Raw genomic sequence first — 111298 nt, 5'->3', positions numbered from 1 at the left:
AGAGCTGTGGCGCGGAGGTGTAGAAGTCGACCACCTTCTCGAAGAAGGCCTTGATCGACGGCCGTCCCGCTCTGCCGCCGCGCGGGGCGTCCTGTTGGGACCAGACGGTCATCCGGGTGTTGCGCAGTTCGCGCAGTACCGCCGCCTTGGAGTCGAAGTGGAGATAGAACGTCGCCCGCCCTATCCCGGCCCGGCGCACGATGTCGTCGATGGTCACCGCGACGTAGCCGCGTTCGGCGAACGCCTCCAGCGCGGCGGCCATGATGTGATCGCGGGTCATGGCGCGGTGCCGGTCGCGCATCGTGAGTCGCGGGGCGGTGGAGGTCATTTCAGGATCACCCCCTCCAACCGACCGGTGGAGCGCCACGCGCTGAGCATCTCGAAGAAATCGACCGGCTTGCCCCCGAAATTGGTCGACAGCATGCCGTGCGGATTCTCCCGATCGCCCTCGGAACTCAGGTAACTCGGCGTGCACTCGGCGTAGAAGGCCTTGGGTTTCTCCGACGCTTCGTCCATCGCGGCCAGCCACTGGTCCTCGGCGGCCTTGGTGGCCTCGATGGTGTCCGCGCCCCGCTGCGCGAACGTGCCGACCAGGTAGGCGAAATGGCGGGCCCGCTCCTCGGCGGTGTGGGTGTAGTTGGGGGAGACCCCGGATTGGGTGTAGCCCAGGAAGAAGCAGTTGGGGAAGCCGTGGGTCTGCAGGCCATGCAGCGTCCGCATTCCTTTGGCCCACTTGTCGCTCAGGCGCACCTCGTCGCGGCCGACGATCTCGAAGCCGAGCCGACGGGTGAATTCGGTGCCCACCTCGAAACCGGTCGCGAAGACCAGCGCATCGAGGTCGTACTCGACCCCGTCGACCACGACGGCGGTCTCGGTGAACCGATCCACGCCGCGCCCGTCGGTGTCGACCAACTCGACGTTGTCCCGGTTGAACGTATCGAGGTACTGGTCGTGGTAGCCGGGGCGCTTGCAGTTCAACCGATACCACGGCTTGAGCGATTCGGCGGTCTTGCGGTCGCGCACGGTGTCATCGATCCGGGCGCGCAACCGTTGCATCGCCACATAGTCGGCGTGGAACAGGAAGTCGGCGATCTCCTCGGGCGTCATCTGGCGACCGAGGCGTTGAGTCTCGCGCAGCACTGCGGGTTCGCTCAGTTCCAGGGCCTTCTGCGTCCAGCCGTCATTGGTGAGGTCGAGGTCCATCTCCACCCCGCAGGTGACTCGGGTGAAGTTCTCCATGCGTTCGCGTTGCCAACCCGGCTGCAGGCTGGCCGCCCACGCTGGGTCGGTGGGCCGGTTGCCTCGCACCGCGACGGTGCTCGGGGTTCGTTGGAAGACGTAGAGCTGCTGTGCCCATTCGCCGAGGTGCGGGATGCACTGCAGCCCCGTCGAACCGGTGCCGATGACGCCGACACGCTTGTCGGACAACTTGGTCAGCCCGCCGGATTCGTCGCCGCCGGTGTAGCCGAAGTCCCAGCGGCTGGTGTGAAAGGTGTGCCCGCGGAATTCGTTGATGCCGGCGATACCCGGCAATTTCGGTCGGGTGAGCGATCCGGGGGAGACGGCGACCAGCGTGGCGGTGAATGCGTCGCCGCGATCGGTGGCGATGTGCCACCGATTGGCCACGTCGTCCCAGCGCAGGCCGGTGACCGTGGTGCCCAACAAGGCGTTGTCGTACAGACGGTAGTGCTTGGCGATGTTCTGCAGGTGCTCGCGGATCTCCGGGCCGTGTGCGTAGCGCTCGGTGGGCACGTAGTTCAGCTCTTCGAGCAGCGGCAGATAGATGTAGGACTCGACGTCACACTGCACCCCGGGGTAGCGGTTCCAGTACCAGGTGCCGCCGAAGTCGCCGGCGGTGTCGATCATCCGGATGTCGCCGATCTCGGCTTCCTGCAGCCGCGCGGCGGCGACCAGGCTGCCCAGACCCGCGCCGATGATCGCCACCTGGACGTGGTCGTGCACCGGAAGGCGATCGACGCGCTGCGTCCACGGATCGTCGGCGTAGTGCGAGAAATCGGCGGTGACCTCGATGAACTGGCCCACGGCGTCGGGGCGCATCCGTTTGTCGCGTTCCAGCGCGTACTTCGCACGCACCCACGCGGGGTCGTACTTCGCCGGCTGCGGTCCCAGGGAGCTGGCCGTGGGTGGCATCGCCTCGTGCTCCTTGCGTCATCAATCTCACTGGACATAGTGTCCAGTGAACAGACTAGGCGATAGCTGGCCAGACGCAACGTATATTGTCTCGACCCAGTTCGACCGGCCTCAGCGCGGAGCCACGGGCGCGGTGCGGAGGGCGGCGGCGATGTCGTCGAGCGCCCGGGCGGCGTCGTCGAACGGCCAGCGGATGAACTCGTGGATCATGCCGGCATAGCGATTGACGGTGGTCAGAACGCCCGCTTGCTGGAGTCGAGCGCCGTAATGTTCGCCCTCGTCGCGCAGGGCGTCGTATTCAGCGGTGACGATGAACGCCGGTGGAAGCTGTTCAAGTCCGGGGGCCAAAAGCGGTGAGACGTGAGCATCGAGTTTCTCGTGGTCGCCGTTGAGATAGTGGTTCATGAACCACTGCTGGGTCGCCCGGCTGATGTTCCCGTACTTTCCCGCGAACTCTTGGATGGACACGTTCGATCGCCGAAAGTCCAAGTCCGGGTAGATCAATACCTGGTGCGTGATGGCCGGGCCGCCGGCGTCGCGTGCCATCAGCGTGACCACCGCGGCGAGGTTGCCGCCGGCGCTGTCACCGGCGACGGCAATGTTTGTGCCGTCGCCTCCGAATTCGCCGGCATTGATAGCGACCCACTGCGCCGCGGCGAAGCCGGCGTTGATCGCTGCCGGGTATTTGTGCTCGGGGGCCAGGGGATAGTCGACCGAGACGACGACACGACCGGAGCGATTGGCCAGCGCCCGGGCCAATCCGTCGTGGGTGTCCAGATCGCCGAGCACGAAGCCACCGCCATGGAAGAAGACGATCACTGGGCGCGGTTCGTCCGGCTGTGGGTGGTAGATCCGAACCGGTAGCTCGCCGGCCGGCGTGGAGATGATTCGGTCGCGAACGCTTGCGACGGCTTCGCCGCTGCCGGCGGCTTGGGTCATCAGTCGCATGGCCTGGCGGACCTGCTCGGGGGTGAAGGTGTGCAGGTCGGCAAAGTTGCTGCCGGCCAGGCGTTCCAGATGGGCTTGGACCTGCGGATGTAGTGGCATGGCACTCGGTGTCCTTTCCTCGGGGGCGGTTCGTCGCTAGTCTCTGACTTGAACCACGCTTCAAGTCAAGGGGATGGCGATGCTGGACATTGCGGAGGTGGCGAGTCGATCGGGCCTGGCGTCATCGGCGCTGCGGTTCTACGAGCGGCGCGGGCTGATCAGTTCGGGTGCACGCAACGGCCTTCGCCGCACCTACGAACCGGCCGTGCTCGACCGGCTCGCCCTCATCGGCTGTGCCAAAGCGGCCGGATTCACGCTGGCTCAGATCGAGCGGTTCCTGCGGGCCACGCCCAGCGACACCGAGTTACGTGCGCGAATGGCCGAGAAAGCCCGCCAAGTCGATGAGGAGATCGCCCGCCTCACCCGGATGCGGGACAGCCTCACACACGCCGTGACCTGCACCCATACGCCGTTGGTCGAGTGCCCGGAGTTCAAGGCGCGCATCAGCGATACCTAGCAACTCGTCGGCTTCGCGGGGTGCCTCCCGCCGGTGCGCACTAGAGTCGGCTCCGTCGACAGGGGAGGCCACATGCCGTTCGAAGCGCATCCGGACCGACGCAAGATCGCCTCGCTGCTCGCCATCGCAGGGGCGTTCGTCCTGAGCGGGGTGTGGCTGGCCGGGGGATTCGGGCCGGTCGAGTCGATCCGCGGCTGGTCACCGCAGGCCCTGCACGTCTTCGGCTGGATCGCGATCGTGTTCTTCGGGTTCGGCGTGGCGGTGCTCGTGCAGCGGTTGTTCTCCTCGGGTGTCGAGGTCCGCGTCGACGCCGAAGGGGTCTACGGGCGGCGCAGCGGCAACCGGGTGATTCCGTGGAGCGCCATCGAGCGCATCACCACCGTGGACGGCGGCCGGGTGCAGCTGGCGTACCTGTTCCTCAACGACGCGTCCGAGTTCGCCGGCCGCAAGAGATTGGGGGCCAAATCCTTTGGCCACGTCGCGCTGTCGTTGCAGGGCACCGACGGCAAACTCAGCGACATGCGTGCCGCGTTCGACTACTTCGCGCCGGGCAGGCGGGACGATTCCGGGAGCTAGTTGCGCATCCGCAGCACGACCGCGCCGGCCGTATGTGCTACTACTGCCTAGCATCCTGGATGAAAGGTTCCGTCATGGCCGGTCTGTACCACGCCGCTATCGTCTTCCTGATCGTCCTGACGATCGTCACCTTCGCCAGCAGCTTTTGGTTCACCAACCCCTACGGCCGCTTCGCCAGTCCGGATGACCGCTTCACGCTGCCAGGAAAGATCAGCTGGCTGATGTTCGAATGCCCGCAGTGGTGGGCCTTTACCGTGACGTTCTGGCTGGTTGCGCACTCGCATGGGGCACCGGCGATCGTGTTGTATGCACTGTGGCAGTGCCACTATCTCTACCGCGGGTTGATCTATCCGCTGAGCCGCAAGGGCGATGACAAACGGTTCCCGATCTCAGGTATCGCATTCGGCTTCATCTTCAACGCCGTCAACGGTTTTGCCAACGGTTATGCCGTGGCGCTGGCCCCGCACTTGCAACAGGAGCATTGGTTTGTCGACCCACGCTTCATCCTGGGGCTCGCCGTGGCCGTGATCGGCTGGGGGATCAATTTCCAGGCCGACCACATCCTGATCGGCCTGCGTGCCGATGGCAGCAGCGGATACAGCATCCCCTACGGCGGGGTGTATCGCTGGGTGTCTTCGGGCAACTATTTCGGTGAGCTCATCTTGTGGACGGGCTGGGCGATCATGGCCTGGACGCTTCCTGGCCTGATCTTCGTGTTCTTCTCCATCGCCAACTTGGGGCCCAGGGCGATGGCCACCCACAAGTGGTATCAGCAGAAGTTCCCCGACTACCCGCCCAATCGCAAGGCGATCATTCCCGGCGTGCTGTAGCTGTCCGCCTCAGATATAGAGGCGGACAGCGGAAATCGCGCCCCGGTCCGCGCCCTCTTTGGCGAATTCGAACAACCCCACCCCGCGTCGGCCGTCCAGGTGCACGGTCGCCGTGACGGTATGCCCGGCGGCCAGGAGCTTTTCGGCCCTTAGTTGCTGTGCTGCTGAGATGAACTCGGCAACCGAGGTCTCCGAAACACCGTCCAGGCTCAAGGTGGGATTCGGAGTCAGAAGCGCCGAAACCGCGGCGGCATCACCCTGCTCCAGCGCCGCGACGAGGTTCTCGACCCGACGCTTTCCGCGCTTTCGTACCCCGGAAAGGCCGCGCAAGAAGCCGGCGCAGCCAGAAAGCCCTTGGTGACGAAGCAGCTGGGGGCCCAGGATCACCGAGGCCAGCAGACCGCGGCCTCCCGAGGTCAGCAGCTGCCCGACCATCTTCTGCAGCTCCCAGTGCGCGAACAACCTCTGGATTTTCAGCGAGCCGTCCGGCCCCTGCGCGACCAGGTCATAGCGCAGGTGCATCGGGATATGCATGGTGACACCGGTCGACATCGTGGTGTGCACCGTGAGGTCTCGTAGTACCGACATGCCGGCGACCACATCGTTCTGCACATCAAAGGCGATGGTGTTCGGGGCAATGAAGGTGTCGAAGAAGCGCCCGATGGCGGCCGTGCCGACATGGGGGGTCGAACCGACCGGGTCGTTCACCTGGCCGTCGGCGGCGAAGATTCCGACCCATGCCGACTTATCGTGTACTGCCACAGCTTTCGGCGACTGCTCGACGGCGTCGAGCAGTGCACTGGCGCTGTGCGAAGAACGCTGGTCCGGCATCGGGATTCCTCTCGTTTCGAAAATCTCGGTACTGGTCTGGCGACTCGTGAACGGTCACCACAACATGGGAACACCGGCAAGGCCGACGAATGCGGCATCACCGGTGATGAGGGTCATCGACTCGATGATGGCCTGGGCCGCCAGCATGCGATCGAACGGGTCCCGGTGATCCCAGTCAAGCCGTCCGGCCAGTAGCGCGTGTTCCTCGGTGATCGGCAATCTGCTGGCGCCCAAGCGATCGAGATGCCTGGAATAGGCGCCAAGGATCGCGTCTGCTTGGGGGAGCTTGCCCAATCGCTGCTTGGTGGACAGTTCCCAGGCTGACACCGCCGACACGACGATCGCGACGGATCGATCGGTGAGGACTTCACGGGCGTTGCGTCCCAGGCGAGCCGGGGCCGTGAGTGCCCACAGCACAGCATGAGTGTCCAGCAGGTACGTCACTGCCATGCGGTGAGTTCTTCTTCGGGCAGTGGGTCGAAGAATTCATCAGGAACCGCGTAGGTGAGGAAGCCGAGTTCGCGATCACCTTGGTTGGCGAGCGGGACCAGGCGGGCGGCCGGACGGTCGCCGCGGGCAATGACAAACTCTTCGCCGTCCTCGACGGCGGAGATCAGCGCGGACAGGTGTGTCTTCGCGTACTGGACCTTGACCTGCTTCATGACACCCATGCTAAGTAGTTGACCAGGGTTGGTCAATGTGGTTGGTCAACCATGTGGTCAGATTGCGGTTAGGCGGTTCGTGCTCGGTATTCGTCGAACTTCCGTTCAATGACGGTTCCAGCCGGGTACGTGGACGCGATAGCCAGATTGTCATCGATGACGGCTGCGGCCCACTCGGCTGGCCATCCGCCATCGACGAGGCTCATATGCATCGCAGTGATGAGCTCGTCGCGCGTCAGCGTCAGATCCGCCACCCGTGCAGTGGTGGTTGCCCGGTGGGACGCTGCGCCGGCGAAACCGCGACTGCATCCGCAACCGCCGTTGGGATCTCGTCGGTCTCGGTCGCAGGGTTCTTGGATCCATACTGGTTCGCCTTCGACGCAGAAGCAGTAGTCGCCGCTGCGGCGGCCCTGGGTGAGCGCTGTCGCTACAAGGACTTTCATTGGGCACCTCCTGGAGACGGTGCCGAGGCTACGACTGGCCACCGACAGTCGCTCCGGAGCAGCGCCGAAGGTATCCGCGGACGGCGCAGCGGCAAGGGGGGTTCGGCTCGCTGCCCGGGCTGCCTAGTCGCGCATCCGCAGCACGACCTTGCCCGCCGCGGTGCGATTCTCCAGTGCTGCCAGCGCATCTGCGGCCCGGTCGAGGCCAAAAACATCCGGCTGCGGCGCGGCCACTACTCCGGAGGCCAGCAGCGGCTCCAACACCTCCCATTGGTGCTCCAGCTCGCCGGGATGCGACATCACCCACGCACCCCAACCGACGCCCACCACGTCGATGTTGTTGAGCAGCAGCCGGTTCACCTTCACCGTCGGAATGTCGCCGCCGGTGAAGCCCACCACCAACAGCTTCCCGCCGGGAGCCAGCGAGCGCAGCGAGTCGGTGAACCGGTCACCGCCCACCGGGTCGAGGACCAGGTCCACGCCGCGTCCACCGGTCAGCTCGGCAACCGCCTCGCGGAATCCGTCGGCGAGCACCGTGTCGGTGGCGCCGGCGGCTCGAGCCGTCTCGGCCTTGGCCTCGGTGGAGACCACCGCGATCACCCGAGATGCCCCCAGTGGCCCGGCCAGTCGGAGCGTGGAGGTGCCGATCCCGCCGGCGGCGCCGTGCACCAGCACCGTGGCGCCTTCGGTCAGCTGGCCGCGCGTGGTCAGCGCGAACAGCACCGTCAGGTCGTTGAACAGCAGACCGGCACCGGCCTCGAACGACACCGTGTCCGGCAGTTTGAACACCTGGGCGGCGGGCACCGCGATCACCTGCGCCATTCCGCCGTTGAGCATGGTCAGTACCGCCACACGGTCACCGGGGCGTACGTGCGCGCCGGCCGGGGCGCTGCGCACCACACCGGCCGCCTCGCCGCCCGGCACGAACGGCAGCTCCGGCTTGTGTTGATAGAGCCCGCGAGACTGCAGCACATCGGGAAACGCCACTCCGGCGGCGTGGATGTCGATGACCACCAGGCCCTCACCGACCGGCTCATCGAGGTCGACTACCTGGGCAGCCGCCGGTCCGTCGAGTTGTGAAATCTGTACCGCGCGCATGGGCGAACCCTTCGTCAGTAGTCCTTTCGGTGAAAACCTAGTCCACGCAGGCGTATGCTCGCGATGCGGCAGCGTTGCCGCATTTCCGATGAGGTGGCGATGAGTGCTCAACGGTCCAGTCGGCGGCGAAGTGTCGGCATATTCCCGGCAGAGCTGCCGCCGGCCCGCACCATGGCGGTCCGGGCGGCTGACGGAACAAAGCTGCACACTCAGGTCTTCGGGCCGGCCGACGGTTACCCGATCGTGCTGGCGCACGGAATCACCTGCGCCATCGGTGTGTGGGGACATCAGATTGCCGACCTGAGCGCCGATCACCGGGTGATCGCCTACGACCACCGCGGCCACGGACGCAGCGGGGTGCCCAAGCGCGGCGGATACAGCCTGACGCACCTGGCATCCGATCTGGACGCGGTTCTGGAGGCCACCCTGGCGCCGGGAGAACGGGCCGTCATCGCCGGACATTCGATGGGTGGCATGGCGATCAGTGCGTGGTCGGATCGCTACCGGCACCGCGTGCATGAACGTGCCGATGCGGTAGCGCTGATCAACACCACCATCGGCAACCTGCTGGCCGAGGTCGAACTGTTCCAGGTGCCACCGCCCCTACAGCGAGCCCGGGTGGAGGCTGCTCGTCGCGGGTTGCTGGCGTTCGGCAGCGTGCCGATCGTCGGCCCGGCGAACCTGGCGGTTCGGCGATTCGTGCACATGCTTGCGGTGGGCGATGAGGCCGATCCCTGGGTCACCTCGTTGATCTGCGACCTGTTCGCCAAGACACCGGCCGCCAGCCGCGGCCACTGGGTGCGGGCGCTCATCGACGCGCTCGGTCCGGCGTCCTTCATCAACCTCGACGGCCTGACCGTGCCCACCCTGGTCATCGGCAGCACCCGGGACCGGCTGTTGCCGCTGGCGGCCTCACAGCGAATCGCCGACGCCGCACCCAATCTCGTCCGGTTCGTCGAGGTCAGCGGGGGACACTGTTCGATCCTGGAACACCCCGCTGCGGTGAACCGGGAGCTTCGCGACCTGGTGGATCTGGCCACTGGTTCCGCAGGCGGCTTGGCGGTCGGGTCCGAGATCAGTTCATAAGGGCCTGGCGAATCGCGTTGAAAGTTCTCACTGCCCTCAGCGGGCTGACCGGTGTGGTCGATCAGGCCCGTGAGCTGCGTGACGCAGGCGTCAGCGGGGTCTTCACCTTCGAAGGCCCGCACGACGTGTTCGCGCCGCTGACCCTGGCCGCCGGTGTGGGTGGCCTGGACCTGATGACCAATGTTGCGATTGCGTTCCCACGCAACCCGATCCATTTGGCGCACCAGGCCAATGATCACCAGCTGCTCAGTGGCGGGCGATTCGTCCTGGGGCTGGGCACGCAGGTGCGTGCGCAGATCGAGAAGCGTTTCGGCGCCGCCTTCGACCGGCCGGTGGACCGCATGGTCGAACTCGTTGCGGCGCTGCGGGCGATCTTCGATTCCTGGAACACCGGCTCCCGCTTGGATTTTCGCGGCGACTACTACCGGCACACGCTGATGACGCCGACGTTCAGCCCCGGGCCGAACGCGTACGGGCCACCACCGATCTATGTCGGCGCGCTGGGGCCGCGGCTGACTCGTGCTGCTGCCGCGCACGCCGATGGACTGCTGGTGATGCCGTTCTCCACCAAGCGATTCCTGCATGAGAGCACCATGTCCGAGGTGCGCGCGGGGCTTACCCAAGCGGGAAGGCGTGCCGAGGATTTCGCGGTGGTGCCCGAAGTCATCGTGGCCACCGGCGCCACCGATGCCGAGCGGGAGGCGGCCGAAGCCGCCACCCGGATGTTGCTCGGCTTCTACGCGTCGACTCCGGCGTACGTCCCGGTGCTGGCCGCACACGGCTGGCAGGATTTGCAGCCCGAACTCAACGCACTGTCCAAGCAGGGGCAATGGGCGCAGATGGGTGCACGGATCACCGACGAGATCCTGCACACCATCGCCGCGTGCGGTACGCCGGAGCAGGTGGCCGCGCACATCCGTGACAGGGTCGACGGAGTCGCCGACACCGTCTGCGTCTACCAGGCGGCTCCGATCGCCCCGGCGGTTGTCGGGGCGATCGTCAGCGAATTGTCTTAGGGGCTAGGCGCTAGGGAGCCATGGTGACCCAGTCGGGGAACCCCGTCGGGTCATGCCGGCCCAGCACACCGTGCTCGTAGAGTCCCCAACCCTCGACCGGGGCGGCGTCGCCCTCGCGGCACACCGCGCGCCCCACGTGGTCGATCATCCCGAAGCTGGTGCGCCCGAGGATGCCCGGATCGGTCATGTCATAGGTCAGGCGCTCGGTGAACTTCTCGCCCTTCCACTCGCCGTGCAGCCAGTCGATGTCGCCGCCGTAGCCGCCGCCGACGTGAATGGGCACCGGAAGTTTGGATTCCACCTCGAACACGACCGGAGTGCCGTCCGGGCGCGTGGCCTCGATGGTGGCTCCGGTGGCGATGCGGGTGCCGGCACGGTAGCGAGTGGAGATCCGCGGCCAACCCAGTTGTTCGACGCGCCCGTCGCGCCAGACTCGGCTGCAGTCGTTGAGCGAGCGGAAGCCGTTCGGCTCCTCCTGGATGATCATCACCACCGCGAAGTCCTCGAACGCCATCGGCAGATACAGCCACCACATGCCGTCGAACGGCGGATCGGCGGGGCGGCCGGCCGGTTCGCGTTCACCGACCGGGCGGATGCCCCAGGAGCGGTCGCGTGAGCCGATCCAGACCGCCGGATCGACGGCGATCTCCTCGCCATCGACCACGATCTGTCCACTCCACGAGCCCAATTGAGCGAAGCGCTGCGCGTCCAGGGTCACCCTGTTGCCGGTCCGCAGGATGTGCCGCTGCTCCTGCACCGGGTCGAACAGACCCTCCCAGCGCAGATCGAGTGCGATGCCCTCGGTCTCGTCCATGACCACCCGCAGGGAGCGCAGTGGATCGGTGACCTCGATGCGGTAGGCGCCGATGCGCTGGTTGAGCCGGTCTTGGTCGATGGCGTCGGACAGGTGCACTGCGGTCTGGGTGTCGCCGCGGCGGACCAGCACGTAGGCGTCTTTGACGCCGAGGTTCGGGTAGTAGCCGCACCCGGTGATCAAGAAGATGTCCCCGGTGCGGTCGTGGGCATTGAGATAGCACCGGTCGTAAAAATTGCGATCCGAGGAGCCCGGCCAGGCGATCGGTTGCGGCAGTTGGTGAACCGGGAATTCGTCGAGTGGCCCCAACATCAGCTCTGTTCTCCGATCAACTTCTTGAGCAATCCGGCGTGATAGAACAACGATTCGGGGTCTTCCGGCTTCTCCATCTCCCCGAAATGCACCCGACGGGCCCCGGTGCGCATGAACACGATCGCCCACATCACGCCGGCGTAGACGTAGAACCAGTGCAGGTCACCGAGCTCGACGCCGGTGAGCTTCTGGTAGGTGGCCCGCACGTCGTCCTCGCGCAGCACCTGCGGAAGCCCAGGGAGTCCGGCGAGCCCAGCGAGTTCCTCGAACACCAAGTGCGCGAAGATGACCCACGACACGTCCAGCTCGCGCGGCCCCAGTGCCACCATCTCCCAGTCCAGCACGGCGACCGGACGGAAGTCGCGGTAGAGCACGTTGCCGACCCGTGAGTCGCCCCAGCACAACACCGTCTCGCCGGCGGCCACATCATCCGGCCAGTTTTCCTCCAGCCAGGCGAAGGCGCGGTCCAACAGCGGCGAGCGCCCCATGTCGGGCACCGCGAACTCGTACCACTGCCGCACCCCCTCGAAGTGGCGGCGCAGCGCGGTGGCCCCGAGCGCCCCCTCGTCAAGGAAGGCGAAAGTCTGCTCCGCATCACCGATGGCGTGCAGCTTGGCGAGCACCTCGACGGTGGAGTCCTGCAGGGTCCGCTGCTGCTCGGCTGACGCGTCGGCGAACCAGTTGCCGCCGAAGGTGTAGGGCATGACGTCGGGTGGCACCTCGCCGTCGATGCGGTCCATCAGGAAGAACGGCCGGTCCAGCACGTCGCCGGTCGGTTCGATCCAACGGACTTTCGGCACCGGGACGTTGGTGAGCTCACCCACCAGCCGCATCACCTCGAACTGGTGGTCAAGCCGGTAGTGCGGGAACACCGGCACGTCTTCCGCGGCGGGCGCCACCCGCATCACCCAACGCTGTTCGACCGGGGCGCCGTCGGCCGTCCAACGTCCGGTGAGCATGATCGTTTCCGACGACATGCCGTTGGTGTCGACACCGCTTTCCACGGTGATATCCGGCGCGGCCGCTCCGGGCAACTGGGTGGCAAGCCAGCCAGACATTACCGTGGGCAGTGTGGTGACATCGCGGCTAGAACGTTGGATCCGGCCGACGTCTTTTTCCACAGTCGGTTGCTCGACCACGGTTGTATCCTCCGTTAAGGTAATTACGATACGACAGGTAGCGTTATGAAAGCAGAACCATCAGCCGTTGACAAGGGGTCCGGCGCCGGACGGCCCCGTGATACCCGCATTGACGGTGCCATATTGCGGGCCGCCGCGGAACTGGTTGTCGAAGTCGGATATTCGAATCTGAGCCTGGCGGCCGTCGCCGAGCGCGCTGGCACGACCAAGACCGCGTTGTACCGCCGGTGGCCCAGCAAGGCCGAACTGGTGCACGAGGCCGCCTTCTCAGTGCCACCGAGCGCCGTGACGGCGCCCCCGGGCGACGTGTCCGGCGACCTGACGGCAATGATGGCCGGCGCGCGCGATGCCTTCACCAGCCCGGTAGTGCGGGCCGCCCTGCCCGGCCTGATCGCCGACATGGCCCGCAACGCCGAGCTGACCGAGCGCATCCTGGAACGTTTCCAGGGCCTATTCGAGGTGATGCGCCACTGGGTGGCCGATTCGGTGAGCCGCGGCGATGCGCGCACCGACGTGGACCCCGACCGGCTCGTCGAAATTATCGGCGGCGCAACCTTGCTGGCAATGATGTTGCGCCCCGACGACGATCTCGACGATGACTGGGTGCGACGGATCGCCGACATCATCGCCCACGGTGTGATGGCATAGACCCATGGCTCAAACTGTGGGGTCCACCGAGCCGCAGCCCTTTCCGCAAGACTGGGCCTCGTTGCTGGTGTTGGTGCCGCACCCGGACGATCCCGAATACGGCGTCGCCGCCGCGGTGGCGAAGTGGACCGCCGCGGGCAAGACCGTCCGCTACGCCCTGGCCAGCAGTGGGGAAGCGGGCATCGCCGGCATGGAGCCGGGGCAGGCCGGACCGCTGCGCGAGGATGAGCAACGGCGGGCGGCGGCCATCGTCGGGGTTTCTCATGTTGACTTCTGGGGCTTCCCGGACAGCGACATCCACAACTCGCCGGAGTTGCGCGCCAAGATCGCAGCGGTGATCGGCGAGTTCCGACCCGACGTGGTGGTGGCGATCTACGGCGGCGCGGAGTTCGGGCCGGGCATGCCCAACCAGCGCGACCACATCGAATTCGCCGCCGCCGTCACCGATGCCTGGGACACGTGCGAGGACAAGCCGCGCTGGCTGTTCCAAGGCGGACCGGGGCCCACCCATGTCGAGGATGTGGAGGCCTACCTCGATGTCGCGACGGAGTCCTTGGCCGCCCACGACGTGTACCTGTCGGTGCTCGACCCGGACACACCGGTGCGCGAGCAGGCGCGTCGGGTGGTCGACATGACGACCTCGGCCCAACCCGGTCGCCGGGTGGCCGGGTTCCGCCTGCATCGCAGCACCGTCTCATGACCGACACCACGACGGCGCTGCGGATCGGCGTGCTCGGGGCGGCGCGGATCACCCCGGATGCACTGCTCAAACCTGCCGCCGCCAACCCTGAAGTCGTGGTGAGCGCAGTGGCTGCGCGCGACATCGGCCGCGCCCGTTCCTTCGCCGCCAAACACGGCATCGGCCGGGTGCACGACAGCTACAACGCACTGATCGCCGACCCCGAGGTCGATGCCATCTACAACCCGCTGCCGAACCACCTGCACGGCAGATGGACCCGCGCCGCACTGGACGCCGGCAAGCACGTGCTGTGCGAGAAGCCGTTCACCGCCAACGCCGAGGAAGCCCGCGAGATCGCCGCGGTGGCCGCGGGCTCCGACCGGGTGGCGATGGAGGCATTCCACTACCGATACCACCCGATGACCGAGCGCATCGAAGAGATCATCGCCTCGGGCGAACTGGGGGAGCTGCGCCAGGTCCACACCGCACTGAGCTTTCCGCTGCCGCGCTTCTCCGATATCCGCTATCACTATGCGCTGGCCGGCGGGGCATTGATGGACGCCGGCTGCTATGCCGTGCATATGGCCCGTACCTTCGGCGGAGCTACCCCGGAAGTTGTTTCCGCGCAGGCGAAGCTGCGTGACCCACTCGTGGACCGGGCCATGACGGCGCAGCTTCGGTTTCCCGCCGGGCACACCGGGAGCATCCGCTGCTCGCTGTGGTCATCGAACCTGTTGCAGATCAGCGCCCGGGTGATCGGCGAACACGGTGAGCTGCGGGCGCTCAACCCGCTGATGCCGCAGTACTTCCACCGGTTGCGGGTCAGCTCGCCCAAGGGCAAGCGCGTCGAGCGTTTCACCCATCGGGCGTCCTACGCCTACCAACTCGATGCGTTCGCCGACGCCGTGCTGCGTGGCGTGCCGGTGCGCACCACCCCCGACGACGCGATCGAGAACATGACCGTCATTGACGCGATCTACACCGCCGCCGGTCTACCCCTGCGCGAGCCGGGCTGATCTGCTGGGCCGTCTCGGTCACGCCCTGTGGCCCGGTTCGAGATCGTCGATGTCGGAAAGCAACAGCAGGTCCTGGTCGCCTTGGGCGGCATATCCGGCCACGGGTTCCAACAGGTAGCCCATGTGGTCGCCGAGGTCGATCCGACGCAGCGTCTTGCCGACGAACCATGCCGGCGCATCGTCGAGGATCGGCATTCCCGCCGGACCGCTGTGCCAGGAGCAGCGCGCGAACTTGTCGATCTCGTCGCCGGTCTGACCGCCGAACAGCCGGGCCAGCTCGATATCGCGGCGCACCAGGACGTGAACGGCCAGGTGTTCGGCCTCGGCTGCCACCTCGAAGGTGTGGTTGCGCTTGGACATTCCCACCAGAAACCTCGGCGGCTCGATGCTGGTCTGGGTGGCGAACCCGACCAGACAGCCCGACGCGCGCTCATCGGTCGCCGTGGTCACCACGAACATGGTGTAGTCCAGCATGGTGACCAGCTGCTGAATCGGGTCGTCGTGCATCTGTCCATGATGTACCCGCCGCGCGACGGGCGGGCTGGATTACTGCGCGAATTGCGTTGCAGCGTCCACCAGGTCGAGCAGTGGCTGCGGCAGTACCCCCAACAGCACCGTGATCGCGGCGCACAGCGCGATTGCCGCCTTGCTCCATACGCTGGGCAGCACCAGGTGCGGTGGGTCGGCGGGGGAGTCGGTGAAGAACATCAACACGATGACCCGGACGTAGAAGTAGGCGGCGACGCCGCTGGCGATCACGCCGACCACCACCAGTGGTGCCGCGCCACCCTCGGCGGCAGCCTTGAACACCGCGAACTTGCTGATGAACCCACTGGTCAGCGGGATGCCTGCGAACGCCAGCAGGAACATCGAAAACAGCAGGCCCACAACGGGGTAACGCCGTCCCAACCCGGCCCACCGAGACATGTCGAGTTCCTCTTCGCCGCTGGCGCTGCGGATCAGGTTCACCACCGCGAAGGCACCCACCGTGGAGAAGCTGTAGGCGACCAGATAGAACAGCGTCGCGGAGATACCTGCCGGGATCGCGGACAGCACACCGGTCAGCACAAAGCCCGCGTGGGCTATCGAGGAGTAGGCCAGCATCCGCTTGATCTCGGTCTGGGTGATCGCGGCGATGGTGGCGACCACCATGGTCAGTACCGCGATCAGCCACAGCAGCGGCCGCCAGTGGTCATGCAGCGCGGGCAGCGCAACGTAGAGGATCCGCAGCATCGCCCCGAACGCGGCGACTTTGGTGGCCGCCGCCATGAAGCCGGTGATCGGCGTCGGCGCACCGACGTAGACGTCGGGAACCCACGAATGGAACGGCACCGCGCCGACTTTGAAGAACAAGCCCACCAGGATCAGTCCAGCGCCGATCAGCGCCAGCGGGTCGTTGCTGTGGGCGAACAACTGCTCGCCGATATCCGTCAGCGTCAGCGTCCCGGTGGCGCCGTAGAGCAGTGCAGCGCCGAACAGGAACAGCGCCGAGGAGAATGCGCCCAGCAGAAAGTATTTCAGCGCCGCTTCCTGCGAGAGCAGACGGCGGTAGCGGGCCAGCCCGCACAGCAGATACAGCGGCAGGGAGAGTACCTCCAGCGCCACGAACATGGTGACCAGGTCATTGGCGGCGGGGAACACCATCATGCCGCCGATCGCCAGCACGGTCAGCGGGAACACCTCGGTCTGGGTCACCCCGGCGCGCGCCGCGTCGAGTTCGGCGACGCTGTCCGGGACCGCCGACGCCTGCGGAGTGAACGCGTCTAGACCTGGGTGTACGGGGCTTGCGGGCGCCGTCGCCGCGCCCGGACCTTCGGGAACGCCTGCGCCGATGTTGCGCTCGGAGATGAACAGCACGGCCATGATCCCGACCAGCACGATGGTGCCCTGTAGTACCAGTGCCGGCCCGTCGACGGCCACCGCGCCCAGCACCGCGACGCGACCGCCGGTCGGCAGGTCGCGGCCCACCTCGACAATGGCGGCGAACGCGGCGGCCAGGCCGCCGACCGCGAGCAGGACCTGCATCACGTAGCGCGCCCGGCGCGGGATGAACGCCTCGAAGAGCACGCCGGTCACCGCGGTGCCGAAAACGATCAGCAGCGGCAGCAGAAGGCTGTATTCGACGGATGGAACTGGCATGCCCGCCATGGTCAGTGCGCCCCCTCAGCGGTCAGCGGTGCCGGATCGGTCTGACCGATCGTGGTCAGGGTGTGCTCGACGCCCGGATTGATGATGTCCAGCGCGGGTTTGGGGTAGAAGCCGAGGAACAGCAGCAGCGCGATCAACGGTGTGACGACCAGCAATTCTCGTGGCACCAGGTCGCGGATGCGTTCGTTGCCTGGCGTGACTGGGCCGGTCATCACTCGCTGATACAGCCAGAGCATGTAGATCGACGACAACACCAGCGCCGTGGAGCCGACCGCCGCCGCCACCCAATACCGGTTGAACGTGCCGATCAAGACCAGGAACTCACTGATGAACGGAGCCAGTCCGGGCAGCGACAGGGTGGCCATGGCGGCGACCATGAAGGTGCCGGCCATCACCGGTGCCACCTTCTGCACGCCGCCGTAATCCGAGATCGCCCGGGCGCCGTCGCGCCGGGCGACCAGGAATCCGGCGATCAGGAACAGCGCCGCCGTCGACAACCCGTGGTTGAGCATGTACAGCGTCGAGCCGCTCTGCCCCTGGCTGGTCATCACGAAGATGCCCAGAATGATGAATCCGAAGTGCGAGATCGAGGTGTAGGCGATCAACCGCATCATGTCGCGCTGGCCGATCGCCACCATTGCGCCGTAGACCACCCCGATGACCGCCAGCACGATGATGGCCGGGCGGAAATACGTTGAGGCGTCGGGGAACAGCTGCAGGCAGTACCGCAGCATCCCGAAGGTCCCCACCTTGTCCATCACCGCCATCATCAGCACCGCGGTCGCCGGGGTGGATTCCACCGCCGCGTCGGGCAGCCACCGGTGCAGCGGCCACAGCGGGGCCTTGACCGCGAAGGCGAACATGAAGCCGGCGAACAGCAGCTTGAGGACGCCCGGATCCACGGTGGTCGTGGCCGGGGAGAACATCGAGACCAGTTCGCGGAAGTCGAAGGTGCCGCCGGAGGCGCCGTCGCCGGAGCTCACCACGTACACCCCGATGACCGCGGCCAGCATGATCAGGCCACCGAACAGGTTGTACAGCAGGAACTTCAGGGCCGCTTGAGAGCGCTTCGCGCCGTTCCCGAAACCGCCGATCATGAAGTACATCGGGATCAGCATCGCCTCGAAGAACACGTAGAACAGCAGCACGTCCAGCGAGACCAGTGAGATCAGCACCATCGCCTCGACGGTCAGTGTCAGCGCCGCGAACGCGTGCGGGCCGCGGCCTGACGATCGCCAGCGCGGCGGAGCCGGGCGCAGCGGGTCGTCAGCATCGGCACTGCGCTCGGCTCTCTCACCGTCGTTCCAGCCGGCCAGCATCAGCAGCGGCACCAGCCCGGCGGTCAACAACGCCAGGATCACCGCGATGCCGTCCACCCCGAGCGTGTAGCTCGCGCCGAATGCCGGTATCCAGGCGTGGGATTCGACGAACTGGTAGGGCGCGGCAACCGGAGTCGTGTCGAACCCGACGGTGACCACGATCGCCACCGCCAGCGTGGCAAGGCTCACCACCAGGCCGGTCCACTTCGCCAGCCCAGCTAGGCGGGCCGGCAACACGATGACCAATCCGGCGCCGACCAGCGGTACCAGCCACAGCAGGCTCAGCCAGGGCACGCTGGTGTTCGCGTTCACAGCTGCACCGCCATCACGAGTGCGATGACCAGGACCGTGCCGGCCAGCATTGTCAGCGCGTAGGAGCGCACGAACCCGGTCTGCAGACGCCGCACCAGATATGAGGCGATCGCCACCAGTCCCGCCGTCATGTTGACCGAGCCGTCCACCACCCGGTCGTCGACGCCGACCAGGCCTTGTGCCAGTCGGTTACCCGGACGCATGAGCACCTCCTCGTTGAAGGCATCGCCGTAGAGATACTTGCGGGCCGCCACCGTCAGTGCCGACACGTCGGTGGGCGCGGTGATCGGTATCGGCTTGCGGCCGTACATGTTGAAGGCCACCGCGACACCGAGCAGGACGATTCCCAGGGTGATCGCGCCGGTGAGCCAGGCCGGGATGACATGCGCCGCTTCGTGGTCGGCAACCGCAGCCACCGAGCTGACCACCGGCTCCAGCCAGTGCTCCAGGCGTCCGCCGATGGCCAGTGCGGCGCCGGCGAACACGGCGCCCAGAGCCAGCACGATCATCGGCCAGGTCATCACCCGCGGGGACTCGTGCGGGTGCTGCAGCGCGCGCTCGGCGCTCACCTCGGAATCGTCGGCGGCCCAGCGGCGCTCGCCACCGAACGTCATCAGCATCACCCTGGTCATGTAGAAGGCGGTGATGCCGGCGCCCAGGATCGTGACGGCCCCCAGCACCCAGCCGCGCGTGCCGCCGGAGGCCAGCGCGGCCTCGATGATGGCGTCCTTGGACCAGTAGCCGGCGAACGGCGGCACCCCGATGATCGCCAGGTAACACAGCCCGAACGTCGCGAACGTCACCGGCATGAAGCTGCGTAGGGCGCCGTAGCGGCGCATGTCCTGTTCGTCGTTCATCCCGTGCATCACCGAACCCGAGCCCAGGAAGAGGCCGGCCTTGAAGAAGCCGTGGGTGAGCAGGTGCATGATCGCCACCGCGTAGCCGGCCGGACCCAGGCCCGCGGCCAGCACCATGTAGCCGATCTGGCTCACCGTGGAGGCGGCCAGGGCGCGCTTGATGTCGTCGTTGGCGCAGCCGATGATCGCACCGAACAGCAGCGTGACCGCACCGACCACGACCACCGCCAACCGGGCGTCTGGGGACAGGTCGAACACCGGTCCGGAGCGCACGATCAGATACACCCCGGCGGTCACCATGGTGGCGGCGTGGATCAGCGCCGAAACCGGGGTGGGGCCCTCCATCGCGTCGAACAACCAGGCCTGCAACGGAACCTGCGCGGACTTGGCGCAGGCACCCACCAGCAGCAGCAGACCGATGGCGGTGGTCAGCCCGCTGGGGCCGGCATCGCCGACCGCGCCGAACAGTCCGTCGTAGGACAGCGTGCCGAATCCCGCGAACATCACGAACATGGCCAGCGACAGCCCGATGTCACCGACTCGATTGGACACGAAAGCCTTCTTGCCGGCCGCTGCCGCCACCGGCTTGGCGTACCAGAAGCCGATCAGCAGGTAGGACGCCAGACCGACACCTTCCCAGCCCACGTAGAGGCCCAGGTAGTTGTCGGCGACCACCAGCAGCAGCATCGCCGCGACGAACAGGTTCAGGTAGGCGAAAAAGCGTCGGCGGTCGGGGTCGTGCTTCATGTAGCCGGTCGAATAGATGTGGATCAACGCGCCGACACCACTGATCAACAACACGAAGCAGATCGACAGCTGATCGATCAGCACCCCAAAATCGACGTGCAGGGCACCGACCGGCACCCAGCTGAACAGGTGTGTGTGAATCGCCCGGTCGTCGCCGTCGCGGCTGAGCATGTCGGCCAGCAGTACCAGCCCGATCCCGAACGAGCCGAGCACGGTGGCGCACGCCAGCAGATGTCCCCACCGGTCGGTTCGGCGCCCGCCGAGCAACAGGATCAGCGCGCCGGCCGTCGGCAGGGCCACCAGCAGCCAGCTCAGCTGACTCAGATTCGTCATAGAGCTCCCCAACTCCTAGCCGCGCAGTAGGTTCGCGTCGTCGACCGAGGCGGATCGCCGGGCCCGGAAGATCGTCATGATGATGGCCAGGCCGATCACCACCTCACAGGCGGCGACGACCATGGTGAAGAACGCGACCATCTGGCCGTCGAGCTGGGAGTGCAGGCGCGAGAAGGTGACGAACGCCAGGTTGGCGGCGTTGAGCATCAGCTCGACACACATGAACATCACCAGCGCGTTGCGCCGCAACAGCACTCCGGTGGCGCCGATGGTGAACAACATCGCCGACAGGTACAGGTAGTTCTCCGGATTCACTGGTCCGACTCCTCGGTGTTCGCGTGCGCAGCGTTGCCGGTGGCGCCGACCCAGCGGTGCGTCAAGGTGTCCGACACCGACAGCTCGGAGTAGGTCCCGTCGGGCAGGCGCGCGGCGATGTCGACGGCGTTGTGCCGGGCGTAGACGCCCGGGGTGGGCAGCGGCGTCGCCCGCCGGCCGGATTGGAAGCGCTGGATGGACAGCTCCCGCTGGGTCATTCGCGGCCGCAGCCGCTCGCGGTGCGTCAGCACCATCGCGGCGAGCACCGCGGTGATCAGCAACGCACTGGTGAGCTCGAACGCCCACAGGTAGCGGGTGAAGATCAGTGCCGCCAGTCCCTCGACGTTGTGCTGGCTCAGGTCTGCCGAGCCGGTACCGGCCGCCGTCGGCGTGCCGATGCTGCTCAGGTGCATTGTCGCGCTGCCGATCCCGGCGATCAGCAGCATCCCGAAGCCGATCCCGGCGAGCGTGGCGGCGACCCGCTGGCCGCGCAAGGTCTCCACCAGGGACTCGGCGGAGTCGACGCCGATGAGCATCATCACGAACAGGAACAGCATCATTACCGCGCCGGTGTAGACGACGATCTGCACCACGCCGAGGAACATCGCGTCCTGGACGAAGTAGAACACCGCCAGGATCAGCATCGTCATCGCCAGAAACAGTGCCGAATACACCGCCTTCGCGGCGCTGACGACGCCGATGGCACCGACGACGGCGATGGCGCCCAGAATCCAGAACGCCACCGCCTCCCCGGTGGAGGTGGCCACGACGATGTCGGTGGCGAGCAGGGTGGTGCCCATCAGGCTTTGCCCTGCTTCACCCGGTCGAGCATCACGAACAGGTCCGGGTCCGCATCGAGCCCGGCCGGGCTGACTCTGCCCAAGTAGTAGTCCTTTTCGGTGGCACCGGGCGGCATCGCGTGCGGCGGGGCGATCATGTCGGGTTCCAGCGGCGCCAGCAACTGGTCACGCTCCAAGATCAGCTCGGCACGGTTGTCGGCGGCCATTTCGTACTGGTTGGTCATGGTCAGTGCGCGGGTGGGGCAGGCCTCGATGCACAGGCCGCAGCCGATGCAGCGCAGGTAGTTGATCTGGTAGACGCGGCCGTAGCGCTCACCGGGGGAGAAGCGCTCCTCGTCGGTGTTGTCCGCGGCCTCAACATAGATGGCGTCGGCCGGGCAGGCCCACGCGCACAACTCGCAGCCGATGCACTTCTCCAGCCCATCCGGATGCCGGTTGAGTTGGTGGCGGCCGTGGTAGCGCGGCGCCGTCGGTTTCTTGTGTTCGGGGTAGCCGTCGTTGATCGGCCGTTTGAACATCGTCTTCCAGGTGACCCCGAACCCGGCCAGGGCGTCTCGCAGACTAGCCATTGACGTCCTCCTTGACCCGCGATGAACTGCGTTGTGGCAGCGGTGGTGTCGGGAATGAGCCTTCGGATGCGACGGCCGGAGCCGGCGGCGCTGGTTCGTCGAGGCGACTGTTCAGCGCACTGAACTTGCGATGCAGTGCCAGTAGCAGCACCACCGTGGTCAGCGTGCTCATCGCGGCCAGTGCCAGCTGCCAGTGTTCGTAGCCGTCGTTGCGCAGGCTGCGCATCACTGCCGCGAGCAGCACCCAGGCCAGCGCCACCGGGATCAGGATCTTCCAGCCCAGCGCCATGAACTGGTCGTAACGCAGCCGGGGCAGGGTGCCCCGCAGCCAGATGTAGACAAAGATAAAGCCCCACAGTTTGACGGTGAACCACAGCAGCGGCCACCAGCCGGTGTTTGCGGCCGGCCACATGTTGAACGGGAACGGAGCGTGCCAGCCACCGAGGAACAACGTGACGGCGACGGCCGAAACCGTGGTCATGTTGATGTATTCGGCGAGGAAGAACAGCGCGAACTTCAGCGACGAATATTCGGTGTGGAAGCCACCGACCAGCTCGCCTTCGGCCTCGGGCAGATCGAACGGTGCCCGGTTGGTCTCACCCACCATCGCGGTCAGATACACCATGAACGACGGCATCAACAGGAACGCGAACCACACCCGATCCTGGGCCGCCACGATGCCCGAGGTTGCCATCGTCCCGGCGTAGAGGAACACGGACGCGAACGCCAGACCCATCGCGACCTCGTAGGAGATCACCTGGGCGGTGGAGCGTATTCCGCCGATCAGTGGATATGCGGATCCGGACGACCAGCCGGCCAGGACGATCCCGTAGACCCCGATCGAGGACATCGCCAGGACGAACAACACCGCGATCGGCAGGTCCGCCAGCTGTAAGGCGGTGCGGTGACCGAAAATGCTGACCTCCGGCCCGAGCGGGATCACTGCGAATGCGGTGATCGCCGGCACCGTCGAGATGATCGGCGCCAACGTATAAATCGCCCGGTCGACGTTGAAGGGGGTGATGTCCTCCTTGAGCGCCAGCTTGATCGCATCGGCCAGGCTCTGCAGCCAACCTTTGGGTCCGACCCGGTTGGGGCCGGGGCGCATCTGCATGCGGCCCACGACTTTTCGTTCGATGACGATCGCCAGGACCACCGTCAGAATCAGAAACACGAAGACGCCCAGCGCCTTGGCCAGCATCAGCCACCACGGATCGGTCATGATCTGCGTCCAATCTGTACCGTCGCGCCGGGGGTGACCCCCAGATCCCGGTGCACTGCCGAGTCACGCGAATTCATCGGCAGCCACACCACGTTGTCCGGCATCTCGGTGGTGGCCAGCGGCAGGGTGATACTGCCGTGCTTGGTGCTGACGGTGACCGGCTCGCCTTCGGCCACACCGATGTCGGCAGCCGTGGCCGCCGACGTGCGCGCCACCGGAGTGCGTGCGGTGCCGGCCAGGTTCGGCTCACCGTCCTGCATCCGCCCCTCGTCCAGCAGCATTCGCCAGCCGGCCAGCACGGCTTGGCCGGCGCCGGGCTGCGGCGGTGAGCCCGCGGCGACGTCGGGTCCGGCGACTCGCTCGCCGGACCAGGCGCCCAGCCCCGCCAGCTCGTCGCGCGCCGCTTCCAGCGTGGACAACCCCAACGCGACGCCCATCTCCTCGGCGATCACGTCGAGTATCCGCCGGTCGGGCAGGGCGCCGGTGTCACCCAGTGCGACACCGAACCGCCGGTGGCGGCCCTCCCAGTTGACGTACGTGCCGGACTTCTCGGCCGCGGCAGCGACCGGGAGCACCACATCGGCGCGCTCGGTGACATCGCTGTGCCGCAACTCGAGGCTGACCAGGAACTCGACCTCGTCCAGGGCCGCCAACGCCGCCGCCGGGTCGGCCAGATCGGTCGGCTCCACCCCGCCGACCACCAGTGCCCCCAGCTTCCCGTCGGCCGCGGCGACCAGGATGGCGTCGGTGTCGCGGCCGGTCTGCGACGGCAGGTCGTCGGGGCCGCCGAGACCCCAGCTTTGCGCGACCTCGGCCCGCGCCGCCGGGTCACCCAGCGGACGTCCACCGGGGAGCAGGCCGGCCAGCGCACCGGCATCCAGTGCGCCGCGTTCCCCGGCTCGGCGGGGCACCCAGGCCAGCTTCGCGCCGGTGGCATCGGCCAGCCGAATCGCCGCCGACAGTGCTCCCGGTGAGGCGGCCAGCCGTTCGCCGACCAGCACCACTGCCCCGGGTTGGCGAAGCGCCTGTCCGATATCACCGGTGTGCAGGCCGTCCAGCGCGGCGGCCTCGCCAGCGGGAACGACTGCCAGCAGGGTCCCGAACATCTTGGTCAACCCGCGATCGGCGAACGGCGCCAGGCTGAACACCTTGGTGGCGTTCTTTCGGGCCGCCTTGCGCAGCCGCAGGAAGACCATCGGTGCCTCTTCTTCGGGCTCCAGACCGGCCAGCAACACCACCGGCGCGGCCTGCAGATCGGCGTAGCTGACCTCGATCCCGCGGCCCGCCACCCGGGCCGCCAGGAACGCGGCTTCCTCGGCGGACTGCGCGCGAGCCCGGAAGTCGATGTCATCGCTGTGCAGCGCCACCCGGGCGAACTTGGCGTAGCCGTAGGCGTCCTCGGCCGACACCCGCCCGCCGACCAGCACGCCGGTGCGTCCACGTGCCGCGGCCAGGCCGCGCGCCGCCACCGCCGCCGCGTGCGGCCAGGAGGTCGGGACCAGGTTCCCGCTGTCGTCGCGGACCATCGGTGTGGTGATCCGGTCGCTCTGGGTGGCGTAGGTGAAGGCCCAGCGGCCCTTGTCGCAGTTCCACTCCTCGTTGACGTCCGGGTCTTCGCCGGCCATCCGCCGCATCACCTTGCCGCGACGGTGGTCGGTGCGTTCGGCGCAGCCGCCGGCGCAGTGCTCGCAGACGGTCGGTGTGGAGACCAGGTCGAACGGGCGGGCCCGGAACCGGTAGGAGGCGCCGGTAAGAGCGCCCACCGGGCAGATCTGCACCGTGTTACCCGAGAAGTAGGAGTCGAACGGCGTGTCGGTGTAGATACCGACCTGCTGCAGGGCGCCGCGATCCATCATCTCGATGAATTTGTCCCCGGCGATCTCGTTGGCGAACCGCGTGCAGCGGGCGCACAAGATGCAGCGGTCTCGGTCCAGCAGCACCTGCGAGGAGATGTTGATCGGCTTGGGGTAGTGGCGCTTGGTCTCTTCGAAACGAGTCTCGGTGCGGCCGTGCGACATCGCCTGGTTCTGCAGCGGGCATTCACCGCCCTTGTCGCAGGTCGGGCAGTCCAGCGGGTGGTTGATCAGCAGCAGTTCCATCACCAGGTGCTGGGCCCGATCGGCCTCGGCGGAGGTGTGCTGGGTGCGCACCACCATGCCGTCGGTGGCGGCCACCGCGCATGACGGCTGCGGCTTGCGTTGGCCCTCCACCTCGACCATGCACTGCCGGCACCAGGCCACCGGGTCCAGCAGCGGGTGGTCGCAGAATCGCGGGACCTCGATGCCCAACTGTTCCGCGGCCCGGATGATCAAGGTGCCCTTGGGAACCGTGATCTGTTGGTCGTCGATGGTGAGGGTCACCGACTCCTGACCGTCCGGTTGAGAAGTTTGAGTCACGCCACACCGCCTGCTGCTCCACCTGGCACGAACATGCTCGCTTTCGGGTCGAACGGGCAGCCGCCCTCGAGGTGGGCGATGTATTCGTCACGGAAGTACTGGATCGACGACTTCACCGGCATCGCCGCGCCATCACCCAAGGCGCAGAAGGATTTTCCGAACAGTACGTCGGCGATGTCGAGCAGGGTGTCGAGGTCTTCCGGTGTTCCACGGCCGGCTTCCAGTCGTTCGTAGATCGGCACCAGCCAGTAGGTGCCCTCACGACACGGCGTGCACTTGCCGCAGGACTCGTGTTTGTAGAACTCCGACCAGCGCCCCGCCGCGCGCACCACGCAGGTGGTCTCGTCGAAGATCTGTAATGCCTTGGTGCCCAGCATCGACCCCACCGACGCCATGCCCTCGTAGTCCAGCGGGATGTCGAGGTGTTCCTCGGTCAGGATTGGTGTCGACGAGCCGCCCGGCGTCCAGAACTTCAGCCGATGCCCGTCGCGTATCCCGCCGGCATAGCCGAGCAGTTCGCGCAGCGTGATACCCAGCGGCGCCTCGTACTGCCCGGGCCGGTTGACGTGCCCGGACAGCGAATACAGGGTGAATCCACGGGATTTCTCGGTGCCCATCGACCGGAACCACTCCGGCCCGTTGCGCAGGATGGACGGCACACTGGCGATCGATTCGACGTTGTTGACCACCGTCGGCGAGGCATACAGCCCGGCCACCGCGGGGAACGGTGGGCGCAGCCGGGGCTGGCCCCGATAGCCCTCCAACGATTCGATCAGCGCGGTCTCCTCACCGCAGATGTAGGCGCCCGCCCCGGCGTGCACGGTGATATCCAGGTCGAAGCCGCTGCCACCGATGTCGTTGCCCAGCAGCCCCGCCGCATACGCCTCGGCGACCGCCGCCTGCAACCGGCGCACCACCGGCAGCACCTCGCCGCGGATGTAGATGAACGCGTGACGGGCACGGATCGCGTAACAGCACACGATCATGCCCTCGATGAGCACATGCGGTGTCGCCATCAGCAGCGGCATGTCCTTGCAGGTGCCGGGCTCGGACTCGTCGGCATTGACCAGCAGGTAGTGCGGCTTTGCCGCTGCCCCCTCGTCGCCTTGGGGGACAAAGGACCACTTGGTTCCGGTGGAGAACCCGGCGCCGCCTCGGCCACGCAACCCGGAGTCCTTGACCAGTTCGATGACCTCGTCGGGCGTCATCGCCAGCGCACGCTTCATCCCTGCGTAGCCGTCGTGGCGGCGGTAGGTCTCCAGCGTCCAGGACTCGGGTTCGTCCCAGTAGCTGCTCAGCACCGGCGTCAGCGGTGTGCCCTCGGGCAGTGTTCCTTTGGTAAGGGTCATTTCGCACCCCTATCGGCGTTGCGGCCGGGCTCCGGTGCCGTCATCTTGTGCTCGCGCGCCACCTGCAGGCCGGCCAGCGTCGCCGCGCCGGCACCGCCTTGGCCGTCGTCGGCGCGTTCGTCGGGGAAGCCGGCGAGAATCCGCTCGGTGGCGGCGAAACTGCACAGCGGCATCCCGCGGGTGGGTCGCACCTCGGCGTCGTCGCGCAATTTGTCGACGAGCTCGCGTGCCGATTCCGGTGTCTGGTTGTCGAAGAATTCCCAGTTGACCATCACCACCGGCGCGTAGTCGCAGGCGGCGTTGCACTCGATGTGCTGCAGGGTGACCGATCCGTCGGCGGTGGTCTGATCGTTGCCGACGCCCAAGTGCTCTTTGAGGCCGTCGTAGATGGCGTCGCCGCCCATCACCGCGCACAGCGTGTTGGTGCAGACTCCGACCAGGTACTTGCCGGTGGGGTCACGCCGGTACATCGAATAGAACGATGCGACCCCGGCGACGTCGGCGCTGGTCAGCCCGAGCAGCTCCGCGACGAACGACAGCCCTGCCGGCGTGACGTAGGTGTCCTGTGCCTGTACCAGATGCAGCAGCGGCAGGATCGCTGAGCGCGGCTGTGGGTAGCGGCCGATGATCTCTTTGGCGTCGGCTTCCAGCTGGGCTCGCACGTCGGGGGAGTAGCTGGTCGGAGCGCCGGGATGGTTGAACTGATTGGGTTCTTCTGGCTGCCGGCCCAACTGCAGGAAGACCCGCTTGCCGTCGGTCCCGGCGGTCGGCGGCATCAACCGGCCGCGCCCGGTCTTGTTGACGCCGGCCTGGTCGATCTCGCCGCCCGACGCGCTCACCGGTCTACCCCGCCCATGACCGGGTCGATGCTGGCGACGGCGGCGATCACGTCGGCGATCAGCCCGCCCTCGCTCATGGCGGCCACCGCCTGCAGGTTGGTGAACGACGGATCCCGGTAGTGCACCCGGTAGGGGCGGGTACCGCCGTCGCTGACCATGTGTACCCCCAGTTCGCCGCGGGGCGACTCGACCGAGACGAACACCTGCCCCGGCGGCACCCACAGATCCTCGGTGACTCGCTTGAAGTGGTGGATCAGCCCTTCCATCGAGTGGCCCATGATCCAGCCGATGTGCTCACGGGAGTTGCCCTGCCCGTCCGGGCCGATGGTCAGGTCGCCCGGCCAGGCGATCTTGCGGTCGGAGACCATCACCGGCCCGGGGCGCAGCTTGTCCAGACACTGTTCGACGATTTTCAGGGACTCCTTGATCTCTGCGATGCGGATCAGGTAGCGGCCGTAGGCATCACAGCCGTCATCGGTGATCACCTCGAACTCGTAGTCCTGGTAGCCGCAGTAGGGTTCCGCACGTCGCACGTCATAGGGCAGGCCCGTCGAGCGCAGCACCGGGCCGGTGATGCCCAGCGCCATGCAGCCGGTCAGGTCCAGGTAGCCCACGCCCTTGGTACGGGCCTTCCAGATGTAGTTTTCGGTCAGCAGGTCCTCGATGTCCTTGAGTCGCTTCGGCATCAGCTTGAGGAAGTCGCGGATCTGCGGGACTGCGTCATCGGGCAGATCCACCGACACGCCGCCGGGGCGGACGTACTGGTGGTTCATCCGCAGCCCGGTGATCGCCTCGAAGATGTCGAGCACCAGCTCACGTTCGCGGAAGCCGAACAGCATCACGGTGAGCGCGCCGAGCTCCATTCCGCCGGTGGCAAGCGCGACCAGGTGCGAGGACATCCGATTGAGTTCCATCATCAAAACCCGGATGACACTGGCACGTTCGGGGATGTCGTCGGTGATACCGAGCAGTTTCTCCACGCCGAGGCAGTAAGCGGCCTCGTTGAAGAACGGCGACAGATAGTCCATTCGGGTCACGAACGTGACGCCCTGGGTCCAGTAGCGGCTTTCCAGATTCTTCTCGATACCGGTGTGCAGATAGCCGATGCCGCACCGGGCTTCGGTCACGGTCTCGCCTTCGAGTTCCAGAATCAGCCGCAACACGCCGTGCGTCGACGGGTGCTGGGGTCCCATGTTGACGACGATGCGCTCTCCGGGATCGGCGGCCTTGGCTGCCTCCACCACCTGATCCCATTCTTGCCCACCGACGTTCAGGACGGTGTGCGGTGTGTCGGTGCTCATTACTTGTAAGCCCTCCGCTGGTCCGGCGGCGGTATCTGCGCGCCCTTGTATTCGACCGGGATGCCGCCCAACGGATAGTCCTTGCGCTGCGGGTGGCCGTGCCAGTCGTCGGGCATCTCGATCCGGGTCAGCGAGGGGTGGCCGTCGAAGATGATCCCGAAGAAGTCATAGGTCTCGCGTTCATGCCAGTCGGTGGTGGGGTAGATCGCGAACAGCGATGGAATATGCGGATCTGCATCGGGGGCAGCGACTTCCAGACGGACGCGGCGGTTGTGGGTGATGGACCGCAGCGGGTAGACCGCATGCAACTCGCGGTCGGCGTCACCGGGGTAGTGCACACCGGAGACCCCGAGGCTCAGTTCGAAGCGCAGGTCCGGCTCGTCGCGCAGCAGCTGGGCCACCGCCGGCAGCTGCGCGCGAGGGACATACAGCGTCAGCTCGTCGCGGTACACCACCACCTTCTCGACAGCGTCGGCGAACTCGATTCCGTTGCGCTGCAGGGCCGCGGTGAGGGTGTCGACGAGCTCGTCGAAGTAACCGCCGTAGGGCCGAGGGGTCTCGCCGGGGAGTGCTGCCTCGGTCACCAGGCGTCCGTATCCGGACGTGTCGCCGGTGCCCGTCGCGCCGAACAGGCCGTGACGGACCTTGATCACGTCTTCGGGGCCGGTTTGGCCCTCTCCGCTCGCCTCGCTCACCGCAGCAACCCCCTCATCTGCCAGGTAGACGGGGCCGACAGGGCCGCCTCCTCCGTAGCGGTGATCACCTGTTCCCGGTTGGCACCCAAGGGCATCGAGCGAATCTTCTCGTGCAGCTTTAGGATTGCGTACATCAGCATCTCCGGCCGGGGCGGACAACCGGGCAGGTAGATGTCGACCGGGACGACATGGTCCACACCTTGAACGATCGCGTAGTTGTTGAACATTCCGCCCGACGACGCGCATACGCCCATCGACAGCACCCACTTGGGCTCCACCATCTGGTCGTAGATCTGGCGAAGCACCGGTGCCATTTTCTGGCTGACCCGGCCTGCGACGATCATCAGATCGGCTTGGCGCGGTGAGGCCCGGAAAACCTCCATCCCGAACCGGGACAGGTCGTAGTCGGGCGCCATCGTCGACATCATCTCGATCGCGCAACAGGCCAGGCCGAAGGTCGCCGGCCAGAGTGACCCGGTGCGGAAGTACCCGGCCAGGTCTTCCACGGTGGACAGCAGGAGTCCGCTCGGCAGCTGCTCTTCTAATCCCATGTCTAGGCCCGCCTACTCCCACTCAATCCCAATTCAGGCCGCCGCGCCGCCAGACGTAGGCGTAGGCGACGAACACGATGACGGCGAACAGCACCATTTCGATGAGGGCGAATACTCCGAGCCCGTCGAAGGCAACTGCCCAGGGGTAGAGAAATACGATCTCGATGTCGAAGACGATGAACAGCATCGCGGTCAGGTAGTACTTCACCGGGAATCGCTGTCCGGGCGGGGCGTGCGGCCCGCTGACCGGCTGGTCTGTGGGTTCGATGCCGCACTCGTAGGCTTCTAGTTTCGACCGGTTGTAGCGGGAGGGGCCGACCAGTGCGGTGGCGACCACGGAAAACACGGCGAAACCGGCGGCTAGCGCGGCGAGTACCAGGATCGGCAGGTAGAGGTTCATGCTCAGTGACGTAGTTCCCTTCCGGGCGCCGATGTGACTTCAGGCACAGCCTAGTCCGCCGTCACGGGGCGGTTGGGAAGAATCCGAAATTGCCGACAACTGTGACGGGCATCACCTGTAGCGGTAACGGCGACAGGGGAATTCGTCTCTGAGGCTGCCCTAACCTCGGCGGTTCAGCGAGGCTCGACGGAGGAGAGGCGAAGCTGGGAGCGCCGCATGAACTGAGCGGTTCAGCGAGGCTCGACGGAGGAGAGGCGAAGCTGGGAGCGCCGCATGAACTGAGCGGTTCAGCGAGGCTCGACGGAGGAGAGGCGAAGCTGGGAGCGCCGCATGAACTGAGCGGTTCAGCGAGGCTCGACGGAGGAGAGGCGAAGCTGGGACCGGCGCGTTGACTAAGGCGTTGGCGTGCGCAGCAGACCCAGCACCGCACGGCTCAATTCCATCGGGTCCAGCGGGTGGGCCACCGCGGCGTCGGCGTGCGACCACTTCGCCAGCCAGACGTCGTCGGCGCGGCCGGTCAGCACCACGATCGGCGGGCACGGGGTGATCTCGTCTTTGAGCTGTTTGCAGATACCCATTCCGCCGGCCGGGGCGGCCTCCCCGTCCAGGATGGCCAGGTCGATTCCACCGGCATCCATCTGCCGGATCACTACCGGCTCGGTTGCGACCTCGACATAACTCAGCTCCGGTAGGTCCGGGTGTAGCTGCTTGCCCAACGCGGTCGTAACCCGTGCACGGGTCGCGGCGTCGTCACTGTAGACAAGGATTCGCAGCGCGGCATTGGAGTCGGACACGGACCAGATGCTACTGCGCGGGTCCTGCCGATACATCGGGTTTGGGGCAGCACCGTCGAAGTGATTGTCGCGCAGGAAATCTAGCGGCTACTGGGTGTATCCGGGATGGTCGATCGCCAACCGATGCTCCACCAGGGTGTACAGGCAGGCGGTGAGCGCCTCGGGCCGGTCGTCGAGGTCACCGGCCCGGATGGCGGCGGCCAGCTCTGCCTCGTCGGCGAAACCCAGCCCGGCCAAGGCCTCGGTGACGACGCCCCCGGCGGTGTCGCGCAACTCCCGTTCGACGATACGCAGTGCGTTGGCCGCCACCCGGGCGTGGAACCTGACCTGGCCGTCGGTGGCGGCCTGTCCGTCGCGATGCACCAGCGCGGTGTCCAGGAACTCGGTGACCGCGGCGACGAGTTCGGCCGCGGTGGGGCGGCGGCCCGCGGCGCTCACGGCCGGACTCCATCGAGCAGGCGCAGGACGTCCCATTCGGATTCGGAGACCCGTCGGCCAATGGTCGCCAGTTCCACCGAACGGGTTTGGCCGCTCAGGTGACGTTGCGCCTGGTAGCGGCAGATGATGCCCCATCGCAGCGTGCCCAGCAGCAGCCACCAGTCGAACCGATCCGGATCGACGGCGCGGTCGCCGCTGGCCTGCTCATAGGCGGCCAGAAAGGCATCGATACCGCCGAGTCCACCGGCGGCGCGCTCCAGCGGCGCACCGAACCGCCAGGCGCGCAGGCAGAACCAGGCCAGGTCCTCGAGGCCGTCGCCGAGGTGCACCAGCTCCCAGTCCAGCACGGCGGCCAGGTCACCCTCAGCGGAGACCATCAGGTTGCCCATCCGGAAATCACCGTGGACCAGCTGGTCCGGTACCGGCGTTGGACGATCGGCGGCCAGCCGCCGCAATGCCCATTCGAAGGCAGCGGTGGTATCGGGCAAGGCATCGAGCTGCGCGCGGCACGCGGAGAGCTGGTCTTCGGCGCTCAGCGCGACGCCACCCGGGTCGGCCCGATGGATGGCGCCCAGCGCCTGCGCGCACTGACCCAGCAGCTGTTCGCGTCCGGCCGCATCCAGCTGGCGCTCGATGCGGCGAACCACCGTTTCGCCCTCGATCAGATCGCAGATCAGGTAGGGATTCCCCAGTGCCGCAGGGGAATTATCGGCGATCAGCACGTTCGGTACCGGCGCGCCGGCCCGGCCCGCGGCGCGCTGCGCCTGCGCTTCGAGCTCCATGCTGGCGTAGAGCTCCTCGAGTGGCCCGGTGCGCAGAATCAACGGCCGGTGCTGATGCGGGCCCGTCACGGCATCGAAAGCCCAGGTGATCCGGCTGGCGCCACCGGTCAGGGCGCGTAAGTCCTCGATGGCGACGGGGCCCAATACCGGCGCCAGCACATCGGCCAGCCGGTCGGCGAGCTGATCGGCGCGCCCCCCCGTTTTCATGGCCGCCTATCGAACCCGAACAGGCGCTGCGCGACCCGGCGGATCTGGATCTCCTCGGCGCCTTCGGTGATCCGGTAGCGGCGGTGATGGCGGTAGATGTGCTCGAACTGCTCGTGGCGGGTATAGCCGATCCCGCCGTGAATCTGGATGGCGCGGTCGGCGGCCTCGCACACCAGCCGGTTGGCACGGTAGTTGGCCATCGACACCTTGTCGGACACCTCCAGGTGGTGGTCGCGGTCCAGGTGCCAGGCCGCATAGTTCACCAGCAGGCGCACCATCTGGGCCTCGGTCTGCAATTCGGCCAGCGGCCACTGCACCGCCTGGTTGACCGACAGCGGCTTGCCGAACACGATGCGCTGCCGGGCGTACTCGGCGGCGCGGTCGATGCAATATTGCGCGGCGCCGAGGCTGGACGCGGCCTGGCGGATCCGGTTTTCGTGCAGGAAGGTCTGGGCCACATCCAAACCGCCGTCGACCTCGCCGAGCACCGCATCGGCGGGCACCCGCACGTTGCGGAGCTCGACCTCGCCGTGGTCGGTGGGCATGTTGAAGGTCCACCAGTAGAACGGGATGGTGAATCCCGGCGTCTCGGTGGGCACCAAGAACGCGGTGATGCCGCGCGCTGAGCCGGCGTCGCCGGACGTGCGGGCGAACACCAGGTCGTGGGTGGCCCGATGTACTCCGGTGTTGAATCGCTTGGCGCCGTTGATCACCCAGGTGTCGCCGTCGAGTTCGGCGCGGCTTTCCAGCCACGTCGCGTCCGAACCGTGGTCCGGTTCGGTCAAACCGAAGGCCATCGACCGCTCGCCGGTGATCATGGCTTGGGAGAACTCGCGGCGCTGGGAGTCGGTGCCGAACCGCTCCATCATGATCACCTGCGGGAAGTTCCCGACGATCGACGACTCGTCCTGCAGATCGTTGTGCAGGCCGAGGCCCTTGTGCGCCAGGTGCTCCCGGATCACCGCCATGTCGACGTTGGTTCCGTCCCGGCCGCCCAGAGACGCCGGCAACCCGTAGCGCAGCCAACCGGCGGCATCAGCTCGGCGACGCATCTCATCGAGCAGGTCCTCCCACTCGCGTCGCGGAATGCCACCGCGCTCCACGTCGGTGCGGGCGAACTCGCGCCGGTGGTCGAAATACTGCATGTGCTCGGCCTGCAGCGGTGCGATCTCGCGCTCGATGAAGTCGTCCATCTCGGCGAGCACCCCGGGAAGGTGTTCGGGCAGTGTGAAATCCATGGCGATTCCTTCAGTTGTCAGCGGTCAACGGCCGTACAGGGTCTTTCTCCAGATCGTGGACAGCGTCTCGACGGCATCGCTGTCGCTGATCCGCCATCCCGGCCCCGACGGGCCGACGAACACGACGGTGAAATTCTCGAACAGCAGCGCGATGGCCGCCGCGATGTGGTCGGGGTCGAGCTCGCGGCCATAGCCCTGCTGCTGTGCGCGCCGCACCGAGGCGGCAACGATCTCCATGCCGAACCGGCGGAACTCGTTCTGCAGCGCGGCGAATCGCTCGCTGGTGGCGGCCAGCTGTGCCACCGCGATCATCACACCAATGTTCGGCGTGAACATGGCCCAATACGCACTGACCACCGACGAGAAGAATTCGGTGTCCTCCGGGGACTCCGGCAGCCGCATCTTGAGTCCGGACGGCTCGACCACCTCGGTGAGAAACGATTCGGCCAAGGCGGCCAGCAGATCTTCCTTGTCGCGGAAATACCGGTACAGCACCGCCGTGGACTTTCCGGCCGCCGATGTGATGTCGGCCAGTGTGGTGCCATGAAATCCGCGCTCGGCAAACAGTTCTCGGGCCGCCTGCTCGATCGCGCCGCGGGTCAGGCGTCCCTTCGAACTGAGCTCACGCTGGGTGGACATCGAGGCGCTCAGACCCGCTTCCGATCTCCGGCGGCCAGCAGGGCGCTGGGCAGCCCGTGGCCGACCACCGTGCTGGCCACGCCGGCCGCGACGATGGCGGCATCGAGATCGATGCCGGTGTCGATACCGCAGTCACCGAGCAGGTAGACCAGGTCCTCGGTGGCGATGTTGCCGGTGGCGCCGGGGGCGAACGGACAGCCGCCCAATCCGCCGGCCGAGGCGTCGAGCCGGGTGATGCCCGCCTGAACCGCCGCGTAGGCGCAGGCCAGGCCGGACCCGCGAGTGTTGTGGAAATGCGCTCCCAGCGGAATATCGCCGATGATCGGCTGCACCGCTGCGATCAGATCGGTGACTCGCCGGGGAGTGGCCGTACCGATGGTATCGGCGATGGCCAGTCGGTCGACCCCGAAAGCGCTTGCCGAGGCAGCGATGTCGGTGACGCGCCCGGGTTCGGTCGGGCCGTCGAACGGGCAGTCCCACGCGGTGGCGATGATGACCTCGAGCGACGCACCGGCGTCATGGGCGATGCCGGCGATGTCGGTGATCGCTGCGACCGCCGGCGCGGTGGGGCGGCCGACGTTGGCGGTGCTGAAGGCGTCCGAGGCGCACACCACGTACTCGATTGACTTCAGCCCGGCGGCCACCGCCCGGGTGGCGCCGCCGGGGCTGGCGACCAGCGCGGAGAACTCCAGTTCGGGGTAGCGCCACAGCTCGGCAGCGAGTTCGGCCGCGTCGGCGAGGGCCGGGACCTTGGTAGGGGAGACGAACGAGGTCACCTCGACCTCGCGGACTCCGGTGGCGGCGATCGCTGCCAACAGTTCGAGCTTGGCGCTCAACGGGATCGGCGCTTCGATCTGCAGGCCGTCGCGCAGCGCCACCTCGCGGATCGTGACCTGGCCGGGCAAGGTGCTCACAGCACCCCCTCGGTGCGTAGGGTGTCCAACTCCGCGTCGGTCTTGCCGAGCAGGCCGGCGTAGATCTCGTCGTTGTGCTGGCCGGGCCGGGCCGATCCGGCGTTGCGGATGGTGCCTGGGCTCTCCGAGAGCACCGGCATCACACCGGGCCCCAGCACGGTGCGCTCGGCGCCCTCGTCCCAGTGCTCGGCGAGCATGCCGCGCGCCCGCAGTTGCGGGTCCTTGACGACCTCGGCCACGGTGTTGATGGGTCCGGAGATCACCCCGGCGTCGCTGAGCGTCGCGATGATGGCATCCGGCGCCCGCTGTGCGGCCCATTCGCCGATGATCGCGTCCAGCTCGTCCTGATTGCGACCGCGCGCGCCGTGATCGGCGAAGCGGGTATCGGTCGTCAGCTCTGGTCTGCCCATGGCCTGGCACAGCCGGGCGAACACGCTGTCCTGGTTGGCGGCGATTACCACCCAGCTGCCGTCGGCCGACTGGTAGATGTTCGACGGGGCGATGCCTTCGAGCCGGGTGCCCGAGGGCCCGCGCACCACACCGCCGACGTCGTAGTCGGGGATGGTGGATTCTTGGATGGCCAAGCAGGATTCGGTGAGGGCGACATCGACCACCTGGCCTTCACCGGTGACCGTGCGACGGTAGAGGGCGGCCAGGGCGCCTTGGGCGGCAAACATGCCCGCGAGGCTGTCGCCCAGCGAGAGGGCCAGCCGTGGCGGGGGGCCGCCGGGAAAACCGTTCATGTGCCGCAGCCCGCTGGCCGCCTCGGCGACTGAGGCGTAGCCGGCCTTGTGGGCGTCCGGTCCGGTCTGTCCGTAGCCGGAGACCCGCACCAGGATGATTCCCAGATTGCGTTGACGCAGGACGTCAAAGCCCAGCCCCCAGCGCTCCAGTGTGCCGGGGCGGAAGTTCTCCACGACGATGTCGGTCTTGTCGATGAGCTCGAGGAACAGCTCGCGGCCGCGCTCGGTACGCAGGTCGAGGGTGACAGCCTTCTTGTTGCGGGCGTGCACGGTCCAAAAGAAGTGGTGCCCGTCGAGTTCGGCCTGTCCCCAGGTGCGCAGCGGGTCGGGTTTGCCCGGCAGCTCGATCTTGATGACCTCGGCGCCCATGTCGCCGAGCAGTCGCCCGGCGAACGGCCCGGAGATCAGCGTGCCGAGCTCCAGAACCCGGATGCCGTCGAGTGCGCCGGTAGGTGTCATGCCGACGAGCCTACGAAATCATGCTGGGCCAGCCAATCACTGACGATCGCTACGGCCTGTCGCAGCGCATCACGCTGATCCGGCCCGGCGTAATAGTGGTTGGCTCCGGGGATTTCGTGCATCTGCTTGTCGCCGGTGCCGATGGCCTCGAAGAGCCGGCGGGTGTGGCTGGGTGTGCATGCGTCGTCTGCCATGTTGCCGATCACCAGGGCGGGCACCGTGATGTCGCTGCCACAGTCCACCCCGTCGCCGTGGGCGTCGTCGTAGCTCCACTGGGACAGCCAGCTCCGCAGCGTGCAGAACCGCGCCAGCCCGACCGGGCTCATGTTCACCACCTCCGGCTCGCCCAGATAGCAGCTGCCCGGGGTGCGCTCGTTGGGATCGACCGTCGGGTCCAGCCAGCGAGGGTCGGCCATGGTGCCGTGCACGACGAACCCGAACTCCTGATCGGGCAGGCCGGCCGCGGTGAACTCGGCCAGCTTCGCCTTGACCCAGGCGGTGATACGGCGATTCCGCTCGATCTGGGCGGCCCGGTAGCGGTCCAGGAATTCCGCACTGTAGGGCGGCTGGTTCGGGTTGTCCGGGTTGTAGAGGTCCAGCTCCGGATCGCGTTTGGTCGGGTCGGACTCGTCGAGGATCGAGGCGTCCAGCCACTCGGTGAGCGTGCCGTGGCGGCTGATGTGGGCGGCCAGCAGCATCACTCCGTCGGCCGGGATCAGGTTCAGTTTCGTCAGGTCGGGGCCGTCGCCGGACGGACTTGCGGTCACCGTCGGATGCTGCGCCTGTTGCTGGTAGAACAGCGACAGCGAGCCTCCGCCGCTCCATCCGGCCAGCACCACCTTGGCGTAGCCGAGCCGGTTCTTGGCGTCGGCGATGCACTGGCCGAGGTCTTCGACCACCTTCTCCATCAGCAGCGCCGAGTCGGTGCCGCGGAATCGGCTGTTGCAGTAGATGACGTGGTGCCCGGCGCGGGCCAGGGCATTGACCATCGGCAGGTACGCGCCGCCGCCGATCGGGTGCATGAACACCAGCACGGTGTCGCTCGGCGCGGCCTTGGGCCGCAGCAGGTAGCTCTCCAGCACCACCAGCTCGGCGACCCCGCCGTAGACGTCGCGGACACCCGAATTGTTCTGGTAGGCAATCAGGTAGGGGATTCGATCGTAGTCGTGTTTGGTGGTCATGCGTGCTGTCCTAGGTCGGCGGCGAGAACTTCGGGGGAGGGGGTGAGACGGCGTCGGGTGTCGATGGCGATGACCTGCCAGTCCACCCGCGCATAGTCGTCGAATTTGCGGCGCGCCCGCTCGCGGGCTTTTTCCGGCGCGCCGTGATGTACGCCTTGCGGGGCGTGGCTGATCAGGCCGGGCGGCATTGGAATGCCATAGAGCGAACCGCCGTGGAAGAAGGCGATCTCGTCGTAGTCGACGTTGCGGTGATACCACGGAGTGCGTTCGGTTCCGGCCACACCTTCGGCGGGCTTGGGCAGGAAATTCATCACATACACCCCGGTGGCCTGCATGAACAGATGCACCGTCGGTGGCAGGTGCACGCTGTCAGACGTCACCACGTTGTAGTCGGCGATGTTGAACGAAAACGCGAAGTTGTCGCCGCGCCAGCCCTCGACGTCGATCGGATTGTGTTGGTAGTGAAGCGTTGTCGGGCCGCCGTCATGGATCAGCCGGACCTCGTAGCCCTCGCGCCCGTCCCCGAACGGATCTGGGTCGAAGGGGGCCGGATCCGGGATTACCACCAGGGAGGGGTCGAACGGGAAGTGCCGGCCCAGCGGACCGGGCGGGGGAACCCGTAATTCGTCGGTGGCCTCGATCATGAGCAGCGTCGTCTCGGCGGCGGGGAGCTGGCGCCAGGTGGTCGCCTTGGGCAGGTACAGCCAGTCGCCCTCGCGGTAGTCCAGTGGGCCGAATTCGGTCTCCAGCAGGCCGGACCCCGCGTGCACGAAGCAGAGCAGGTCGCCGTCGACGTAGCGGACGTGAAACGGCATTTCGGCCGAGCGCCGGGACAGCCGGATACGGCAGTCGGCATTGCTGAACAGCAGCAGTGGATCGCCGGCGGCGTCGGTGGCGTCGGTCGGCTGCAGGAGTGCGGCGAGCACGTCGACGGGGCGCAGCGGTCCTTCGGCGCGATAGGCGGTGGGGTCGTGGCGCCGATACATGTTCGCGGTGCGACCGGTGAAGCCGCCGCGGCCCAACTCGTCGTCCTTGAGGCCGTCGAGGTCGGCGTGCAGACGGCGCGGCGTGGTGCCTTTGCGCAGGTGGACGAAGGATTCCATCGGCGACTCCCGGGGAGCTCATGCGAAAATCGGACCAAAACTAAAAGTGACGTTACTTTTTGTTTCAGTCGCGGGCAAGGGCCCCCGCGAACTCAGCGGCCGACGAACTCCGCGGTGTTGCGGTTCAGGAACGCCTGTACCCCGATGGCGGCGTCCTCGCTGGCGAACAGTTTCTGCACGCCTGTCACAAGGTCGGCCTCGGCCGCGGCGTCGCCGTCACGCACCGCCTGACGGGCGCTGCGCAGGGTGGCTTGCACGCCCAGCGGTGCCTGCCGCGCGATGGTCTGGGCGATCTCGATGGCGCGGGCCAACTGCTCGCCGTCGGGCACCACCTCTTGCGCGATCCCGATGCGATGGGCTTCGTGGGCGTCGAAGGTGTCGGCCGTCAGGATCCACCGCATGGCGTTGCCCCAGCCGGCCGCCCGCGGGAATCGGATGGTGGCGCCGCCGAAGGGGTAGATGCCGCGGGCGATTTCCAGTTGCGCGAAGGTGGCCGACTCGGCGGCGACGGCGATGTCGCCGGCGAGCATCAGCTCGATGCCCAGCGTCAGCACCTTGCCGTGTACGGCGGTGACGACCGGTTTGGACAGCTGCCGGCCGTCGACCTGCCACGGATTGATACCGCCATCGGGAACGTGCGAGACGTTGTTTGCGATGTCGCCGGCGACGCTGGCGAGGTCCAGCCCGGCGGTGAACATCGGCCCTTCGCCGTAGAGCACGGCGGCGCGCAGGCTGTCGTCGGCGTCGAATTCCCCGTAGGCGGCGGCTAGTTCGCGCAGCATGGCGGAGTGGAACGCGTTGCGCTTGTCGGGCCGGTTGAGGCCGATGATCTGCACATGGCCGTCGCGGCGGACGGTCAGATGTTCGTAGTTCACTGGTGTCCTCCCTGAAAGCCGGGCGTATCGGCTAGACTAAATCGTCTAGACCAGATCGTCAAGAATGGAGGATCGATGGCGGCTCCGGCAAAAGCGCTGACCCACAAGGAGCGACTGCTTCGCCAGGGCATGAGGTCGTTTTATGCGTCCGGGTTTCACGGCACCACTGTCGACGCCATCTTGGCCGCATCCGGGGTGCCGAAGGGCTCGTTCTACCACCACTTCGGGTCCAAGGATGCGTTCGGTCTGGCCGTGCTGGACCGCTATATGCACATGCAGCTGGACGCCCTGGCCAAGTGGGCCGACGACGAAACCCTCAGTACCACTGAGAAACTCACCGGCTATTTCGCCGGTCTCACTCAGGCGTTCGTGCGGTCGGACTTCCAGCGGGCTTGTCTGGCCGGGAAGTTCTCCACCGAACTGGCGGCTGACTCCGAACCGTTTCGCGACTGCCTCGATGCCGCGCTGGCCCGCTGGCATCGCGCTCTGGCCGAGCTGATGCGGGCCGGCCAGCAATGTGGCGATGTGCGTGACGACCGTTCCGCCGAAGAGCTGTCGCACAGCGTGCTGGCACTCATCCAGGGCGCGTTCGTCATCGCGCTGTCCGCACGCGACACCCGGGTGCTCGAGGCCGTCGGCGGCAGCTTCGGTCCGCTGATCCAACCGCCGGTGTAGGGCGTTACTTCAGCTCGGCCGACGACAGGCCCAGCAGGCGGCGGGCCACCACCAGCAGCTGGATCTGCTGGGTGCCCTCGAAGATGTCGAGGATCTTCGAGTCGCGGCTCCATTTCTCCAGCAGCATCTGCTCGGAGTAGCCCAAAGTGCCGGCCATTTCGACGGCCTTGAGGGTGATGTCGCTGGCGACTCGGCCGGCCTTGGCCTTGCCCATCGACGCCTCTTTGGAGTTGGGGATGCTGTTGTCGGCCTGCCATGCCGAGCGCAGCGTCAGCAGGTTCGCCGACTCCCAGTCAGCCTCCATCCGCAGGAACTCCGCGGCCGGTGCGCTCTGGGCGTGTGCCGGCTTGTCGTAGGAGATCTCGATGCCGGCGGCGGTGAGCATCTTGCGCAGCTCTTCGAGTGCGGCGCGCGCGACCCCGACCGCCATCGCGGCCACGATCGGCCGGGTGCTGTCGAAGGTCTCCATGACTCCGGAGAAGCTCTTCTCGGTGTTAATCTCCGGGCTGCCCAGCAGGTTGTCCTTGGGGATGCGTGCATTGTCGAACCGGATCACCGCGGTGTCGGAGGCCTTGATGCCGAGCTTGTGTTCCAGGCGCTCGACGATGACACCGGGGTGCTCACGCGGCACGACGAACGACTTGATCGCCGCCCGCCCCCGCGCCTTGTCCAGCGTCGCCCACACCACGATGTGGGTGCATCGCGAACCGGCGGTGACGAAGATCTTCTCGCCGTTGATCACGTACTCGTCGCCGTCGAGGGTGGCCGTCGTGGTCACCGCCGCCGAGTCGGAGCCGAAGCTCGGCTCGGTGATGGCCATCGCGGCCCACACCTTGCCCAGCCGAGCGAGCTGTTCGTCGGTGGCCACGCCGGAGATCGCCGCATTGCCAAGGCCCTGGTAGGGCACCGACAGCATCAAAGCCACATCGCCCCAGCTCATCTCGAGCACCTGCAGCATTGCCGCCATGTTGGACGCGTTGCGGTTGCCGGTCTGCGCGCCGGCGTCGCGGAAGGCCTCCGCGCCGGCCATCGCGCTACCGCCGGCCCCGGAGACCCCGTCGAACAGGGTTTCCAGGGTGTCCAGCTCGACGGGGTAGGCGTGCTCGCGTGCGTCGTACTTGCGCGAGATGGGGCGCAGCAGTTCGGCGGCCCCGGCATGGGTCATCTCGATGACCTCGTGCAGCTTACGGGGCAGTTCCAGATTGATTGCCATGATCAGACTTTCGTGTTCGCAGCGGAGTTGGCTTGGTAGCTCGGGTGACTAGATGACCAGGACGCCTTCGGCGACGCCGAGTGCCCGCAGATCGCGGTACCAGCGCTCGACCGGGTGCTCCTTGGTGTAGCCGTGGCCGCCGAGCAGCTGCACCCCGTCCAGGCCGATCTGCATGCCCTTGTCGGTCGCGATCCGCTTGGCGAGGGCGGCCTCCCGGATGAAGGGCAGTCCCTGCTCGCACCGCGACGCGCCGCGCCAGGTCAGCAGGCGCAGCCCATCGAGTTCGATGGCGATGTTGGCGCACATGAACGCCACCGACTGGCGGTTGGCGATCGGCTCACCGAACGCCTCACGCTCCTTGATGTAGGGCATCACGTGGTCGAGCACCGCGTGGCTGGTGCCGACCGCCAATGCGGCCCAGCCCAGCCGGGACAGCGCGATGGCCTGCGAGTAGTCGGCATCGGTCGCGGCTTCCTCGCCGAGGCGGGCGCTCAGCGGGACCGACACCTTGTTCAGCTCGAGCTGGCCCAGGGCGGCGGCGCGAAGACCCATGCTGGGGTCGGCCTTCACCGTCAGGCCGGGCGCCGAGGACTCGACGATGAACAGCGCCGGCTTGCCGTTGAGCTGGGCGGCCACGATGAACAGCTCGGCGTCGGCAGCGGCCACCACCAACGACTTCACCCCGTCGAGCCGGTAGCCGCTAGGCGTGCGTACCGCGGTCGTCTTGAGGTTGGTCGGGTCGAACAACGGCTGCGGCTCGACGATCGCGACACAGGCCTGCGGGACCTTCTCCCCGGCGAATTCGGGCAGGTAGGTGGCCTGCTGGTCGGCGCTGCCCCAGTGGGTCAACGCCGAAGCCACCCCGCCAGGAGCCAGGATCGGCAGTGCCAGGCCCATGTCGCCGTAGCCCAGCGCCTCGGCGACCAGCACGTTGGTGACCGCGGAACGGTGTGCGGCGATCCCGTCGAAGTCCTCCGGGATGTTGATCGCGGTGATGCCCAACTCGGCCGCCTTGCCGAGCAGCTCGCGCGGGTAGTCAAGGGCCTCGTCGGCCTCGTGGGCGGCCGGGCGCAGCAGCTCGGCCGCGAACTCCTCGACGGTGTCGACGATCATCTGCTGGTCGTCATCGGGGGTCAGGTCGAAGTAGTCAGTGTTTTTGCCGCCCTTGGCGGCGGGGCCGAGGCGCGCCGGCGCCTTGCCCAGGCCCTGAACCTTCTTGAACTGGCGGGTGGAGGCTCCGGCGACGGAGAAGGCCGTCTTCACGCCGTAGTTCAGGCTCCAGTTGAGTGGCTCTCGCAGGCGGTAGCGGTCCAGGAAGTCCCGGCTGACCAGTGGCGTGACCAGCGACAGTGCGGCCGCCATCGGGCTGCGCTTGTGCGGAGCCGACCCGACGCCGCTGGCGCGGCTGTTCAGCCGGACCTTTGAGCCGTTGGTGGCGGGGGCGATATCAGTCATGTCAGAGCCTCACTCGATGGAAGGTATCGATGAGGCCACCTTACTCCGAAGTAAGTTAACTCAAAAGTAAGGTGTGACGAAGTCCTCAACTGCCGCTGCCGGATGCCCGCCTACTCCGGGGTCAAAGCCGCCAGCACCTGCTGGTGCAGGGCGGGGTTGGCGGCCACGGCGCAGTTGCCGTGCGGGCCCGGGTTGCCGGACAGGTCGGTGAACACCCCGCCCGCTTCGCGCACGAGGATGTCGACGGCGGCCAGATCCCACACCGACACCGCCGGCTCGATGGCTGCATCCACCGCGCCCTCGGCGACCAAGCAGTACGCCCAGAAATCGCCGTAGGAGCGTGCCCGCCACACCGCCTGGGTCAGCCCCAGGAATTGCTCCCGCAGCCCGCGCGCCGCCCAGTAGTTCAGCCCGGCGAACGTCAGGCTGGAGGAGCCCACCTCGGCCACCGAGGAAACCGACAGCGGTCGGGCCGGCGCGCCGGCGTGGGACCCGAACGCGCCCCGGCCGCGCGTTGCCCACCAGCGTCGGTGCAACGCCGGGGCACTGACCACGCCGAGGATCGGCACGCCGTCCTCGAGCAACGCGATCAGGGTGGCCCACACCGGCACCCCTCGTACGAAGTTCTTGGTGCCGTCGATCGGGTCGATGATCCACTGGCGCCCAGTGAAAGTGGCGGTGCCACCGAACTCCTCGCCGAGGATCTGGTCTTCGGCACGCTCGGCGACCAGCACCTCGCGCAGTGCGGTTTCGACCGCCTGGTCGGCGTCGGTCACCGGAGTCAGGTCGGGCTTGGTGTCGACCCGCAGGTCGAGCGCACCGAACCGCGCCAGCGTGATTTCGTCCGCCCGGTCGGCCAGAGCCAGGGCCAGCGTGAGGTCTTCGTCGAGATTGTCGTTGATCTGCGCCATGGCGAAAGTCCTACCATGACCGCATGTGGGAGTTCGGGGCACTGCTGTTGCTACTGGCCATTCTCGCGGTGTTCCTGGCGCCGCGGTGCCTCCGATCGGGGCCGGGCGGGGGAGCCCAAGAGGGCACCGTGCTGGTCACCGGCGTCAGTCCGCGGCCCGAGGCGACCGGCGCGCAGTACGTCACCATCACCGGCGTCCTGCATGGTCCGACGGTGGATGAGCACGAGGTCTATCAGCGGTTCGCGGTTGACGTCAGCAAGTGGCCGAGCGTGGGAGACCTGCTGCCGGTGCGGTACTCGCCGCGCAACCCGGACAACTGGAATCTGACCGGTCCGGCGGGGGATTGACGACCCGACCACGACCCGCTGTGCGGGTGCATGGACTCGTGGGTTCGCGGTCAGATCGGTCTCGGCCGAGAGGACAGTGGTGGTGGCGTGCGCTACTTTGGGTAGCGCTATGCGCCATCGGAAGATGAATCTGCATCCCGCACTGCGACACATCATCGGTGTCGCAGTGGCAGTTTCATGGCTTCTTGGCGTTATTACGTGCTGCCATGTGGCGCGGGCGGAGACCGAGGTCCTCCCTCCGCCTGCCTTGGCGATCAGTGCGGTCGGGCACGCCGCTACCAACTTTGCGGTTGCTGCCGCCGGACACGACGCAAAGCTGACGCATCTGTGCGCGCATAAGTGCGCCGATCTGCCTACGGCCGCAATACAGGCGTGCCAAGCGGTTGGTTTTGTCGCGCTGATGGTCCTCGTCGCGATGGCGGCGATGGTCGCCCCGTTCGCCGGTCCGGTGGTAGCCGGGACACGAGATCCGCCGGTCCCTGTCCGAGCGATCAACGATTACCTAGGCCGAAACATCTTGAGCCGGATCTGCATCTGTCGTTGCTGATAGGTCAGTGCTAGCGCGGTGCGCTTCGTTGCGCCCGCCGACTGTCACTGTGCCGATTCAATTGCCGCGCACCGTCCGCGGCTGACACTGCAGAAACGAGAACCTTATGAACATTGCGCGGTATATCCCTGCGCCCAAATCCAGCGGGCCAGCCCCACACGTCGTCGCCACGGAGGTCGTGGCATGAGAAACCCGCAGCACGCCGGCATGGCCGGAATGGCTGACATGGCAGGACCGCCGACCTGGGTGACGGTGACCGGTTGGGTGGTCACCGTCGTCGGAGCACTCATTGCGCTGATCATCCTGGCCGACATCTACCTTCGCCGGTATCGGCAATCGGTACCGGCGATGGGCGTCGTGTGGGCGATCACCGCGATCTATGCGGGTCCGCTGGCGCTGTGGGCCTACTGCAGGTGGGGGCGGCCGTCCACGCCACGATGGCAAGAGCAACACGGAGACCGCCCGCAATTGGAGCGGCCGGCCACCGTGGCGCTCCACACCATCCCCGGCGGCGTGGCCTCCTTCATCGGCCACGGTCTCGCGGTGCCGATAGTCATGGGTGCCGGCATGACCATTGCCGGTAGGGCCGTGTGGCCGATGATCCTGCTGATCGCAGTATTCGCGCTGCCGCTGCTGACCGCCTTCGAGTACCACGTCCTGGCGCTTTCCGCTGGCGACCTCACGGCGCGCGGGCGGTTGTGGAAGGCCGTGCGGATCTCGGTGCCGGCGGTCCTCGCATTCGACGTCGGCATGGGTGCCGTCATGATGCTGGTGGCCTTCGTGTTGCACTACGGCCACGCGACGATGGCGTTCTGGCTGCTCATGTGGGTCGGAATGTGGTTGGGCTTCGTTACCGCATATCCGATCGTGTGGCGGATGACCATGGCCGGATCCAACCGGTAACTACCGCGAGTGTGACTCCGGTACTGGCACTGTGCAGCACGTCAGGTCGCCGGAGTCACACTCGGGACACGGCTCCTCCGAGTTCAGCCCATGCCCGATTCGCAACATCTCGGCGACATTGGCCAGCTTGACCCGGGGTCGGCCATGCGGCTCACCGGTGGACCGCTCGTGGGCGTCGATCAGCTGCCAGTGCTCGGCGGTGACCAGGTCCGGTTGGCGAGACAGCAGCCACCGGTGCAGTTGGGCTTCGTAGTCGGCGTCCACGTCGGGTAGACCGGTTTGCGCTGCCCGGGCGGCCAGATCCGCGGCGAGCGTGTCGACGGTGGCCTGCGAGTCGCTCTTGTTGGAACCGATCACCCCTGAAGGTCCACGCTTGATCCACCCGACCACGTACTGATTGCTGGTGCCTTCGATGCGCCCGTCGGTGTGTGGGATGGTGCAGCTGCGTTCGTCGAACGGCAGTCCGGGCATCGGTACGCCGCGATATCCGACCGAGCGCACCACCAGCTGAGCCGGTAGCACCTCGCGTTCACCGGTGTCGTGCGCGCTGACCCGGCCCTGCTCGTCGGTCGTCAGCTCGTTGCGCCCCAACACGATTTCCTCGACTCGGCCGTCGCCGCGAATCTCGATCGGAGATGTGCAGAACCGGAACACGATTCGGCGATGACCCGGTCGCAATTCGCGTCCGACATAGGTGCGCAACACCTTGACGTTCTGCTTGGGATGTTTGGCGGCCGCCTCGATGTCCTCGTCGGTGATGCCGGCGAACTCAGCGGCGTCGATCACCACGTCGACATCGTCGAGGCCCTTGAGATCGCCGAGTTCGCGGAGCTCCGGGCTGGTGAACGTGGCCTGCAGCGGGCCGCGCCGACCGACGATCACCACCTCTTCGATGCCGCGCGGACCCAGCAGGTCCAGGGCGTGGTCGGCGATGTCGGTGCGGCGCAGTTCGTCGGGCTGGCTGACCAGGATGCGGGCCACATCCAGGGCCACGTTGCCGTTACCGACCACGATGGCGCGCTTGCAGGTCAGGTCGGGTGCGTGGTCGACGAAGTGTGGATGGGCGTTATACCAGCCGACGAAGTCCACCGCGGCCACGCTGCCGGCCAGGTCCTCCCCGGGAATGCCCAGTTGCCTATTCGACTGCGCGCCGATCGCGTAGATCACCGCGTCGTAGCGCTCGGCCAGTTCCTCGGGCGTCACGTGCTCGCCGACGGTGACGTTGCCGTAGAACCGGAATCGAGGATCGGCCGCGGTCTTTTCGAACTGCGCACTGATCGACTTGATCTTCGGATGATCCGGCGCCACTCCCGAGCGCACCAGGCCCCACGGCGTCGGCAGCATCTCCAGCATGTCGACGCGCACGTCGACCGCACCGCCGGCGGCCAGCTTGAGCAGCGATGCTGCAGCGAAGTAGCCGGAGGGACCGGAGCCGACGATCGCGACGTGGTAGGGCCGCATCCTCGAACCTTCTTTCTCCTCGGAAGTCGTTCATGCACCCGCGTAACCCCGATGCTAGAGGTCGCACGCCAGTGGCCGCCGGTAACCTCGATAAACGTGGAACCAGACCGCCAGCCTGACATCGACGCCCTCGACACCACCTTGACCACGGTGGAGCGGGTGGTGGACGTCGACGGACTGCGCAGCCGTATCGACAAACTCGAGCACGAGGCGTCCGACCCGAATCTGTGGGACGACCAGGCCCGGGCCCAACGCGTCACCAGTGAGTTGTCGCACGCGCAGGGGGAGTTGCGCCGTGTGGAGGAACTGCGCCGCCGCCTCGATGACCTGCCGGTGCTCTACGAGATGGCGGCCGAGGAAGAGGGCGCGGCCGCTGCCGATGCCCTGGCCGAAGCCGACGCCGAGCTCGCGTCGCTGCGAACCGACGTCGAGACCATGGAAGTGCGCACCCTGCTCTCGGGTGAGTACGACGAGCGCGAGGCGCTGGTCACGATCCGCTCCGGTGCGGGCGGCGTGGACGCCGCAGACTGGGCCGAGATGTTGATGCGGATGTACATCCGCTGGGCCGAGCAGCACAAGTACGGCGTCGAGGTGTTCGACACTTCCTACGCCGAAGAGGCCGGGATCAAGAGCGCCACGTTCGCGGTGCACGCGCCCTTCGCCTACGGCACCCTTTCGGTGGAGCAGGGCACCCACCGGCTGGTGCGGATCAGCCCGTTCGACAACCAGGGGCGCCGGCAGACGTCGTTCGCCGAGGTCGAGGTGCTGCCGGTGGTGGAGACCACCGACCACATCGACATCCCCGAGGGCGACGTCCGAGTCGACGTCTACCGCTCCAGCGGGCCCGGCGGACAGTCGGTGAACACCACCGACTCGGCGGTGCGGCTCACCCACATCCCCACCGGGATCGTCGTCACCTGTCAGAACGAAAAATCGCAGTTGCAGAACAAGGTTTCGGCGATGCGCGTGCTGCAGGCGAAGCTGATGGAACGCAAGCGCTCTGAGGAGCGCGCCGAGATGGACGCGCTCAAGGGCGACGGCGGCAGCTCGTGGGGCAACCAGATGCGCTCCTATGTGCTGCACCCGTACCAGATGGTCAAGGACCTGCGGACCGAGTTCGAGGTGGGCAACCCGGCCGCGGTGCTCGACGGTGACATCGACGGCTTCCTGGAGGCAGGGATCCGCTGGCGCAACAGGCCTGAAGGCGACTGAGCGCATGGTCTTGGCCTTCGCCCCGGGACAACGCTGGCACGAGCTGTGGCGCGGTCAGATCGGCGAGTGGGTCATCACCAAAGGCTTGCGGATCGTCCTGCTGCTGATCGGGGCGGTGCTGGCGTCGCGGTTCATCACCTGGGCGGCGCGCCGCGTCACGCGGCGGCTGGAACGTGGCTTTGCGGCCAGCGACGCGCTGGTGCGTTCGGAGGCCTCTAAGCACCGCCAGGCGGTCGCCTCGGTGATCTCCTGGGTGTCGGTGGTGCTGCTGTGCGTGATGGTCGCCGTCCAGATCACCAGCATCCTCGACATTCCGGTCGGCTCCCTGGTGGGGCCGGCCGCGGTGCTGGGTGGCGCGATCGGTTTCGGTGCCCAGAAGCTGGTGCAGGACCTGCTGAGCGGCTTCTTCATCATCACCGAAAAGCAGTACGGCTTCGGCGATCTGGTGCAGCTGTCCATGGTGGGAGCGCCGACCGAAGCGCTCGGGACCGTCGAAGAGGTCACGCTGCGGGTGACGAAGCTGCGCACCCCCAACGGCGAGGTCTACAACGTCCCGAACGGCAACATCGTGCGGTCGCTGAACCTGTCCAAGGACTGGGCGCGCGCCGTCGTCGACATCCCGGTACCCACCAGTGCCGACCTGACACGGGTCAACGAGGTACTGCATCAGGTATGTGAGAACGCCCGCGAGGCCGACGCGCCGCTGCGAGACCTGCTGCTGGACCAGCCGTCGATCATGGGAGTGGAAAGCATCGAACTCGGCGTCGTCAACCTGCGGATGGTGGCCCGCACCCTGCCCGGGAAGCAATTCGAGGTAGGACGCCGGCTGCGCATCCAAGTGGTGCGAGCATTGGCGTCGGCCGGCGTCGTCACCGCCGGTGATGTGAAGCCGGTGGAGACACTGTGAAACTCAGCATCAGAAAGCCCGCCGACACCCCGGAGCAGCCGGAGGCGGCAGACGGCAAGCGATGGAAATGGCCGGCGCATCTGTTCGGCGGCCGGGTCCGCACCTCCACGGCGGCGCTGATCATCGCCTTCGCCGCGGTGTGGTGGGTCTATGACACCTACCGGGAAGAGCCGACGCCGCCCCCCGCCCCGCAGGTGGTGCCGCCGGGCTTCATCCCCGACCCGGCCTATACCTGGGTGCCGCGTACCAAGCTGCAACAGCCGCCGGTGACCATCACCGAGACCGTCACACCCACGCCCACCACCACCGAGACCCCCGCCCCGACCGAGCCGCCGCCCGGCGAAGCTCCGACCCCGACACCGGTGCCGGGATTCCCGTTCTGTCCGCCGCTGTGTCCTCCGCCTGCGCCCGCCCCGCCGGTGGAACCGGCGCCCAACCCACCGCCGCCCGAGCCGTCGCCGCCTGCGGCACCGCCCGGCGCTGCGCAGCCCCCGGCCCAGCCCGGCCCGGCAACACCCGCGTCCCCGCCCGGCCCGGGCGTCTCGCACGGTTAAACTGCGTGCCGTGATGATCACGCTCGACCATGTCACCAAGCAGTACAAATCGTCGGCCCGTCCGGCGCTCGACAATGTCAACGTCAAGATCGACAAGGGCGAGTTCGTGTTCCTGATCGGCCCGTCCGGGTCGGGCAAGTCGACGTTCATGCGGCTGCTGCTGGCCGAGGAGACGCCCACCTCGGGCGATATTCAGGTGTCGAAGTTTCACGTCAACAAGCTGCCCGGCCGCCACATCCCGAGCCTGCGCCAGGTGCTCGGGTGCGTGTTCCAGGACTTCCGGTTGCTGCAGCAGAAGACCGTGTTCGAGAACGTTGCGTTCGCCCTGGAGGTGATTGGCAAGAAGCCGGAGATGATCAACCGGGTGGTCCCCGAGGTGCTGGAGATGGTCGGGTTGTCCGGCAAAGCGAACCGGCTGCCGGGCGAGCTGTCCGGCGGTGAGCAGCAGCGGGTGGCGATCGCCCGGGCCTTCGTCAACCGGCCCCTGGTGCTGCTGGCCGACGAGCCGACCGGAAACCTGGACCCGGAGACGAGTGAGGACATCATGGATCTGCTGGAGCGGATCAACCGCACCGGAACCACGGTGCTGATGGCGACCCACGACCACCACATCGTCGACTCGATGCGCCAGCGCGTCGTCGAACTATCACTGGGACGACTGGTGCGCGACGAACAGCGCGGCGTCTACGGAATGGACCGCTGACGTGCGCTTTGGATTCCTGTTCAACGAGGTCCTGACCGGCCTGCGCCGCAACGTCACCATGACGGTGGCGATGATCCTCACCACGGCCATCTCGATCGGTCTGTTCGGTGGTGGCCTGCTGGTGGTGCGTCTGGCCGACCAGTCCCGCAGCATCTACCTGGACCGGGTGGAGTCGCAGGTGTTCTTGGACCCCGACGTTGCCGCCGATGACCCGAACTGCGAGGGCCAGGCGTGCAAGGCGCTGCGCGAGCAGATCGAGACCCGCAACGACGTGAAGTCGGTGCGCTACCTCAACTCTGATGACGCGTATGCCGACGCCATCCGCAAGTTCCCCGAGTTCAAGGATGTGGCGAGCAAGGACTCGTTCCCGGCGTCGTTCATCGTCAAGCTGGAGAATCCGGAGCAGAGCAAGGATTTCGACGCCGCGATGCAGGGTCAGCCGGGCGTGCTCAGCGTGCTCAACCAGAAGAAGTTGATCGACCGGTTGTTCGCCGTGCTCGACGGACTGAGCAGTGCTGCGTTCGCGGTCGCCCTGGTGCAGGCGGTCGGGGCGGTGCTGTTGATCGCCAACATGGTTCAGGTCGCCGCCTACACGCGGCGCACTGAGGTCTCCATCATGCGTCTGGTGGGCGCCAGTCGCTGGTATACCCAGCTGCCGTTCCTGGTGGAGGCGGTGCTGGCCGCGACGGTGGGCGTGATCATTGCGATCATCGGGCTTCTTGTGGTGCGAGCGGCGTTCCTCGACAATGCGCTCAGCCAGTTCTATCAAGCGCACCTGATCGCGCGGATCGACTATGCCGACATCCTCTACATCTCGCCGATCCTGCTGCTGTTGGGCGCGGCGATGGCCGGAGCGACCGCGTACGTGACGCTTCGGCTGTACGTGCGGCGGTAGCGATGGCTAAGAAAGCGGCTGACAAGGGCAGCAAGAAGAAGCCGGACAAACAGATCGTTGCGTCGAATCGCAAAGCACGCCACAACTACTCGATTCTGGACGTGTACGAGGCTGGGGTGTCGTTGGTGGGCACCGAGGTGAAGAGCCTGCGAGCCGGTCAGGCCTCACTGGTCGATGCGTTCGCCACCGTCGATGACGGCGAAGTGTGGCTGCGCAACATGCACATTCCCGAGTATCACCACGGCACCTGGACCAATCACGAACCGCGCCGCACCCGCAAGCTGCTGTTGCATCGACGCCAGATCGACATGCTGATCGGCAAGATCCGCGACGGCAATCTCACCCTGGTGCCGCTGTCGGTGTACTTCACCGAGGGCAAGGTGAAGGTCGAACTGGCGCTGGCGCGCGGTAAGCAGGCCCACGACAAGCGGCAGGACCTCGCCAAGCGCGACGCACAACGCGAAGTCACCCGGGCGCTGGGTCGGCGCGCCAAGGGCATGTGACCGGCGCCGTCCTGGCGCTGCTGTCAGCGGCCGGGTTCGGGGTCAGCGATTTCGCCGGTGGCCTCGCCGCGCGCCGCGTACCCGCACTGCGGGTGGTGCTGGTCTCCTACCCGGTGGCGCTGGTGTTGCTGGGCACGCTCGCCATTGCGGTGGGCGGACCGATTCCCCTGGGCGCGATCGGCTGGGGCCTGGCCTCCGGTGTCGCGCTGGGGCTGGGTGGCTGGTGGTTCTACGCCGCGTTGGGTGCCGGGCCCATCTCGGTGGTATCTCCGATTTCGGCGGTGTTGACGGCCGGCGTTCCGGTGGGGATCGGCTTGATCCAGGGGGAGCGGCCCGGGCTGGTAGCCGACGGCGGGATCGCGCTGGCGCTGTTGGCGGTGGTCCTGGTGAGCCGGCAGGCCACCGACGAAGACATCCGGCCGCACCGCTTCACCCGCAAGGTGGCCTGGCTGACCGTGGGAGCCGGCGTGGCGTTCGGGTTGGACTTCGTGTTCATCCACGAGGCGCCGGACGACTCCGGGCTGTGGCCGTTGGCATTCGCGCGGGTGGCAGCCGCGCTGCTGGTGTTCACGGCGGCGACCGGGGCGCGTGAATTGCGCGTGCCCACCGGCAGGCCCTTGAAGCTGGCGCTGGTGGCGGGGCTGTCGGATACCGCAGCCAATGTCGCGATGCTGCTCGCGCTGCGCGGATCGGACCTGTCGTTGGCCAGCGTGCTGATCTCGCTGTTTCCCGCGGTGACGGTGGTGCTGGCGATTGTGGTGCTGCGCGAGCGGGTGCACCGCGGACAGGTGCTCGGCATGGTGCTGGCGGCGGTGGCGGTGGCGATGATCACCGCCCGGTGACGGTGCGGCGCCGATGGAATGAACGGACATCGGTTCGTCGTTGTAGACCGCGTACCATGAAGTGTCCGCCGACGGTCGGTGGGCAATTACCCAAGACAGGGGGCTGAAAGGTTTCGACTGCGTGTGTCGAATCAAGGGAAGCGTGCCGGTGCAGGCAGGAGACCACCGTAAGCGTCGCTGTAAACAAGTAAGCGCCAAGGCACTTACGCCGGCTAAGGTCGCTCTTCAGAGCGACTTCGCCCTCGCTGCCTAAGCGAGGCGGGCCTGTCAGACCGGGAGCTCCCTCGGCCCGGACCCTGGCATCGACTAGAGGGATCCACCGATACGTCCGGTCGCGGGATGTATCGGGACACCAACAGCGACTGGGATCGTCATCTCGGCTTGTTCGCGTGACCGGGAGATCCAAGTAGAGACATAGCGAACTGCGCACGGAGAAGTCTTGAGGGAATGCCGTAGGACCCGGGTTCGATTCCCGGCAGCTCCACAACTGAAGAAACGGGACGGGCCAGGACGAAAAGTCCTGGCCCGCCCCCGTTTCAGCTCAACCTCAACCGAGGCACCTGGCTCTCGCTTCCTCCCTCACGGCGGCGATTGCGCCGGGGGATCATCCGCTCGGACTTATCCTGTTCGCGTCCCGCCCTGTGGCGAGGCCTCGATCGCGATATAGCCCAGGGCTCCACACCTGCCTGCGCTCACGCGAAATCGAGTGGCCATCTATCGCGTTGAGAAGTTCGGCGCACAAAGAAGTAGGGGCAGTGTTGACCGAGATGATGCGCAGATGACGGACGGCGTAACCGAAGGACGAGGACGCCTCCTCGGAAAGTCGGCTGTGATCACCGGGGCAGCCTTTGGCATCGGCCGGGCCACCGCCGTGCTCTTCGCACGCGAAGGTGCGCGTCTGGTCGTGACCGATATTCAAGGCGAGCCGCTGCTGGCGCTCGCCGAGGAACTGCGCCAAGCCGGGGGGCAGGTCGAGACAGTCGTCGGCGACGTCTCGGTCCAGAATGATGCGCAGAGAATGATCGGCGCGGCGGTCGACCGATTCGGACGGCTCGATGTGCTGGTCGCCAACGCCGGCATCATCCCGCTCGGCGATGCGCAAGAGGTGACCGCCACCGACTGGGACAACGTGATGGCCATCGATGGCCGCGGCATGTTCCTCACGTGCAAATTCGCAATCGAGGCAATGCTGCCAACCGGCGGCGGCGCGATCGTGTGCCTCTCGTCGATCTCGGGCCTGGCCGGGCAGAAGCGGCAGGCGGCCTACGGGCCCGCTAAGTTCATCGCCAGCGGTTTGACCAAGCACTTGGCGGTCGAGTGGGCCGATCGGGGAATCAGAGTCAACGCCGTTGCCCCCGGGACGATTCGCACCGAGCGGGTCCAGCGGTTCCCGGAGGAGCCGGGTGGCTCAGCGTATTTGGCGGCGGTCGAGCGCATGCACCCGATGGGCCGTATCGGCGAACCGGCCGAAGTTGCCAGTGCCATAGTCTTCCTCGCTTCCGACGATGCCTCCTTCATCACCGGCGTCGTGTTGCCCGTCGACGGGGGATACCTCGCCCAATAGCGCCCTCCCCGCTGGTTCCACCGATAGAACACCGGCACTTTCATGAGCGGAGACCGGCGGTCCAACCCGCGATATGCGTTGCCCTGGATAGTGGAGTCCTAGTGCGGCGGCAGCCCCGCCACGTAATAACACGGCCAGACCTTCTCCCCGGGAAGGCCCGGCCTAGGCATGGCTCCGGGCGCGAACCATTCGGGACCGGTGCTGTACATCCAACAGTTCTTGTCCGCCAGGTCGCCCTTCTTGGAGGCGTCGTTGTTGGTGGGGTTGTTCGGCGGGTTGGCGTTGGATGGGTTGTTGTCGGGAGCATCGGGCCGCGGCGGCGAGAATCCCTTTTGCTGCTGCTCGTCCTGCTGTTCCTGGTTCTCGGCCGGCTCCTGCTGGGTTGAGGGCTCCGGGTCGGCCCAGGCCATCGGTACACAGGCGAGGACGATGCCCGCGGCAGTCCCGGCCGAGACGGCTTTGGCAGTGGTGACGACGAAGCGCCCAACCCATCGGCGACAACGCGTCCATACCCAATTAGTCATCGGCCTCTCCAGTCCCAGCGTGACGATCTGCTGATTTCGGACAGTAGGCGACTTCGCACCGATCGGATACAGGGATTTCCCTGTACTCCGGGCGCCTCGGGCAAAGTTTCCGCGACGGTTGACCTTGACAAATTCCCAGGCAGCAACCGACGATCAGCTACGGCGAGGTCACAGCCTTTCCGCAGGTTCTAGATCGGGAGCGCAACATGACCGCAGTGCAATCCAGGGCCGAGTCGATGATCACCGTGCACAACCCCGCGACCGGGGCTGTGTCGGGCACCGTGCCGATCGACGACCCCCAGACGGTGGCCGCCAAGGCCGCCCAACTCATTGCAGCCCAACCGGAATGGGAGGCGCTCGGACCGACGGGCCGCAAGCGCTGGCTGCTGGCCTGGCAGGACTGGATCCTGGACAACGCCGACCGCATTACCGAGGTGTTGATCTCCGAGACCGGGAAATCGCACGTCGACGCCAGCCTGGAGGCGGTCGCCACGGCAGACGCCATCGGCTACTGGGCCAAGAACGCCAAGGAGTTTCTCGCCGACCGGCATCCCAAGGCGCACAGCCCGCTCTATCGCGTCAAGCGGTTCACCACCGCCTACCGCCCCTACCCGCTGGTCGGGATCATCACGCCGTGGAACTTCCCGTTCGCGATGCCCGGCCTCGACGTGCCGCCGGCTTTGGCGGCCGGTGCGGCCGTGCTGCTCAAGCCCTCCGAAGTGACGCCGCTGTCGGCGGTCGAGTTCGTGCGCGGCTGGGCCGAGATCGGTGCCCCGCCAGTGCTCGGCCTGACCACCGGCTACGGAGACACCGGCCAGGCGCTGATCGAACACGCCGACTTCCTGCAGTTCACCGGGTCGACGGCCACCGGGCGCAAGGTCGCGGTGGCCTGCGCGCAGCGGCTGATTCCCTACGGTCTGGAGCTCGGCGGCAAGGACCCGGCGATCGTGCTGGCCGACGCCGACCTCGACCGCGCCGCCAACGGCATTGCGTGGGGCGGAATGTTCAACTCCGGACAGGTATGTGTGTCGGTGGAGCGCGTGTACGTCGAAGCCCCGGTCTATGACGAGTTCGTCGCGAAGCTGGCCGCCCGGGTGGGTGAGGTGCAGCAGGGCCAGGACGGTGACACCGGTGCCATGGCGACCGAAGCGCAACGCGACATCGTGGCGCGCCATGTCGAGGAGGCGACGGCCGCCGGGGCACGGGTGGTCACGGGCGGCAAGGCAACCGGCGTGGGGACGTACTTCGCGCCGACCGTGATCGCCGACGTCGACTCGTCCATGACATGCATGACCGAAGAGACCTTCGGACCGACCCTGCCGGTGATCAAGGTCGCCGACGAGAACGAGGCCGTCCGGCTGGCCAACGACTCGCCGTACGGATTGTCGGCCACGGTGTGGACGGGCGATAAGCGCCGCGGCGAGCGGCTGGCCCGTCGGCTGGAAGTGGGCGCGGTGAATGTCAACGATGCCTTGGTCAATGTCTTCTGTCCGGGGTTGCCGATGGGCGGCTGGAAGGAATCCGGCATCGGCTATCGTGCCGGTGGCGCGTCTGGAATCATCAAATACTGTCGGCAGCAAGCCATTACGTCGCCGCGGCTGCCCACCCAGAAGTCCGAACTGCTGTGGTACCCGTCGTCGAAGCGCCGGATGGGGGTGGCGCTGGGGGCCATGCGTGCCTTCGCGGCGCGAGGCCGGCGCCGGTTCGGTTCGCGGCCGAGCAATTAGAACGGCGACCGCTCGTCCGAGTCGTGATCCCAGGTTTCGGGCAGTAGCGGCACCGCCGGGCCCGAACCGAAAACGTTGCCGCGCAACCGGGCCAGTCCTGTTGCCCCCGCGTCGCTGCGCTGCGCTGTCCCGGTGAATCCCAGCGCTCCCGCGCCGGAATCCGAGCCGGCGGGTCTGGTCGCTTCGTCGGGTGATGCGGTGACGTCGGCATCCAGTGTCATGGTGGCGTCGGCGTATTCCTTCATCTGGGCGCGACGGCGACGCCGGGACCGCAGCGGTGCGCGCGCCGCCGGGGCGCGAGCCGAGACCGCCGCGCAGGCGCCCGCGGCCGGCGCTGGGGACCGGTCGCGGTCGGTCAAGGTGGGGCCGAAGCCTTCGGCGTGGCCGCCGGTCACCAGATAGGCCAGCGATTCGGCGCCGCTTACCGGTAGCGCCGGCCCGGTGGTCGTGGCGCCGGCCGGGCCGGAGGATGTCCCCGCCGAACCGGCGATAGCGCTCGCGACACCGACGGCAACGGCGACCGGCTCGTGGGCCGGTCGGGCCGCGATCGGGTGCCGTACCGCGACGGGCGGTGGTGCGGGCTGTTCGATGACCGGCTCCGGTGGCGGCACCTGCATCGATGCGATGAAGTCGTTGATGGCGTTGATCAGCAACGGCAGCACGATCGGGATCCGAACCGGAATCGTCACGATGAACAGGAACGTCGACCAGAACACGATGTTCCAGAAGATGAACCAGAACCAGCGGTTGGCCTCCTCGATCGGATCCGTCGGCTCGTCGTCGCCACCGGTTCCGGTGTCTGCGGCCAGGATCGGCGGCGGCGAGTCCGTGCCGGGTAGCGACGTCAGGGCAGCGCCGGCCATGGCCTCGTAGGTCGCCATGGCGGAGGCGGCCTGCGCCCACATGCGGGCGTAGTCGGCCTCATTGAGGGCGATCGGGATGGTGTTGATGCCAAAGAAATTCGTGGCGGTCAAGACGCCGTGGACGGTGTGGTTGAGCGCCAGCTCCGCCAGGGTGGGCATGGCGGCCAGGGCGGTGCTGTAGGCGGCCGCGACGACTTCGTGCTGGGTTCCGGCGTGGGCGCTTTCGATGCTGGCGCGGATCAGCCACTGCAGGTACGGCGCGTGCGCCGCGGTGTAGTTCTCCGCGCTGGGGCCCTGCCAGACCGCTGATCCGACGGTGCTCAGCACGCTGATCAGTTCGGTGGCCGCGTCCGCGTACTCGGTGCTCAGCGCCGACCAGGCGCCGGCGGCAGCCAGCAGGGCACCGGGACCGGGCCCGGCGCTCAGCAGCGCGGAATGCACCTCTGGGGGAGATGCGATCCAACCACCGTCCACGCCGGCCACCAATTTCTACGAGCGGAACTGTAAATATCGACAAGATAGCATTGCCTAAGCTAACTTCGAACTCGTCGATGGTGGTGGGAAGTGACGGCTGACATGCGCCGCGGGCCGGCGATAGCCTGGGGTATGAGTCCCCAAACCACCTTCCGAGTCGCCCGTGTTTACGACGAGCCCGGTGCCGAGGAAGGTGAACGAATCCTCGTCGATCGACTGTGGCCGCGGGGCTTCCGCAAGGACGACCCCCGGGTGGGGCACTGGTACAAGGACGCGGCGCCGTCGAACGAACTGCGCCATTGGTACAACCACCAGCCCGAGCGGTTCGACGAGTTCCTCAGCCGCTACGAAGAAGAACTGCAGACCGACAAGGGGGCCGCCGGGTTCGCCGGTCTGCGCGCGCTGGCCCGCGGCAAGAAGACCGTCACCCTGGTGACGGCGAGCCGCGACGTGGACGGAAGTCACGCGGCGGTGTTGGCCAAGCTGCTTGCCCGGCAGTGACTAGCTGCGGCCCGCGGTGGTGATCGCCATCCCGATCGGAATGCTCACCACCAACGCCGCCAGCAAAAACCGGTAGGCGAGCAGCGCCCAACCCCGCCGTGTGCTGCGCCGAACCCGGTAGAGCAGCCAGACCAGCACGGCGAACAGCAGCGCAGAACCCGCGTAGAACACCGCGACGTGGTCGGTGACCACGCCGAGCACGATGGCGGCTCCGGAGAGGTTGAACGCCGCGGCGCTCAGCGTTGCCTCGCGCGGCGACGGCGAGATGGCCGGCAGCAATGCTTGGCAGGCCCCGATCGCCAGTTGGCCGGCCCCGAGCACGAGGACCAGGTAGGCCACCGCCCAGACCCCGTGACGGGTGGGCGCCGGGGCCGCGATGGCGGCGGCTATCGCACCCCCGAGCACGATCGCGGTAGCGCCGGCTACGGCGAACGGTTTGAACGCGACCCACTGCTCCCACAGCTGCAGCAGCACCGGCCGCGGCGACGAGTGATCGGGGCCCGCATCGACGGCGTGGTTCATGGTCAAGCCTCCCGATTCAGAGATTACCGAGGCTGTCTAAAGTTATCGGGTGACCTACGACTCCCCGGCCGCCAAACCGCGGCTGCAGCGGGAGATCTGGGTACTGCTCGTCGCCAACGTTTTGATCGCGCTCGGCTACGGGTTGGTGTCGCCGGTGCTGCCGGTCTACGCGCGCCATTTCGGGGTGAGCATCTCCGCGACGACCTTCCTCATCACCGCGTTCGCGCTGACCCGATTGCTCTTCGCTCCGGTCAGCGGACTGCTGGTTCAACGGCTGGGTGAGCGCTGGGTCTACGTGGCCGGCCTGTTGATCGTCTCGGTGTCCACCACGGCCTGTGCCTTCGTGCAGACCTACGGACAGCTGCTGTTCTTCCGTGCCCTCGGCGGCATTGGATCGACGATGTTCTTCATCGCCGCGGTGGGCCTGATGATCCGGATCAGCCCGGAGGATGCTCGCGGCCGCGTCGCCGGGCTGTTCGCCACGGCGTTCCTGCTGGGCACCGTGGGTGGACCGATATTGGGAAGCCTGACAGCAGGTTTCGGCCTCAGCGCGCCGTTCTTGTTCTACGGTTCGGTGCTGATCGTGACGGCCACCGGCGTCTTCGTCAGCCTGCGCCACTCGCATTTGGCCGAGGCGGCCGAGTCGACCGGGCCCACCGTGTCGGTGCGGACCGCGCTGGGGAATCGTGCCTACCGCTCGGCGCTACTGTCGAACTTCGCCACCGGCTGGTCGGTCTTCGGTCTGCGGGTTGCGTTGGTGCCGTTGTTCGTCACCGAAGTCCTGGGCCGAGGGCCCTCCTTCGCCGGCTTGACGCTGGCGATGGTCGGGATCGGCAATGTCTGCGCGGTGTTGCCCAGCGGCCAGCTCTCGGACCGGATCGGTCGCAAGGGGCTGCTGATCGCCGGCCTGGCGGCATCGGGCGTCACGACGGTCTTGCTGGGCGCGAGCGCCTCGCTGGTGGTGTTTCTGGTGGTGGCGTACCTGACCGGGGTGGCCTCGGGGATCTACGGGTCGCCGCAGCAGGCCGTCATCTCCGACCTGGTCGGCAACCAGGCCCGGGCGGGCACCGCGGTGGCGACGTACCAGATGATGGCCGACTTCGGATCGATCGTAGGTTCGCTTGCGGTCGGCCAGATCGCCGAGCGGCTGTCCTTCGAGTGGGGTTTTGCGATCAGTGGTGGGGTGTTGCTGGTGGCGGCGCTCACGTGGGTGTGGGCGCCGGAGACCAGGGCGAGCAACCCGATCGGCGGGCTGGCCGATGAGACGTGGCTAGGCTCGGTTGATGGTGACACTGGACCGGCTGGTCAACGTGGTGGGCAGCTACGGGGTTCGGCTGAGGTTCTGCTCCATTCCGAGGACGACGCGGCTGAGCAGTGTCGTGATGCACGAGGTGACCGGTGAGCGCGTCGTCGTCGGCGACGTTCTGCTGGCGGTCGGCGCCCGCTCGGTAAAAGAGGCGGTGCGCTGGGCGGTGGCCGCCAAGGCCGTCGCCGTGCTGGTGCGCGACGTCGAGGACAAGACCTCCTTCGTGGGGGAGGGCGAGTCGCTGGCCGTGCTGGTGGTGGATGCGGCGGTGTCCTGGAGCGAGCTGGCCGCGGTGGTCTACGGGCTGGTGCTCGAAGGCCGGGAGACCGAATCGGGACGCGGGCCAACGGATCTGTTCGCCGTGGCCGACAGCCTGGCCGAAGCGGTGGCCGGTGCGGTCACCATCGAGGATCAGCTGGGCAGGGTGCTGGCCTACTCGCGTGGCCAGCGGTACGCCGACCCGGCGCGTTCGGCGACGATCCTGAACCGGCAGGAGTCCGAACCGCTTCGGGAGCTGTTCGAAAAGCGCGGTGTTATAGCGCATTTGGACCTTCACGACGAACCGTTGTACGTCGGTGCCGATCCCGAGCACGGCTTGACCGGCCGGATGGTCGTGGCGGTGCGCGCCGGCCGAGAGCTGCTGGGTGCGGTATGGGTGGCCTGCCCGGACCCATTGAGCGGTGAGCGGCTGACCGCCCTCGCTGATGGTGCTCGTACGGTGGCATTGCACGTGCTGCGGTCACGGGCCAGCGCGGACTTGGAGCGTCAAGTCGAATCCGATTGGGTGACCCGGCTTTTGGATGAGCGAACGGAGCCGGCCGACGCGGTCGCCCTGGTCGCCAGGCTGGGACTGCCGCAAGCCCCGCTGCGGGTGATCGCCGTGCACACCCGGATCGCCACGCAACCGCATGCCGGGCTGCTGTTGGCTTTCGAGGCCGTCACCACCGGGTTCGGCTGGTCGCGGCCCGGCCGCAGCGCACTGGCCGCCAACACGGTCTACACCCTGCTGCCGGCTGAAGATGCCGCCGCCGCCCGGCAGTGGGTGAGCGGCCTGGCCGCCGTCTTGCCGCCGCACGCCAGCGTGCTGGCCGGGATCAGTGCGGTTGCCACCGTCGCCGAGCTGGCCGCCGCCCGCCGGGAGGCCGAAGAATGCCTCGCGTTGCACGAGGCCGGGCCAACCGGCGGCGTAGCGCCGGCCTACGACGAGTCCTGGGACAAGATCGTGCTGCGCCGGCTGCACACCGCAGCGCGAGCCGGACGGGTGCCGACCCGCGGGCCGGTCGCAGAGCTGCGTCATCACGACGCGGCCCACAACACGCCGTATGTGGCCACGCTGCGGGCCTGGCTCGACGCCCAGGGTGATCTGGCACGGGCCGCCGAGCAGCTGGGCGTGCACGAGAACACGGTCCGCTACCGGCTGCGCAAGATGGCCGAGGTCACGCCACTGGGGCTGGAGGATCCGCGCACCCGATTCGCGGCGATGATCGAGCTCGCGGCGGGTGACATGTCGGAACTCGACAAACACTGACGCTGCTGTTGTGTGATTCGGTTAAACCGGGCGTCTGAGCGCAGTCGCATCATGGAGAGATGGGTGCGGCCAACCGAATCGACGGCGCGCCACGATCGGTGATCGTGGTGGGCGCCGGCGTCGTCGGGCTGTCCACCGCCTGGTTTCTGCAGGAGCGCGGTGTCGAAGTCACCGTGGTCGACCGGGTCGGAGTCGCGGCCGGTTCCTCGTGGGGCAATGCCGGCTGGATCTCCCCGGCACTGGCGATTCCGCTCAACGAGCCGGCCAACCTCCGCTTCGGGCTGCGGTCCCTGCTGAGCCGGACCGCGCCGCTGCAGGTGCCGCTCAACGCCGGCCCGGCACTGTGGACTTTCTTGGCCCGCTTCGCCGCGAACAGCCGTCCCGCAGCCTGGCGGCGCGCGGTGCGGGCCAACGCACCCCTGAGCGCGGAATGCATTGAGGCCTATGACGTTCTGCTCGCCAACGGGGTAGACGCCCCGGTCACCGATGCTCCGATCACCGCGATTTTCCGCACCTCCGCCGACGCGGAGCGATTGCTCGACGAGCTGCGCCGGTTCTCCGAGGCCGGCCAGCCGGTGTTCGGCACCGAACTGACCGGCGCGGCGCTGGCTGAGCGGGTGCCGCTGGCATCCGCGGCGGTTGCCGCCGGGGTGCAGATCGACGGTCAGCGCTTCCTTGACCCAGGCCGGTTCGTGACCGCGCTGGGGCGCACGGTGGTACAGCGCGGTGCCGTCCTGCACATTCTCGATGTCGCCGACGTGTCGCCCCACGGTGACGGCGTGGCCGTGACCAGCAGCGACGGCGCGACTTTGACGGCGGATGCGGCGGTGATCGCCAGCGGCGCCTGGTTGTCACGGCTGGCAGCACGCTGGATCCGTGTGCCGGTGCGGGCCGGGCGCGGCTACTCCTTCTCCGTGCCGGTGGATGGGCCGGTCACGGGGCCGATCTACCTGCCCGATGCCCGGGTGGCCTGCACGCCGTTGAACGCCCGCCTTCGAGTCGCCGGCACTATGGAGTTCGGCGACCCCGACGGCCCGATCGTCCCGGCCCGCGTTGAAGCGATCGTCGCCGCCACCCGCCCCCTGCTCGACGGCGTGCGCTGGGAGGAGCGCACCGACGTGTGGGTGGGCCCACGCCCGGTCAGCCCCGATGGCCGGCCCCTGGTGGGGGAGGTGTGCCCGCGAACCGTCTACGTCGCTGGTGGGCACGGCATGTGGGGCATGACGCATGGCCCCGTGACAGGCCGATTGTTGGCCGAGCAGATCACCACCGGCAAGCAATCCGCCGTGCTGCGTGACCTCGATCCCTTGCGCTGACCCGTCTGGGTCGGTGAGTTTCGAATCAAAATGCTGTTGTAAAGGAGAACTGTCGATGACTGATACGCACGGCGTCTGGATGACCCAGCAGGCCAAGGACCGGCTGCTGGCGGAGTTGGCGGAACTGTCTGCGCCGCAGGCTGCTTCGGGCAGCGAGGACATAGATGAACAACAAGCTCGTCAGGCCCGGATCCACCAGATCCACGACCTGTTGGCGGTCGCGGTGGTCGGGCAGGATCCGCCGGACGATGGGGTCGCCGAGCCCGGCATGGTGCTCACCGTCCGCTACAGCGACGGGGACACCGAGACCTTCCTGCTCGGGGTGCGCGACGACGACCAGGGTGGGTTGGAGGTCTACTCGCCGCAGTCGCCGCTGGGCATGGCGATCACCGGAGCACGGCCGGGGGAGGAGCGCACTTACCAGGTGCCCAGTGGGGCCAACGTGACGGTGACGCTGCTCGACGCGGTGCCGTACGGGCTGCATCAGACCCAGCATCCGGCCTGAACACAGGCCGACTGAGGAGCTGTTTTGAACCTTGGTGTGGCTGTGGTGTAGCTTCGATGAGCACGACAACGCGGGGCTATGGCGCAGCTGGTAGCGCACCACACTGGCAGTGTGGGGGTCAGGGGTTCGAGTCCCCTTAGCTCCACTCATTTCGATGGGTATTCCGTTCACTCTGCGCCGATCGCGCGGAATTGTGACCAGATCGTTTGGTAAACGCAGTGTCACGGCCGCCGAGTCGCATCGTTACCCTAACGAGTCAATTGGCCGGCCCGGTGACTTACAAGCCTGTGATACGGTTCCTTTGCAATCGAAAGATTGCGTGTCCGGGGGGACTGGATACTAATCATCGGAGTTTACGTGAAGAGCCTCGGGAGACTCGGTAAAGCGATATTCGCCGGTATCGGCATATCTGCGAGCGGGTTGTTTTTCAGCGGCCAGGCCGGTGCCGTTCCCGTTGCGCCCCTGCCCCTTGGGGGGCCGGTGTGCGCGGGTGGTGTGGTCGCTCAAACAGCCGGTGACGGCGGGGCGCCTGCCGGCGTGGTCGGAGCGGCCGGCGCGGTGCCGTGCGCAGCAGACCTGACCACTCTTGCTGGGCCTGTCCCGATGGGGCTACCGGGTCCGGTGCCTCCTATTCCGATCGCCCCGATTCCGGTGGTGCCCGGACTGCCGCCACCCGTGCCGCTGGTGGCGCCGGGGCCGGCCGGAGCCGCCGCCGCCAGTCCTATCGCGGGATTGATGACAGACGCCATCAGCGCCCCTATCGGCTTGGCCGGCGGTACTAAATAGCACGTGGCAGAAAAGGCCCGCGAACATTGCGTTCGCGGGCCTTTTCTATTGCGGGATTGTCTTCGAATATTGTTGACGAGAATTTATTTGTTGAACCGTTAGTCCGGCGCGACAGTTCTGTTATGAATAGCTGTTATCGGAATTTGGGTGACCGGTGCGGTCAAGATTTCACCAGGCGTCGCGGAGTGCCGGCACAGTAACTGGCGACGTCTTCGACGATATCGCGGTAAAACACGTTCATGCACTTCTCGGTCACGTAGCCCAGGTGCGGGGTCAGCACGGTGTTGCCCAGCGTGGTCAATGGGTGCTCGGCCGGCAGCGGCTCCTGGTCGTAGACGTCGAGCCCTGCGCCGCGGATCCGGCCGGTGCGCAGAGCGTCGATCAGCGCGGCCTCGTCGACCAGCCCGCCGCGCGAGGTGTTGACCAGGATCGCGCTGGGTTTCATCACGGACAGCTCATCGCGACCGACGAGTCCCCGCGTCGCCGCGGAGAGCACCATGTGGATCGACACGACATCGGCGGTCTCGAACAGACTGCGGCGGTCCCGCAGCTGCGCCCCCGCCTCGGCGGCGCGCTCGGCGGTCAGATGCGGGCTCCACGCCGTCACTCGCATGCCGTAGGCGTGTCCGACCGCGCCGACCAGCCGGCCGATCCGGCCCAGCCCTACCAGCCCGAGCGTCGCTCCGGCGAGATCGGCGCCGACGGTCTGTTGCCATCGGCCGGCGCGCAGTGCCGCGTCCTCGACGATCAGATGACGTTGCAGGGCGTGGATCAACGCCCAGGTGAGTTCGACCGTCGGCGTGATGGTGCCCCCGGTCCCACACACGGTGATCCCGAGTCGGTGGGCGGCGGCCACGTCGATGGCGGCGTTGAACGGCCCGGTGGTGACCAGCAATTTCAGCGACGGCAGCCGGGACAGCAGGTCGGCGCCGATCGGCGTGCGTTCGCGCATCGCGACCACCACCTCGCAATCGGCCAGCCGGGCCACCAATTCGTCACCGGGAGCGAGGTGTTCGCGGATCGCGAGCAGATGTACCGGCCGCGGTATGGGCGTCCAGTCCACCGTCTCGGCGATGCCCTGGTAATCGTCGAGCACCGCGATACGCAGCGGCGACGCGGTGGCTGCCATCGGTCAGAACGCATCCGGGTCGTGCTGGACCGCCTCGGGAACCGGATGCTGATAGAGGCGAGAGGCATTCTCCCAGGTGAACTTTCGTATCACGTCGGAAGGCAGGTTGCCGATCTCCTCGTGAATCACCTGCTGGGTGTTCGGCCACGACGAATCGCAGTGCGGGTAGTCCGCCTCCAGCATGATGTGGTCGGTGCCGATGCGCTCGTGCTGACAGAACGACGACTGATCTTCGACCGCGCAGAACCAGAAGTTGCGTTGCAGTACCTCGGCCGGGGAGAGCGTCTCGCCGAGCGCCTTCCAGGTTCCGTACATCTCGTGATAGCTCAGCATGTGGTCGAGGCGGTCCAACAGACCTGCGACCCAGCCGATCCCGCCCTCGGACAGGCAGATCTTCAACTCCGGGAAGCGGCTGGGCAACCCCGAGTACAGCCAGTCGACCGCGGCGGAGATGGCATAGGCGAAGAACAACACGCCGGCGACGTCCGGCGGGGCGTCATCGGTGGTCGACGGTGAGGTGCCCGACGAACCGATGTGCAGATTGACCACGGTGCCCGTGTCGGCGCAGGCGGCGATCATCGGGTCCCAGTGCCCGGAGTGGATGGTCGGCAGTCCCAGCATGGCCGGATTCTCACTGAAAGTGACGGCGCGGAATCCTCTTTCGGCGTTCTCGTAGATCATGGCCGCTCCGACCTCGGGATCCAGCAGCCAGGGCAGCTGACATCCGATGATGCGGTCGGGGTAGGAGCCGGCCCATACCTCGTGGTGCCAGTCGTTCCACGCTCGCACCGAGGCCAGCGCCAGCTCACGGTCGCCGGTCGTCAGCTGCAGGCGCTGGCCGGCGAACCCGGGCAGGAAGGAGGGGAAGTTCAGCGAGGCGTAGACGCCGTTGATGTCCATGTCCTTGATGCGTGCATGGATATCCCAGGCGCCGCGGCGCATCTCGTCGAAGCGGGCCGGCTCGAAGCCGTACTCCGACACCGGACGCCCGACCACCGCGTTGAACCCGACGTTGGGCAGCGATTGGCCGTCGTACATCCAGGTCTGGCCGCCGGCTTCGGTCTCGACGACCCGCGGCGCCCGGTCGGCCAGTTTGCGCGGCACTCGTCCGAGGAAGGTATCCGGGGGTTCGACGATGTGGTCGTCTACTGAGATCACCGTGTAGCGGCGTTGCGCGCGTGGCGGTTCCGGCAGGAAGGTCACGGTGCGCTCTGCTCCGGCCTTGGCGGTGGTGAAGCTCAGGTCTGAGCTGAGCTCGTCGATTGATTTCACCTGCGAACCTCAGTCTTCGGGCGTGGGGGATCAGTCGAGCACATGCCGGTCGGCCTTGATGGTCATGCGGGCCGCGCCGGCCCAGTACACGTCTGCGGCACGTTCGATCAGCGACGCCTGCATCCCGGCCATGTCGGATCGCTTCATCGGCGTGGGCTTCCGGCCGGTCAACATGACGTGGTAAGCCAGCTTGCACACTCGCTCGATGGTCGCCGACCGATAAACCGCCTCGGCCAGCGTGCTCCCGGTGGCGATCACCCCGTGCGACGCCAGGATCGTCAGGTTCGCATTACCGATGCGGCCGGCCAGATCCCGGGCTCGCGAAGCGGTGTCCACCTCGCCGTCGTAGGTGTCGACGAAGCACAGGTCGTCGAGGAAGAGCGACCCGGTCTGGTGGACGAGTTCGGGCAGCGTCTGCAGCGACGCCAGCAGGCTGACGTAGTAGGGATGGTTGTGGATCACCACGCGTGCGTCCGGGCGGGCGCGGTGCAACTCGGTGTGGATATGAATGGCGGGGGTGACGTCCCAGGGGCCCGCGACGACGCGGGCGTCTTCGTCGACGGTGCAGATATCGGAGGCGGTGAGTTCTGCCCACCACAGTCCCCACGGATTGACCAGCATCTCGGTCTGTCCGTGGGGCTGCCAGGTGATGTGACCGGCCATGTTCTCGGCGAAGCCGATTCCGGCGAGATGGCGAAACGCGATGGCCAGCGCCTGGGGGTTGCTCAGCTCGACGCCGATCGGCGGGACCACCGACGGCGACCAGACCGCTGAACCGCCGGGACGGGCGCACTGGACGTCGACGGACTCCGTCATGAACAAATCATATGGAAATAAGGGGCGTCGTCAACGCTGTCGAGGAGTTCGTCAGTGCTGGGCGTCCGCAGCGTTGGAGAAGCCACGGGGCCGGACCATGGCGGGGTCGACGATCCCCGTGCGGCCGGGGTAGTGCTGGGCATGCAACAGGTGCGCCGCGGCAAGGTCTCGGGCCCGCTGGGCGTCGCCGACATCGATGGCATCGATCACCTGGCGGTGGTCCTCCAAGACGGCGCGCCGCTCCGGAACGGGCACCGTCGAATGGTCGGTGACCTGACTTGACCAGCTTTGCTCGTGAGCGGACCACAGGGCTTCGAGCGCACCGGCCATCACGAGCATGGTGGCGTTGCCGCAGTGCGTGACGAGCGCTTCATGGTAGCGGCGACTGGCGGAGGTGGCCTTTTGCAGGTCGTCGACCGCGGCCACCGACTCCTCGTGCAACCGGCGCAGAATGGGCACCACCGTGCTTTTTCGGTCCGGCCGCTGCGCGCACAGTGCCGCGCAGGCCGGTTCGACCTGCAGCAGCGCGGTCCCGACGTCGGCCAGGCTCACCTGTTGTGAGCCCAGTACCAGGCCCATGGTGTAGGCGACGTTTGCTGGCGTGGGTCGATGTATCACCGCGCCGCCCCGCTTTCCGCGGCGCACCGTGAGCAGTCCCTCGGCCTCGAGGATGCGCATGGCTTCGCGCAATGACGGCTTGCTGATGGCGAACTCGACCAGGAGTTCGTCCTCTTTGGGGAGCACGTGGTCGTCGGTCAGCTCGCCGGCGAGAATGCGCCGACGGAGCTCGTCGGCGACCTGTTCAGCGAGCCGCCGAAAGCGGATGGTGGGTGCTGCCACGAGTCGAGTGTGCCAGATCAGGCCGTACGGATCCGGTTCTCGTCGAATCGCTCACTTCCAAATGATTCGTGGCATACGATCGCGCTGCGAGAAGGGGACCGTAGCGTGCAGCATTGGACTGTCGGCGACGTTGACATCCACGCGGTCCTGCAGGCGGTCATCCCGATCCCGCCCGCCCGGCTTTTCGCGGGAGCACCCGAGCGTTGTGCGGACGACTCGCTGCCGGAGTACTCCGACGCGGCGGGAAACATCTTGATGGCGATCCAGTCCTATCTGATCGCGTCCGAGACGTCGCGGGTGCTTGTCGACACCTGCTTCGCCGAGAGCTTCCTACGGACCCGGAACCTGCCGGATCGCTTCGAGGAGTCGTTGGCGGCCACCGGATTTGGTCCCGACGACATCACGGCGGTGGTGTGCACGCATCTGCACCGCGACCACGCCGGTCGCAACACCGTGGAGCAGGCGGGGCAGTGGGTGCCGACGTTTCCCCACGCCGACTATCTGGTGACCGAGGCCGAGCACGCGCACTGGTGCGGATTCACCGGTGAGGACCGGGTGGCGCCCGAATGCGTCGACCCGTTGGCCCAGCACGGCAGGCTCCGGTTGGTAGCGCCGGATCATCGGCTGACCGAGAGCATCCGGCTCGTCCCTACCGCCGGCCACACCCCTGGTCACGTGTCGGTGCGCATCGAGTCCGTCGGCGCCGTGGCCTACATCAGCGGCGACGTCGTGCACCATCCGGTCCAGATCGGCGACCCCGAGATCAGTGCCCTGCCCGACGCCGACCCGCGCGCTGCTCGCGCCAGCCGGCTGGACTTGTTGCGCCGGGTCGCCGATGAGCGGGCACTGCTGCTCGGATCACATTTCGCCGCCCCGTCGGGCGGCTACATCAACAGCGCCGGTGCAGGCCTGGCGTGGCAACCGCTGGTAGAGCGAGAGGGAGCACGATGACCGAGACACAGCACCTGCTGCCGGAGGGGTTCGACTTCACCGACCCCGCACTCATCGCCGAGCGCATCCCGCACGAGGAGTTCGCCCTCCTGCGCAAGACCGAACCGATCTGGTGGAACGCCCAGCCCTTCGGCGCCTCCGGCTACCCCGACGAGGGCTACTGGGTCGTCACCAAGCACGCCGACGTCCGGGCGGTGTCTCTGCAGGACGAGGTGTTCTCCTCACACGAGAACACCTCGCTGATCCGGACGAACACGACGAACAATCAAGAACTCCACGACGCCAGTCGCGACAACATCATGCTCTTTCTCGACGGACCCAAGCACGCCAAGCTGCGCCGGATCGTGTCACGGGGATTCACGCCCCGCGTGGTCGCCGGTATGCGGGATTCGCTCGACCGCCAAGCCCGAGAGATCGTCACGGCCGCCGCTGCGCACAACACCGGCGACTTCGTCACCGAGGTGGCGTCGCAGCTCCCGTTGGCCACCATCTGCGAGCTGATCGGTGTCCCGGCGGATGAGCGCCAGCAGGTCTTCGACTGGAGCAATCGGCTGGTGGGCGGCGGCAACGGCGAACCGGATGCCGGAGCCGACGGGCTCCAGGCCTCCGCCGAACTGTTGGGCTACGCCTATCAAATGGCCGAAGATCGCAAGGCGCACCCGCGCGATGACATCGCGACGGCCCTGGTGACCGCGACCATCGACGGTGAGGAGCTGACCGCACTGGAATTCGGTTACTACGTGATGATGCTGATGGTGGCCGGCAACGAGACCACCCGCAACGCCACCTCGCAGGGGATGCTGGCGTTCTTCGACCACCCCGACCAATGGCGGCTGTTCGTCGCCGAACGCCCCACCACCATGGCCGAGGAAGTGGTCCGCTGGGCGACGCCGGTCATCTCCTTCCAGCGCACGGCGTTACGCGATGTCGAGCTCGGCGGAGTGCAGATCCGCAAGGGCCAGCGGGTCGGCATGTTCTACGGCTCGGCCAACTACGACGACGAGGTGTTCGAGGACCCCTTCACGTTCAACATCCTGCGAAGCCCCAACCCCCACCTGGGTTTCGGGGCTCCCGGAGCGCACTATTGCATCGGTGCGAACCTCGCCCGCATGCAGATCAATCTGATCTTCGGTGCGCTGGCCGACATCATTCCCGACATCCACCAGCTGGATCGCCCGTCGCGGTCCGTGCTGCCCTGGATCAACGGGATCGATGCTATGCCGGTGGAATTCGGCAGCGCGTCGGCGTCCTAGCGGGCGTCCCGGCGGCCCGCGTCACTCCTTGATGATCACCGGGTCGCCGATGTTGACCCGGTCGAAGTACCACTCGGCGTCGGTAGGACTCAGGCCGACGCAGCCGTGGCTGACGTTCTCCAGCCCCAGGGAGTGCAGCGCCCACGGTGCCGAGTGGACGTAGAGCCCGCGCCGGGTGATGCGCACTGCCTGCTCGACCTCGAAGCGGTAGCCCTCGGCGGAGTCGATCGGGATCCCCACGCTGCTGGAGTCCATGATGACCTTGCGGTCCTTGCCCAGCACGGTGTAGTTGCCTGTCGGCGTCTCGTATTCGGTCTTGCCCATGGTGGCGGGCATGACGCCGTCTTCGCCCCAGTGCGGGCGGTGGTGCGGTGTGGGCAGCGGGCCGGCCTCGTCACCGTCGACGGTCACGGTGAAGGTGTGCGCCGAGATGCTGGCGACGCCCACCACCTTCGCGCCCGTGCTGAAGTCGACGGACAGCTTGCCCACCGACAGCGCCACGGCGCTGTGCGACGGCCAGTAGTGGTCGGGAACCCACTGCACCTCGGTGTCGTCGACCCAGTCGAAGGTTCCGGTCATCGGCGGGGTGGACCGCACCGCAATGCTGCGCTCGGCGGCCCGGCGGTCGATCACCGGTGCGGAGAAGGTCACCACCACCGGGTGCGCCACGCCGACGACGGCGCCCGATGCCGGCTGGATCGATGCGATCCCGGCGCCGGGCGGTTGGCTGGCCGCGGCCGAACTCGTTCCGGGCGGCGTCACGAACGTTGTGACCGCGACCCCGATCACCACCATTGCTGAACGCACCGATGTCCACATCGTCGGCATACCTTCCCGATCTTCTTACCTTGGGTTATCGCCGTTGATGGTAGGGAGATTCGCGCCGGAAAGCCTCGCGCACATGCCCACGAGTCGGTCAAGGCTTCATTAAGTTTTGGACACGGCAGCGTCAGTCAGCAGCAGCGTGCCCCGGGATCGCCGTCGTGCCGGCGCCGCCAGTAGTCGCGCTCGGAGAGCACCGGTTCGCCGGGATGGGCGCGACGGCGGTACTCCAGGTAGCGGTGGTAGTGGTTGTCGCCCAACAGCGACGCCCAGTACCAGCCGACGTGACGGGCGGCCCGGCCTAATCCGCGCAGCGGGCGTCCCATTGCGCCTGCACCTTTCGTTCGACCGCGGTCGGGATCAGCCCCGCGGGCGCGAACCGCCGCGATGCCACCGGCGGAGGCTCGGCGGTCGACCCCGCGTCGCGAATCGCCCGCAGTGACACCAGGATTCCCGCAATGACCACCACCGCCACCACGGAGGCGAACACAATCGACAAGGTGCCCTGGATGAAGGTGTTGCGGACGACGTCGTGCAATTGCGCGGGGTTGGCCGCCGATCCGAAGGAGGTCTCGCCGGCGCGTTCGGCGGCCCGGTAGGCGAAGTGCTGCGTCCAGTAGCCCACCCGCGGATCACCGGAGAAGATCTTCTGCCACGACGCCGTCATGGTGACCGTCAGATCCCACAGCAGCGGAATGCCCGGGATCAGTGCCCATTTCAGGCCTGAGGTCCCGTTGCCCTTCTTGATCACGATCACCGTCACCACGGTCAGTGCGATCGCGGCCAGTAACTGGTTGGCGATACCGAACAGCGGGAAAAGGGTGTTGATCCCGCCGAGCGGATCGGTGACACCCATCAACAGGATCGAACCCCACCCGGCGACCACCACCAGGCTGCACACCCACGCTCCGACCCGCCAACTCGGGTTGGACAGCCGGCGCAGCGGTCCGCCCAGATTGCTCAGCGCGTCGGAGAGCATGAATCGGGCCACCCGGGTGCCGGCGTCGACGGTGGTCAGGATGAACAACGCCTCGAACATGATCGCGAAGTGGTACCAGAAGGCCTTGAGGCCGGGCCCGCCGAACACCCGCCCCAGTACGTCGGCCATTCCCAACGCCAGGGTCGGTGCCCCGCCGGTACGCGACACGATCGACTGTTCGCCGACCGCGGTGGCGGCCTCGGTGATCTGATCGGCGGTAATCGGCGACCCGCCCAGCCCGAGGCCGTTGACGTAAGCGGCGGCACTTGAGGCGGTGCCGCCGGTCGCGGCGACCGGAGCATTGAGGGTGAAAAACAGGTGCTGGTCCAGAATAGAGGCGGTGATCAGCGCCATCACCGCGACGAAAGACTCGGTGAGCATTCCGCCGTAGCCGATCAGCCGCATCTGGCTCTCTTTTTCGAGCAGTTTCGGGGTGGTGCCCGAGGCGATCAGCGAATGAAATCCCGACAGCGCGCCGCACGCGATCGTGATGAACAGGAACGGGAACAACGACCCGGCGAACACCGGCCCTTCGCCGGTGCGGGCGAACTCCGAGACGGCCGGCGCGGCCATCAGCGGCCGGGCGATCAGGATGCCGACGGCCAGCAGGATGATCGTGCCGACCTTCATGAACGTCGACAGGTAGTCCCGCGGCGCCAGCAGCAACCACACCGGCAGCACCGAGGCGGCGAAGCCGTAGCCGATGATGCACCAGGACAACGTCACCGGGGACAACGTGAACCATGCGACACCCCAAGAGGTTTCGGCGACCCACTTGCCCGATGCCACAGCAGCCAGTAGCGCGACTATTCCGATCAGGGACACCTCGGACACCCGGCCCGGCCGCAAGTACCGCAGGTAGAACCCCATGAACAGGGCGATCGGGATCGTCATCGCGATGGAGAACACGCCCCAGGGACTGACCGCCAAGGCCCGCACCACGATCAGGGCCAGCACCGCGATCAGGATCACCATGATGACCAGCACGCCGATGATCGCGGCCGCCCCGCCGACGACACCCAGTTCCTCGCGGGCCATCTGTCCCAGGGAGCGGCCCCGTCGGCGGACCGAGCACCACAGCACCAGGTAGTCCTGCACGCAGCCGGCCACCACCGCGCCGATGATGATCCAGATGGTGCCCGGCAGGTAGCCCATCTGCGTGGCCAGTACCGGGCCGACCAGCGGGCCTGCGCCGGCGATTGCCGCGAAATGGTGGCCGAAGAGCACCCGCCGGTCGGTCGGCAGATAGTCGGTGCCGTCCTCGAAGATTTCGGCGGGCGTGGCGTGGTCATCGCGCGGGCGAACGATCTTGCGTTCGATAAACCGTGCGTAGAAACGGAATCCGATGATGTAGGTGCACACCGCGGCGATGACGAACCACACCGCGTTCACCGATTCGCCGCGGGCGAACGCGATCGATGCCCACGCCAGCGCGCCCGCGACCGCGACCGCACCGAACACCATTTTGTGCCGTGCGGAGATGGGGGAGCGGTCGATCACCGCCACCGCCGGCAACTCGGGGTCGGTGTGCACATAAGTCACCGGCCCGTCGTGTCGCTCGACTACCTCCGGCGCCGTCGGTGCGGCCACGGGTACCTCCTTGGGACCTTCTCTGATGCCCGAGGGGCAGCGGTTTCCGAGCGGAACGATAACTTGTCCTAGATTCTCAACTACTAGATTTCCCGTAACGGCGACGAAGGGGTGTGCATGGACATCAACGGCAAGAAGGTCGTCGTCGTCGGCGGTGCCTCCGGAATGGGCCGGGCCACCGCGGAGCTGCTGGCTGCCGGCGGGGCAGACGTCGCGGTGCTCGACCGGGAAGGCTCGGAGGGCAAAGAGGTAGCCGCCGGTCTAAAGGGCGGGGCTGGCGCCTTCTACCCGGTGGACATCACCGATTTCGACGCTACCGAGAAGACTCTGGCTGCGGCGGTCGAGGGCCTGGGTGGGCTGCACGTCATCGTCACCACGGCGGGCGGCGGTATCGCCAAGCGCACCCTGAGCAAGTCCGGCCCGCACGACCTGGAGTCCTTCCGTGCGGTGATCGACCTGAACCTGATCGCCACGTTCAACATCAACCGGCTGGCCGCCGCGCACATGAGCACCAACGAGCCCGAAGACGACGAGCGCGGCGTCATCATCAACACGGCGTCTATCGCTGCGTTCGAGGGTCAGATCGGCCAGGTCGCCTACACCGCCGCCAAGGCGGGCGTCGCCGGTATGGCTCTGACCATGGCTCGCGACCTCGGTTCGGTGGGCATCCGGGCGCTGGCGATCGCGCCGAGCCTGTTCGCCACCGGACTGACCAAGGGCATCCCGGAGGAGTTCGCCAGTGCCCTGACCAAGGACGCGGCGTTCCCCAAGCGCCTGGGCCGGCCCGAAGAGTTCGCCAAGTTGGTTGCCGCCGTCGTCGACAACCCGATGCTCAATGGACAATGCCTGCGGCTCGACGCCGGCCAGCGGTTCGCCCCCAAGTAAACGAAAGCCAGGAGACAGCCCATGGGCATCGCAGTAACCGAAGACCACCGCGAACTGGCCGAAGTGGCCCGCGGATTCTTGACCGCGCAGAAGGCCCGCTCTGCGGCCCGTGCGCTGCTCGACGCGGCCGAGGAGACTCGGCCACCGTTCTGGGCCGAACTGGCCGCGCTGGGCTGGCTGGGCCTGCATATCGACGAGGAGCACGGCGGGTCGGGCTTCGGGCTGCCGGAGTTGGTGGTGGTGATCGAGGAGCTGGGCCGGGCGGTGGCGCCGGGGCCGTTCGTTCCGACCGTCATCGCCTCGGCGGTGATCGCTGCCGCCGGCACCCCCGAGCAGCAGGTCCGCCTGCTTCCCGGGCTGATCGACGGGTCCCTCACCGCCGGCGTGGGGCTGGCCGGTGACATCGTCCTGGACGGCGGCGTGGCCTCCGGTGACGCCGGCGTGGTGCTGGGCGCGGGCCTGGCCGACGTGCTGCTGGTGGCCGCCGGTGAGGACGTGCTGGTGCTCGAGCGGGACCGGGCCGGGGTCAACGTCGACGTGCCCGGGAACCTCGACCCCACCCGCCGGTCCGGACGAGTGATGCTGACCGGTGTCGGAGTCACCGCCGACGACATCCTGTCCGGTGGGCGTGAGTCGGCGCTGGCGCGCGCCCGGGTCTTGCTGGCCGCCGAAGCGGTCGGCGGTGCGGCCGACTGCACCGATTCGGCCGTCGAGTACGCCAAGGTGCGCGAACAGTTCGGCCGGACCATCGCCACCTTCCAGGCCATCAAGCACCATTGCGCCAACATGCTGGTCGGTGCCGAGTCGGCAACCGCCGCGGTGTGGGATGCCGCGCGGGCTGACGGGGAGGACGAGTACGCTTTCCGGCTGGCCGCCGCGGTAGCGGCCACGCTGGCGTTCCCCGCCTACGTGCGCAACGCCGAGCTCAACATCCAGGTGCACGGCGGTATCGGCTACACCTGGGAGCACGACGCCCACCTGCAGCTGCGTCGGGCCCTGACGGTGCAGGCGTTGTTCGGCGGCGACGCACCGGCCTTGGCCGTCTTCGAGAGCGCCGCGGCCGGCATCACGCGGGCCAACAGCCTGGACCTGCCGCCCGAAGCCGAGGAGCTGCGCGTCCGAATCCACGCCGACGCCGCCGAGATCGCGGCGTTGGGCACCGAAGACCAGCTGGACCGGTTGATCGCGACCGGCTACGTGATGCCGCACTGGCCCAAGCCGTGGGGCCGGGCCGCCGACGCCGTCGAGCAGCTGGTGATCGAGCAGGAATTCAGCGCCGCCGGTATCCAGCGGCCCGACTACTCGATCACCGGCTGGGTGATCCTGACGCTGATTCAGCAGGGCACCGACTGGCAGATCCAGCGATTCGTGGAGAAGGCGCTGCGCCAGGAGGAGATCTGGTGCCAGCTGTTCTCCGAGCCCGCTGCCGGCTCGGATGCCGCCGCGGTCAAGACCAAGGCAACCCGGGTCGAGGGTGGCTGGCAGATCAACGGCCAGAAGGTGTGGACCTCCGGTGCCCATCTGTGCCGGCGCGGCCTGGCCACGGTGCGCACCGACTTCGACGTGCCCAAGCACGCCGGCATCACCATGGTGATCATCGACATGAAGGCGCCCGGCGTCGAAGTGCGGCCGTTGCGTCAGATCACCGGTGGGTCGGAGTTCAACGAGGTGTTCTTCAACGACGTCTTCGTGCCCGATGAGGATGTCGTCGGCGAGGTCAACGAGGGCTGGAAGGTGGCCCGTGCGACCTTGGGCAATGAGCGGGTCAGCATCGGCGGAGGTGGTTCTTACACCGCCGGGGTCGACCAGCGGCTGATTGCCCTGGCTCAGCAGCACCGGAGTTCGGTGGCCGACGCCGCGGCGCGGATCGGCCGGTTCGTTGCCGACGAGCACGCGTTGCGACTGCTCAACCTGCGCCGGGTGGCGCGCAGCATCGCCGGCGCCGGCCCCGGACCGGAGGGCAACGTCACCAAGCTCAAGCTCGCCGAGCACATGGGTGATGGGGCGGCTATCGGCGCGGCGCTGCTAGGCCCAGACGTCGCCCTGGACGACGGGCCGGGCGCCATGGCCGGCCGGATGGTGATGGGCGCGCGCGGTATCGCGATCGCCGGCGGCACCTCGGAGGTGACGCGCAACCAGATCGCCGAGCGAATTCTGGGGATGCCCCGCGACCCGCTGATCAAGTAGCGTTTCGGGGACAGACACCCCTGCGCGGGCGTGCAGAGTTGTCCGGCGAAAGTCCTGGTGGCGCCGAACAACTCTGCACGGTCGCCAGTGAGGAGGACGCGAAATGGCAACCGTCGCAGACCATGTCATTGCCGCCCTCAAACACAGCGGTGTGCAGCGTATCTTCGGGATACCCGGTGACAGCCTCAACGGACTCACCGATGCGATCCGCCGGGCCGGCGGGTTCGGCTGGGAACAGGTGCGCCACGAGGAGACCGCGGCGTTCGCGGCCGCAGCCGAAGCGGCGCTCAGCGGCAACTTGGCGGTGTGCGCAGGTAGCTGCGGACCCGGCAACCTGCACCTGATCAACGGCCTGTTCGACGCCCAGCGCAGCCGTGTACCGGTGCTGGCGATCGCTGCCCACATCCCACTGGCCGAGGTCGGCTCAGACTACTTCCAGGAAACCCATCCGCAGAACCTGTTTCGTGAGTGCAGCGTCTACTGTGAGTTGGTCAGCACCCCCGAGCAGGCGCCCCGCATCCTGGAGCTGGCCATGCGGGCGGCGGTGGAGGAGAACGGCGTCGCCGTCGTGGTGGTGCCGGGCGAGATCTTCGGCCACCGCCTCGACGAGACCGGCTGGGGAGCGCGTCCGGTGCTGTCCACCGGGTCGGTGTGTCACCCCGACGAGCAGGGGCTGCGGGCGGCCGCGGCCACGCTCAACGCCGCCGCCAATGTCACGATCCTGGCCGGTGCGGGCGTCGCCGGTGCGCACGACCAAGTGATGGAGCTGGCGCGCACATTGGCGGCTCCGATCGTGCACGCCTTGCGCGGCAAGGAATACATCGAGTACGACAACCCCTTTGACGTCGGCATGACCGGACTGCTGGGCTTCGCCTCGGGCTACAAGGCGATCAGGGAAGCCGACGTGTTGCTGATGCTCGGCACGGACTTTCCCTATCAGCAGTTCTATCCCGATCGGGCGCAGATCATTCAGGTCGACATCCGCGGTCGAAACCTGGGCCGGCGTACCCCGATCGATCTCGGGTTGCGCGGCACAGTTGCCGACACCGTCGCCGCGTTGCAGCCGTTGCTGGTGCGCAAGTACGACAGCAGCCATTTGGACAAGTCGCTGAAGCACTACCGCAAGACCCGCAAGAGACTGGACGCGCTGGCGTCCAACGATCGGGATCGCACCCCGATACGTCCCGAATATGTTGCCGCGCTGGCTAATCGGCTGGCCAACGACGACGCGGTGTTCACCGTCGACGTCGGCTCCCCGGTGGTGTGGGCGGCTCGCTACGTAACCATGAACGGGCGGCGGCGGTTGATCGGGTCTTTCAACCACGGCACCATGGCGTGCGCATTGCCGCACGCGATCGGCGCCCAGTCCAGCGACCGTGAGCGACAGGTCATCGCGTTGGCCGGTGACGGCGGGCTGGCGATGCTGTTCGGCGAGCTGCTAACGCTGACGCAGAATCGCTTGCCGGTCAAGGTGATCGTGTTCAACAACTCGTCACTGAACTTCGTCGAACTGGAGATGAAGGCCGCCGGCATCGTCAACTTCGGTACCGAGTTAGACAATCCAGACTTCGGCGCCGTCGCCACCGCGTTGGGCATGTTCGGGCGTCGGGTGGAGCATCCTGCCGATTTGGAAGCGGCCCTGACCGAGGCATTCGTTTACGACGGCCCGGCTGTCGTCGACGTCGTCACCGCCCGCCAGGAACTGTCGATCCCCCCGGCGATCACCGCTGAGCAGGCCAAAGGATTTTCGCTGTACGCGATCCGCACCATTCTGGCCGGTCGCGCCGACGAGCTGCTGGATCTGGTGACCACCAACGTGGCCCGCCGCATCTTGAATTGATATCGATCTCGACGCTGGTCCATAAATGCATTGCGCGTCCGGCGGACGCGCTACTAGCCTGGGTGACATCATGCGGTACCTAGTCGTAGTAGCCAGCACCCGCAGCGGGGTCTGATCCAGACCGGCCCCCCGCTGTGGGTCGGAAGCTACTACCCGTCGGTCGCTCTCTTCGAGCAGAAAAGACCGCACCATGGCATACACATCCTTCGCAGATCGGTTCAGCACCCGACTCCCACGTGAACTGCGCGACTCGGCCGCCCAGCTCACCTGGGAAGGCTTCGTGGCCAACTATGGGCGCTGCGCTGGGCCGCTGCGGCTGGGCCGGTGGCGCTGCCTGGACGCCGACCGACCCACGGCACGGGTGGGGCTAGAAGGCCGCACCTATCAGGCGACGATCGCCATCGGAGACCGGACCGGCACGTGCACCGCTGCGGCGCACGGACCGCTGGCCGCGCTGACCGAAATGCTCTACGAGCGCGGAATCACGTTGGAAATCCTGGGATTTCATCAGCTCGCTTGCGGCACCGAGACGGCGACGTTCATCCACGGATCCAACGGCCGCGCGACGGCCTGGGCGGTGGGCTTCGCGCCCGACGCAGGGGCCTCGGCCGTGGATGCCGTCGTCACGTGTGTCAATCGGCTGTTGACGGCAGGGTGATCCTGCCGGCGCACGGCTAGAGCCGGCGCAGGACGATCGGCATCCCGTCCATCGGGATCGGCATGCCGCCGTAGTCCCAACGCGGCTTGTAGTCCGGGTGGGCCAGCTCAATCCGGTACTGGCGCAGCAGCCGATGCAGCACCGTCTTGACCTCGAGACGGCCGAACACCATTCCGATGCACTTGTGCGCCCCGCCGCCGAACGGCGCCCAGGCGTAGCGGTGCTTCTTGTGCTCGGCCCGCGGCTCGAGGAAGCGTTCCGGGTCGAATTGGCGCGGGTTGGTGTACAGCTCGGGCAGCCAGTGGTTCATGCCCGGCCAAGTGACCACGTTGGTACCGGCCGGCACGTAGTGGCCCAGCAGATCGGTGTCGCGGACGGTCTGGCGCATGTTGAACGGCAGCGGCGTCACCAGCCGCAGGGACTCGTCCATGACCAGGTCGAGGGTCTCCAGCTTCTCCAGCGACTCGATGTCCAGCGGGCTGTCGCCCAGGCGCGTCGATTCGTCGCGCGCCCGGTCCTGCCACTCCGGGTGGGCGGCCAGGTGGTAGATCATCGTGGTCACCGTCGAGGTGGTGGTGTCGTGGGCGGCCATCATCAAGAAGATCATGTGGTTGACGATGTCGGCGTCGGAGAAGCTGTTGCCGTCCTCGTCGGCGGTGTGACAGAGCACGGTCAGCATGTCGGTGCCCTCGGCCTTGCGACGCTCTTTGACCCGCTCGACGAAGTAGTCCTCGAGCAGCTTGCGGCCTTGCAGGCCCTGCCACCACTTGAACGGCGGCAAGCCGGTCCGGATGATCGCGCCGCCGGCCCGAGTGGTCTGCTCGAAGGCGCGGTTGACCTTGGTGACCAGCTGGTGGTCGCTGCCCGGCTCGTGGCCCATGAACACCACCGAGGCGACGTCGAGGGTCAATTCCTTCATCGCCGGGTACACCAGGAAACGGCCGTCGTCGGTGGGCCAGTCGGCCACGATCGCCGAGGCCACCCGGTCGATGTCCTCGACGTAGCTGGCCAGCCGGGGCCGGGTGAAGGCGGACTGCATGATCCGCCGATGGCCCATGTGCTCGTCGAAGTCGAGCATCATCAGGCCGCGGTTGAAGAACGGCCCGATCACCGGGAGCCAGCCCTTCTGCGAGTAGTCCTTGTTCTTGTTGGTGAAGATCGTCTGGGTGGCGTCGGGTCCCAGGGCGACGATCGACGGCAGGATGGGCGAGTCGGCGAAGGTGATCGGGCCCCGGGTGTTGTACAGATGCAGCGGGAAGTCGGGTCCCTGGCGGAACATCTCGACGATGTGACCCAGCAGCGGCAGCCCCGAGTCGCCGACGATGGGCTTCAGATCGCTGCCCGCCGGCGGGGTAGCCAGCGTCCGTTGCGGCCAGTCGACCGTCATCAGCCGCTTTTCCAGCATTCCCATCCCGGGGATGGTGTTCACGGTCGGGATGAACCGGCGTTTTGCCTGGTCGAGCAGGTAACGCGGGGTGCTGATGGTGGTCACAGACGCTCCTCTAACGGCCCGGACAGGTTGTGGTAACCGTCACTCGGCCCTAATCCTTGAAGTAAGTTTGACGCCTGTCAAGTTTGAATCCGGCGCGGCGTGGTGCAAGGTGCAAAGGTGAATAGCGAGGATGGCGCGGGTGGGCGGTCTGCCGACGATCTGCCGATGCGGCGGGGCGACAAGCAACGTCAGGCGATTGTTCAGGCGGTGCGCGAACTGCTGGAGGAGAAACCCTTCGCGGAACTGTCGGTCAGCACCATCAGCGATCGGGCCGGGGTGGCGCGCTCGGGTTTCTATTTCTACTTCGACTCCAAATACGCCGTGCTTGCCCACATCCTGGCGGAGGCCACGCACGAGCTCGAAGAACTGACCCACTACTTCGCGCCGCGGGGTGCCGACGAATCGACGGAGGCATTCGCCGAGCGCATGGTGGGCAGTGCGGCCGCGGTCTACGCCCACAACGACCCGGTGATGTCGGCGTGCAACCTGGCCCGCAACAGCGACGCCGAGATCCGAGAGCTGCTCGACGCCCAGATCGATGCGGTGATTGACCAGATCGTCGGCGTGGTCAACGACGAACTCGCCGCGGGCACTGCGAACCCGATCAGCGACGACATCCCGGCGCTGGTGCGGACCCTGGGCGCTACCACCGCCTACATGCTTTCCGGAGACAGTGCCTTCGTCGGGCCCACCGGTGACGTGGGTCGTGGCGTGCAGGTGCTCGAGGCGTTGTGGCGCAACGCGCTGTGGGGCGGCCGCAAGCGCTAGCGGGTCGCCGCCATCAGCTCAACGGGGGATTGAATCATCGGTGAGTGGTACCGCCGGTATCGTCTGCACCCATGACACGCGTAGCGCAGTACTACCGGGGCAAGCGGTGCTTCATCACCGGAGCGGCGAGCGGGATCGGGCGGGCCACCGCGTTGCGGCTGGCTGAGCACGGCGCCGAGCTGTACCTGACCGACCGCAACGCCGAAGGCCTGGCCGAAACCGTCGCGGATGCACGCGCTCTGGGCGCGCTGGTACCTGAGCACCGGGTGGTCGACATCGCCGACTACGACGACGTCGCCGCTTTCGCCGCCGACATTCATGAGCGGCATGGGGCGATGGACGTCGTGATGAACATTGCCGGGGTGTCGGCGTGGGGGACCGTCGACCGGTTGACCCACCAGCAGTGGCGAAAGATGGTCGACATCAACCTGATGGGCCCGATCCACGTCATCGAGTCGCTGCTGCCGCAGATGATCGCCGCCGGCCGCGGCGGGCACCTGGTCAATGTGTCCTCGGCGGCCGGAATCGTCGCCTTGCCCTGGCACGCGGCCTATTCCGCCAGCAAGTACGGCCTGCGTGGAGTGTCGGAGGTGCTGCGCTTCGACCTGGCCCGGCACAAGATCGGGGTGTCGGTGGTGGTGCCCGGCGCGGTGAAGACCGGGCTGGTCCACACCGTCGAGATCGCCGGCGTGGACCGCGAGGACCCGCACGTGGAAAAGTGGGTGGGCCGTTTTGCCGGCCATGCCGTGTCGCCGGAGAAGGCGGCGGACAAGATCCTGGCCGGGGTGGCCCGCAACCGCTACCTGGTCTACACCTCCGGTGACATCCGGGCGCTGTACGCGTTCAAGCGGCTGGCCTGGTTGCCCTACAGCGTGGCCATGCGTCAGGCCAACGTGCTGTTCAGCCGGGCACTGCGGCCGTCGCAGGCGTCACTGCGCAGCTCCTGAGCCGCCAGACCGCTCAGCGGCTGCCCCAGTCCCAGGCCGGGGTGTTGAGCAGACCCAGCCCGGCGGCTCGCGTCTCGCCGAAGTCTTTGTAGACCTCGATCTCCGCGGTGTCGTGGCGGTCGGCCTCGGCAACCGGAACGGCGGCGAGCAGTTCGGGCATGGCGCGCGCGTGGGTGACCACCACGACCTGGGTCCGGTTGGCTGCGGCCTGGATGAGTTCGGCCAGGGGCGCCACCAGGTCGGGATGCAGTGACGTTTCCGGCTCGTTGAGCACCATCAGCGACGGTGGCTGCGGGCTCAGCAGGGCGGCGGCCCACAGCAGGAAGCGCAGGGTGCCGTCGGACAGCTCGGCGGTACGCAACGGCCGCAGCATGCCGCGCTGGCGCAGCTGAAGGTCGAACATGCCGTCGTGGGAGCTGACCGACAGCGTCGCCCCGTCGAATGCGGCGGCGATCGCACGGTCCAGCTCGTCGTCACCGGACTCGATGATGGTCTGTACCGCCGCAGCCAGATCGACGCCGTCGCCGGCGAGTACTGGCGTGCGCGTACCGACCTGCGGCCGTCGCACCGCTGCGCCGGCATCGACCCGGAAACCGTCGTAGAAGCGCCAGTCCCGCAGCCGGTCCCGTACTGCGGCCAGTTCCGGATGCGCGGCGGGGTGGGCGAATTCGGCGAGCAGGCTGCGATAAGTCGGCAAGGTCCGCGACAGTTCCTCGACCCCGGAGCCCGTGCTGGACTGCGCGAAAGCCCGGGTGCGGCTGACCAAGGTGGCGCCGCGCCGCGGCACCGGTCCGGCGAACACGATCTCCCGTTTGATCTCCGGATCGTGGGCGAATGCCGACGCCTGCTCGGGATCCTGCGGCAGTCCCAGATCGACCAGGTAGCCGAAATCGTCAGAGGCGAAACCCATCTCCAGCGAGACCGGTCGGGTGCGCACGCTGCCTTGGGCGGCTCCGCTGCGGCGCGCTTCGCCGAGCTGTTCGGGGCCGGCCCACAGCACCGACTCCAGGCCGCCCTCCCGGGCCAGCGAGCCGATCACTTCGCCACGCCCGCAGTCGGCCAACAGCCGTAGCGCCCGATACAGCGACGACTTGCCGGTGCCGTTGGCCCCGGTGACGACCGTGAGAGGGCTCAACGGCAGCACCAGGTCGCGCAGCGAGCGGTAGCCGCGCACAGCCAGCGTCGAAAGCATGCTCGGCAGGCTAGCGGGCTCCTCCGACAGGGGATGGCGAACCCGCGGCCTCAGTGGCGTCACAGCGGCGGCGGTACACGATGACGGGCATGCTGTGTCGAGACGCGATGAACCGGGAGGTGGGGTGAGGGACAGCACGCACCGGATGCGGGCCGTCATCGAGCGGCTTCGCTCGTTGTACAGCGGTGTGCGGATCCGATCGGCGCTGGCTGCCGCGGCGGTGATGACGATCTGCCTTGCCATTGCGGGCGGGCTGCTCCTGCTGGTGCTGTATCGGTCGCTGGAATCGACCGCCGAAACCGCGGCGGGACTTCGCGCCGAAAACATCGCCGCCCAGCTGCGGTCTGACGATCTCGACGATCTGGAGTCGGCGCTGCTGGCCACCGATGGGCAGATCGCCGTGGTGCAGGTGGTCGGGGCGTCTGGCGTGATCCGGGCCGCCTCGAACGGCGCACCCCGATCTCCGCTGGCCGCGGTAGCCCCCGATGAGGGCCAAGCACGCTACGTGGGCCGCGTCGAAGCCGCCACTGGCGAGGAGTATTGGGTATCGGCCCGCGGCGCCGCCGCCGACGGAGCTCCGGTCACCGTGCTGGTGGGGGTGGACCGCGAGCCGGTCGAAGAGATCGTCGCCGAGGTCGGTGTGCTGCTGGCGCTCGGCGCACCGATTCTGATCGTGTTGGTGGCGGCGGGAACTTTCCGCCTGGTCGGCGCCGCACTGCGACCGGTGGAAGCGATCCGCACCCGGGTGGCGTCGATCTCGAGCGCTGACCTGACCGAGCGGGTTCCCGTTCCCCGAACCCATGACGAGATCGCCGAACTGGCGACGACGATGAACGCCATGCTCGCTCGCCTGGAACACGGCAGGGCCGCCCAACTTCGCCTGGCCAGCGATGTCTCGCACGAACTGCGCAGCCCGCTCGCCACGATCACCACCGCGCTGGAGCTGGCCAGTGGCCGGCCCGAGCTGATGGACCAGGAACTGATCGACGAATCGCTGCTCCCGGAAGCACGGCGGATGAGCCAACTTCTGCAAGACCTGTTGCTGCTGGCCCGCTCCGACGAAGGGGCACTGGGACTGCGGTGGGAGGACGTCGACATCGACGATCTGCTGGAGGCCGAGGCGGCCCGGCTGAGTGGTAACGGGACGGTCAGCGTCGCGACCGAAATCCGGGCCTGCCGGGTAACCGGCGATCGCGCTGCCCTGACCCGGGTGATTCGCAACCTGGTCGACAACGCGGCCCGGTATGCCCGCAGCACGGTGACGCTGAGCTGCCGTCCGGTCCCGGACGGCGTCGTGATCACGGTTGCCGACGATGGTCCCGGGATCCCGGCGGGGGATCGGAGCCGGATCTTCGAACGGTTTGTCCGGCTCGACGCGGCCCGTGCCCGGGCGTCAGGTGGAACCGGGCTCGGCCTGGCGATCGTCGCGGAGGTGGTGCGCGCTCACCGGGGAACCGTCACTGTCGGTGATGCTGCCGCCGGTGGTGCGGTGTTCACCGTCGCATTGCCGCGGCAGGGTTGCCCCGATCAAGAATCGCTGTCCGAGCGCAGCCGGTAGCCCGCGCCACGCACGGTCTCGATGGTGGCGAGCCCGAACGGCACGTCGACCTTGCGGCGCAGATAACCGATGTAGACCTCGACGACGTTCTCGTCGCCGGTGTAGTTCGTATCCCACACCGACCGCAGGATCTCGGGCTTGGTGACGACATCGCCCTGGTGCCGCATCAAGAACTGCAGCAGTCCGAATTCCCGCGGCGTCAGGGTGAGCACCGTGTCGCCGCGGGTCACCCGGCGCCGAGCCGGATCCAGCGTCAGGGTGCCCGCGGTGAGCACCGTCGGACGCGCCGGGGCGCCTCGGCGCAGCAAGGCGCGCAGCCGCGCCACCAGCACGACGAATGAGAACGGCTTGGTCAGGTAGTCGTCGGCACCGATGTCGAAGGCATCCGCCATGTCGTACTCGCCGTCCTTGGCCGACAGCATGAGCACCGGCGTCCACACCTGCTGGGCTCGCAGCTCGCGAACCACCTGATAGCCGCTGAGGCCGGGCAGCATGATGTCCAGCACCACCACGTCGTAGTCGCCGGTGGTGGCGGCGGCCAGACCATCTGCGCCGTCGTGTTCGACGTCGACGACGAAGCCCTCGGCGACCAGTCCACGACGCACCGTCTCAGCCAGCCGAGCCTCGTCTTCGACCAGCAATATCCGCACCACACCAGTAGAGCAGAGCTCGACCCCCGGGCTCTCCGCGTTCTCAGCGGTCCCACAGCGCCTCGCGGACAAGCTGGTGCCATGACCGGAATTACTACCAATCCAGACACTTTGATCGCCACGTTCGGTCTGCTGGGCGTGCTGGCGGTGGTGTTCGTCGAGACCGGTCTCCTGGTGGGCTTCTTCCTGCCCGGCGACTCGCTGCTGTTCACCGCGGGCGTGCTGGCCGCTCAAGTTCACCCCGCGGTTCCGTTGTGGCTGCTGATACTGACCGTGCCGCTCGCGGCGATCGCCGGCGATCAGTGCGGCTACTTCCTCGGGGTCAAGGCGGGGCCGGCGGTGCTGGAGTCTCGAGGCGCCCGACGGCTCGGCCGCCATCAGGTGGAGCGCGCCCAGCGCTACTTCGCTGCCCACGGCAAGGCGACGGTCTTTCTGGCGCGCTTCGTCGCGGTGGCGCGGACCCTGACGCCGGTGCTGGCGGGGGCGTCCGGAATGCACCACCGAACGTTCACCGGCTACAGCATCGCCGGGTCTTTGGCCTGGGGTGCGGGCGTTCCTTTGCTGGGATACCAGCTCGGCGGCATCGGGTTCGTGCGCGCGCATCTGGACCTGGTTCTGCTGGCTGTCATCGCAGTGTCGCTGGTACCGGTGCTGCTGGGCGTCGTGGGCGGCCGTCTGCGCCGGAACCGTCGCCGGCCGGCCCCCGTTGCCGTGGCGGATCTGCGGGAATCTGTGCCTGCCGGGACGCGTTGATCGGGAGGCTAGACAGCTTTGCTGGCAGGAGGTCGACGGGTGCCTGCGCCGATCGCTTGTCGGTGCCGAGTGATAGACCTGCGGTTATGAAGAGAGAGATGCTCGAATGTGAGATGCGACACGCCGACGTACACGGCGCCGCAAGCTTACGACCAGCGAATTTCAACAATGTCGTTCAGAACATCTAGTATTAACCCCGAGGGATGACCACTAGGTGTAGTGTTCGGGGGACCGACAGGCCCGGGATCTTCCAGTTATCCGGGCCGCGGCAACCGGCACCAATTTCGGTGCTCTGCCACGGCTGCGGAGCTGGAGAACGGAAAGTCCTGGCGGCCAGCTGAACGTAGTGCCCGATCCGTCATCCTTTCGTTGTCGACGATTCGCTGAGGAGCCTGCCGCCATGAGCATCACTGTCTACACCAAGCCCGCGTGCGTGCAGTGCAACGCAACCTACAAGGCGTTGGACAAGCAGGGCATCTCCTACGAGAAGGTCGACATCTCGCTGGACCCCGACGCCCGTGACTACGTCATGGCGCTGGGCTACCTGCAGGCCCCGGTTGTGGTCGCCGGCGACGAGCACTGGTCGGGTTTCCGGCCGGACCGCATCAAGGCGCTGACGCAGACCGCGCTCAGCGCGTAGGCGCCGGTGGTCGGGTACGGGTACGGGTGGAGTCTGACTGAGAGCTGAAGGGGGTCGCCATGTCTGCGGATTCGGAATGCAGCCTGGTGTATTTCTCTTCGGTGTCGGAGAACACCCACCGGTTCGTGCAGAAGCTGGGCCTGCCGGCCATCCGGATCCCGCTGCACGGACGCATCGAGGTCGACCACCCCTATGTATTGGTCCTGCCGACCTACGGCGGCGGACGTCAGCAGCCCGACACGAACGACGGCGGCTACGTGCCGAAGCAGGTCATCGCTTTTTTGAACAACGAACACAACCGGGCGCTGCTGCGCGGCGTGATCGCGGCCGGCAACACCAACTTCGGTGCGGAGTTCTGCTACGCGGGTGACGTGGTGTCCCGCAAGTGCGGGGTGCCGTACCTGTATCGATTCGAATTGATGGGAACCGACGAGGACGTACAAGCCGTCCGCGCGGGCTTGGCCGATTTCTGGAAGGACGAGGCATGCCACCAACCGCTGCAACTGCAGAGCAGGTAACCGCAACCACCCGCAGCGCACCGGTGGGCGAGCTGGACTTCCACGCGCTCAACGCGATGCTCAACTTGTATGACGCCGACGGCAAGATCCAGTTCGACATGGATGTGCTGGCCGCCCGTCAGTACTTCTTGGAGCACGTCAACCAGAACACGGTGTTCTTCCACAATCAGGACGAGAAGCTCGACTACCTGATCCAGAAGGAGTACTACGAGCGCGAGGTGCTCGACCAGTACTCGCGCAACTTCGTCAAGTCGTTGCTGGATCGGGCCTACGCCAAGAAGTTTCGGTTCCCGACGTTTCTGGGGGCGTTCAAGTACTACACCTCCTACACCCTGAAAACCTTCGACGGAAAGCGCTACCTGGAGCGGTTCGAGGACCGGGTGTGCATGGTCGCGCTGACCCTGGCCGCCGGTGACACCAAGCTGGCCGAGCAACTCGTCGAGGAGATCATCGACGGCCGGTTCCAGCCCGCCACCCCGACGTTCTTGAACTCCGGCAAGAAGCAGCGCGGCGAGGCGGTCAGCTGCTTTTTGCTTCGCATCGAAGACAACATGGAATCGATCGGCCGGTCGATCAACTCCGCCCTGCAGCTGTCCAAGCGTGGCGGGGGAGTGGCGTTGCTGCTGAGCAACATTCGCGAGCATGGCGCCCCGATCAAGAACATCGAGAACCAGTCTTCCGGGGTCATCCCGATCATGAAGCTGCTGGAGGACTCCTTCTCCTACGCCAACCAGCTCGGCGCCCGTCAGGGTGCCGGTGCGGTGTACCTGCACGCCCACCACCCCGACATCTACCGCTTCCTGGACACCAAGCGGGAGAACGCCGACGAGAAGATCCGGATCAAGACGCTGAGTCTGGGCGTGGTGATTCCCGACATCACCTTCGAGCTGGCGAAGAAGAACGAGGACATGTATCTGTTCTCGCCCTACGACGTCGAGAAGGTCTACGGGGTGCCTTTCGCCGACGTCTCCGTCAGCGAGAAGTACTACGAGATGGTGGACAACGCGGCCATCCGCAAGACCAAGATCAAGGCGCGCGAGTTCTTCCAGACTCTGGCCGAGTTGCAGTTCGAATCCGGCTACCCGTACGTCATGTTCGAGGACACGGTGAACCGGGCCAACCCCATCGAAGGCAAGATCACCCACTCGAACCTGTGCTCGGAGATCCTGCAGGTCTCCACCCCGTCGGAATTCAACGACGACTTGTCGTACGCCAAGGTGGGCAAGGACATCTCCTGCAACCTCGGTTCGCTCAACATTGCCAAGGCGATGGACTCGCCCGACTTCGGCCAGACCATCGAGGTCGCCATCCGGGCGCTGACCGCGGTGTCGGATCAGACTCACATCTGGTCGGTGCCGTCGATCGAGCAGGGCAACAACTCCTCGCACGCCATCGGGCTGGGTCAGATGAACCTGCACGGGTATCTGGCTCGGGAGCGGATCTTCTACGGTTCCGAAGAGGGTATCGACTTCACCAACATCTACTTCTACACCGTGCTGTATCACGCGCTGCGCGCGTCGAATCGTCTTGCCCTGGAACGGGGTACGTCATTCGTCGGCTTTGAGAATTCCAAATACGCCTCCGGGGAGTTCTTCGACAAGTACACCGAGCAGGTGTGGGAGCCCAAGACCGCGCGCGTGAGTGAGCTGTTCGCCGAGGCGGGCATCCGGATTCCGGGCCAGGACGATTGGCGCCGGCTCAAGGAGTCGGTACAGACCCACGGGATCTACAACCAGAACCTGCAGGCCGTTCCGCCGACCGGGTCGATCTCCTACATCAACCACTCGACGTCGTCGATCCATCCGATCGTGGCGCGGGTCGAGATCCGCAAGGAAGGCAAGATCGGCCGGGTCTACTACCCGGCGCCCTACATGAACAACGACAACCTGGAGTATTACCAGGACGCGTATGAGATCGGCTACGAGAAGATCATCGACACCTACGCCGCGGCCACCCAGCACGTGGACCAGGGGTTGAGCTTGACGCTGTTCTTCAAGGACACCGCGACCACGCGCGATGTGAACAGGGCTCAGATCTACGCCTGGCGCAAGGGAATCAAGACGCTGTACTACATCCGCCTGCGGCAGATGGCGCTGGAAGGCACCGAGGTCGAGGGTTGCGTGTCCTGCATGCTGTGAGCGCGACGAAGCGCATGAAAGTCGTATCGAGAGGTGGATGATGATCCAATCGCAGTTGACGGTGGCTGATTTGCGTACTCGGTTGAAGCTAGCGGGATTTGAGGGCAGTGTGCGATCCACCCACGCCCTCGGTCCAATGGAGCATGTGAACCAGCTCTGTGCTTACCTACGCTGCTCAAGTCACAGGCCGAACGAGGTATTCATCAACACCGGTGTGGCATGCGATCACCACCACCTCACCGTCGACATCATGGACCTCGTCAACGCATTTATGAATGGCGACCTTGATCAGGGTTGGAATGTCGAATCCAACGGCGACGCCAGCACAGGCATTCTGACGCGGGAAAGTGTTGCTCGTGCGGGCATTCCGAGCAGTCAATGGGCCTCTAACCCATATCGTGCTAGCTGATCGGCGTTGTATCAGTGTTCCGGCGGGTGAAGGCTTGACTGGCGGCAAGCGAGAAGGCACTACGGACGAGATGTCGAACACTTGGTCTTGCCAACCGAGGCAGGCGCTTGGGCTCTTTGAGCGACTTGGTACACCGTTCGGCCACCGAAGCTGATATGGCAGGCAGGCCTGCGTCGACGCGTGACCATCACGTTCCGCAGATGTACCTCAAACGCTTCGCGCGCCAGGAAAGGAACGGCTTCCATATCGTCGGCGCGGACGTTCGAGATTTGTCTACCCGCTTCACCGCGGAGGTGAAAAATGTTGCTGTAGAGCGCGGCTTCTATTGGGGGAGCGACAACGAAGGCGTCCCTCACCACGAGATGGAGAAATTTCTCGACAAGATCGAAAGGCTGGGGGCAAGGGCTTTTCGTCAATTGCTGGACGCCGGAAGATTGCCGACCGACAATGCCCTGCCCTCCACTCCTTTGCGCAAGGACACGCGATTGGCTTTGTCGTGGTGGATAGCAGCCCAGGTTCTCCGAACAACACGGCAGCGAGTTCGACTTGATATCGATACAGCGTCTTCGATAGAGGTTCCTGGCGATTTTCGGTCGGCTAACCGGCATATCGAGTACATCGTCAAGCTCGTCCGGCCGCTGGCGACCATTTTGTACGCTCGGCCCTGGGGGGTGGGTTTTAGCGACTACTGCTTATTAACTGGTGATGTCCCCGTCCTGGTGATTAATGGTCAAGACGCTAGCGATCAGCTACTAGCCGCCGACTACTGGGACATCTATTTGCCGCTCGACCCACACCGATGTCTGTTCCTCCCAGGATTGTCTACCAGGAGGATACGGAATCACTGGTTCGACCGTACGTTGAAGCTTCATCCTGGTATTGCGATCGCATTGAACAATGCTATTTACGATGTCGCTGTGAAACACGTATTCTTCCACCCGGATCACGATCCGACTTCGAAAGTCCGTGTGCGCGATCGTCGTGCACTTGAAGCCGAGCTGGTCGCGAACGCGATGCCGCGCTATCTGGTTGGGTATGACGTTTTGGGGGCGGACTGCGGAGTCGAACGGCGATGGCTTGATGAGCATCCGGAACCGAGCGGGAGCTATCAGTCGCCTCAATTGACTGATTCAGAGGTGATCGAAGTAGTGGAGATGATGGCGAACCACCTTGACCAGGCAGAGGCTACTTTCCGAGATCTAACGACGTGATGTGCTGGGGCGGCCGTAGCCGCCGCAGGGGTCGAGTCTGGTCCCAATACGACCTGTTCTTCAAGGACACCGCGACCACGCGCGACGTCAACCGCGCTCAGATCTACGCCTGGCGCAAGAGAATCAAGACGCTGTACTACATCCGCCTGCGGCAGATGGCGCGAAGGTACCGAGGTCGAGGGTTGCGTGTCCTGCGTGCTGTGACCATTTTTCCGACGACTCGCGGGCCAGGGGAGGCATCCCCTGGCCCGTTTGTTCTTTGATGGCGGTCAGAGTCCCTCGGTCGACCGACTGCTTACTGCCTCGAGCAGCCGCAACGCAGCTGGCACTTTCGGCTCCCGCGACCAAGCGTTTATGCTTAATGTGAAAGTCCTGAATAAACCAGTTTCGACGTTCACTTATGCGTGGGTAAACCGACGAAAGGCGTCAATTGACCCAGCTCAAAGCCAGGTTCTCGCGGATCATGCTGGCAACCATCCTTCTGGCGACCCTGCCTTCGCTGGCAGTTAGTACCGCACACGCCGACGCCAATAGCTACCTGCGCGAGGTGCACAGCTCGGTCAGGGTCCGATTGCGCGATAACCAAGCGCTGCAATTGGGTTGGGAAGCATGTCATGTCCTGCGCAAGGGGCCGGACGGACGGGCGACCCCAGAGTCGCGCGGTGAGGCCGCTCAAGTCGTCAGCAGGGCAGCGCGCAAGTTGGGCGTGAACCGCCACGACGGCCTGGATCGCGGAAGCGTCAGCCGTCTGGTGGATTCCGCCGAACGCTACCTGTGCTGATCGGCCAGCCCTCGCACTCGGCGTCTGGCAGGGTGCTTCGAAACGGTTGCAGGCCAGGGGATATTGCTGCCTGGCCTGCGTCTTTTTTTCAAAGCCGTACCCCGCCGGCGTGGATAGGGTGGGCGGCATGACCCGGATCAGACCGTTCCTCATGTTCCAGGGCGGGACTGCCGCCGCCGCGATCGAGTTGTACCTGGCCGCATTCCCGGGTGCCTCGGTGGTGTCCTCGACCGCGCACCCCGATCCGGCCGCCGGCATCATGCTGGCCGAACTGGACCTGGCCGGGCTGCGGGTGCTGGTCAGTGACAGTGCGGTCACGCATGGCTTCGACTTCACCCCGTCGAGCTCACTGTTCGTAGAGGTCGCTGACCGCCCGGAGCTGGAACGGCTGGCGGCCGTGCTGGGGGAGGGCGGCGCCACCCTGATGCCGCTCGGCGACTACGGTTTCTCGACCGCGTTCGCCTGGGTCAACGATCGGTTCGGAGTGTCCTGGCAGCTCAACCTGCCGTGAGGCCCGTTCTTCGGTCTTCTTGAATCAGCTTTCGCGAGCTTGGTCGGCATGCAGTGTCTTGATGCGCCGCTGCTCGCGCAGGACTTCCTGGTAGCTCTCACGTTCGGCGACCAGCCACTCGGGCTTCTCCTCGAGCAGCGCGACGATCTGCTCGGTGGTCAGCGCATTCTCCACGCCGCTGCGGGTGAGACCGGAGATCGAGATGCCCAGCTTGGCCGCCACCAGATTCTTCGGGTGCGGTCCGTTCTTGCGCAGGTCCTTGAGCCACTGCGGCGGTTCGGCCTGCAAGGCGGCGAGCTCGGTGCGGGTGATCGAGTTCTCCTGGAACTCCCCAGGTGTCGCGGGCAGATACACGTCCAGTTTCTTGGCGGCCGTAGCGGGTTTCATGGACTGTGCGTTCGGCCTGCTCATGGCGTCAGCCTATCGGTAGCCTGATGCGGTGAACCCGCCTTCCCTCACCCTCGGGTACGTCCCCGGCGGGACGCCCGCGAAGTGGGCTCGGGTCTGGGCCGAGCGGCACCCGGATGTCCCACTGCTGCTGCACGCCGTTGCCGCGGCAGACGCGGCGGCCGCCGTGCGGGCCGGCACCGTCGATGTGGCACTGCTGCGGCCGCTGGCCGACACCGAGGGGCTGGCGGTTATTCCCCTCTATGAGGAGACGACGGTAGTCGTGGTGCCCAAGGATCACGTTTTCAACGCCGTCGACGAGATCGCCGCTGCCGACCTCCAGGATGAGCCGGTCCTGCTGCCGCTAGACGACGTCGTCGCATGGGCGGACGCTCCCGGCAACCCGATCGATCATCGCCCTGAAACCACTAAGGACGCAATAGAACTCGTCGCAGCCGGGCTGGGCGCACTTGTCGTTCCACAGTCGTTGGCGCGGCTCTATCACCGCAAGGATCTCACTTACCGTGCGATCACCGATGCGCCCACCTGCCCGGTGTCGCTGGCTTTCCCCAACGGTTCGCAGTCGGAACTGGTCGAAGAGTTCGTCGGCGTTGTGCGGGGCCGCAAACCCGGTTCGTCGCGGGGGCAGGCCCCGTCGGCGCCCAAGCGCACGGCCCGGGAGAAGACGCTCGCCAAACAGGCCGCCCGCGCCGCTGCGGGCAAGGTCGCCCGCAAACCGGGTCGGGCGGGGCGCGGTCGACGCTGACACAGCTGTCGAGTTCAGAAATCCCAGTCGTCGTCTGTCGTGGGCTGCTGTGCGCCGATCACGTATGAGCTTCCCGACCCGGAGAAGAAGTCGTGGTTCTCGGCGGCTCCCGGATCGAGGGCGGACATGATCTCGGCCGGTACGCGACAGTCATCGGTGGGAAATAACGGGTCCAGGCCGAGGTTGGACAGCGCCTTGTTCGCGTTGTAGCGCATGTAAGGCAGGACCGGTTCGATCATGCCGAGCGGGCCGTATAGATCTCGCGCATAGTCGATCTCGTTGTCGTACAGCTCGGTGAGCATCGAGTAGGCGAAGTCTTTCAGCTCGATGCGGCGCTGCGCGGTGGCCGTGTGCATGCCCTGCTGGAACTTGTAGCCGACGTAGAAGCCGTGCACTGCCTCGTCGCGGATGATCAGCCGGATGATGTCGGCCGTGTTGGTCAGAATCGAACGTGATGCCCAATGCAGCGGCAGGTAGAAGCCGCTGTAGAACATGAACGACTCCAACATCACCGAGCTGATCTTCTTCTTCAGCGGGTCGTCGCCCCGGTAGTAGTCATGCACGATGTGGGCCTTGCGCTGCAGAAAGGTGTTTTCGCGCGACCAGGCGAAGGCTGCGGTGATCTCGGGAGTCGAGCACAGGGTGGAGAAGATGGAGCTGTAGCTCTTGGCGTGGACGGACTCCATGAACGCCATGTTGGTGTAGACCGCTTCCTCGTGCGGTGTGGCGGAGTCAGCGAGCATCTCGATGCACCCGACGGTCCCCTGCATGGTGTCGAGCAGGGTCAGTCCGGTGAACACCCGGATGGTCAGCGTCTGCTGTTCGGGGCTCAGGATGTGCCAGCTGGGCAGGTCGTTGGAGAGCGGCACTTTCTCCGGGAGCCAGAAGTTCGCGGTGAGCCTGTTCCACACATCCAGGTCCCGCTGATCGGCGATGTCGTTCCAGTTGATCGCCTCGATCGGATCGACGGCCACGATCTAGCCTACGTCGACGGTGAACAGCGTCGGGCGGCGTCGAACCGCTCGGTGACATCGGCCCAATCGATCAGCGACCACAGCCGGTCGATGTAGTCGGTCTTGACGTTGCGGTACTGCAGATAGAACGCGTGCTCCCAGGCGTCGAACACCAGCAGCGGGGTGCTGGTCGGGACCACGGTGATGTGGTGGTCGTGGATCTGGTTGACCACCAGCCGCGCCCCGAGCGGATCCCAGGCCAGTGCGCCCCAGCCTGATCCCTGAACGCTGGCGGTGGCCGCCGTCAGCTCCGCTTGGAACGCTTCGAAATCACCGAAGAACTCGTCGATAGCGGCGGCGAGTTCCCCGCCGGGCCGGTCGCCGCCGTCGGGGGACAGGTTGGTCCAGAACTGCGAATGCAAACTGTGGCCGGCCAGGTGGAAGGCCAGGGTGCGTTCGAGCCCGGGTAGTGGTGCGAAGTTGCGGGCCTGTCGCATCTCGCCGAGGCGTTCCAACGTTGCATTCGCGCCCTTGACGTAGGCGGCGTGGTGCGCGCCGTGGTGCAGCTCCATGATTTCGCCGCTGATCGCGGGTTCGAGATCGCCGTAGTCGTAGGTCAGATCGGGGAGTTGGTAGGCCGGCATCGCGTAGTTCTCCTTGACGGGGTGGGGCTGTTGCGCCCTCATACCGTAGCGGTTGTTCGGCTACCCGAACAAATAGTTACGGCTTGCCGTACTTCGCTGGCGTCCAGCTCGCGAGACGGCCACCTCCGATGTGCCCTGCTTGGTGTGAACCCACCACTGAGCTCAGCGGCAGGGTGAGCGCAGGCCGAGCAGCAGCCGGATGAGGTCGGCTTGGCGATGGGTTCCGGTCTTGTCGAAGACGTGCTGCAGGTGCGTCTTGACGGTGGCCTGTGACAACGACAGGCGTTCGGCGATGTCCTTGACGCTGCTGCCGTGCAACACCATCAGCGCAATCTGGGTTTCGCCGGCCGTGAGGCCGTAGTGGCGGCGCAAAAGCACTGCCGCTGTTTCGGGTTCGTGCTCTGGATCGACGACAATGACCATGGCGCGCCTGCCGGCTCCGGTGCCGTCGGCCGGGTCGATGGGCAATACCTCGATGACGTAGGGGCGCTGGTCGTCGGGTCGGGTGCACAGCAGCGAGCTTCCCGACGGCCGGTTGTTCCCGGCCGCCAAGGCGGCGTGAATGCTGCACTGAAGTGCACGGTCGGTTCCGGCGGCTACCGCTTCGAGTCGCCCGGCGCGGGAGCGGAGTCCTCCGGTTGACCGCAGGAGGTCCTCGGCGGCGTCGTTGGCGTACACGATGTGAGACTCGGTGGCGACCACGACGATGGCCAGCCGCAGCGCCTGGGTGACGGCACCGAGGTCGTCGGCGTGGCGGCGCAGCTGTTGCAAGTGCCGTTGGCCGCGCAGGGCTTGTTGCAGGTGCGGTACCAGGGCGCTGACCAGCGGGACGAAGGGCTGCAGCGGCTGTGGCGCGGCGGCAAGGAACGCCAGCGGCGCCGGGCCGCCGGTGAGCCGCACGAACAAGCCGTCCGTCATGTCCAGGGGACGCAGCCAGTCGATGTTGAACTCGGACTCGGTCTGCAATGCCACCAGCGACCGCCCGCTGTGAAGGACACCGACCGGGCCGTTCTCGACGGCGTCGAGGACGTAGTCGATCCGGTGGTAGTGCCGGTTGTAGTCGGCTTGGGCCTCCGGTGCCAGGCTGGTGGCCTGGATCGACCGGCCCGATTCGTCCACGCGTATCACCGCGCAGTTTGCGTCGACGATCTGCCCAAGGTCGCTCAGTGTCGAGGTCCAGTTGGTGGGCGCCAGGACGGTGCCATAGATGGCCGCGACTATCCGCGAAAAGTCGTCAAGAGTCGCTGCCGCCGGCATGTCACGTCTCCGGTCTGGGGAATGCCTCCCACCTTGGAGAAGATTGTGCGCCGGAGAACGCGCCTGAAATCTGATTTCCAGCGAAAATCTCAACCATTTGGATGAGGCGCGGGGTGGATCGCGCCTGGTTGGCTGACCCCCATGACCGTGGACGATGTCGGCGTCGATGTGCGCGCGCTGCCGTTGGCGCCGAAAAACCCATTGCCGTATAGGCAGCAGGTGCGGCAGTTCCGGGAGCTGCGTACCGGAATCGAAATATTGCGCGATGCCGGCGGGGCGGTGACCAGGCTGGAACTGGCGCCTCGCTGGCTCGCGCCCCCGATAGTGGTGGTGACCTCGCCGCAAGGTGCGCACGATGTGCTCAGCAGCGGCGACGTCGATCGCACTCTGGCCCACGACGAGATACGCCACCTATTGGGTCCGAACCTGTTCGATCTGCCCAATGACGCGTGGCTGCCGCGGCGGCGCACGTTGCAGCCGCTGTTCACCAAGCAACATGTCCGCGGATTCGCCGGGCATATGGGACAGGCCGCCGAAACAGTCGCCTCCGGTTGGAAAGACGGGTCAACGGTCGATTTGGACGCCGAGTGCCGCCGATTAACGCTGCGGGCGTTGGGGCGCTCGGTGCTCGGCGCCGACCTTGACGAACAGGCCGCAACGCTGGGTACGCCGATGCGTGTGGCGCAGGAGTACGTCACGGATCGGGCGTTTGCTCCGGTACGCGCGCCGCGCTGGCTGCCGACCCCGGCGCGACACCGTGCCCGGGCCGCGAGCGCCACATTGCACCGGCTCGCCAACGACATCCTGCAGGCCTGTCGAGCCGACCCCGAGAGGGACGCGCCGCTGGTGCGCGGGCTGATCAGTGCCACCGACCCCGACACGGGCCGTGGGCTGACCGATCGTGAGATCTGCGACGAGCTGATCGTATTCATGCTGGCCGGTCACGACACCACCGCGACGACGCTGGCCTACGCGTTGTGGGCGCTGGGCAACCACCCCGACATGCAGCGCCGGGTTGCCGCCGAGGTCGCCGAACTCGACGCGGACCTCAGCCCTGACGATGTGACCAGGCTGCCGTACACCATTCAGGTCCTGCATGAAGCGCTACGGTTATGCCCGCCCGGCGCGCTCAACGGCCGAACCGCAGTGCGCGACATCGCGGTCGACGGCTTCCGTGTGGAGGCCGGCTCCATGGTCGGGATCGGAATTCACGCGTTGCACCGCGATCCGACGCTGTGGGAACACCCGCTGGAGTTCAATCCGGACCGGTTCAGCCCGGAGAACTCGGCAGGCCGTAATCGATGGCAGTATCTGCCATTCGGTGGCGGACCACGCAAGTGCGTCGGCGATCACTTCGCCATGTTGGAAGCCACCCTGGCGCTGGCCACCTGCGTGCAGCACCGCGAGATCAGTTCGCTGAGCAACGAATTCCCGGTGGCGGTGCCGTTCACGACGGTCGCCGCCGCGCCGATCTATGCCCGCGTCACACAGCGATCGGGCGCGCTGCGGTGACGGCGCAACCAGCGTCACCCGTTGTGCCGGGGCGGGGTGCGGCTCCCCGGCTCGAGATCCTCGATGTAGGTGTCACTACCCGCGCCCACCCGGCGCCGCTGCTGTTCGTGCATGGCGCCTGGCACGGCGCGTGGTGTTGGGCCGAACACTTCCTGAACTTCTTCGCCGACAAGGGCTATCGCGCAGTGGCGGTGAATCTGCGCGGCCACGGGAGCAGCTCGCTGCACCAGCGGCTGCGCTCCTGCTCGGCCGCCGACTACGTCGACGACATTCACGCGGTGGTCGATGACCTGCCCACCGTGCCGGTGTTGATCGGCCACTCTCTGGGCGGTTACCTGGTACAGAAATATCTGGAATCCTCACCCGCGGCAGCGGGAGTTCTGCTGGCGTCCGCGACCGGCCGTGCCGCGCTCACACTGTCCTTGCGTCAGACCAGACGACACCCCTGGTTGATGGCGGGTTACGCGTTCACCGGCAGATCGTTGCCGCTGGTCGACTCGGTCGAACGCGCCCGGGAAGCATTCTTCTCGCCGACAACTTCCGAAGCCGATGTCGTCCGGTATGCAGCGCGTCTGCAGGAAGAATGCCAACGAGCAATCCTGGACGTGCTGATGTTGAATATCGCCCGCCCCAAGCGGATAACGACGCCGCTGCTGGTGCTGGGCGCCGAACACGACGGTTGCATCTCGATCCAGGCGGTGCGGGCGCTGGCACGCGCCGTGGGCACCGACGCGGAGATCTTCTCCGGGATGGGGCACAACATGATGCTCGAACCCGGCTGGGACGCGGTAGCAGAACGCATCCACGTCTGGCTGGGCGAGCGGCACCTGTAGCCGATTCATCGGCCAAGGGCGCGCCGACTGTGCGGTTCGCGACGCGTTCGTCGGCGTGGCGCGTCGTGAGATTCACACTCGGTCAGGGGCCCGGCCTCAGTGCGTGTGAGCCGGCCCCTCTTGGCCCTTGTAGAGCCGGGCGAGCATCAGGTCGCGGAATCGCGCGTTGTCGAGCAGCTTGAGCCCGGCATTGGCCAGCGCCGGCATACCGGCAAGCTTGTGAAAGAACCTGCCGCGCTTGTACTCCCGGCCCCAAGCCTCTTCCATGCGGTTGGCGTAGTTGGTGAAATCGTCGGGCCCGCCGTTGGTCAGCGCTGCGACGGCGCATTCGCCGGCAGCCAGCCCCGACTCCAGCGCCTTGGAGATCCCGGCGCCCGAGGTCGGCCTGCCCGCACCCAGCGAGTCCCCGGTGAACAGCACCCCAGGCCGCCACGGCGGCCACGCGGTGAAGCCCATCGGCAGGCGCCAGGCTCGTACGGTCTTGGACTGCTTGAGTTCGGTGATCGACGGCAGTTCCCATTCCCGGGGAAGCGTCTCGAGGAAGTCGCCGAGGAAGTGCGTGGCGTTGATGGCCTGCCAGTTCTTGTAGCTGTTGACATAGCCCAGGCCGATGTTGACCCGGCCGTCACCCAGCGGGAACACCCACCCGTAGCCGGGCAGCTGGTCGCCCTGGAAGACCAGCTTCATGTAGATGTCGAGGGAGTCCACATCCGGTCGGATCGCGGGCATTTCGGCGCGGATCGCGATCGCGGAGTAGCCGTTGTAGTCCGAATCGAGCTTCAGCGCCCGCTTGATCGGCGAGTAGGCGCCGTCGGCGGCGATCACCGCATCCGCCAGCACCTTCTCGCCGCCCTTGAGCAGCACCCCGGTCACGCGGCCGGTGTCGTCGAGCACCGGGCCGGCGGCCTCGGCGGACTGCCGAATCTCGGCGCCGGCAGATTCGGCGTGCTTGAGCAGCAACGTGTCCAATTCCGGGCGGCGCGCGACGTAGCCGTGGTCGGGCATACCGGGCCGTCGCGGAAATGACAGCTCCCACTCGCTCGGGCTGAACACCTTCACCCGGTTGACCCGGTGGAACTTGTCGACCTGCTCGGCCAGGCCCATTTTCTGCAGGTAGCTGACCGCGCGAGCGGTCAGGCCGTCACCGCAGGGCTTGTCCCGTGGGAACTCCGCTTTGTCCAAGACCACGACGCTAGCGCCGGCCTGCCTGGCTTGCCAGGCGGCGGCCGACCCTGCTGGACCCCCGCCGACAACTGCAAGGTCGAATCGCTGCACCACAGCGGCGATGTTAGCCGACGGCCGGTCTGCCCAGGTCAGCGACGGCAACGCTGTAGGGTGCTTGACGTGCGCGGAACGACGAGGCCCAAGCCGGCCGAAAACGGTGGGCAGAAGGTCGACGCGCGCAGCGAGCGTTGGCGCGAACACCGCAAGAAGGTCCGCCGCGAGATCGTCGACGCCGCCTTCCGGTCCATCGACCGGCTCGGCCCTGAGGTGAGCGTGCGCGAGATCGCCGAGGAAGCCGGCACCGCCAAGCCCAAGATCTACCGGCATTTTGCCGATAAGGATGACCTGTTCGAGGCGGTTGGGGCTCGGCTGCGCGACGACCTGTGGACGGCGATCTTCGCCTCCATCGATGTCGCCACCAACTCGCTGCGCGACATCGTCCGGCGCAGCGTCGAAGAGTACGTCGCCCTGGTCGACGAGCACCCCAATGTGCTGCGGTTCTTCATCCAGGGGCGGGCGCGCGCGCAAGCCGAATCGCGGATGCGGGCGCTGAACGAAGGCCGGACCATCACCCTGGCGATGGCCGAGATGATCAACAACGAACTGCAGGACCTGGACCTCAACCGCGGGGCGCTGGATCTGGCCGCATTCGCGGCTTTCGGTAGCGCGACCTCGGCCACTGATTGGTGGCTGGGGCCGGAGTTGGACAGCCCGCGGCGCATGCCCCGCGACACCTTCGTGGACTACCTGACGACGATCATGATCAGCGTCGTCGGTGGCACCGCCCAGAACCTCGGCATCGTGATGGACCCTGAGCAGCCGATCCAGTCGGCGGTCCGGAGTCAACCGTTCGCCTGATCAGCGATCCGCCCGAATCACGCCTCGCGACCTGATAAATGCCGTATAAACAACTGAATGACACACAATAACGCCTGGCGGATGGGCTCGGGGCTCCTGTCGGCGGTCACCGCAGCAGCACTGGTCGTGCCAGCGACGCTGGCGACAGCGGCGTCCGAGGTAACCACGGCGTTGGCGGTCGCGCCGACGGCGTTGCCTACCTTTCCGTTCGGGGGCCCGCCGGGCGACCCGTACGCATGCATGGAAGTTGGCGTGGTCGGGTGCTCGATCGTGTTCGGCGGCAGCGGCATTCCGATACCGCACCAGGACTACATCGACGCGGTCAACGAGCGCTTCATTCAGCCGTTGCATCCCGGGTTCACGCCGCAGGCCCTGTTCACCCCGGAGGGACTGCAGCCGTTTACCGGTGTCAAGACGTTGCCGCTGGACGTTTCGATGGCGCAGGGATTGACGATTCTGCAGCTCGCCGTCCAGAAGCAGTTCGACTTGGGCCATGAGGTCAACCTGTACGGCTACTCGCAGAGCGCTTCGATCGACACGCTGCTGATGAGGCAGTATCTCGCGTTGCCCGAAGATCAACGGCCAGATGCGGATGCGTTGACGTTCACGTTCCTGGGCAACCCCAACACCCCCAACGGCGGGCTGATGCAGATCTTCAATCTGCCGGAGTTCGGTGGATCGATACCCATCGCGTCACTGGGCCTAACCCTCAATGGCGCAACCCCGGACGGTCCCTGGACGACCAACAATTACACGCTGGAGTACGACGGGTTTGCCGACTTTCCGCGCTACACGCTGAATCTGCTTTCCAACCTCAACGCGGTAGCCGGAATCCTGTACACGCACAACCAGTACCCGATGCTGCCGATGACACCTGATGGCCAGCTCGCCAACGCGATCCTGCTGCCGGGCTCGGTGGACTACGTCGGGGAGCTGCCCGACGGCGTGACGCCGAGTACGGCGACCAACTACTGGATGATCCCGACCGAGAACCTTCCCCTGCTGGAGCCGTTTCGTGGCAGCCCGTTCGGGAACGCGATCGCCGACCTGGTGCAGCCGTCCCTGCGGGTGCTGGTCAACCTGGGCTACGGCCAGATCGAACACGGCTGGGACACGGGACCGGCCAACGTACCCACCACGATGGGATTGTTCCCGGACGTCAACCCCATGGATGTCCTGACGGCCCTGGTCAACGGCGCCCAACAGGGCTGGCAGGATTTCGTTCAAGACCTGGGTTCGCTGTCGTCAGCCGTTGCCGACGGGCCCGACCCAGGAGTGGACATGGCTGCGTTCACGATGCCCAGCCTCGTCGACATCGCCAACGCATTCAGCGGCTCGATCTCCGCGATCAACGGGGCGTTGATGGTGACCGGGGACATCCTGAATGCACTGACCACCACCCTGCCGGCCGCCATGGCCCAGGTCATCTTCTCCGAACTCTCCCAAGGGGATCTGCTCGACGCGATCGGTCTTCCACTGGCCGCGGCCAGCGGGCTGGGGTCGCTGGCGGCGGGCTTCGAGTTGATCGGGATCATGCACGCGACGTCCCAGATTCAGGCGGAATTCGCGGGCCTGTTCGGATGATCCGGTGGCAGAGGTTTAGAGCCCGAGGTCGAGCAACACGCTGATGGCGTCCACGACCAGGGGTTTGGTGGCCTCCAGGAATTGGGTCGTGGTCGCGGTGATGAAGTCGGAGGCTGCGGTGAACGCCTGCTGCAGGGGCTCGGGCAGCACTTGGTAGATCGCCGCGATGATGGCGTTGGGGATGATCAGCCCCTGGTTGATCACGCCCGCGACCATCGAGGCCAGCTGGAGGTAGACCACCTCGGCGTCGGGCAGCAGCGGCGCGGTGTAGTCCGGCAGGGCGCCGTCGGCGTTGGCGCCGATCAGGTTGGCCAGCACCTCGGCAGCGGGCTTGGGGGTGCCGTCGTCGGTGAACAAACCGAAGTTGCCCTCGTGGTTGAGCGCCCCGGTCGCCAGGTCTTGGGCGCTGTAGATGAACGCCGGCCCGGCGAATGGGAGCTTGGACCAGGCGATCAGGAAGTCTTCGAGGAAATTGGCCTGGACGGTCTCGCTCACACCGAAAACCGGAGTGGTGGCATTGCCGTACTCGGTGGCCCAGATCTTCAGATCGCCGTCACCGTTGGCGGCCATGATCGCATTGAGCGCCTGGACCTGCTCCAGCGGTGAGTTGGTCACGCCCAGGCCTGCGGAGAACGGCAGCGTGTAGTGGTAGGGGTGGTAGCTCACCGCGTCGAAATAGCCGTGGGCCCCGCTGGCGTACATCTGCTCCAGGAACTCTTGGGGACTGACACTGAGCCCGGCGATGGTGGTGGTCGCACCCAACGCACCCGCCAGCACGGTGGCGTCGGGATCGACCGCTTTGATCGCGGTGTAGGCGGCCTGCAGCACCGTCGTGTAGGTCTCGGCGCTGACCGGGGAGTAGAAGATCACCCCGTTGGGTTCGTTCCAGATCTCGTAGGACGAGATCTGGCTGCCGTAGCGCTCGGCGACTTCGGCGGCGAAATTCGCATAGGCGGTCGGGTCGGGGGCACCCGAGATGAGTGGGCCATCCCAGGCGGGGTTGCCGGTGATGGCGCCTGTGATTGTGAAGCCCATCGAGTGCGCCGTGTTGATCACGTTGTCCATCTGGGCCCAGTCATAGGTGGTGGCGGTGGGCTGAATGTAGAGCCACGGCACGGCCAGGCGCAGATCGGTGACCCCGAGGTCGCGGATCTCGCTGAGTTGGGCGACGAGGTCGGACTGGTTCAGGTTGTACAGGTCGGAGTCGGCCACCCCGAAAACCTGGGTGGTGACATCGCTGGTCTCGGCGTTGACCAGGGTGATCGTCTCGAGGTGGATCACCTGCGGCGCTGCGATCGTCGGGCCGGCGCCGGGATTGGTCGTAGGCAGGCTGGTGGCGCCGGTCAGGGTTGAGATGGCCAGGATGGCCGCGGCGAGTGCCGTTTGGATGCGACGCACAGTGATCAACGACAGGACCGCCTCGTCAGTGATGGTGAGGGTTGAGCGTATCGCCGACGGGAGAGAAATTTCAGGTCAAACCGAAGTCACTCTCAGGTGAGATGCAAATCCGCCACTGGCGCTAACCTGCGCCGCCGCGCCAGCGCAGCGCTTCCAACGCGACCGCGACATACAGGCTGTTGTCTTCCAACGACTTCGGCAACAGTTCCTCGGCGCGAGCGATCCGGCGCAGCAATGTATTTCGGTGAATGAACAGGTGGGCCGCCGCACGCGAGGCGTTGCACTGCTGATGGACGAATGTCAGGACGGTTTGCTGCAGTTCGGCGTCGGCCGCCGCGAAGTCGCCGAGCGTTCGGGTGATGTACCGGTCCGCCCACTCCGGTTCGGCACTGATCAAGGCGACGAGCTCGATATCGGCGAACCGGGCCACACGCTGGGTGGAGTTCAGCCGCACCATCATGCGCTGTGCGGTGATGGCGTCGAGGTGGCTGCGCCGAAAGCCGTCGAGGCCCGCGGCCGTCGTCCCGATCGCGATCTGTACCCCCGGCAGGATGCTGACCGCGGCGGAGACGGTGGTCAGGTCCGGGCCTGCCGGGCCGGGCACCCACACCCAGCGGGTCGCCGTGCTGGCGAGAACCGACAAAGCGCGCTGCCCGTCGTGGGTACGCATCAATGCCTCGGCGGCGGCATCGAGATCGGACAGGTTGGTGGTCGACTCGTCGCCCCAGATCACCGCCGCGGTATGGCTTTGGTCGAGGCGATAGCCGAGCCGGCTTTCTGCGCGCTGTGTGGTGATTGCCGCGCCGTCCAGGATCAGTGCGACGGTCTCCCGTCGCTCGGCGTGGGTGCCCCGGGTGAGGGCCTCACGTTCGCGCTGCATCTGCTCGCCGATGCCGGCGATGGTGGCATCGATGAACGAGGTCAACGACCGGGAGGTCACGTCGAGCAGTTCACGCAGTTGGTCGGGATCGTTGGTGAGGGTGAATGCGGTCTGCATCCACGACCGCCACGCCACATTGGTTCCCACCCGGTAGGCGTCGAGGACCGCCGATTCGTCGAGGCCTCGACGGAATCCGTCCCGGACGATGAGCAGTGACTCCGTCGCGAGATTGGCCGGCACCGGTTCTCCTGGGTGGCTGACATTGGCGGCCGCCCAGTGCAAGAGGTTGGAGCGGTTGCTGCGGCGGATGCCTTCGGCGAGAACCGGATCCGAGGCTATGGCTTGGGTGTATACCGCCGACAGGGTGGCCTCATGGAGTTCGTCGAGTGACTCCGGGGGAGCACTGACCATCAGCTGGGCGCCATTCCGGATCAGCTCGCGTACCGGCTCGGATGGCCGTGCCCAGTCCATAGCCACAGCATATATCGCTGGTGCATTGTGCACTGACTAGCGCGCCTTTTAGGTGCCAAATGCTCTTTCGCGACGACCCGCGTTCGCCGAACAATCAGGTCGCTATCAGGTGACAGCCATCACAGCTCACCTTGACCACACCCCTGGAGGACCACATGTCGCGCATCGGATCCACACAACGCGCAGCCGTCGAGCGCGCCAACTGCAAGGCCGCTCAGCGGCGCCGGATGCGGCAGCGGCTGCGCGTCGTCGCCGCCACCGCGCCGGGAGCGGTGGCCGGAGCGTTGGCGATGACGTTGGCAACCCCGCACGCGGTCGCCGCGACGGGCCCGACGGCCGCCATGCAATCGATCATCGACCAGCTGCTCGACGCGCAGCAGCAGGTGTACGACACGAACAGCCACTACCCGTTCATCATTCCGTCGGATCTTGACTCGCTGCCGCAGTACATACAGGGCCTGTCAGCCACCGAGCTGGTGTTGCAATACGGCGAGATGTTCAATCCCAATACCGGAATCCAATGGCTGCTCGGCTTCCCGTGGGACGCCAATTCGGCTGACCCGGGACAGTTCTACATCTTGGTGAACCCGGACAATCAGTACGGCGTCATCCCGATCAGCGCGGATGGCACATACACGATGACGGTCCAGCCCGGTCCTGGCAGCCTCGACGTGTCATTCACAACGCTGTCCGGCACGATCGGCTCCGAGCAGGGCTACCTGCCGACCGGCCATGTGCTCAGTCTGTCCGGGGCCACGCCGAACGCGGACGGCAGCTACACGATCACCTTCAGCCCGACACCGCACGACGGGAACTGGATCGACACCACCGGCGCCGAAACCATGCTTATTCGCAACTCCATCGGTGACGCCGGACTGCCGCACGACTTCTTCTCGCTCGAGCAAGAGGGCGTTGCGCCGACCTACCACCTGCCCTTCCTCTCGGACGAGCAGCTCACGACGCTATTGAGCAACGTTGCCAGGGACATTCCCACCACCAACGCCGACGCCGTCTACTACGACCAGACCGCGATCCCGAACAAGCTCCCGGTCAACTGGATGACGCCGGTCGCATCGTCGACCACCGCGATCAACGGACTCATGCCCGGTCAATACAGCACGATGGGACACTTCCAGCTGGATGACGACGAGGCATTGATCGTCAAGGTGCCCAACCTTGACGCCCGGTACTCGGGCCTGGAGCTGGCCAACGCGTGGGGACAGAACGTCCCGATCGTGACCGCGCAGGGCAGCCTGAACAGCACCCAGACGTTCGAGGATCCCGACGGCTACACCTACTACGTCATCAGCGCCAAAGACCCCGGTGTCGCCAACTGGATCGACACCGGTGGCCTCGTCAACGGAATGCTCGGAATCCGCTGGCAGGGGGTGGAGGGCAATCCAACGGGCTCCCAGACGTTTTCCCAGGTGGTGAACGTCGCTGATATCAAGGATTACCTGCCGGCCGATCACCCCCTGGTCAGCCCCGAAGAGCAGGCGGCGCTGCTGCACGAGCGCCTGTTCAATTGGAACTACAACCAGGACCAGGACCACGACATCTCTTGGCTGGGGGCCAACCTCCTGCGCTACCAGGTGGTGGCCGCGATGGGCGAGGAGAACTTCGAGAAGATCTTCGGCAGCCAGGCTGACGCGCCGACGGTCTGGGATCGGATGAGCGACCCCGCACTGATGCCACACCTGGACGCCGTCGCCTCGGAGTTCCTGACCAACCCGGCTGGTGCCATGGCGGCGTTCGTCGGCAATATGCCGTTGGCATTCAAAGACATCGAGTTGCCGGTGCTGCTGGCCATGATGAGTTCGAAGGCTGTTGCGGACCAGACCTGGCAAGGCTTGCAGGGTGACTTCAGTTCAGGCGACTGGACGCAGGCCTGGACAACGCTGACCGGCGGCCTGGAAAGGCTGGGGACGGTCTTCGATACGGCCTGGGATGACCCGACCACCGGCATCATCGCGGGCCTGCTCAACGCGCGTGACGACATGTCGACCGGAATTCTCAACGCCGGCAACAGCTTCGACCTGAGCCCGTACTCGCCGCTGATGGAGTCACTGGTCGATCTGAACCAGCAGGTTCTGGCGGCCCTGATGGGCTGAGCCGGCAGCAACCACGCGTCGTGCCGCCTTGCCGCAGGGGCTCCTGCGGCAAGGTGGCACGGGCGTTGACGGACACAGGTCCGGCAAACACACTGAACATCAAGACCCCACCAGGGAGGGATGCGCGATGACGCTGACCGATCACATTACTGAAGATGCCGGCCGTCGGGCGCCGGTGCACACCCGGGCACTCATCATCGGAACTGGGTTCTCCGGTCTGGGCATGGGCATTGCGCTGCAGAAGCAGGGCGTGGAGTTCCTCATCCTGGAGAAGGCTGACGAGATCGGCGGGACGTGGCGGGACAACACCTACCCGGGCTGCGCCTGCGACGTGCCGTCGCACCTCTATTCGTTCTCTTTCGAGCCGAAGGCCACCTGGAGTCGACTGTTCTCCCCGCAGCCGGAGATCCTGGACTACCTCAAGGGCGTCACCGACAAGTACGGCCTGCGCCGCCAGATCCGATTCGGTTCGAAAGTGACCCGTGCGCACTGGAACGACGACGAGTTTCGCTGGCATGTGTTCACCGAGGACGGCGGGGAATACGTTGCCCAATTCCTGGTTTCGGGAGTCGGTGGCCTGCATATCCCGCGCTTTCCCGACATCGAGGGAATCGACGAATTCGCCGGTGCCGCATTCCACTCCGCCCAGTGGGACCACACCGTGGACCTGACCGGCAAGCGGGTTGCGGTGATCGGAACCGGCGCCAGTGCAATCCAGATCGTTCCGGCGATCGTCGACCGGGTCGCGCAATTGCAGCTCTACCAACGCACTCCGCCTTGGGTGGTACCGGTGCCTCACCAGCCGTTGCCCAACGCGGTACGCCGCGCCTTCGCGATTGTGCCGGGACTGCGCCTGTCGGTCCGGGCTGCCATCTACTGGGCGTTGGAAGGTGTCGGATTCGCCATGACCAAGCGCCCCGGCCTGCTGCGTCTGATCGAGGCGGCCGGCAAACTCAACATCCGCCGGCAGGTCCGCGACAAGGAACTGCGCCGCAAGCTGACGCCCCAGTATCGGGCCGGTTGCAAGCGAATCCTCTACTCCGGCAACAACTACTACCGTGCGGTGGCTGACCCGAAGACGACGCTGGTGACCGACCGGATCACCCGCATCACCCGGGACGGCATCGTGACCGCCAACGACGTGGAGCATCAGGCCGATGTCATCATCTACGCCACCGGATTCCATGTCACCGACTCCTACACCTACGTCGGCATCACCGGCCCGAATGGCGAGGATCTGGTCGAGCGCTGGAACCGCGAAGGGGTCCAGGCGCACCGCGGCATCGCGGTGGCCGATATGCCCAACCTGTTCTTCCTGCTCGGTCCCAACACCGCGCTCGGCCACACCTCGGTGGTGTTCATGATCGAGTCGCAGATCCGGTACGTCGCCAAGGCGATCGCCGCGGCCGACCAAGCCGGCGCGCAGGCGTTGGCGCCCAGTCGAGCCGCCCAGGACCGCTACAACGCCGAGCTGCAGGACAAGCTCGCCGGCTCGGTGTGGATCACCGGCGGCTGCAATAGCTGGTATCTCGACGAGCACGGTGTGAACCGGACGCTGTGGAGCGGCATGACCTGGCAGTACTGGCAGTCCACCCGCTCGTTGCGGGCGGGGGAGTACCGATTTTCCGGGGTGGGCTGACACGACACGCAGACCACAACTTCTTGTGTTGGCGTGGGTTGTCGGCCCCCAGGGGTAGTGTTGAACACCTAGATTTCGGCGGGTGAAATGGGGTTCTGGTGTCCGAAAATGTGAAGCTGATCGACCGCACTTCGGCCATCAACTGGAACCGGGTGCAAGACGACAAGGACGCCGAGGTCTGGGACCGCTTGACCGGCAATTTCTGGCTGCCGGAGAAGGTTCCGGTCTCCAACGACCTGCCATCGTGGGGGACCCTGACCGATCACGAGAAGCAGCTCACGATGCGGGTGTTCACCGGTCTGACGTTGCTGGACACCATCCAGGGCACGGTCGGGGCGGTCAGTCTGATCCCCGACTCGCTGACCCCGCACGAGCAGGCGGTCTACACCAACATCGCCTTCATGGAGTCGGTGCACGCCAAGAGCTACAGCCAGATCTTCTCCACGCTGTGTTCGACCAGTGAGATCGACGACGCGTTCCGCTGGTCGGAGGAGAACCCCAACCTGCAGCGCAAAGCCGAGATCGTCATGCAGTACTACCGGGGTGACGAGCCGCTCAAGCGCAAGGTGGCGTCCACGCTGTTGGAGAGCTTCCTGTTCTACTCCGGCTTCTACCTGCCGATGTATTGGTCGAGCCGGGCCAAGCTGACCAACACCGCCGACATGATCCGGCTGATCATCCGCGACGAGGCGGTGCACGGTTACTACATCGGCTACAAGTACCAGCGTGGGCTGGCCCTGGTGGACGAGGCGAAGCAGGGCGAGCTCAAGGAGTACACCTACGACCTGCTCTATGAGCTCTACGAGAACGAGGTCGAGTACACCCAGGACCTGTACGACGACGTCGGTCTGACCGAGGACGTGAAGAAGTTCCTGCGCTACAACGCCAACAAGGCATTGATGAACCTCGGCTACGA

At 66.5% G+C, this 111298-nt stretch carries 108 protein-coding genes, 1 tRNA gene, 1 other RNA gene and 1 pseudogene (2 of these 111 only partly in view); 52 read left to right on the top strand and 59 right to left on the bottom strand.

The features are described from left to right. The 3 genes from ACKY0W_RS15345 to ACKY0W_RS15335 form a co-directional block, all read right to left on the bottom strand. Positions 1 to 328: the 5' portion of a TetR/AcrR family transcriptional regulator gene (locus tag ACKY0W_RS15345; protein ID WP_409434764.1), read on the bottom strand. 260 nt of this gene lie to the left of the window's left edge; 328 of the gene's 588 nt are visible here — the first part of the coding sequence; it begins with the start codon at positions 326 to 328; its stop codon lies off the left edge, out of view. After that, on the bottom strand, positions 325 to 2151 hold the full coding sequence (locus ACKY0W_RS15340) for a flavin-containing monooxygenase (RefSeq protein WP_409434763.1): 1827 nt from the start codon (positions 2149 to 2151) through the stop codon (positions 325 to 327). Before ACKY0W_RS15340 ends, ACKY0W_RS15345 begins: the two co-directional genes overlap by 4 nt. A 111-nt stretch (positions 2152 to 2262) precedes the next feature. Next, entirely contained in the window at positions 2263 to 3198 is a 936-nt protein-coding gene (locus ACKY0W_RS15335) for an alpha/beta hydrolase (RefSeq protein WP_409434762.1), read from the bottom strand. 79 nt (positions 3199 to 3277) lie between these two features. On the opposite strand from ACKY0W_RS15335, the gene ACKY0W_RS15330 reads away from it, so the two are divergent. From ACKY0W_RS15330 to ACKY0W_RS15320, 3 genes are all read left to right on the top strand, one after another. After that, positions 3278 to 3655: a MerR family transcriptional regulator gene (locus ACKY0W_RS15330; RefSeq protein WP_409434761.1), complete on the top strand. Its 378-nt coding sequence runs from the start codon at positions 3278 to 3280 to the stop codon at positions 3653 to 3655. Positions 3656 to 3727: 72 nt separating this feature from the next. Beyond that, the gene (locus tag ACKY0W_RS15325; RefSeq protein ID WP_409434760.1) at positions 3728 to 4231 is read left to right on the top strand and encodes an STM3941 family protein; all 504 of its coding nucleotides are present in this window, start codon (positions 3728 to 3730) and stop codon (positions 4229 to 4231) included. A 74-nt stretch (positions 4232 to 4305) separates the two neighbouring features. After that, positions 4306 to 5061 (top strand): 3-oxo-5-alpha-steroid 4-dehydrogenase, encoded by a 756-nt coding sequence (locus ACKY0W_RS15320; protein ID WP_409434759.1) that lies wholly within the window; start codon positions 4306 to 4308, stop codon positions 5059 to 5061. 9 nt (positions 5062 to 5070) lie between these two features. On the opposite strand, the gene ACKY0W_RS15315 is transcribed toward ACKY0W_RS15320, so the two are convergent. From ACKY0W_RS15315 to ACKY0W_RS15295, 5 genes are all read right to left on the bottom strand, one after another. Beyond that, the gene (locus ACKY0W_RS15315) at positions 5071 to 5892 is read right to left on the bottom strand and encodes a nuclear transport factor 2 family protein (RefSeq protein ID WP_409434758.1); all 822 of its coding nucleotides are present in this window, start codon (positions 5890 to 5892) and stop codon (positions 5071 to 5073) included. A gap of 54 nt (positions 5893 to 5946) precedes the next feature. Then, entirely contained in the window at positions 5947 to 6342 is a 396-nt protein-coding gene (locus ACKY0W_RS15310; protein WP_409434757.1) for a type II toxin-antitoxin system VapC family toxin, read from the bottom strand. Continuing rightward, positions 6333 to 6554 (bottom strand): type II toxin-antitoxin system Phd/YefM family antitoxin, encoded by a 222-nt coding sequence (locus tag ACKY0W_RS15305; protein ID WP_409434756.1) that lies wholly within the window; start codon positions 6552 to 6554, stop codon positions 6333 to 6335. Before ACKY0W_RS15305 ends, ACKY0W_RS15310 begins: the two co-directional genes overlap by 10 nt. Before the next feature lie 68 nt (positions 6555 to 6622). Next, the gene (locus tag ACKY0W_RS15300) at positions 6623 to 6808 is read right to left on the bottom strand and encodes a hypothetical protein (RefSeq protein WP_409434755.1); all 186 of its coding nucleotides are present in this window, start codon (positions 6806 to 6808) and stop codon (positions 6623 to 6625) included. A 312-nt stretch (positions 6809 to 7120) separates the two neighbouring features. Continuing rightward, positions 7121 to 8095, bottom strand: a complete 975-nt coding sequence (locus ACKY0W_RS15295) for an NADPH:quinone oxidoreductase family protein (protein WP_409434754.1) — start codon at positions 8093 to 8095, stop codon at positions 7121 to 7123. Positions 8096 to 8194: 99 nt separating this feature from the next. On the opposite strand from ACKY0W_RS15295, the gene ACKY0W_RS15290 reads away from it, so the two are divergent. Both ACKY0W_RS15290 and ACKY0W_RS15285 read left to right on the top strand, forming a co-directional pair. Further along, the gene (locus ACKY0W_RS15290) at positions 8195 to 9181 is read left to right on the top strand and encodes an alpha/beta fold hydrolase (protein ID WP_409434753.1); all 987 of its coding nucleotides are present in this window, start codon (positions 8195 to 8197) and stop codon (positions 9179 to 9181) included. 17 nt (positions 9182 to 9198) lie between these two features. Next, a complete protein-coding gene (locus ACKY0W_RS15285; RefSeq protein ID WP_409434752.1) occupies positions 9199 to 10197 on the top strand; it encodes a TIGR03617 family F420-dependent LLM class oxidoreductase in 999 nt (332 codons plus the stop codon). A 10-nt stretch (positions 10198 to 10207) separates the two neighbouring features. On the opposite strand, the gene ACKY0W_RS15280 is transcribed toward ACKY0W_RS15285, so the two are convergent. Both ACKY0W_RS15280 and ACKY0W_RS15275 read right to left on the bottom strand, forming a co-directional pair. Continuing rightward, complete coding sequence (locus ACKY0W_RS15280; RefSeq protein ID WP_406757566.1) at positions 10208 to 11323, bottom strand: hypothetical protein; 1116 nt, start codon at positions 11321 to 11323, stop codon at positions 10208 to 10210. After that, positions 11323 to 12462, bottom strand: a complete 1140-nt coding sequence (locus tag ACKY0W_RS15275; RefSeq protein WP_409434751.1) for a phosphotransferase family protein — start codon at positions 12460 to 12462, stop codon at positions 11323 to 11325. Before ACKY0W_RS15275 ends, ACKY0W_RS15280 begins: the two co-directional genes overlap by 1 nt. Before the next feature lie 45 nt (positions 12463 to 12507). On the opposite strand from ACKY0W_RS15275, the gene ACKY0W_RS15270 reads away from it, so the two are divergent. Genes ACKY0W_RS15270 through ACKY0W_RS15260 form a run of 3 tightly spaced genes read left to right on the top strand, consistent with a single transcriptional unit; the run spans position 12508 to position 14805 of the window. Next, positions 12508 to 13110, top strand: a complete 603-nt coding sequence (locus tag ACKY0W_RS15270) for a TetR/AcrR family transcriptional regulator (protein WP_409434750.1) — start codon at positions 12508 to 12510, stop codon at positions 13108 to 13110. A gap of 4 nt (positions 13111 to 13114) precedes the next feature. Continuing rightward, positions 13115 to 13810, top strand: a complete 696-nt coding sequence (locus ACKY0W_RS15265) for a PIG-L deacetylase family protein (RefSeq protein WP_409434749.1) — start codon at positions 13115 to 13117, stop codon at positions 13808 to 13810. Beyond that, on the top strand, positions 13807 to 14805 hold the full coding sequence (locus ACKY0W_RS15260) for a Gfo/Idh/MocA family protein (protein ID WP_409434748.1): 999 nt from the start codon (positions 13807 to 13809) through the stop codon (positions 14803 to 14805). The genes ACKY0W_RS15265 and ACKY0W_RS15260 overlap by 4 nt, the downstream gene beginning before the upstream one ends. 18 nt (positions 14806 to 14823) lie before the next feature. Here ACKY0W_RS15260 and ACKY0W_RS15255 read toward each other — a convergent pair whose 3' ends face one another. The 25 genes from ACKY0W_RS15255 to ACKY0W_RS15135 form a co-directional block, all read right to left on the bottom strand. Further along, positions 14824 to 15312 carry a flavin reductase family protein gene (locus tag ACKY0W_RS15255; RefSeq protein WP_409434747.1) on the bottom strand — a complete coding sequence of 163 codons (489 nt, stop codon included), beginning with the start codon at positions 15310 to 15312 and terminating at the stop codon, positions 14824 to 14826. 39 nt (positions 15313 to 15351) lie between these two features. Continuing rightward, positions 15352 to 16953, bottom strand: coding sequence for an NADH-quinone oxidoreductase subunit NuoN (gene nuoN, locus ACKY0W_RS15250; RefSeq protein WP_409434746.1), 1602 nt, complete (start codon positions 16951 to 16953; stop codon positions 15352 to 15354). 2 nt (positions 16954 to 16955) lie between these two features. Further along, the gene (locus tag ACKY0W_RS15245) at positions 16956 to 18584 is read right to left on the bottom strand and encodes an NADH-quinone oxidoreductase subunit M (RefSeq protein WP_409434745.1); all 1629 of its coding nucleotides are present in this window, start codon (positions 18582 to 18584) and stop codon (positions 16956 to 16958) included. Next, positions 18581 to 20521: an NADH-quinone oxidoreductase subunit L gene (gene nuoL / locus ACKY0W_RS15240; RefSeq protein ID WP_409434744.1), complete on the bottom strand. Its 1941-nt coding sequence runs from the start codon at positions 20519 to 20521 to the stop codon at positions 18581 to 18583. Before nuoL ends, ACKY0W_RS15245 begins: the two co-directional genes overlap by 4 nt. A 15-nt stretch (positions 20522 to 20536) precedes the next feature. Continuing rightward, the gene (nuoK, locus tag ACKY0W_RS15235; protein WP_308483848.1) at positions 20537 to 20836 is read right to left on the bottom strand and encodes an NADH-quinone oxidoreductase subunit NuoK; all 300 of its coding nucleotides are present in this window, start codon (positions 20834 to 20836) and stop codon (positions 20537 to 20539) included. Then, positions 20833 to 21636 (bottom strand): NADH-quinone oxidoreductase subunit J, encoded by an 804-nt coding sequence (locus ACKY0W_RS15230; protein WP_409434743.1) that lies wholly within the window; start codon positions 21634 to 21636, stop codon positions 20833 to 20835. Before ACKY0W_RS15230 ends, nuoK begins: the two co-directional genes overlap by 4 nt. Continuing rightward, positions 21636 to 22205 (bottom strand): NADH-quinone oxidoreductase subunit NuoI, encoded by a 570-nt coding sequence (nuoI, locus tag ACKY0W_RS15225; RefSeq protein ID WP_308483846.1) that lies wholly within the window; start codon positions 22203 to 22205, stop codon positions 21636 to 21638. The genes ACKY0W_RS15230 and nuoI overlap by 1 nt, the downstream gene beginning before the upstream one ends. Then, entirely contained in the window at positions 22198 to 23427 is a 1230-nt protein-coding gene (nuoH, locus tag ACKY0W_RS15220; protein WP_409434742.1) for an NADH-quinone oxidoreductase subunit NuoH, read from the bottom strand. Before nuoH ends, nuoI begins: the two co-directional genes overlap by 8 nt. Continuing rightward, positions 23424 to 25823: an NADH-quinone oxidoreductase subunit G gene (locus ACKY0W_RS15215; protein ID WP_409434741.1), complete on the bottom strand. Its 2400-nt coding sequence runs from the start codon at positions 25821 to 25823 to the stop codon at positions 23424 to 23426. The genes nuoH and ACKY0W_RS15215 overlap by 4 nt, the downstream gene beginning before the upstream one ends. Then, a complete protein-coding gene (nuoF, locus tag ACKY0W_RS15210; protein WP_409434740.1) occupies positions 25820 to 27172 on the bottom strand; it encodes an NADH-quinone oxidoreductase subunit NuoF in 1353 nt (450 codons plus the stop codon). Before nuoF ends, ACKY0W_RS15215 begins: the two co-directional genes overlap by 4 nt. Next, positions 27169 to 27948, bottom strand: a complete 780-nt coding sequence (nuoE, locus tag ACKY0W_RS15205; RefSeq protein WP_409437801.1) for an NADH-quinone oxidoreductase subunit NuoE — start codon at positions 27946 to 27948, stop codon at positions 27169 to 27171. Before nuoE ends, nuoF begins: the two co-directional genes overlap by 4 nt. Positions 27949 to 28007: 59 nt before the next feature. After that, entirely contained in the window at positions 28008 to 29312 is a 1305-nt protein-coding gene (gene nuoD / locus ACKY0W_RS15200; protein WP_409434739.1) for an NADH dehydrogenase (quinone) subunit D, read from the bottom strand. Then, positions 29312 to 30007 (bottom strand): NADH-quinone oxidoreductase subunit C, encoded by a 696-nt coding sequence (locus ACKY0W_RS15195; RefSeq protein ID WP_409434738.1) that lies wholly within the window; start codon positions 30005 to 30007, stop codon positions 29312 to 29314. Before ACKY0W_RS15195 ends, nuoD begins: the two co-directional genes overlap by 1 nt. Continuing rightward, positions 30004 to 30558 carry a NuoB/complex I 20 kDa subunit family protein gene (locus tag ACKY0W_RS15190; protein ID WP_024442466.1) on the bottom strand — a complete coding sequence of 185 codons (555 nt, stop codon included), beginning with the start codon at positions 30556 to 30558 and terminating at the stop codon, positions 30004 to 30006. The genes ACKY0W_RS15195 and ACKY0W_RS15190 overlap by 4 nt, the downstream gene beginning before the upstream one ends. A 22-nt stretch (positions 30559 to 30580) precedes the next feature. Continuing rightward, entirely contained in the window at positions 30581 to 30958 is a 378-nt protein-coding gene (locus tag ACKY0W_RS15185) for an NADH-quinone oxidoreductase subunit A (RefSeq protein WP_406757550.1), read from the bottom strand. A gap of 392 nt (positions 30959 to 31350) precedes the next feature. Further along, a complete protein-coding gene (locus tag ACKY0W_RS15180; protein WP_409434737.1) occupies positions 31351 to 31752 on the bottom strand; it encodes a hypothetical protein in 402 nt (133 codons plus the stop codon). A gap of 87 nt (positions 31753 to 31839) precedes the next feature. Continuing rightward, positions 31840 to 32190, bottom strand: coding sequence for a DUF6285 domain-containing protein (locus ACKY0W_RS15175; protein WP_409434736.1), 351 nt, complete (start codon positions 32188 to 32190; stop codon positions 31840 to 31842). Then, positions 32187 to 33179 carry a phosphotransferase family protein gene (locus ACKY0W_RS15170; protein ID WP_409434735.1) on the bottom strand — a complete coding sequence of 331 codons (993 nt, stop codon included), beginning with the start codon at positions 33177 to 33179 and terminating at the stop codon, positions 32187 to 32189. Before ACKY0W_RS15170 ends, ACKY0W_RS15175 begins: the two co-directional genes overlap by 4 nt. Beyond that, positions 33176 to 34417 (bottom strand): acyl-CoA dehydrogenase family protein, encoded by a 1242-nt coding sequence (locus tag ACKY0W_RS15165; RefSeq protein ID WP_409434734.1) that lies wholly within the window; start codon positions 34415 to 34417, stop codon positions 33176 to 33178. Before ACKY0W_RS15165 ends, ACKY0W_RS15170 begins: the two co-directional genes overlap by 4 nt. A gap of 24 nt (positions 34418 to 34441) precedes the next feature. Continuing rightward, a complete protein-coding gene (locus ACKY0W_RS15160) occupies positions 34442 to 35056 on the bottom strand; it encodes a TetR/AcrR family transcriptional regulator (protein WP_409434733.1) in 615 nt (204 codons plus the stop codon). Positions 35057 to 35064: 8 nt separating this feature from the next. Next, positions 35065 to 35970 carry a hydroxymethylglutaryl-CoA lyase gene (locus tag ACKY0W_RS15155; protein WP_406757544.1) on the bottom strand — a complete coding sequence of 302 codons (906 nt, stop codon included), beginning with the start codon at positions 35968 to 35970 and terminating at the stop codon, positions 35065 to 35067. After that, positions 35967 to 37172, bottom strand: a complete 1206-nt coding sequence (locus ACKY0W_RS15150; protein WP_409434732.1) for a CaiB/BaiF CoA transferase family protein — start codon at positions 37170 to 37172, stop codon at positions 35967 to 35969. The genes ACKY0W_RS15155 and ACKY0W_RS15150 overlap by 4 nt, the downstream gene beginning before the upstream one ends. Beyond that, entirely contained in the window at positions 37169 to 38353 is a 1185-nt protein-coding gene (locus ACKY0W_RS15145; protein WP_409434731.1) for an alpha/beta hydrolase family protein, read from the bottom strand. Before ACKY0W_RS15145 ends, ACKY0W_RS15150 begins: the two co-directional genes overlap by 4 nt. Next, entirely contained in the window at positions 38350 to 39456 is a 1107-nt protein-coding gene (locus ACKY0W_RS15140) for a homogentisate 1,2-dioxygenase (protein ID WP_409434730.1), read from the bottom strand. Before ACKY0W_RS15140 ends, ACKY0W_RS15145 begins: the two co-directional genes overlap by 4 nt. A gap of 92 nt (positions 39457 to 39548) precedes the next feature. Beyond that, positions 39549 to 40331, bottom strand: coding sequence for a crotonase/enoyl-CoA hydratase family protein (locus ACKY0W_RS15135; protein WP_409434729.1), 783 nt, complete (start codon positions 40329 to 40331; stop codon positions 39549 to 39551). A gap of 75 nt (positions 40332 to 40406) precedes the next feature. Here ACKY0W_RS15135 and ACKY0W_RS15130 point away from each other — a divergent pair, with 75 nt between their 5' ends. Further along, entirely contained in the window at positions 40407 to 41006 is a 600-nt protein-coding gene (locus ACKY0W_RS15130) for a TetR/AcrR family transcriptional regulator (RefSeq protein WP_409434728.1), read from the top strand. Between the two features lie 4 nt (positions 41007 to 41010). On the opposite strand, the gene ACKY0W_RS15125 is transcribed toward ACKY0W_RS15130, so the two are convergent. From ACKY0W_RS15125 to hisN, 3 genes are all read right to left on the bottom strand, one after another. After that, entirely contained in the window at positions 41011 to 42219 is a 1209-nt protein-coding gene (locus ACKY0W_RS15125) for an acyl-CoA dehydrogenase family protein (RefSeq protein ID WP_409434727.1), read from the bottom strand. A 48-nt stretch (positions 42220 to 42267) separates the two neighbouring features. Beyond that, positions 42268 to 43674 (bottom strand): acyl-CoA dehydrogenase family protein, encoded by a 1407-nt coding sequence (locus ACKY0W_RS15120; RefSeq protein ID WP_409434726.1) that lies wholly within the window; start codon positions 43672 to 43674, stop codon positions 42268 to 42270. Positions 43675 to 43784: 110 nt separating this feature from the next. After that, a complete protein-coding gene (hisN, locus tag ACKY0W_RS15115) occupies positions 43785 to 44585 on the bottom strand; it encodes a histidinol-phosphatase (RefSeq protein ID WP_409434725.1) in 801 nt (266 codons plus the stop codon). A gap of 23 nt (positions 44586 to 44608) precedes the next feature. On the opposite strand from hisN, the gene ACKY0W_RS15110 reads away from it, so the two are divergent. Both ACKY0W_RS15110 and ACKY0W_RS15105 read left to right on the top strand, forming a co-directional pair. Beyond that, positions 44609 to 44932: a hypothetical protein gene (locus tag ACKY0W_RS15110; protein WP_409434724.1), complete on the top strand. Its 324-nt coding sequence runs from the start codon at positions 44609 to 44611 to the stop codon at positions 44930 to 44932. Between the two features lie 730 nt (positions 44933 to 45662). Further along, positions 45663 to 46382: a DUF4396 domain-containing protein gene (locus tag ACKY0W_RS15105; protein WP_409434723.1), complete on the top strand. Its 720-nt coding sequence runs from the start codon at positions 45663 to 45665 to the stop codon at positions 46380 to 46382. A 90-nt stretch (positions 46383 to 46472) separates the two neighbouring features. Here the strand turns inward: ACKY0W_RS15105 and ACKY0W_RS15100 are convergent. Next, positions 46473 to 47843, bottom strand: a pseudogene (locus tag ACKY0W_RS15100) (FAD-dependent oxidoreductase); the annotation flags it as partial. 96 nt (positions 47844 to 47939) lie between these two features. On the opposite strand from ACKY0W_RS15100, the gene prfB reads away from it, so the two are divergent. From prfB to ACKY0W_RS15055, 9 genes are all read left to right on the top strand, one after another. After that, complete coding sequence (gene prfB / locus ACKY0W_RS15095) at positions 47940 to 49055, top strand: peptide chain release factor 2 (RefSeq protein ID WP_406757534.1); 1116 nt, start codon at positions 47940 to 47942, stop codon at positions 49053 to 49055. Between the two features lie 4 nt (positions 49056 to 49059). Then, positions 49060 to 49962 (top strand): mechanosensitive ion channel family protein, encoded by a 903-nt coding sequence (locus ACKY0W_RS15090; protein ID WP_409434722.1) that lies wholly within the window; start codon positions 49060 to 49062, stop codon positions 49960 to 49962. 8 nt (positions 49963 to 49970) lie between these two features. Beyond that, positions 49971 to 50516, top strand: a complete 546-nt coding sequence (locus ACKY0W_RS15085) for a hypothetical protein (RefSeq protein ID WP_409437800.1) — start codon at positions 49971 to 49973, stop codon at positions 50514 to 50516. Between the two features lie 13 nt (positions 50517 to 50529). Next, complete coding sequence (gene ftsE, locus ACKY0W_RS15080) at positions 50530 to 51219, top strand: cell division ATP-binding protein FtsE (protein WP_024442485.1); 690 nt, start codon at positions 50530 to 50532, stop codon at positions 51217 to 51219. Position 51220: 1 nt separating this feature from the next. Continuing rightward, positions 51221 to 52114 (top strand): permease-like cell division protein FtsX, encoded by an 894-nt coding sequence (gene ftsX, locus ACKY0W_RS15075; protein ID WP_409434721.1) that lies wholly within the window; start codon positions 51221 to 51223, stop codon positions 52112 to 52114. 2 nt (positions 52115 to 52116) lie between these two features. After that, on the top strand, positions 52117 to 52617 hold the full coding sequence (gene smpB, locus ACKY0W_RS15070; RefSeq protein WP_024442487.1) for an SsrA-binding protein SmpB: 501 nt from the start codon (positions 52117 to 52119) through the stop codon (positions 52615 to 52617). Continuing rightward, a complete protein-coding gene (locus ACKY0W_RS15065; protein WP_409434720.1) occupies positions 52614 to 53459 on the top strand; it encodes an EamA family transporter in 846 nt (281 codons plus the stop codon). The genes smpB and ACKY0W_RS15065 overlap by 4 nt, the downstream gene beginning before the upstream one ends. Positions 53460 to 53558: 99 nt before the next feature. Then, positions 53559 to 53946: a transfer-messenger RNA gene (gene ssrA, locus ACKY0W_RS15060) on the top strand. Positions 53947 to 54237: 291 nt separating this feature from the next. Next, positions 54238 to 55023 carry an SDR family NAD(P)-dependent oxidoreductase gene (locus ACKY0W_RS15055; protein ID WP_409434719.1) on the top strand — a complete coding sequence of 262 codons (786 nt, stop codon included), beginning with the start codon at positions 54238 to 54240 and terminating at the stop codon, positions 55021 to 55023. 98 nt (positions 55024 to 55121) lie between these two features. On the opposite strand, the gene ACKY0W_RS15050 is transcribed toward ACKY0W_RS15055, so the two are convergent. Continuing rightward, on the bottom strand, positions 55122 to 55547 hold the full coding sequence (locus tag ACKY0W_RS15050) for a hypothetical protein (RefSeq protein ID WP_409434718.1): 426 nt from the start codon (positions 55545 to 55547) through the stop codon (positions 55122 to 55124). Between the two features lie 206 nt (positions 55548 to 55753). Between ACKY0W_RS15050 and ACKY0W_RS15045 the strand changes: the two genes are divergently transcribed. Then, entirely contained in the window at positions 55754 to 57274 is a 1521-nt protein-coding gene (locus ACKY0W_RS15045) for an aldehyde dehydrogenase family protein (protein ID WP_409434717.1), read from the top strand. Here ACKY0W_RS15045 and ACKY0W_RS15040 read toward each other — a convergent pair. Then, complete coding sequence (locus tag ACKY0W_RS15040; protein WP_409434716.1) at positions 57271 to 58611, bottom strand: PPE family protein; 1341 nt, start codon at positions 58609 to 58611, stop codon at positions 57271 to 57273. The two genes, ACKY0W_RS15045 and ACKY0W_RS15040, sit on opposite strands and share 4 nt — an antisense overlap. 132 nt (positions 58612 to 58743) lie before the next feature. On the opposite strand from ACKY0W_RS15040, the gene ACKY0W_RS15035 reads away from it, so the two are divergent. Beyond that, positions 58744 to 59112 carry a DUF488 domain-containing protein gene (locus ACKY0W_RS15035; RefSeq protein ID WP_409434715.1) on the top strand — a complete coding sequence of 123 codons (369 nt, stop codon included), beginning with the start codon at positions 58744 to 58746 and terminating at the stop codon, positions 59110 to 59112. Here the strand turns inward: ACKY0W_RS15035 and ACKY0W_RS15030 are convergent, their stop codons facing one another. Further along, positions 59113 to 59634, bottom strand: coding sequence for a hypothetical protein (locus ACKY0W_RS15030; protein ID WP_409434714.1), 522 nt, complete (start codon positions 59632 to 59634; stop codon positions 59113 to 59115). Positions 59635 to 59683: 49 nt separating this feature from the next. Between ACKY0W_RS15030 and ACKY0W_RS15025 the strand changes: the two genes are divergently transcribed. The 5 genes from ACKY0W_RS15025 to ACKY0W_RS15005 all read left to right on the top strand — a co-directional run bounded on the left by ACKY0W_RS15025 (position 59684) and on the right by ACKY0W_RS15005 (position 64434). Then, positions 59684 to 61036, top strand: coding sequence for an MFS transporter (locus ACKY0W_RS15025; protein ID WP_406757525.1), 1353 nt, complete (start codon positions 59684 to 59686; stop codon positions 61034 to 61036). Then, the gene (locus tag ACKY0W_RS15020) at positions 60918 to 62468 is read left to right on the top strand and encodes a PucR family transcriptional regulator (RefSeq protein WP_409434713.1); all 1551 of its coding nucleotides are present in this window, start codon (positions 60918 to 60920) and stop codon (positions 62466 to 62468) included. The genes ACKY0W_RS15025 and ACKY0W_RS15020 overlap by 119 nt, the downstream gene beginning before the upstream one ends. Positions 62469 to 62527: 59 nt before the next feature. After that, complete coding sequence (locus tag ACKY0W_RS15015) at positions 62528 to 63784, top strand: NAD(P)/FAD-dependent oxidoreductase (RefSeq protein WP_409434712.1); 1257 nt, start codon at positions 62528 to 62530, stop codon at positions 63782 to 63784. Between the two features lie 55 nt (positions 63785 to 63839). Further along, a complete protein-coding gene (locus tag ACKY0W_RS15010; RefSeq protein ID WP_409434711.1) occupies positions 63840 to 64289 on the top strand; it encodes a GreA/GreB family elongation factor in 450 nt (149 codons plus the stop codon). 72 nt (positions 64290 to 64361) lie between these two features. Further along, positions 64362 to 64434 (top strand) — tRNA-Ala (locus tag ACKY0W_RS15005). 801 nt (positions 64435 to 65235) lie between these two features. Here the strand turns inward: ACKY0W_RS15005 and ACKY0W_RS15000 are convergent. Genes ACKY0W_RS15000 through ACKY0W_RS14985 form a run of 4 tightly spaced genes read right to left on the bottom strand, consistent with a single transcriptional unit; the run spans position 65236 to position 69132 of the window. Further along, positions 65236 to 66204, bottom strand: a complete 969-nt coding sequence (locus tag ACKY0W_RS15000) for a D-2-hydroxyacid dehydrogenase family protein (protein ID WP_409434710.1) — start codon at positions 66202 to 66204, stop codon at positions 65236 to 65238. A gap of 3 nt (positions 66205 to 66207) precedes the next feature. Beyond that, the gene (locus ACKY0W_RS14995) at positions 66208 to 67476 is read right to left on the bottom strand and encodes an amidohydrolase family protein (RefSeq protein WP_409434709.1); all 1269 of its coding nucleotides are present in this window, start codon (positions 67474 to 67476) and stop codon (positions 66208 to 66210) included. Positions 67477 to 67506: 30 nt separating this feature from the next. Then, the gene (locus tag ACKY0W_RS14990) at positions 67507 to 68292 is read right to left on the bottom strand and encodes a class II aldolase/adducin family protein (protein ID WP_409434708.1); all 786 of its coding nucleotides are present in this window, start codon (positions 68290 to 68292) and stop codon (positions 67507 to 67509) included. A gap of 51 nt (positions 68293 to 68343) precedes the next feature. Beyond that, positions 68344 to 69132, bottom strand: a complete 789-nt coding sequence (locus ACKY0W_RS14985) for a FadR/GntR family transcriptional regulator (protein ID WP_409434707.1) — start codon at positions 69130 to 69132, stop codon at positions 68344 to 68346. A 105-nt stretch (positions 69133 to 69237) separates the two neighbouring features. On the opposite strand from ACKY0W_RS14985, the gene ACKY0W_RS14980 reads away from it, so the two are divergent. Together ACKY0W_RS14980 and ACKY0W_RS14975 are read left to right on the top strand one after the other, a co-directional pair. Further along, a complete protein-coding gene (locus ACKY0W_RS14980) occupies positions 69238 to 70083 on the top strand; it encodes an MBL fold metallo-hydrolase (protein WP_409434706.1) in 846 nt (281 codons plus the stop codon). Continuing rightward, positions 70080 to 71336: a cytochrome P450 gene (locus ACKY0W_RS14975; RefSeq protein WP_409434705.1), complete on the top strand. Its 1257-nt coding sequence runs from the start codon at positions 70080 to 70082 to the stop codon at positions 71334 to 71336. The genes ACKY0W_RS14980 and ACKY0W_RS14975 overlap by 4 nt, the downstream gene beginning before the upstream one ends. 21 nt (positions 71337 to 71357) lie before the next feature. On the opposite strand, the gene ACKY0W_RS14970 is transcribed toward ACKY0W_RS14975, so the two are convergent. From ACKY0W_RS14970 to ACKY0W_RS14960, 3 genes are all read right to left on the bottom strand, one after another. After that, positions 71358 to 72155: a L,D-transpeptidase gene (locus tag ACKY0W_RS14970; protein ID WP_409434704.1), complete on the bottom strand. Its 798-nt coding sequence runs from the start codon at positions 72153 to 72155 to the stop codon at positions 71358 to 71360. Between the two features lie 134 nt (positions 72156 to 72289). Next, the gene (locus ACKY0W_RS14965; protein ID WP_409434703.1) at positions 72290 to 72484 is read right to left on the bottom strand and encodes a YbdD/YjiX family protein; all 195 of its coding nucleotides are present in this window, start codon (positions 72482 to 72484) and stop codon (positions 72290 to 72292) included. Further along, a complete protein-coding gene (locus ACKY0W_RS14960; protein ID WP_409434702.1) occupies positions 72460 to 74727 on the bottom strand; it encodes a carbon starvation CstA family protein in 2268 nt (755 codons plus the stop codon). Before ACKY0W_RS14960 ends, ACKY0W_RS14965 begins: the two co-directional genes overlap by 25 nt. A 117-nt stretch (positions 74728 to 74844) precedes the next feature. Between ACKY0W_RS14960 and ACKY0W_RS14955 the strand changes: the two genes are divergently transcribed. From ACKY0W_RS14955 to ACKY0W_RS14940, 4 genes are all read left to right on the top strand, one after another. Next, positions 74845 to 75612 (top strand): SDR family NAD(P)-dependent oxidoreductase, encoded by a 768-nt coding sequence (locus ACKY0W_RS14955; RefSeq protein WP_406782085.1) that lies wholly within the window; start codon positions 74845 to 74847, stop codon positions 75610 to 75612. Positions 75613 to 75633: 21 nt separating this feature from the next. Beyond that, on the top strand, positions 75634 to 77799 hold the full coding sequence (locus ACKY0W_RS14950; RefSeq protein WP_409434701.1) for an acyl-CoA dehydrogenase: 2166 nt from the start codon (positions 75634 to 75636) through the stop codon (positions 77797 to 77799). 103 nt (positions 77800 to 77902) lie between these two features. Then, positions 77903 to 79639, top strand: coding sequence for a ubiquinone-dependent pyruvate dehydrogenase (poxB, locus tag ACKY0W_RS14945; RefSeq protein WP_409434700.1), 1737 nt, complete (start codon positions 77903 to 77905; stop codon positions 79637 to 79639). Between the two features lie 190 nt (positions 79640 to 79829). Then, positions 79830 to 80297 carry a homocitrate synthase gene (locus ACKY0W_RS14940; protein WP_409434699.1) on the top strand — a complete coding sequence of 156 codons (468 nt, stop codon included), beginning with the start codon at positions 79830 to 79832 and terminating at the stop codon, positions 80295 to 80297. A 16-nt stretch (positions 80298 to 80313) separates the two neighbouring features. On the opposite strand, the gene ACKY0W_RS14935 is transcribed toward ACKY0W_RS14940, so the two are convergent. Continuing rightward, the gene (locus ACKY0W_RS14935) at positions 80314 to 81789 is read right to left on the bottom strand and encodes a cytochrome P450 (protein WP_409434698.1); all 1476 of its coding nucleotides are present in this window, start codon (positions 81787 to 81789) and stop codon (positions 80314 to 80316) included. Between the two features lie 165 nt (positions 81790 to 81954). On the opposite strand from ACKY0W_RS14935, the gene ACKY0W_RS14930 reads away from it, so the two are divergent. Both ACKY0W_RS14930 and ACKY0W_RS14925 read left to right on the top strand, forming a co-directional pair. Then, positions 81955 to 82557 carry a TetR/AcrR family transcriptional regulator gene (locus tag ACKY0W_RS14930; RefSeq protein WP_406757632.1) on the top strand — a complete coding sequence of 201 codons (603 nt, stop codon included), beginning with the start codon at positions 81955 to 81957 and terminating at the stop codon, positions 82555 to 82557. A 71-nt stretch (positions 82558 to 82628) separates the two neighbouring features. After that, complete coding sequence (locus tag ACKY0W_RS14925; RefSeq protein ID WP_409434697.1) at positions 82629 to 83504, top strand: SDR family oxidoreductase; 876 nt, start codon at positions 82629 to 82631, stop codon at positions 83502 to 83504. Positions 83505 to 83517: 13 nt separating this feature from the next. Here the strand turns inward: ACKY0W_RS14925 and ACKY0W_RS14920 are convergent, their stop codons facing one another. Next, positions 83518 to 84696 carry an AAA family ATPase gene (locus ACKY0W_RS14920; protein WP_409434696.1) on the bottom strand — a complete coding sequence of 393 codons (1179 nt, stop codon included), beginning with the start codon at positions 84694 to 84696 and terminating at the stop codon, positions 83518 to 83520. Between the two features lie 145 nt (positions 84697 to 84841). Between ACKY0W_RS14920 and ACKY0W_RS14915 the strand changes: the two genes are divergently transcribed. Beyond that, positions 84842 to 86254, top strand: coding sequence for an ATP-binding protein (locus ACKY0W_RS14915; RefSeq protein ID WP_409437799.1), 1413 nt, complete (start codon positions 84842 to 84844; stop codon positions 86252 to 86254). Here the strand turns inward: ACKY0W_RS14915 and ACKY0W_RS14910 are convergent. After that, a complete protein-coding gene (locus tag ACKY0W_RS14910) occupies positions 86224 to 86904 on the bottom strand; it encodes a response regulator transcription factor (RefSeq protein WP_409434695.1) in 681 nt (226 codons plus the stop codon). The genes ACKY0W_RS14915 and ACKY0W_RS14910 overlap by 31 nt on opposite strands. Positions 86905 to 86985: 81 nt before the next feature. On the opposite strand from ACKY0W_RS14910, the gene ACKY0W_RS14905 reads away from it, so the two are divergent. The 8 genes from ACKY0W_RS14905 to ACKY0W_RS14870 all read left to right on the top strand — a co-directional run bounded on the left by ACKY0W_RS14905 (position 86986) and on the right by ACKY0W_RS14870 (position 93865). Further along, on the top strand, positions 86986 to 87657 hold the full coding sequence (locus tag ACKY0W_RS14905) for a DedA family protein (protein WP_409434694.1): 672 nt from the start codon (positions 86986 to 86988) through the stop codon (positions 87655 to 87657). A gap of 400 nt (positions 87658 to 88057) precedes the next feature. After that, the gene (locus ACKY0W_RS14900; RefSeq protein ID WP_406757502.1) at positions 88058 to 88297 is read left to right on the top strand and encodes a redoxin NrdH; all 240 of its coding nucleotides are present in this window, start codon (positions 88058 to 88060) and stop codon (positions 88295 to 88297) included. Positions 88298 to 88356: 59 nt separating this feature from the next. Then, complete coding sequence (gene nrdI, locus ACKY0W_RS14895; RefSeq protein ID WP_409434693.1) at positions 88357 to 88815, top strand: class Ib ribonucleoside-diphosphate reductase assembly flavoprotein NrdI; 459 nt, start codon at positions 88357 to 88359, stop codon at positions 88813 to 88815. Continuing rightward, entirely contained in the window at positions 88782 to 90953 is a 2172-nt protein-coding gene (gene nrdE, locus ACKY0W_RS14890) for a class 1b ribonucleoside-diphosphate reductase subunit alpha (RefSeq protein ID WP_409434692.1), read from the top strand. The genes nrdI and nrdE overlap by 34 nt, the downstream gene beginning before the upstream one ends. A gap of 37 nt (positions 90954 to 90990) precedes the next feature. Further along, positions 90991 to 91362, top strand: a complete 372-nt coding sequence (locus ACKY0W_RS14885) for a hypothetical protein (RefSeq protein ID WP_409434691.1) — start codon at positions 90991 to 90993, stop codon at positions 91360 to 91362. Between the two features lie 155 nt (positions 91363 to 91517). After that, positions 91518 to 92573 carry a DUF4238 domain-containing protein gene (locus ACKY0W_RS14880; RefSeq protein WP_409437798.1) on the top strand — a complete coding sequence of 352 codons (1056 nt, stop codon included), beginning with the start codon at positions 91518 to 91520 and terminating at the stop codon, positions 92571 to 92573. Between the two features lie 430 nt (positions 92574 to 93003). Further along, a complete protein-coding gene (locus ACKY0W_RS14875; RefSeq protein ID WP_409434690.1) occupies positions 93004 to 93354 on the top strand; it encodes a hypothetical protein in 351 nt (116 codons plus the stop codon). 127 nt (positions 93355 to 93481) lie between these two features. Continuing rightward, positions 93482 to 93865 (top strand): VOC family protein, encoded by a 384-nt coding sequence (locus ACKY0W_RS14870; protein ID WP_409434689.1) that lies wholly within the window; start codon positions 93482 to 93484, stop codon positions 93863 to 93865. 24 nt (positions 93866 to 93889) lie between these two features. Here the strand turns inward: ACKY0W_RS14870 and ACKY0W_RS14865 are convergent, their stop codons facing one another. Then, a complete protein-coding gene (locus tag ACKY0W_RS14865; protein WP_409434688.1) occupies positions 93890 to 94276 on the bottom strand; it encodes a DUF5997 family protein in 387 nt (128 codons plus the stop codon). A gap of 28 nt (positions 94277 to 94304) precedes the next feature. Between ACKY0W_RS14865 and ACKY0W_RS14860 the strand changes: the two genes are divergently transcribed. Beyond that, a complete protein-coding gene (locus tag ACKY0W_RS14860; RefSeq protein ID WP_409434687.1) occupies positions 94305 to 95018 on the top strand; it encodes a LysR family substrate-binding domain-containing protein in 714 nt (237 codons plus the stop codon). 14 nt (positions 95019 to 95032) lie between these two features. Here ACKY0W_RS14860 and nrdF (ACKY0W_RS14855) read toward each other — a convergent pair whose 3' ends face one another. The 3 genes from nrdF (ACKY0W_RS14855) to ACKY0W_RS14845 form a co-directional block, all read right to left on the bottom strand. Beyond that, positions 95033 to 95995 carry a class 1b ribonucleoside-diphosphate reductase subunit beta gene (nrdF, locus tag ACKY0W_RS14855; RefSeq protein ID WP_409437797.1) on the bottom strand — a complete coding sequence of 321 codons (963 nt, stop codon included), beginning with the start codon at positions 95993 to 95995 and terminating at the stop codon, positions 95033 to 95035. Positions 95996 to 96000: 5 nt separating this feature from the next. Then, positions 96001 to 96615, bottom strand: a complete 615-nt coding sequence (locus ACKY0W_RS14850) for a superoxide dismutase (protein WP_409437796.1) — start codon at positions 96613 to 96615, stop codon at positions 96001 to 96003. Positions 96616 to 96777: 162 nt separating this feature from the next. Further along, positions 96778 to 97872, bottom strand: a complete 1095-nt coding sequence (locus tag ACKY0W_RS14845) for a helix-turn-helix transcriptional regulator (RefSeq protein ID WP_409434686.1) — start codon at positions 97870 to 97872, stop codon at positions 96778 to 96780. Positions 97873 to 98013: 141 nt separating this feature from the next. Here ACKY0W_RS14845 and ACKY0W_RS14840 point away from each other — a divergent pair, with 141 nt between their 5' ends. Together ACKY0W_RS14840 and ACKY0W_RS14835 are read left to right on the top strand one after the other, a co-directional pair. Continuing rightward, positions 98014 to 99384 carry a cytochrome P450 gene (locus ACKY0W_RS14840; protein ID WP_409434685.1) on the top strand — a complete coding sequence of 457 codons (1371 nt, stop codon included), beginning with the start codon at positions 98014 to 98016 and terminating at the stop codon, positions 99382 to 99384. Between the two features lie 23 nt (positions 99385 to 99407). Continuing rightward, positions 99408 to 100217, top strand: coding sequence for an alpha/beta hydrolase (locus ACKY0W_RS14835; RefSeq protein ID WP_409434684.1), 810 nt, complete (start codon positions 99408 to 99410; stop codon positions 100215 to 100217). Between the two features lie 96 nt (positions 100218 to 100313). Here ACKY0W_RS14835 and ACKY0W_RS14830 read toward each other — a convergent pair whose 3' ends face one another. Then, positions 100314 to 101495: an NAD(P)/FAD-dependent oxidoreductase gene (locus ACKY0W_RS14830; protein WP_409434683.1), complete on the bottom strand. Its 1182-nt coding sequence runs from the start codon at positions 101493 to 101495 to the stop codon at positions 100314 to 100316. Between the two features lie 57 nt (positions 101496 to 101552). On the opposite strand from ACKY0W_RS14830, the gene ACKY0W_RS14825 reads away from it, so the two are divergent. Further along, positions 101553 to 102299 carry a TetR/AcrR family transcriptional regulator gene (locus tag ACKY0W_RS14825; protein WP_409434682.1) on the top strand — a complete coding sequence of 249 codons (747 nt, stop codon included), beginning with the start codon at positions 101553 to 101555 and terminating at the stop codon, positions 102297 to 102299. A gap of 57 nt (positions 102300 to 102356) precedes the next feature. Next, positions 102357 to 103883 carry a PE-PPE domain-containing protein gene (locus tag ACKY0W_RS14820; RefSeq protein ID WP_409434681.1) on the top strand — a complete coding sequence of 509 codons (1527 nt, stop codon included), beginning with the start codon at positions 102357 to 102359 and terminating at the stop codon, positions 103881 to 103883. Positions 103884 to 103898: 15 nt separating this feature from the next. Here ACKY0W_RS14820 and ACKY0W_RS14815 read toward each other — a convergent pair whose 3' ends face one another. Continuing rightward, a complete protein-coding gene (locus tag ACKY0W_RS14815; protein ID WP_409434680.1) occupies positions 103899 to 105281 on the bottom strand; it encodes a cellulase family glycosylhydrolase in 1383 nt (460 codons plus the stop codon). Positions 105282 to 105402: 121 nt separating this feature from the next. Further along, positions 105403 to 106632: a PucR family transcriptional regulator gene (locus ACKY0W_RS14810; protein ID WP_409434679.1), complete on the bottom strand. Its 1230-nt coding sequence runs from the start codon at positions 106630 to 106632 to the stop codon at positions 105403 to 105405. A 155-nt stretch (positions 106633 to 106787) separates the two neighbouring features. Between ACKY0W_RS14810 and ACKY0W_RS14805 the strand changes: the two genes are divergently transcribed. The 3 genes from ACKY0W_RS14805 to nrdF (ACKY0W_RS14795) form a co-directional block, all read left to right on the top strand. Further along, positions 106788 to 108743, top strand: coding sequence for a hypothetical protein (locus ACKY0W_RS14805; protein ID WP_409434678.1), 1956 nt, complete (start codon positions 106788 to 106790; stop codon positions 108741 to 108743). Between the two features lie 127 nt (positions 108744 to 108870). Continuing rightward, the gene (locus tag ACKY0W_RS14800; RefSeq protein ID WP_409434677.1) at positions 108871 to 110382 is read left to right on the top strand and encodes a flavin-containing monooxygenase; all 1512 of its coding nucleotides are present in this window, start codon (positions 108871 to 108873) and stop codon (positions 110380 to 110382) included. Between the two features lie 98 nt (positions 110383 to 110480). Continuing rightward, positions 110481 to 111298, top strand: partial view of a class 1b ribonucleoside-diphosphate reductase subunit beta gene (nrdF, locus tag ACKY0W_RS14795; protein ID WP_109558875.1) — the 5' portion only. 157 nt of this gene lie beyond the right edge of the window; the window shows 818 of its 975 coding nt (coding positions 1-818); its start codon is at positions 110481 to 110483; its stop codon lies off the right edge, out of view.

Source organism: Mycobacterium sp. SMC-14 (genome assembly GCF_046250075.1).
Lineage (GTDB): Bacteria > Actinomycetota > Actinomycetes > Mycobacteriales > Mycobacteriaceae > Mycobacterium.
Note: the sequence above shows the minus strand (reverse complement) of the source record. Positions and strands in the feature narration are given on the sequence as shown.

What these genes read in the sequence shown, in the direction of transcription:
- ACKY0W_RS15105 (WP_409434723.1), top strand. Translation starts at nt 45,663, where the DNA reads ATGAGAAACCCGCAGCACGCCGGCATGGCCGGAATGGCTGACATGGCA.
- ACKY0W_RS14950 (WP_409434701.1), top strand. Translation starts at nt 75,634, where the DNA reads ATGGGCATCGCAGTAACCGAAGACCACCGCGAACTGGCCGAAGTGGCC.
- ACKY0W_RS15055 (WP_409434719.1), top strand. Translation starts at nt 54,238, where the DNA reads ATGACGGACGGCGTAACCGAAGGACGAGGACGCCTCCTCGGAAAGTCG.
- ACKY0W_RS15315 (WP_409434758.1), bottom strand. Translation starts at nt 5,892, where the DNA reads ATGCCGGACCAGCGTTCTTCGCACAGCGCCAGTGCACTGCTCGACGCC.
- nuoI (WP_308483846.1), bottom strand. Translation starts at nt 22,205, where the DNA reads ATGGCTAGTCTGCGAGACGCCCTGGCCGGGTTCGGGGTCACCTGGAAG.
- ACKY0W_RS15110 (WP_409434724.1), top strand. Translation starts at nt 44,609, where the DNA reads ATGTGGGAGTTCGGGGCACTGCTGTTGCTACTGGCCATTCTCGCGGTG.
- ACKY0W_RS15280 (WP_406757566.1), bottom strand. Translation starts at nt 11,323, where the DNA reads ATGTTGGGGCCACTCGACGAATTCCCGGTTCACCAACTGCCGCAACCG.
- smpB (WP_024442487.1), top strand. Translation starts at nt 52,117, where the DNA reads ATGGCTAAGAAAGCGGCTGACAAGGGCAGCAAGAAGAAGCCGGACAAA.
- ACKY0W_RS15265 (WP_409434749.1), top strand. Translation starts at nt 13,115, where the DNA reads ATGGCTCAAACTGTGGGGTCCACCGAGCCGCAGCCCTTTCCGCAAGAC.
- ACKY0W_RS14900 (WP_406757502.1), top strand. Translation starts at nt 88,058, where the DNA reads ATGAGCATCACTGTCTACACCAAGCCCGCGTGCGTGCAGTGCAACGCA.
- ACKY0W_RS14800 (WP_409434677.1), top strand. Translation starts at nt 108,871, where the DNA reads ATGACGCTGACCGATCACATTACTGAAGATGCCGGCCGTCGGGCGCCG.
- ACKY0W_RS15320 (WP_409434759.1), top strand. Translation starts at nt 4,306, where the DNA reads ATGGCCGGTCTGTACCACGCCGCTATCGTCTTCCTGATCGTCCTGACG.
- ACKY0W_RS15035 (WP_409434715.1), top strand. Translation starts at nt 58,744, where the DNA reads ATGAGTCCCCAAACCACCTTCCGAGTCGCCCGTGTTTACGACGAGCCC.
- ACKY0W_RS15340 (WP_409434763.1), bottom strand. Translation starts at nt 2,151, where the DNA reads ATGCCACCCACGGCCAGCTCCCTGGGACCGCAGCCGGCGAAGTACGAC.
- ACKY0W_RS15125 (WP_409434727.1), bottom strand. Translation starts at nt 42,219, where the DNA reads ATGGCAATCAATCTGGAACTGCCCCGTAAGCTGCACGAGGTCATCGAG.
- ACKY0W_RS14990 (WP_409434708.1), bottom strand. Translation starts at nt 68,292, where the DNA reads ATGACGGAGTCCGTCGACGTCCAGTGCGCCCGTCCCGGCGGTTCAGCG.
- ACKY0W_RS15140 (WP_409434730.1), bottom strand. Translation starts at nt 39,456, where the DNA reads ATGGAATCCTTCGTCCACCTGCGCAAAGGCACCACGCCGCGCCGTCTG.
- ACKY0W_RS14940 (WP_409434699.1), top strand. Translation starts at nt 79,830, where the DNA reads ATGGCATACACATCCTTCGCAGATCGGTTCAGCACCCGACTCCCACGT.
- ACKY0W_RS14955 (WP_406782085.1), top strand. Translation starts at nt 74,845, where the DNA reads ATGGACATCAACGGCAAGAAGGTCGTCGTCGTCGGCGGTGCCTCCGGA.
- ACKY0W_RS15330 (WP_409434761.1), top strand. Translation starts at nt 3,278, where the DNA reads ATGCTGGACATTGCGGAGGTGGCGAGTCGATCGGGCCTGGCGTCATCG.
- ACKY0W_RS14850 (WP_409437796.1), bottom strand. Translation starts at nt 96,615, where the DNA reads ATGCCGGCCTACCAACTCCCCGATCTGACCTACGACTACGGCGATCTC.
- nuoN (WP_409434746.1), bottom strand. Translation starts at nt 16,953, where the DNA reads ATGGCGGGCATGCCAGTTCCATCCGTCGAATACAGCCTTCTGCTGCCG.
- ACKY0W_RS14920 (WP_409434696.1), bottom strand. Translation starts at nt 84,696, where the DNA reads ATGCTTTCGACGCTGGCTGTGCGCGGCTACCGCTCGCTGCGCGACCTG.
- ACKY0W_RS15270 (WP_409434750.1), top strand. Translation starts at nt 12,508, where the DNA reads ATGAAAGCAGAACCATCAGCCGTTGACAAGGGGTCCGGCGCCGGACGG.
- ACKY0W_RS15310 (WP_409434757.1), bottom strand. Translation starts at nt 6,342, where the DNA reads ATGGCAGTGACGTACCTGCTGGACACTCATGCTGTGCTGTGGGCACTC.
- ACKY0W_RS14975 (WP_409434705.1), top strand. Translation starts at nt 70,080, where the DNA reads ATGACCGAGACACAGCACCTGCTGCCGGAGGGGTTCGACTTCACCGAC.
- ACKY0W_RS14905 (WP_409434694.1), top strand. Translation starts at nt 86,986, where the DNA reads ATGACCGGAATTACTACCAATCCAGACACTTTGATCGCCACGTTCGGT.
- nrdI (WP_409434693.1), top strand. Translation starts at nt 88,357, where the DNA reads ATGTCTGCGGATTCGGAATGCAGCCTGGTGTATTTCTCTTCGGTGTCG.
- hisN (WP_409434725.1), bottom strand. Translation starts at nt 44,585, where the DNA reads ATGGCGCAGATCAACGACAATCTCGACGAAGACCTCACGCTGGCCCTG.
- ACKY0W_RS15170 (WP_409434735.1), bottom strand. Translation starts at nt 33,179, where the DNA reads ATGAAAACGGGGGGGCGCGCCGATCAGCTCGCCGACCGGCTGGCCGAT.
- nuoD (WP_409434739.1), bottom strand. Translation starts at nt 29,312, where the DNA reads ATGAGCACCGACACACCGCACACCGTCCTGAACGTCGGTGGGCAAGAA.
- ACKY0W_RS15090 (WP_409434722.1), top strand. Translation starts at nt 49,060, where the DNA reads ATGGTCTTGGCCTTCGCCCCGGGACAACGCTGGCACGAGCTGTGGCGC.
- nuoF (WP_409434740.1), bottom strand. Translation starts at nt 27,172, where the DNA reads ATGACCCTTACCAAAGGAACACTGCCCGAGGGCACACCGCTGACGCCG.
- ACKY0W_RS15185 (WP_406757550.1), bottom strand. Translation starts at nt 30,958, where the DNA reads ATGAACCTCTACCTGCCGATCCTGGTACTCGCCGCGCTAGCCGCCGGT.
- ACKY0W_RS15010 (WP_409434711.1), top strand. Translation starts at nt 63,840, where the DNA reads ATGACTGATACGCACGGCGTCTGGATGACCCAGCAGGCCAAGGACCGG.
- ACKY0W_RS14915 (WP_409437799.1), top strand. Translation starts at nt 84,842, where the DNA reads ATGCGGGCCGTCATCGAGCGGCTTCGCTCGTTGTACAGCGGTGTGCGG.
- ACKY0W_RS14840 (WP_409434685.1), top strand. Translation starts at nt 98,014, where the DNA reads ATGACCGTGGACGATGTCGGCGTCGATGTGCGCGCGCTGCCGTTGGCG.
- ACKY0W_RS15230 (WP_409434743.1), bottom strand. Translation starts at nt 21,636, where the DNA reads ATGGGCACCACCCTGCTCGCCACCGACATCGTCGTGGCCACCTCCACC.
- ACKY0W_RS14870 (WP_409434689.1), top strand. Translation starts at nt 93,482, where the DNA reads ATGACCCGGATCAGACCGTTCCTCATGTTCCAGGGCGGGACTGCCGCC.
- ACKY0W_RS15165 (WP_409434734.1), bottom strand. Translation starts at nt 34,417, where the DNA reads ATGGATTTCACACTGCCCGAACACCTTCCCGGGGTGCTCGCCGAGATG.
- ACKY0W_RS15290 (WP_409434753.1), top strand. Translation starts at nt 8,195, where the DNA reads ATGAGTGCTCAACGGTCCAGTCGGCGGCGAAGTGTCGGCATATTCCCG.
- ACKY0W_RS15145 (WP_409434731.1), bottom strand. Translation starts at nt 38,353, where the DNA reads ATGACCACCAAACACGACTACGATCGAATCCCCTACCTGATTGCCTAC.
- ACKY0W_RS15335 (WP_409434762.1), bottom strand. Translation starts at nt 3,198, where the DNA reads ATGCCACTACATCCGCAGGTCCAAGCCCATCTGGAACGCCTGGCCGGC.
- ftsE (WP_024442485.1), top strand. Translation starts at nt 50,530, where the DNA reads ATGATCACGCTCGACCATGTCACCAAGCAGTACAAATCGTCGGCCCGT.
- ACKY0W_RS15255 (WP_409434747.1), bottom strand. Translation starts at nt 15,312, where the DNA reads ATGCACGACGACCCGATTCAGCAGCTGGTCACCATGCTGGACTACACC.
- ACKY0W_RS15020 (WP_409434713.1), top strand. Translation starts at nt 60,918, where the DNA reads ATGGTGACACTGGACCGGCTGGTCAACGTGGTGGGCAGCTACGGGGTT.
- ACKY0W_RS15160 (WP_409434733.1), bottom strand. Translation starts at nt 35,056, where the DNA reads ATGTCCACCCAGCGTGAGCTCAGTTCGAAGGGACGCCTGACCCGCGGC.
- ACKY0W_RS14865 (WP_409434688.1), bottom strand. Translation starts at nt 94,276, where the DNA reads ATGAGCAGGCCGAACGCACAGTCCATGAAACCCGCTACGGCCGCCAAG.
- ACKY0W_RS14965 (WP_409434703.1), bottom strand. Translation starts at nt 72,484, where the DNA reads ATGGGACGCCCGCTGCGCGGATTAGGCCGGGCCGCCCGTCACGTCGGC.
- ACKY0W_RS15050 (WP_409434718.1), bottom strand. Translation starts at nt 55,547, where the DNA reads ATGACTAATTGGGTATGGACGCGTTGTCGCCGATGGGTTGGGCGCTTC.
- nuoH (WP_409434742.1), bottom strand. Translation starts at nt 23,427, where the DNA reads ATGACCGATCCGTGGTGGCTGATGCTGGCCAAGGCGCTGGGCGTCTTC.
- nrdE (WP_409434692.1), top strand. Translation starts at nt 88,782, where the DNA reads ATGCCACCAACCGCTGCAACTGCAGAGCAGGTAACCGCAACCACCCGC.
- nuoL (WP_409434744.1), bottom strand. Translation starts at nt 20,521, where the DNA reads ATGACGAATCTGAGTCAGCTGAGCTGGCTGCTGGTGGCCCTGCCGACG.
- ACKY0W_RS15030 (WP_409434714.1), bottom strand. Translation starts at nt 59,634, where the DNA reads ATGAACCACGCCGTCGATGCGGGCCCCGATCACTCGTCGCCGCGGCCG.
- ACKY0W_RS15000 (WP_409434710.1), bottom strand. Translation starts at nt 66,204, where the DNA reads ATGGCAGCCACCGCGTCGCCGCTGCGTATCGCGGTGCTCGACGATTAC.
- ACKY0W_RS14810 (WP_409434679.1), bottom strand. Translation starts at nt 106,632, where the DNA reads ATGGACTGGGCACGGCCATCCGAGCCGGTACGCGAGCTGATCCGGAAT.
- nuoE (WP_409437801.1), bottom strand. Translation starts at nt 27,948, where the DNA reads ATGCCGCCGACCGCCGGGACCGACGGCAAGCGGGTCTTCCTGCAGTTG.
- ACKY0W_RS15120 (WP_409434726.1), bottom strand. Translation starts at nt 43,674, where the DNA reads ATGACTGATATCGCCCCCGCCACCAACGGCTCAAAGGTCCGGCTGAAC.
- ACKY0W_RS15015 (WP_409434712.1), top strand. Translation starts at nt 62,528, where the DNA reads ATGGGTGCGGCCAACCGAATCGACGGCGCGCCACGATCGGTGATCGTG.
- ACKY0W_RS14925 (WP_409434697.1), top strand. Translation starts at nt 82,629, where the DNA reads ATGACACGCGTAGCGCAGTACTACCGGGGCAAGCGGTGCTTCATCACC.
- ACKY0W_RS14970 (WP_409434704.1), bottom strand. Translation starts at nt 72,155, where the DNA reads ATGTGGACATCGGTGCGTTCAGCAATGGTGGTGATCGGGGTCGCGGTC.
- ACKY0W_RS15260 (WP_409434748.1), top strand. Translation starts at nt 13,807, where the DNA reads ATGACCGACACCACGACGGCGCTGCGGATCGGCGTGCTCGGGGCGGCG.
- ACKY0W_RS15295 (WP_409434754.1), bottom strand. Translation starts at nt 8,095, where the DNA reads ATGCGCGCGGTACAGATTTCACAACTCGACGGACCGGCGGCTGCCCAG.
- ACKY0W_RS15150 (WP_409434732.1), bottom strand. Translation starts at nt 37,172, where the DNA reads ATGACACCTACCGGCGCACTCGACGGCATCCGGGTTCTGGAGCTCGGC.
- ACKY0W_RS14880 (WP_409437798.1), top strand. Translation starts at nt 91,518, where the DNA reads ATGGCAGGCAGGCCTGCGTCGACGCGTGACCATCACGTTCCGCAGATG.
- poxB (WP_409434700.1), top strand. Translation starts at nt 77,903, where the DNA reads ATGGCAACCGTCGCAGACCATGTCATTGCCGCCCTCAAACACAGCGGT.
- ACKY0W_RS14885 (WP_409434691.1), top strand. Translation starts at nt 90,991, where the DNA reads ATGATGATCCAATCGCAGTTGACGGTGGCTGATTTGCGTACTCGGTTG.
- ACKY0W_RS15325 (WP_409434760.1), top strand. Translation starts at nt 3,728, where the DNA reads ATGCCGTTCGAAGCGCATCCGGACCGACGCAAGATCGCCTCGCTGCTC.
- ACKY0W_RS14930 (WP_406757632.1), top strand. Translation starts at nt 81,955, where the DNA reads ATGCGGCGGGGCGACAAGCAACGTCAGGCGATTGTTCAGGCGGTGCGC.
- ACKY0W_RS14805 (WP_409434678.1), top strand. Translation starts at nt 106,788, where the DNA reads ATGTCGCGCATCGGATCCACACAACGCGCAGCCGTCGAGCGCGCCAAC.
- ACKY0W_RS14820 (WP_409434681.1), top strand. Translation starts at nt 102,357, where the DNA reads ATGACACACAATAACGCCTGGCGGATGGGCTCGGGGCTCCTGTCGGCG.
- ACKY0W_RS15045 (WP_409434717.1), top strand. Translation starts at nt 55,754, where the DNA reads ATGACCGCAGTGCAATCCAGGGCCGAGTCGATGATCACCGTGCACAAC.
- ACKY0W_RS14845 (WP_409434686.1), bottom strand. Translation starts at nt 97,872, where the DNA reads ATGCCGGCGGCAGCGACTCTTGACGACTTTTCGCGGATAGTCGCGGCC.
- ACKY0W_RS15305 (WP_409434756.1), bottom strand. Translation starts at nt 6,554, where the DNA reads ATGAAGCAGGTCAAGGTCCAGTACGCGAAGACACACCTGTCCGCGCTG.
- ACKY0W_RS15130 (WP_409434728.1), top strand. Translation starts at nt 40,407, where the DNA reads ATGGCGGCTCCGGCAAAAGCGCTGACCCACAAGGAGCGACTGCTTCGC.
- ACKY0W_RS15190 (WP_024442466.1), bottom strand. Translation starts at nt 30,558, where the DNA reads ATGGGATTAGAAGAGCAGCTGCCGAGCGGACTCCTGCTGTCCACCGTG.